Here is a 115343-nt window from a genome sequence, read left to right as displayed (position 1 = left end):
TCACAGCTGTCGCGCCACACCACCGTGCCGGTGGCCGCGTCGTCCAGCTCCAGGTTGGCGCGGACGGTGCGGGCGTCCAGGCAGCCCACCAGCGGCAGACACACCCCGCCCCCACCCGTCACCGAGCTGATGCCCGCCTTCATCACCAGGTTGGCACCGTCGGGCTTGCGCACCGCTCGGACATACCCGCTGGCGGTCATCGCCTGGGTGATGGCGCTGTCGAACGCGGCCCACACGCTATTGCCGCAATACCCGCCGCTGCAGGAGTTCTCTCCGATGTACACCACGGCCTGCGGCCCGCTGTAGGCTGGCGTCTGCTGCGCCTGCCCGGTCCCCACGCCTGCCAGCAACCCCAGCAGGATGCCATGACCGATCGTTCTTCTCTTCCTCAACCGTCCCATTCCACCCATGTTCACTTCCCCCTGATGTGCGCCCGGCCACCCCGGTCGCCCGGAGGCGAGCGGTCACGGTCCCGGCGATGTCACCAGTGTGACATTCTTCACAGTGTTTCGGCCAGCCCTGCCGGTGGGTGGTTGCCTGAACGGGCGGCAGCCCTTAGACTGCCCCTACAACCAGGCCGCCGGGCGGCCGGAGCTCCAGCCTCCATATGCTGGCCGGGCGGAGACTGTCGAGCGGTCTTCGCCCCTTTGTGTTGTTCCCCTGGACGTCCTATGCTTAAGATTTCGCCCTGCTCCGCCGCGCTCCTCGCGCCGCTCCCGCCTCACCATGACCCGGTGGCCGGATGACTCCCTTTCAGCTGATCTCGCTGGTGGTGAGCGTCACCGCCCTGCTGAGTTTCATCAACCGACGTTACCTGCGCCTGCCCACCACCATCGGCGTGACGCTGGCGGGGCTGGCGGTGTCGGTGCTGCTGCTGGGCCTGGTGGGCCTGCAAGTCCCGGCCGCCGAAACGGTGGTGAAGGTGCTGGGCACCTTCAAATTCAACGACGTGCTGTTTCAGGGCCTGCTGAGCTTCCTGCTGTTCGCGGGGGCACTCAGCCTCAACACCGGCGAACTGTTCCGCCAGCGCACGGCGGTGCTGACCTTCGCCCTGGTGTCCACCGCGCTGTCCATCGTGCTGGTGGGGGCGCTGGTCTACGGCCTGCTGCATCTGGTGGGCCTGGGCGTGTCGTGGCCGTTCGCGCTGCTGTTCGGGGCGATCATCTCGCCCACCGACCCGGTGGCCGTGCTGGACCTGCTCAAGCGGGCCAAGGTGCCGGCGCGGCTGGAAGCGCTGGTGGCCGGCGAGAGCCTGTTCAATGACGGCATCGGGGTGGTGGCCTTCGCCGTCATCGCCGCCATCGCCAGCGGCGCGGGGCACGCCTCCCCCACACCGCTGGCGGTGGCCGGGCTGTTCGCGCAGGAGGCGCTGGGCGGAGTGCTGTTCGGGGCTGTCCTCGGGTACCTCGCCTACCTGCTGCTGCGGCAGGTGGACGACTACGTGGTGGAGGTGCTGATCACGCTGGCGGTGGTGACCGGCGGATACGCGCTGGCCGACCTGCTGCACCTGTCGGGACCGCTGGCGATGGTGGTGGCCGGCCTGCTGATCGGCCAGCTGAACGACCGGGGCGTGCTGTCCGATACGTCCAAGCCGCACTTCGACGGCTTCTGGCACCTCACCGACGAGATTCTCAACACCGGCCTCTTTGTGCTGATCGCTCTAGAAGTGGTGGCGGTCTCGTTCTCACCGCTGACGCTCCTGCTGGGGCTGGCCTGCGTGCCGATCGTGCTGTTTTCCAGGGCCGTCAGCGTGCAGCTGCCGCTGAGCCTGCTGGGGCGGCGGTATTCCTTCTCGCCCTTCACCGCCCAGGTGATGACCTGGGGCGGGCTGCGCGGCGGCATCGCGGTGGCGCTGGCCTTCAGCGTCCCGCCGGGTCCACAGCACGACATCTTCCTGGTGCTGACCTACGTGGTGGTGGTGTTTTCGATCGTGGTGCAGGGCCTGACCATGGGCCGCCTGGCCCGCCGGGCGGCGGGCGCCCTGCCGGAGTCGGCCGCCTGAGCCTCACGGCTCGACCAGCTGGTCCGGCGCGCCGCACGCGTCCTCGCAGCCGCCGTCCAGCCGCTCCAGCGCCGTCACGAACTGCACCACCCGCTGGGCCAGCGCCGGACTGAAATGGCTGCCGCCCAGATGCGGGCCGTGCAGCGTGACCAGGGTGCTGACGCCCGGGGCCGCGGCCCGCTCGAAGAGCGGCAGGCCGTTGTCCATAAACGGCACCACCGCGTCGTCACGGCTGCCCATCACCAGCAGCGGCAGCCGCGGCCCGGCCTCCGCCAGCACCAGCGGATCGAGGGTGGGCGGCATCGGCCCCGACAGGACGTAGGCCTCCTCCAGCTCGCGGCGGTGGCTGCCCGGCACGGCCCAGGCCACCCGCAGGTCGGCCCAGGCGTCCAGCAGCACCACGCCGGACACCGGATACGGGCCGGCCAGGGCGCTGCGCAGCGCGGTCAGGCCGCCCATGCTCACGCCGAAGGCATAGGTGTGCCCGCTGTACTGAAACTGCGCCACACTCTCGCGGTGCAGCTCATCCAGCCGGGTCAGCGCGGCCGGCCGGCCCCAGCCGGTCGGACCCCCGTCGTTGCTCAGCAGCACCGCGATGTCGGCACCGGTCAGCGCCTCTACGTAGGCGCTGAAGGGCGTGCTCTGCAGCAGGCGCTCGGCGCTCTGGCCCCGCGGATGCGACACCACCATCAACGGGCAGCGCCGCTGCTGCAGACAGGGGTGCGGCACCAGCAGATACGACGGGCCGTCGGGCTGATCCAGCCGTCTGAGCAGCACCGACGGGGACAGGGCGGCGGCCACGGGCGCCGCCAGCAACAGCGTCAGCAGGAGGGCAAGCAGGCGCATGACCGCCCACTGTAGCGGCCCGCCCTGGCCAGCCGGGTGAGAGCGTCGGCTCAGCGACCGAACAGCAGCACGCTCAGCCGGGTCCCGCGCAGCGCCCAGCCCACCAGCGCCGGGATCAGCAGGGCGCTCAGCCCGTAGGCCGCGACCGTCAGCGCGAAGGCCACGCTGGCACCGGGAAACCCGGCGCGTTCCAGCAGCTGCAGCAGCATCGGGTGCAGCAGGTACACCTGCAGGCTGACCGTCCCGAGGGCCGCCAGCGGCACGGTGACCGCGCGCGGCAGCCGACCGGCACTGGTCGCCAGCCCCAGGAGCGTCAGGGCGCACAGGGTGGTGTACACCCACGACAGGCCGCTGTACACCACCGGAGTGACCGGCTCGCCGCGCAGGTACGCCAGCGCCAGCGGCAGGTACGCGGCGTAGACCAGCGCCAGCAGCGGCAGCAGCTTCCGCCGGTGGGCCCGCCACCACGCGCCGTACTCGCCGGAGCGGGCGCCCACCGCCACCGGCAGGGCGTACCACAGCAGGGAACTGGCCGGAAACGGCAGCCGCAGCGCCTCCCGGTTGAGCAGGTACAGGCCGAGCTGCAGCGCCAGGCCCAGCGCGAATGCCAGCGGCAGCGTGGGCCGCCGCCGGGCCAGCGGCAGCAGCAACGGCAGCACCACGTACAGCTGGAGCGCCACCAGCAGGAAGTACAGGTGGTAACTGGCCTTGCCATACAGCAGCCAGAGCGTCCAGCGTTGAGGGTCCGCCAGATGCTCGGCCGGGCGCAGGCCGGTCCACACGTACCACACCGCATAGACGCCGGTCCACAACACATATGGCCAGCCGCCGCGCAGCAGCCGCCGGCTGAAGTAGCGCCCGGCGTCGAAGCGCCGCAGCAGGCTGCGGGTCAGGATCATCGCGCTCAGGAACATGAATGCCGGCACCGCGAAGTGCAGCGACCGGTTCAGGACCGTCAACAGGGCATGCAGGCCGGATTCGGGGGTCGCGTGGCGCAGGGCCATGCCGCTGGCGTGATGGCCGATCACCTCCAGGATGGTCAGCCCCCGGAACACGTCAATGGCCGTATGGCGGTCCGAGGTCGTTGCGGGTGCGGCCGCCCCGGGCACCAGGGCCGAAGCTCCGCCGTCCGTCACCGGTGCTCCTGCCGGGCGGCCCTGCGCCTATACCGTCCACTCATCAGGCGCCAGTCTAGGGTGCGCCCAGATGAAAAGGCAGGCGCCCTGCCTACAGCAGCTGCCGCACCAGCGGGTCGTAGCCGTTGGGGTAGACCGGGAACATCTTGCGGCCCTGGGTGTTCCACAGCGCGTCGAAGCTGGCGTAGCTCAGGTAGGCCACCGGCCCCACCATGCTGTCACTGACCCACACCACCCCCGCCTGATCGTCGTAGCCGCGCACCACCCGGAAGTGGTTGATGTGACCGGGCCGGTCGTACCACTGCAGCACGATCACCGGGATGCCCAGCGCCAGCAGCCGCTTGATCTGGCTCAGCTGGCCGTTGCGGATGGTCAGCGTGCGCAGGCCGAAGCGGGCCAGCTCCGGCGCGATGGCGCTCACCTGCATGTAGCCGCCGTCCGGCCGGGTGCTCTGGCGGATCACGTCCTGGCTGATCTTGACCCGGTAGAAGCCCAGCACCGCCGAGAGGGCGCTGGGCCCGCAGTTGTTGTAGGTCTGGTAGTCGAAGGTCAGGCCCTTGAGAAAGGTCCGCAGCGGCAGCAGGTCACCGAAGCCGCTCAGGTTGCCGGGCCCCGGCAGCCCCCCGATGAAACTGGCGACCGTGGCGGGCGGCTGCACCGCCCAGGCCACCGGCCCACTCACCTTGCCCGGGTCCAGCCGCGGCGCACTCACGGTGCCGGCGGGGCGCACCGTGGCGGTGGGCGTCGCGGGGGAGCGGACTGGTGCCGGTGTTGATGTGGCGCCGCCGTCCGGCACCTGCAGCCGCTGGCCCACCGTCACTGTGTCGCTGGTCAGCCGGTTGAGCCGCTGCAGGGTCGTGGGGTCGGTGCCGTGGTCGCGGGCCACCCGGTAGAGCGTGTCGCCTGGCCGCACCGTGTAGGTCGCGGCGTCCACCCGGGTGGCGGGCCCGACGGTCAACAGCGTCAGGGCCGCGGTGGCCAGACCGGCAAAGCGTGTCGTGTGATGAAGCCGCCGGACCGCGGTGGTCCAGGCGGGAAGCAGCGCATTCTCTGGCAATCTACCCACCCTGTCCTCAAGTGATTGTGTCCAGCGGACGGTGATGTGTGTCGGCTGGCCGCCGTCAGCGTAACACGAACTGTGGCTCAGGCACGTCCGGCGGGCGTGTCCTGCAGCATCGCCACGAAGCTGGCGGCCAGCTGCGGGTCGAACTGCCGGCCCGCCTGCGCGTCCAGCTCCTGCAGCGCCGCCTCCGGACTCCAGGCGGCTTTGTAGGGCCGCTCGCTGGTCAGCGCGTCGTACACGTCACACAGGGCAAACATCCGGGCCAGCAGCGGGATCTGCTCGCCGCCCAGCCCGCGCGGGTAGCCGCTCCCGTCCCAGCGCTCGTGATGCCCGGCGATCACCGCCCGGGCGCCCACCGGCAGAAACCCCAGCGTCTCGGCGAAGCGTTCGCCCTCCAGCACATGCGTCTGCATCAGGGCCCATTCCCCGGTGTCCAGCCGGCCCGGCTTCAGCAGCACCTGATCCGGCACCGCCAGTTTCCCCACGTCGTGCAGGTACGCGCCCCAGCGCAGCGCCTGCAGCGTCTCCGGACTCAGCGCCAACCGCTGGCCCAGCTGCACGGCCAGGTGCGTCACCCGGTCGGTGTGGCCCAGCGTCTCGCGGTCCTTGTACTCCAGGCCCAGCCCCAGCGCCCGCAGCGCCGACTCGCGCGCCGCGAGCAGCCCTTCTTCGGCGGCCAGCCGGGCGGTCAGGGTCGCCATCGTCTCGGCCACCGCCGTGAACAGTTCGGCCTCGGTGGTGCTCCAGCGGTGCCGCACGAAGGTATGCATCAGGAAGGCGCCGAGCAGCGTGCCGTCACGCCCCCGGACCGGTGCGGCCGCCAGCGAGCGCACCCCCAGCTCCGGAAAGCCGGCGGCCTCCGTGGCCAGGTGCGTGTCGTCGAAGAACAGCGGCACCGTGGCGCCGCGCAGCGCGTGCATCAGCGGGGTCTCGGCCGGCAGCCCGTGCGCCAGGATGGCGGCCATCGCCGCGCCTTCGGGCATCTGGCCAGCGGCGACCCGCGCGTGGTAGGCCGGGCGGAGCCCGTCGGTCTGGAAGTAGGCGGAACCGGCGGCGGCCGTGCGGTCCACCAGCTCCTGCAGGGTGGGCACCACCGCGCTGCTCAGGTCGGCCGCCTCCAGCGCGCGGCGGGTCAGGCGCACGATCGACTCGGCGGCGTGCGCGCGGCGGTCCGGCGTGGCAGCGAAAGGGGCTGTGGAAGGAGGGGGCTCCTGGCCGGACCGGTCGACCGGCCGGGCCGCGGGAGAATCGGGAAGACGGTCCACCCGTCCATCGTGGCGGGAATGAACTTACAGCCGTCTGACAGCGATTGCACGCCGTGGATTAGCGTCGCCGGAGCGTCACCACCACCAGCAGCCCGATCAGGGCGCCGATCACCGTCTCAGCCGCGCGGGACGTCAGCAGCCCCAGCGCCGGAACCGGGTTGCCCAGCTGCGACATCAGCAGCGCCAGCGGCGTAACGAACACCATCGCCACGCTGTAGTTGCGCGCCACGTACAGCTCGGCCAGGAACTGCAGGCCCACCACCAGCAGGGCCAGCCCCCACGGCGACAGCGGGAGGGCCAGCAGCAGGGCGGCGAGCACCACGCCCAGCAGCGTGCCGAGGATGCGCTGAAGCGCGCGGATCACCTGGCCCGCGTGGTCCTGGGCCGAGATCGGTGCCACTGCCGCCACCATCGCCCAGGGACTGTGGCCCAGCCCCGACAGCACGGCGGCAAGCCCGGCCAGCGACGCCGCGAGCAGGTGCCGCAGGCCGTGGGCGCCCAGTTCGGTCTCCGTGTGGGGGTGCGGCGGGGGCGCGGACAGCTCCGCGGGGCGCAGCCGGCCCGACACCTGCGCCCCCGCCACGCCCAGCAGCAGGCAGAACAGGGCCGTGCTGGCCGCCACGCCGAGCGCCACGCCCAGCGGCGCCGGGTTCGGCAGGCTGGCGATGCCGGTCACCGCGAACACGAAGAACAGCGCGCCGGCCGGGCGCAGCCCCAGCGCCGCTGCCAGCACCGCTCCAACTGCCGCCACCACGCCTCCGGCCATCACCACGCCCCATGGCCCGGTCCCCGAGTGGGCCAGCCAGAGGCCCAGCAGCTCGCAGGCGAGCAGCAGCAGGGCGCTCACCCCCTGGTGCCACAGGCGCGGGACCAGCGGCTCATTGCGCGCATAGATGCCGGTGAAGGCAGCAAACGAGGCGTAGATGGTGAGGTCGCTGCGGCCCAGCCACAGCAGCATCAGCAGCGGCAGGGCCACCCCCAGCGCGATGCGCCCGGCCGGCAGGTGATCGCGGCGGGCCGGGCCTAGGGTCAGCAGGTCACGGACAAACGGCACAGGCAGGCGCCCTCCTCCACGGGACGTGCGTGCCAGTGTAGCGCGGCCCCTCCCCCGATCGGGCCCGGGACGCGCGGACCGGCAGCCGGTATGCTGGAGCGCAGCGCCACCACACCCCCAGGAGTCACCATGCATACCCGTGTTCATGCCCGCCCGATGCTCGCCCTGATGTGCCTGCTGCTGCCGGCCAGCGCCTCGGCTGCCACTCCCGCCAAGCCCAGTGAGGAAGCGCCGGCCCTCGCGGCGGTGCGGGGCGGCCAGAACCTGTGTTACAGCGCCAGCGTGCTGGTGAACGACAAGAAGGACGCCGCGCTGGTGACCATGGCCGAGACGCAGCTGGCCGCCGCCCTGAAGGGCCTGGGGCTCAAGGCCCTTCAGTACGACGCGGCAGACACCTGCGACCGCGAGCTGTACTTTTCGTTCTCGGTGGACGTGGACGGCGAACCCACCATCTACCAGGATTTCCTGACGGTGTACAGCTACGTGGCGAACGACGGCAAGGTGGAGCTGCCGATGGCGCAGATCTGGCGCGACGGGATGTACGGCGGCAACAAGAAGGTGCTGACCCGCGCCGAGTACACGAAGACCATGACCGACGACCTGAAGACCCTCCTGGATGAGGTCAAGGTCGACTACGCCTCACTGAAGTAGCGCTCAGCTGCCCGGCGGGCCGGCCAGCCGCTCCACCGCCGCGCGCAGGGCCGGCGGCAGCGGCGTGGGCCGCCGCCCCTCGCGGTCCACATACACATGCACGAAATGGCCGGTGGCGGCCGGCTGCACCTCGCCGCTGCGGAACAGCCCGATCTCGTAGCGGACGCTGCTGGTGCCGATGCGCGCCACCCGCAGCCCGGCCGTCACCTCGTCCGGGTAAGAAAGCGGCGCGAAGTAGCGGCAGCCGGACTCCACCACCAGCCCGATCACCGGGCCGCGCTGCACGTCCAGCACCCCCGCCCGGATCAGGTAAGTGTTGACCACCGTGTCGAAGAGGGCGTAGTAGATGACGTTGTTGACGTGGCCGTAGGCGTCGTTGTCCATCCAGCGGGTGGTGAGCGGCAGCGTGTGCGGGTAGTCGGCCAGCGTCTCCGGCGTCACCACAGCTCCAGCGACTCGGCCAGGATGCGCTGCAGGTCGTCCGGGGACGGCTGCACCGGCGCCACCGCCAGCAGACGGGTCTGTTTCAGCGCGCCCTCCACCAGCTGCGGCAGGTCTGAGCGGTCGTAGCCCAGCTCACGCAGGCCGCTGGGGGCGCCCACGTCGCGCATCAGCTGGGTCAGGGCGGCGGGCAGGGCGTCGCGGCCCTGCGCCTCGCCGGCCCCGCCCAGCAGCCGGGCCGCCTCCTCGTGCCGCTCGGGGTCGGCGTCGTAGGTGAACCGGAAGGCGGCCGGCGCGGTCACGATCACGCTGAAGCCGTGCGGCACGAACGGGTGGTCGGCCGGATAGCCGGGCGCCCGGTAGGTGTGCCGCAGCCCGGCGACCGGGTAGGCGCACGCGTGCGGAATGTGCACCCCGGCCGAGCCGAAGCCCACGCCCGCCATGGTCGCGCTGAGCATCATCCGGCCGCGCGCCTCCACGTCCGCCGGATCGTAGACGGCCCGGCGCAGGTAGCGGCCGCCCGCCTCGATGGCCGCCGCCGACCACAGGTCCGAGACCGGGTTGCGGCCCTGGTACGGGGGCCGGTCCTCCGGCCGTTCCGGCCGTGGGCGCGACGTGTACGGCCGGCTCAGGAACGACTCGGCCGCGTGGCACACCACGTCCAGCCCGGCGGCGGCCGTCACGGCGGCCGGTGCGGTGGCCGCCAGTTCCGGGTCCACGATCGCCTGGCTGGGCCGCAGCGAGCGGTGCGAGATGCCGGTCTTGACCCCCAGGTCCGGCAGGTCCAGGATCGCCACGGTGGTCGCCTCGGAGCCGGAGCCGGAGGTGGTGGGCAGCGCCAGCAGCGGGCGCAGCGGCGCGCCTGGCCGCCGGCCCTCCCCGATCGGCAGGTTCACGTACTGCATGATCTGGCCGCCGTCACTGACCACCAGGTTGGCCACCTTGGCGGTGTCGATGCAGGACCCGCCGCCGATGGCCACGTAGCCGTCCACCTGCGCGTCCCGGGCCGCCTGCACCGCCGCCTCCAGCGAGGCGAGCGTCGGTTCGACCCGGACGCCGTCGAAGAGGACCGTCTCGATGCCGGCCGCCTCGATGACCTGCAGCACCCGCCGGGTGGTGTCCAGCACGGCCACCCGTGGATCGGTCACGACCAGGGCGCGGCGCACGCCCAGCCGCTGCAGCTCCCAGCCGGCGTCCATCGCCGCGCCGGGACCGAACTTGATCGGGGTGGCCTCGACCGTGAAGATCGTTTCTGACGCTTGAATACGGCACCTCGCTTTCCCTGTTGCTCAGGCTGCCAGTATGTCGCGCGGCGGCCGGGCACAGGCGACGGGCCTCGTTAACCGGCGGCAACCCGGCCCGGTGCGGCGTCTGCGACGGCACCGGACCAGCCGGGCGGCATGGCCGCCGGCCCTCCAGGTGCCTCCACCAGCGCCTCGACCGTCTGGCGCGCCTGAGGCAGCGGCGCGCCGGTCATCCAGTGGCACTCCTGCGCCGCCTCATCCGGCCGTCCGGCCCGCATCAGGCCGCTCAGCTGGTGGCGTTCGGCGGCCGTCAGGGGGCGGCAGCGTCGGGGCCGGCTGTGCGCGTGAAGAAACGTGAGCGTCAGGACCGCCATCAGCGCGATCACCCCCAGCAGCAACGCCATCATGCCCCACTGTGGCCCGGCACGACTCCTGCCCGATGAGCCACGCCACAACAGCCTTAAGCCGCTGGCGGCACGCCCGCTGGGTCAACGCCGGCTCAAGACCGGCCCTCACCGGCCGGCACCTGAAAGTGCAGGCGACGGCCGGTGCCGAGCGGGAGCGTGGCCCCCCGCTCCTCGTCCGCCGTCAGCTGCAGGCCGTGCAGCACGCTGTGCCAGAAGTGGCGGGCCGCCAGATCATCTTCGTGGTACTGCACCGACCAGCGGCCCGGGTGATGAGCGAACAGCTGACGCATCACGGCCCGGCCCACGCCCCGGCCCTGCGCGTCTGGAAGCAGGTGCAGCTCGGCAAGTTCGGTGCGCGGCTCGTCTGCATGGTGGTGGAGCAGCGCCAGCCCGGCCGGCCGGCGCTCCACCCGGATCAGCCACGCCTGATCGCCTGCGCCCGCCCAGTAGCGCCCAAAGTCCGGATAGGGGTACTCGCCGTCCTCGCCCACCGGCACCCCGTGGCAGCGGGCCAGCACGTGCAGCTGAAGCTGCAGCAGCCGCCACACCGTCGGCTGCTCAGCGGCGGTGGCCGGCGTGCAGCTGAACTCCGGCGGCCCCGCGTCCATCCGGCCGCCCGAGCTGAGCGCGTCATTGAACCGGCCTGACTGCAGCAGGGTCCGCCAGCGGTCCACTGCCATCTGGACCTGCAGCCGCTCCAGGCCCAGTTCCGAGATCAGCCGACGGGTGATGGCGTCGGTGCGGGCCGCGCCCTCCGGAGTGAGGGTCAGCAGCGTGCGGCTGCCCCGCTCCGGATCCACCTCGCGGCACAGCAGCCCCGCCTTCTCGGCGCGCTGCGACAGCTCCACCGCGCTGTTGTGGCTGAGCATCAGCTCCTGGGCCGCCTCACCGACGCTGGGCGGCTCGTCCTCGCGGCCTGCGATCATCACCAGCAGCGCGTACTGCTGCGGGGTCAGCCCGCCGGCCCGGATTCGCTCGGCGCTCCCCCGCTCATACCCCAGCAGACTGCAACGAAACGCCCCCAGCATCTGATAGGCCGCCGCGGGCAGGTCGGTGGCGACGGAGATGGTCATGGCCTCACCGTACCCGTCCTTAGCAACCGGAGCAACATCGGGCCGCCAGAAACGGTGCTGTTCCTGGCGGCCCTGAAGCGCGGTGGTGGGGTGCCGCCTTACCAGTTCCAGCAACACGGACCGGCCAGCCCGGCGGTCCAGGCACGCATGCAGGGGCCGTCTGGCCTGGACGCGGCCTACGGTGATTTCATGAAGGGTTGCTCTAGTGACGCCAAACTCGCAAGGCGTACCGTAAAGACAGACATCGTCGTAACACGACACGATTAACGCTGACCGGCGTTCGGGAGAGGAGCGGGCCATGAAACTCGCGGATTGGTGTGGTCCTTTGGAAGTGCTGCCGCCTGCGGTGAGTGTGACGCCTGTGCCCGACACGTGGCAGGCCCTGCGGCACCGCCCCGAGATGCGGTCGGTGCTGGAGGTGGTGTGCGCCGGCCCGGTCGCGCTGATGCCCCTGTGCCGGATGGCCCGCCTCGATCCGCAGGTGGCCAGCGACCTGCTGGGCACGCTGCTGGACCTGCAACTGCTGGAACGCATCTGCATCACGGTGTCGCCGCGCCGGCACGCCTACCGGCTCACGCCCTGGGGCGAGCGCTGCAAGCCGCTGCTGCGGAGCCTGTCGTTGCCGCCGAGTCCACAGGCCGCCAGCATGCCCGGGGGAGGCCGCCGACATGCGCGCTGACCTCGGCCCCAGGACCGGAGCGGGAGGCCAGCCATGAGCGCGTTCCCGGTCTTCGATCCAGCGTCCTCGCTGGCGCGCCCCATCACCCAGCTGACCAGCATCACCTTCTGGCTGGGCCTGGGCGTGTTTCTGCTGGTGGCGGGACTGCTCAGCTGGTTCATGTGGCGCTACCGCCACCGCGGGGCCGGAGGCGAGCCGGCCCAGATCTTCGGCAACACCAGAGATGAGGTGGGCTGGATCCTGGGGGCCGTCGCGCTGGTGGGTGTGCTGCTGTTCCTGACGGTGCGGGTGGCGGGCCAGTCGTCACCTGACACCGCCGGACCCAACCCCGACGTGTATGTGACGGCCCACCAGTGGTACTGGGCCTTCCGCACCCCGGGCGGCGCGGAGACGGCCGGTGAGCTGCACATCCCGGCGGGCCGGCGGGTGCTGCTGGACCTCACCAGCGCCGACGTGATTCACGACTTCTCGGTGCCGCAGCTGGCCCGCAAGATTGACGTGATTCCCGGTCAGCACAACCGGCTGTGGATCGAGGCGGCGAAAGCGGGCACCTACGCCGGCGAATGCAACGAGTTCTGCGGACCGCAGCACGCCTGGATGCGCTTCCGGGTGATCGCGGACGACGCGGCCAGCCTCGCCGGAGCGGGGCCGGACTCTCCCGCCCCCACGCTGGTGGCCGGCAGCGCGGCGGCTCATGGCGCCCAGGTGTTCCGTGAGGTGCAGTGCAGCGCCTGCCACGCCGTGCAGGGCCAGACATCCGACTTTCCGCACGACGGCGCGGTGGGCCCGGACCTGACGCACTTCGCGTCCCGGCAGCTGATGGCGGGCGGCGTGCTGACCAACACCCCGGCCAACGTGCAGCGCTGGCTGAAGCACACCCAGCAGGTGAAGCCCGGCGCGCGGATGCCGACCCTGCCGCTCTCGGATCAGGAGATCAACGACCTCAGCGCCTATCTGGAGGCCCTCAAGTGAATCAGCGTGTTCCTGCCGTGTCCGCTGCGCCGGCCGCTGCCCCGGCCCTGTCCTGGTGGCGCCTCTTCACGTCCACCGACCACAAGAGCATCGGCCTGACCTACATGGGCGTGGCCGCCGTGTTTCTGGTGCTGGGCGGCCTGGAAGCGCTGGTGATGCGCCTGCAGCTGGCCGTGCCGAACAACCACCTGCTGGTGGGCGAGGCGTACAACCGCTTCCTGACCATGCACGGCACCACCATGATCTTCTTCGTGCTGCTGCCGCTGCTGCTGGGCTTCACCAACTACCTGCTGCCGCTGCAGATCGGCGCCCGGGACATGGCCTTTCCACGCCTGAACGCCTTCTCGCTGTGGCTGCTGGTGGGCGGCGGCCTGCTGCTGTACCTCAGCCCCTTTACCGGCTCACCGTCGCAGGGGTGGTTCAGCTACGCGCCGCTCAGCGAAACGGCCTTCACGCCGCAGCGCGGGGTGGACCTGTGGTCGGTGGCGCTGATCGTCAGCGGCTACGGCACCACCCTCACAGCGGTGAACATCCTGGTGACCGGCGCGCGGCTGCGCGCCCAGGGCATGCTGTACCGGCGGCTGCCGATGTTCGCGTGGATGGCCTGGGTCAACGGCTTCATCATCCTGTTCGCGCTGCCGTGCCTGACCGCCGTGCTGATGATGCTGGAGGTGGACCGGCTGCTGGGCGCCGGGCTCTTCACGCGCGGCGACCCGGTGCTGTGGCAGCACTACTTCTGGCTGTTCGGGCACCCGGAGATCTACCTGCTGATCCTGCCGGCCTGGGGCATCATCAGCGAGATCATCCCGGTGTTCTCGCGCAAGCCGATCTTCGGCTACGAGTTCGTGGCGTGGTCGAGCGTGGCGATCGCCTTCCTGAGTTTCGCGGTGTACGCGCACCACATGTTCGCGGTGGGCCTCGGCTGGCCGGTGGACCTCGCGTTCGGCACCACCTCGATGCTGATCGCCATTCCCACCGGCATCAAGGTGTTCAACTGGCTGGCGACCATGTGGAAGGGCAGCGTGCGCTACACCCTGCCGATGCTGTACGCCGCCGCCTTCATCGTGCAGTTCACCTTCGGCGGGGTATCGGGCGTGACGTTCGCGGTGGTCCCGATCGACTGGCAGCTGACCGACACCTACTACGTGGTGGCGCATTTCCACTACGTGCTGTTCGGCGGGTCGCTGTTCGCGGTGCTGGCCGGGCTGCACTACTACTACCCGAAGTTCACCGGGCGCTTCCTGGATGAGCGGCTGGGCCGCTGGGGCTTCTGGCTGAACGTGATCGGCTTCAACGGGGTGTTCCTGGTGCAGCACCTGCTGGGCCTGATGGGCATGCCGCGCCGCGTGTACACCTACCCGGCCCTGAGCGGGTGGGAAGCGCTCAACCTGTTCTCCACCGTGAGCGGCTTCGTGCTGGGCGTGGGCCTGCTGGTGCTGCTGGTGAACCTGTGGCGCAGCCGCACCCACGGCGCCGTGGCCGGGCCGGACCCGTGGAACGGCTGGACGCTGGAATGGCTGAGCAGCAGCCCGCCCCGGCGCGAGAACTTCGTGGCGCTGCCGCCGCTGCACTCCCGCCGGCCGCTGTGGGACCTGAAACACCCGGACGACATGGATCACGTGCGCCCGCCCCGCCACGACCGCCAGGGCCGGCCGATCCGCGACGAGGAGCGTGAGCACCGGTGACCGCCGTGCCGAACGATCGCGCCTCGCGCACCCACCTGGGCATGCTGGCGTTCCTGGCCAGCGACACCGTGATCTTTCTGCTGCTGGTGGTGTCGAACGTCTACCTGCGCCGTACCGAGGACCACGGAGGGCAGACGCTGCTGGACCCGGCGCATATGCTGATCTTCAGCGTGCTGCTGTGGGGGTCGAGCGCGGTGCTGGTGCTGGCCGAGCGGCAGCGCGAACGCCGGGACCCGCGAGGGGCCGGAGCACTCTATCTGGTGACGGCGCTGCTGGGCGCGGCCTTCGCCGTGGCGCAGGGCCTGGAGTGGAGCCACCTGATGGCGCGCGGCGGCACCGTCAGCGCCAGCCTGTTCTTCGCCACCTTCTACACCACCACCGGGCTGCACGGCCTGCACGTGCTGCTGGGCCTGCCGATGCTGGTGGGGCTATCGGTGCTGAGCTTCCGGGGGCTGATCGGGCGCCGCGCGCCGGGCGTGGCGGCCGCCGCGCTGTACTGGCACTTCGTGGACGCCGTGTGGCTGGCGCTGTATCTGGTGTTCTACGTCTGGAGGGGGCCGTGACGCGCCTGCCGCTGGGGCTGGCTTCCGCCGGCGTGCTGCTGGCCGGGTGGCTGTACACCCGCCTGCAGATGCCCGAGCACATGCTGGCCCACCTGCTGCTGTCGCTGGTGGTGCCGCCGCTGCTGCTGCTGGGCCGGCCCGGCTGGCGCCCGAGGGTGCCGGCGTGGCTGGGCGGCCTGGCGCTGGCGAGCGTGACGGTCCTGACCCACCTGCCCGCCACCCTCACGCGGGTGGACGCGCAGCCGGACCTGCTGGCCGTGGAGGGCGTGGCCTTCCTGGGCGCCGGGACGCTGTTCGCGCTGGCCCTCTGGCCGGCCACCGTCGCCTCGCTGGCGGTCACGGTGCTGCAGATGGCCGTGTGCGCCCTGACCGGCGCGTGGGTGGCCTTCGGCAGCGGCATGGACAACGCAGGACTGGTGGCCGGCGTGCTGATGTGGGTGGGCGGCGGCCTGCTCTACACGCTGGCGGCCCTCACCATCGTGGCCCGGATGGTGGCCACCGAGAAAGGAGCGGTTCATGTCCACTGAGTCGCATCATCACCCGGCCCAGCCGCCCGGCCACGCGCTCACCCCCGGCTCCGAGTGGCAGCCGCCACAGGAGCTGCCACACACGCCGGACACGCCCGCCCCGCTCATCTGCGCTGCCGGCCTCACGCTGGTGGGGCTCGGGCTGGCGTGGCCCAGCCTGCTGGCCGGCGTGCTGGGCGCGGCCGTGCTGATCGTGGGGGTGGTGCTGTGGCTCACGGCGGGGCTGAGTGCCTGGCGGGCCTGGCTGAGCGACCATCCGGAGGAGGGCTCATGAGGCGGGCGCTGGGCGTGGGCGCGGCGCTGCTGGGCGCGCTGGCGGTGCTGGCCCTCACCGCCGCCAGCTCCGGCACCCGGCCGTCGGTGCCGGCCAATGCCCAGACGGCGCCGGGCGTGCTGGCCGCCCAGCTCGGCTGCCCGGTGTGCCACGGGCAGCGCGGCCAGGCGCCGCTGTCGAACATTCCCTCGCTGGCCGGGCAGCACGCCGAGTGGCTGGAGGCCCGGCTCGAGGCGTTCCGGGCCCAGGCTCAGGCGGGCGAGGACGGCATCATGCCCCGTTACGCCCGCCACCTCACCGACGCCCAGATCCGGGCGCTGGCCGGCGCCTACAGCCGCGACCCGCTCCCCCACCCCACCCGGGTGCTGCAGGCGCAGCTGGTCTCGGAAGGGCAGGCGCTGTACGAGCGCGGCCGCCCGTATCAGGGGCAGATCGCCTGCGCCACCTGCCACGGCTCGGCCGGCAGCGGCGGCACCACGCCGCTGGTGCCGCGCATCGGCGGGCAGCACGGCGGCTACGTGATCTACCGGCTGAACGTGTATCGCCAGCTGCCGGCCCGGCCGGACCAGCCGTCGGCCCAGGCGATGCGGACGGTGGCCCGCACGCTGAGTGACCGGGACATCCAGGCGGTGGCCGCCTACGTGCAGCAGCTGCCCACCGGGAGCTTCCAGTGAGGCGCGTGGTGGTGCCGGTGGCGGTGCTGGGCGCGCTGCTCGCGGTGGGCGGCGTCATCTATGCGCTGCGGCCGGTGACGCCGCCCGAACAGCCGATGCCGGTGGGCGACGTGGCGCGCGGCAGCACGCTGGTGGACCAGCACTACTGCGCCGACTGCCACGGCGGCAAGGGCCAGCCGACCAACGGCGACATTCCCAACCTGGGCGGCCAGCAGGTGGACTTCCTGTACAAGAACATGCTGCTCTTCCACCACCGTCAGGGCAACCTCCCCGACACGATGGTGACCAGCATGATCAACGTCTTCCCCACCCTCGACGCCCAGCAGATCTCGGACATCGCCACCTACTACGCCGCCCAGAAGCCGGTGGACCCGTGGCCCGGCATTCCCGGCAGCAACATGACCCGCGCCCGCGCCCTGTACCGGAACGGCGACCCGGCCCGCGCGGTGGTGGCCTGCCAGATCTGCCACGCCGAGAACGCCCGCGGCGACGCGGCGCGCGGCACCCCGTCGCTGCTGCACCAGAGTCCCGGCTACACGCTCACCTACCTGCGAACGGTGCGGGCCTCGCCGCCCGGGAATCAGCCGGGCCAGAACGCCATGCACGTCGAGACGCAGCACCTCACCGACGACGAGCTGAAAGACCTGGCCAATTACGTCGCCACCCTCACCCCCGGAGCAGCCAAACCATGACCGCACGTCTCCTGACCCTCACGCTGACGCTGGCCGCCGTGGCCCTGGCGCAGCAGCACGCGCCCCCCTTCACGCCCAGCACCACGGTGGTGTCCCCGCAGGCGTCCAGCAGCGCCCCCACCGACGCCCAGCTGACCGACCCCGCCTCCACCGACTGGCTCAGCACCGGTCGCGACCTGGGCAGCCAGCGTCACTCGCCGCTGCGGCAGATCAACACCGGCAACGCCGCGCAGCTGAAAGAGGTCTGCACCCTGGACCTGCACCTCTCCACCACCTTCGAGACCAGCCTGATCGAGGCGGGCGGCGTGCTGTACTTCACCACCCCCAGCGGCACCTACGCCGCCGACGCCGCCACCTGCAAGATCAGGTGGCACAGCGAGTACCGCTACCAGGACCCGATCGTGTACCCGGCCCAGCGCGGCGTGGCGGTGTACGACGGCCGGGTGATGCGCGGCACTCCGGACGGCCACGTGCTCGCCTACGACGCCAGCACCGGGAAGCTGCTGTGGAACACCCATCTGGTGGACTCCTCCACGGGGGCCTTTGTGCCGGCCGCGCCGGTCGCCTACGGCGGCAAGCTGTTCATCGGCACGGCCGGCGGCGACTGGGCCGCCAACGGGTACGTCACGGCGCTGGACGTGCGTACCGGCAAGCCGCTGTGGCGCTTCAACGCCATCCCGCAGAAGGGGGAGTTCGGCGCCGACACCTGGCCCAACGACCTGGCGCGTGAGCACGGTGGCGGGGCCAACTGGACGTCCGTGAGCCTGGACCCGGTGGAGGGCACCCTGTACGTGCCGCTCGGCAACCCGCAGGCAGACCTGAACGGCGGCAACCGCGAGGGCGCCAACCTGTTCACCGACAGCGTCGTGGCCATCAACACCGGCACCGGCAAGCTGCGCTGGTACGTGCAGCAGCTTGCCCATGACACCCACGACTGGGACACCAGCGCGGCCCCCGCGGTGTACCGCCGGGACGGGCACCCCTACATGGCAGTGGGCACCAAGGCCGCCCAGCTGTTCATCTACGACCGCGCCAGCCACCGGCTCAAGTCCACCACCGACATCTCCACCCGGCTCAACACCGGCACGCCCCCGGTCCGCAAGGACCCGCAGCGCACCTGCCCCGGCATGAACGGCGGCGTGGAGTGGAACGGCCCGGCCTACCACTCGGGGCTGGACCTGCTGTACATCAACACCGTGGACTTCTGCGCGTCGTACCAGCTGATTCCCGGCAAGCTGATCCCCGGCATGTTCTACTTCGATGGCGCGGCCAAGTTCGACCCGCCCAGCAAGGCGAGCGGCTGGACCTACGCGGTGCACGCCTCGGACGGCAGCGTGGCGTGGAAGGTGCACCAGAAGACCCCGATGCTGGGCGGCGTCACCACGACCGACGGCGGGCTGCTGCTGACGGGCGACATGAACGGTGAGGTGCAGGCCATCGACGCCCGCAGCGGCAAGGTGCTGTTCCGGGGCCAGACGCACGCCGCCATCCTGGGCGGCGTGATCACCTATCTGGCCGGTGGTCGGCAGTACGTGGCCGTCGCGGCCGGCGGCACCTGGACCGGGCCGTTGCCCAAGCCGAGCGGCAACCGGGTGGTGCTGTACCGCCTGCCCTGAGCCCTTCAAAAAAGCGGAGGCCCGCGCGTGCAGGTTCACCTTGACCTGCACGTTTCACGTGTCTGGCCGCGACGCTCCACCTGGCCCGCCCCTTCACACATCATTCAGAGTTCTTTAAAAATGAAGACTTTCCTCAGCTGAACGGCCAGAGGCTGAACTGCGGATGACAACTCGCTGTCTATCATGGCCGCCGTTCCCCATGTTGTCTTGACCAAGTTCAGCGGAACCCAAGGAGAAGTCATGCGTATTCCCCTGCTGCTCGTGTCGTGCTCACTGCTGCTGGCGGCCTGTGGCTCCAGCCCGGCCACGACACCCCAGGCCTCCAGCCTGCCGATCACGGCGCTGGCCAAGAATGATGCGGCGCTGACCGTGAAGCTCGCGCCGGACGTGCAACTGGTGACGGTCGAACTCAGTGGCAAGAAACTCAGCACGCCCAAAGTGTTCAGCGCCGTGCCGAAAGACGGCGTGGCCACCGTGGTGCTGAGTGGCGCCGACACCGCGAAGTACAGCGCCGTGATCCGCGGCTACGACCGCCCGGACCGGCTGGTGGTGCTGTACCGCGCCGACACCGAACTCAGCACCGCCGGCGGGAAGACCACCACGGCGCCTGCCCTGACCCGTGTGACGGCCACCGTGCAGGTGAGCGCCTCGCCGGTTCACGACCAGAGTCAGGCACTGGTCGCTCAGCTGGGCGACCTGAAGCAGCCGCTGACGGTCAGCGGCAGCACCGCCAGCGGCGCGTTTGCCCGCGTCCCCACCGCGCGTGGCCTGACCGTGACGGTGGAGGGCCGCTCATCCGACGGGCAGCAGACCCAGACCGGTCAGCTCACCTTCAACCTCAGCGAGGGCGGCTCCACGGCGGTTGTGCCGTTGACCGACGTGACCAGCTGCCCGCCCAGCGGCACGCCGGTGACGACCATTCCGGCCATTCAGGGCGACGGGGCCACCAGCCCGCTCACCGGGCAGCCGGTGACGGTGCGTGGCGTGGTCACCGGAGACCTGCAGAGCGGCCTGCGCGGCTTCTACCTGCAGGACCCGAAGGGGGACAACAATCCGGCCACCTCCGACGGCGTGTTCGTGTACACCGGCACCACCCCACAGAACGTGGCGCCGGGCGATCTGGTGCAGTTCAATGCCGTGGTGCGCGAGTTCAAGGGCAGCAGCGACAAACTGCCCGGCACCGAGACTGAACTCGACACCGTGACCAGCTTCGTGAAGTGCGGCGCGGGCGTGGAGGTCAAGCCCACCAACGTCACGCTGCCGATCAACGACTTCGAGCGGTACGAGGGCATGCTGCTGCAGGCCAGCGAGCCGCTGTTCGTGACCGAGACCTTCAGCCTGGGCCGCTACGGCGAACTGACGCTGTCCAGCGGCGGCCGGCAGTTCAACCCTACCAACTTCGATCCACCGCTGGCGACCCAGGACCAGCTGGACCGTCTGCGCCTGGTGCTGGACGACGGTCAGTCGGCGCAGAACCCGGCCCCCATCCCGTTCCTGAGCGGCAGCGGCACCGACGCCACCCGCCGCATCGGCGATCAGGTCAGCGGGCTGACCGGCGTGCTGCGCTACGCCAACGACGCCTACAAGCTGGAGGCCACGGTGGCGCCCAGCTTCCTGAGCAGCAACCCCCGCCCGGCCGCACCCCAGCCGGTGGGCCCGGACGGCGTGCTGCGGGTGGCCGGCGCCAACGTGCTGAACTACTTCACCACGCTCGGCAGCGCCGGGCGCGGCGCCACCACCCAGGCGGAATTCGACCGGCAGAAGGCCAAGGTCGCCGCCGCCCTGAAGGGCCTGAATGCCGACATCATCACGCTGATGGAGGTGGAGAACAACGGCGAGACCACCCTCACCGACCTGGTGAACACCCTCAACGCCGCCATTGACCCGACCCTGCAGGTGCAGACCTACCGCCCGGTGCTGACCGGGACCGTGGGCACCGACCAGATCCGGGTGGCGATCCTGTACAAGCCCTCGCGTGTGAACCCGGTGGGCGCCCCGGTCATCGACACCAACAGCGTCTACAGCCGCCCGCCGGTGGCGCAGACCTTCCAGGACCGCGTGAGCGGCGGCGTCCTGACGGTGGTGGCCAACCACTTCAAGAGCAAGGGCAGCTGTCCGGCGGACGGCGACGTGAACGCCGATCAGGGCCAGGGCTGCTGGAACCCGCTGCGGGTGCAGCAGGCGCAGGCGGTGCTGGGCTTCGCCAGCCGCCTGAGCAGCAGCGCCGCCGACCCGGACGTGCTGCTGCTGGGCGACCTGAACAGCTACGGCGCCGAGGACCCGATCAAGACCCTGCAGTCGGGCGGCTTCGAGTCGCTGAACCTGCGCATTCCGCAGGCGGAGCGCTACTCCTACGTGTTCGGCGGCCTGAGCGGCTACCTGGACCACGCGCTGGCCAGCAGCAGCCTGTCCGGACAGGTGAGCGGCATCACCGAGTGGCACATCAACTCGGACGAGCCGACCGTCTTTGACTACAACACCGAGTTCAAGACCGACGACCGCTACGCCCCCACCCCCTTCCGCGCCAGCGACCACGACCCGGTGCTGGTGGGTCTCAGCCTGACCCGCGACGCCGACCGGACCCTGCCGGCCCTGACCGTGACGGCCAGCGGCGCCAGCACCACCACGGTGGGCCGGCCCTACACCCTGAACGTCTCCAGCAACCGCGCCGAGCGCATCACCGCCCAGTGGGGTGACGGCACCTCCGATACCCTGAACGGCACCAGCGGTACGCTCAGCCACACCTACGCCGCGCCCGCCACGGTCCAGGTGAGCGTCACCGCGACCGCCGGCAGCGACACCGCTTCGGCCACCCCGATCACCGTGAACGTGACGCCCGTGCCCACCGGCGTGGGCAAGCTGGTGGTGAGTCAGGTGTACGGCGGCGGCGGCAACAGCGGCGCCACCTACCGCAACGATTTCATTGAGCTGTTCAACGCCGGCGACGCCCCGGTGGACCTGAGCGGCAGCTCGGTGCAGTACGCCAGCTCGACGGGCAACAGCTGGCAGGTCACCACGCTGCCGGCCACCACGCTGGCTCCGGGGCAGTACTTCCTGGTGCAGGAGGCGGCCGGCACCGGCGGCACCACCGCGCTGCCCACCCCCGACGCGACCGGCACCATCGGCATGGGCGCCTCGGGCGGCAAGGTGCTGGTGGCCCGCCAGACCACGGCGGTGGGCAGCCTCACCGACCCGACGGTGCTGGACGCGGTGACGTACAGCGGCCTGACCGCCAGCACCAGCGCCTCGCGCAAGGGGAACGGCTGCACCGACACCGACGCCGACGGAGATTTCGCCGCCGGGTCGGTCAACCCGCGCACCACCGCCACCCCCCCGAACGTCTGCCCTCGCTGAAGCGGATGGAATCTCACCGGCCCCCTGTGGGGCCGGTGTTTTCTTGGCGTCGGCACAAGCAGCGGCTGACTCCGGCCAAAGCCTTCTCCACTTCTCCTGTCGCAGGACATCACCCTTCACCGTGCTGAGCCGGCATTCATGCTCACCCCAGCTGACCGCTGAGTCGCCTCAATTTCCCTTGGCCGTGCCCGCACCCGCCCTGCGGCCCTGGCCGCTAGCTTGGCGCAATGGATGTGCGGGGGTGGGCCAGACGCCATGAGGCGCTGATCGGATGGCTGGCGCGCATCGGGTACGTGGCCAAGGGCCTGGTCTTCTTCAGCCTGGGCGCCTCCACCCTGCGCGCCGCCCTGGGGGTGGGGCAGCTGCCGGACGGCGTACGCGGCGCCCTCGCCACCTGGGCGAACGAACCGTGGGGCCGCGGGCTGCTGTGGAGCGTGGCGGCTGGCCTGCTCTGCTACGTGGTGTGGCTGCTGTGCCGCGCCTTCCTCGACGCGGACGGTCAGGGCAAGGGGTTTCTGCCGCTGGTGCGGCGCCTGGGGTGTCTCACCAGCGCCCTGACCTTCCTCGGTGCGGCTGGGATCGCTGTGCAGGTGGCATGGCGCGGCTGGGGGCAGGGAGACGGCAACGACCCCCAGATGTGGGTGGCGTGGTTCCTGATGCTGCCGCTGGGGCCGTGGCTGGTCGGGACGGCCGGAGTGGTGCTGCTCGGCGTGCTGGTGAATCACCTGATCGTAGCGTTCACCGGCATGTTCCTGATGTTCGTTGAGGTGGAGCATCTGCCCGGGTGGCACACCGCCCTGCTGCGTGCGGCCGGACTGCTCGGACTGCTGGCACGCGGCGCGGTGCTGGGCGTGATTGGGGTACTCCTGATCCGCGCGGCCCTGTGGGACAACGCCCAGGCGTCGGGGGGCATCGGCAAGGTCATCCGGATCGTGGCAGACGACCCGTCGGGCCTGTGGCTGCTGGGGGTGCTCGCCTTCGGCCTGCTGTGCCTGGGGCTCTATTCCTTCGCGCAGGCGTGGCACCGGCGCGTGAGCCTGCTCTAGGGCCGCCGCGCCTTCAGGCGGTCGGGAGCTGCCCGGAGGCGAACAGTGGCTCCAGCAGCGCCTGTTCCAGCACGATGGTCAGCGCCAGGGTCTGATAGCCGTGCTGATCAAACAGGACGGTGATCTTCTCGCCCTCGTAATGCATGACCTGGCCCTCTCCGAGGCTCCGATGGGCCACCCGGCCGCCTATGGCGAACGGCACCGCCAGCCCCGCGCCGGTCTCCTGGACCCGTCCGTCCTGGCAGGTGTCGCAGTTGTCACACGGCGCCTGGTACGGCTGGCCGAAGTAGTTGAGCAGGTACTCGCGCCGGCATCCTTCAGTCTCGGCATAGCCGCGCATCATGTCCAGCCGCGAGCGCTCGTAGGCCTGACGGCGGTCCTGGGCCTGGGCCGCCTGCGCTGCGAGGTCTGCCGGGGGGGTCTCGTTCGCCTCCCCGCTGACGTTCACCGCGCCGCCCGGCTGCACGTCCACGGCCCCAACATCCTCCAGACGGCTGACCGCCGTCAGCACCCGTGCCTGAGACAGGCCCGTCTGCTCACTCAGCGCCTGGACGTCCAGCGAACCGTCCGCCTCCTCCACCGTCCGCAGCACCACCTCCACCTGCTCCGCGTCCAGGTGAGGGCCGCCCGCGAAGTACCGGCGCAGATTGAGGTCGCTGGGTGTGTAGAACAGGATCACATCGGCCGCTGCGCCGTCCCGGCCGGCCCGCCCGAGCTCCTGGGCGTAGGCGTCCACCGACCCCGGAAGCTGAAGGTGATACACGAAGCGCACGTTCGACTTGTCGATGCCCATGCCGAAGGCGTTCGTCGCCACGATCACCTCCAGCTCATCCAGCATGAAGCTGGTCTGCACCTGCTCGCGCGCCGCCGCATTCATGCCGGCGTGATAGGCCGCCGCCTGTACCCCGCATGACAGCAGCTCCTCGGCACATTCCTCTGCCGCCCTGCGGGTCGCCGCGTAGACGATGCCGGGCTTCTGCGCCTCCAACACCGCGGCCAGCAGCGCCGAGCGTTTGGCGTCCGGGTTCTCGAAACGCCGCACCTCCAGCCGGAGTTCCGGCCGGTCGAACCCACTCACCAGCGTGCGGGCGCCGCGCATTCCCAGCCGCTCGATAATTTCGGCCCGAACCGGCGGCGCAGCGGTGGCGGTCAGGGCCAGCACCGGGGGGCGACCCAGCGCCTCCACCACCTGCCCGAGCCGCAGATACTCGGGGCGGAAGTCGTGGCCCCACTCGGACACGCAGTGCGCCTCATCCACCACGAACAGTGAAGGTCGGGCGGCGCTGAGCCGGGCCAGCGTCTCCTCACTGCAGAGCTGCTCGGGTGCGAGGAACAGGAACGCGAGCTGCCCCTCTTCGAAGGCCTGCAGGGTCGCCTCGCGGTCTGCCGGGCGCAGGGTGGAGTTGATCCAGGCGGCCTGACCCGGCAGGTGCACCTCCAGCGCCTCCACCTGATCGCGTTGCAGAGCGATCAGCGGCGAGACCACCACCGCCGGGCCGCCCAGGGCCAGCGCCGCGACCTGATAGATGGCCGACTTGCCGCTGCCGGTGGGCATGATGGCCAGCGTGTCATGGCCCTCCAGCACCGACCCGATGGCCTGCTGCTGCGCGCCGTGCAATTGCTCGTGTCCGAACACCTCACGGGCGATTCGCTGTGCCCGTTGCATCTCTTTGCTAACTCTGACCATGGACCCGGCTCCTTCCGCTGCCTCGAGGCCGGACACCCTGCCTCTCTCCAGCTGGAGCAAGAGGCGACGCCGGCCGTGACCGGGCCGTGGCCCGACGTCACTGCGGCGCCTGATGGTGTCAGCACTCGAACCTGGCTCTGGGAGCCACGGGAGACCAGTCTTGCAACGTTCGGGCCCCTGCGGATGTTGGCCATCACAAGCGGCCTTTACCCGGCCCTGGCGCGCCCATGAGCTGCCATGAAGCCGGGTTGGAGAAAGCGGCTGGTCCGCTCATCTGTACGCAGGCCGCCAGCAAGGCTGTGCCCCCAGCCCCGCAGTGGGCAGAGGGCCAGCTTTCCTAACGCAGTGCCGGCTCCACTGTTCTGTCGCCGCAGGAACAGCGGAGCCTGCCCCGGTCTTCTTGTTGAGCCGGCCGCCTGCTTCCCCGGTCAGGTGAACTGGCCGTCCTGCTGGAACACCTCGCCGTCCAGCAGCAGCTGTCCTCCCTGACGCAGGTCCTTGATCAGGTCCCAGTGCAGCGCCGAGACGTTGCTGCTGCCGGTCTCGGGGTAGCCGTTCCCGAGGGCCAGGTGGACGGTGCCACCGATCTTCTCATCGAACAGGATATTGCGGGTCGGCACCTGGATGCCGGCGTTGCTACCGATGCCCAGTTCGCCCAGCAGGCGGGCGCCGGCGTCCGTCTCGAGCGCGGCCAGCAGGGCGGCCTCGCCCTCTTCGGCGCTCGCCTGCACCACCACCCCGTCCCGGAAGGTCAGCTGGACGCCGCTCACCGCTGCGCCGCCGTAGATAGTCGGGACATCGAAGCGGATCTGACCGTTGGCGCTCGTTTCCAGCGGGCCGGTGAACACCTCTCCGCTGGGCATGTTGCGCTTGCCGTCGCTGTTGACCCAACTGCGCCCGCCGATTCTTAGGGTCAGATCGGTGCCCTCGCCCAGGATCCGGACCTCATCGGCGCGTTCCAGCCGCTCCAGCAGCCGGGCCTGCAGCGCGCGAACATCGCCCCAGCGGGCCACCGGGTCCGGCGTATCCAGAAACATCGCGCCCGCCACGAAGGCCTCGTAGTCCGGCAGGGTCATCTGGGCGGCCTCGGCCCCGAAGGCGGTGGGATACAGCGTCAGGTTCCAGCGCCGCTGCGCCCGCGCCCGTGCGATGGGGGCCAGGGCCGCCCGGTGCCGGGCCGCCCGCGCCGGGTCCAGGCGGCTGTCCGGCGCGGTGGGCGTCAGAATCCGTACCGACGCCTGCACACTCTCCACCTCGCTGAGCAGCAGCGGTTCGGTGGCGTCCAGCAGGTGCTCCGGGGCGTACCGGTAGAACTCGTCCGCCTGCGACGGAAACTCCAGCCGCACGATCGGCGTGGCCCCGCGCTGAAGCAGGGTGCGGTGCAGCGCTTCCACCAGCGGGAGTGCCAAAGTGGTGGTCTGCACCAGCACCCGCTCTCCCGGCTGAACCGCGAGGCAGTAGTCGGTGAGCAGCCGGGCGTGCCGCTCCGGATCGTAGCCCAGGTGGTCCGCCGTCACAGGCTGGTCACCGCCCCGCCGTCCACCAGCAGCACGCTGCCGTTCACGTAGCTCGCCACCGGGGAGCACAGGAAGGCCGCGACCTGTCCGAACTCCTGCGGCTGGCCCAGGCGGCCCATCGGAATCTGCCGCTCGGAGGCGGCCCGCACCTCGGCACGGCTGAGCCCTCGCTTCTCGGCCTGAGCATCGTCCAGCTGGTTGATGCGCTCGGTCTCGATGCGGCCCGGCGCCAGCCCGTTCACCTGGATGTTGAGCGGGGCCAGCTCGGTGGAGAGGCTCTTGCACAGGCCGTGCACGGCGGGCCGGAAGGTGTTGGACAGCGTCAGGTTGTCAATCGGCTTGCGCACGCTGCTGCTCAGAATGGTCAGGATGCGTCCGCCGCCGCCCGCCTGCATCAATGGCACCGCCAGCCGCACGCTGCGGACCACGCTCATCAGGGTCAGCTGGAAGGCGGTGGCCCACTGCACCTCGCCCAGCGCGCTGAAGTTGCCCGGCGGCGGCCCGCCCGCATTGCACACCAGAATGTCCAGTGAGCCGAAGGCGGCCGCGACCTCGCCGAACAGGCGCGTCAGGTCGTCCTCACTCGCCACGTCCGCCTGAAAGGCCAGCACCTCGTGGCCGCTGCTGGCCTGGATGCGCGCCGCCGCGTCCTGCGCCCGGGTCAGATCGCGCGAGCAGAGTGCCACCCGTGCGCCCTCGGCCGACAGGGCAGCGGCGGTGGCGTAGCCGAGCCCGGCGCTCGCGGCCGTGACCAGGGCGGTCTTTCCGTTCAGCTGCAGGTCCATCAGACGTGCCCGTACTTGGCCAGCACGTCCGGCAGGCTCATGCCCCGGTCCAGGTCCTCGCGGATCGCCACTTCCTTCACGGTCAGTGCTTCCGCCCGCTCCAGCACCGGCTCCACCAGTTCCAGCGGAATCACGATGGCCCCGTCGAAGTCCGCCAGGATGAAATCGTCCGGCCGGACCATCACGCGCTCCGCTGTGGCGCCCGGCAGGTACACCGGCACCTGCCACGCGTTCACCTGCCAGCGACCGATGGACTGGACCGGCGAGCGGTACTGCGTGAACACCGGAAAGTTCATCTGCGCGATCCACTCGATGTCGCGGATGCCACCGTCGATCAGGGCGCCCGCGCAGCCGCGGTGCTGCATGCCGCGCGCGATCAGCTCGCCGAAGAAGCACACGCCCGACGCGCCGCCCCCGCTCCACACGCTGATCTGGCCGTCTTCCAGTCCCGCCACCGCCTGCATCTTGGCCGGGTCGCCGGTGCCGGGGTAGGGGGTCATCTGGCCGCGGATGGTGTAGGCCCAGCCGGCCAGCTTGTTCTGGCTCTCGCGGATCGGCCAGAAGCTGCTCGCCAGCCCGTAGTCCGGGTGGCCCAGCTCGTCCAGCACGTCGGCAACGTTGGCGGTGTCCACCTTCAGGAAGCGGGCTCTCAGGTCGGATTTCTGCTCGGCACTCAGGGTCATCGTGCTCCTTGGACGGTCAGGCGGCGGCGCATGTCCTGCGCGATCCAGCTGACCGGGGCGCTGCCGTAGGACAGCAGCTGATCGTGAAAGTCGGTGGGGGGCAGCCGCAGTTCCTCGCGCAGCGCCCGGATGGTGCGGGTGCCCAGCCAGTACATCAGGCGGCTGGCCGGGTAGAGGCTGTTGCGGGTGGTCTCGGCCCAGATGCGGCCCGGCGCGAAGCCCACCTCGTCGCGGTAGAACGCGCGCATCTGCTCCAGGGTCCAGCGGCCGGTGTGCAGGCGGATGTCCGCCAGGCAGCAGGCGGCGTTGCGCAGCTCGAACTGCTTGAGCAGCAGCTGCTCCTGCGGGGTGTAGAAGCCGGGGGCTTCCAGCAGCAGGTCCTCGGCGTAGCAGGCCCAGCCTTCCACCAGCGTGCCCGCGCCCAGAAAGGCGATGCCGCTGGCGCAGTCGGTGCCGGCCAGCCGCGCCAGCCGGGAATCGGCCTGGCGGGCGCGGGTGTTCTGGGTGTGATGGCCGATGCTGCCGTGGTGGACCGCGTGCACCAGCTTGATGAAGGGAATGTTCTGGCCGCGCAGATAGGCGGCCGTGTCCTCGCCGGGCGGGAACACCCAGTACACGCTGCCGCTGCCCGGCTGCAGGGCGGGGGGCGAGCGGTAGAACAGGAAGTACAGGTCTCCGGCGGCTTCCTGCGCCCAGGCGGGCAGCGTCTCGAACGACAGGCCGTAGTCTGCGGCTGGCGTCAGCAGCCCCTCGCCGCGTTCCAGCGCCTGCTGGTGCCAGTCCTGGTAGGTGGAGCGCACCTGCTCCAGCGCCGGCTGCTGCGCTTCCAGGTCGGCCAGCTGCTCAAGCCAGCTGCGGTCCGGGTTCAGCTGAGCGGCCAGCTGTTCCAGCTCGCCCAGCAGTGCCTGGAAGCCGGCCTCTGCCTCCGTTTCCGCCTCTGCGGGGCTCATCGGCAGCGCGTGCGCCTCGCGCATCAGGAAGCCCAGGTACGCTTCGCCACACGCCGGGTCTGCGTCGCCCGGCTGCAGTGCGTCCGCGTAGGCCTGGACGGCCCGCGCCGCCTGTTCCGCCGCCGGGCGCCACTCCTCCTGCCAGGCGGAGTGCAGCGGCAGGCCACCGAGCAGCAGCCGCTCCAGCGCCCGCGCCTCGCGCCGCGCCCGCTCCACCCAGTCGGCCGGCAGGTTCAGACCGCTCAGCTGGGCGGTTCCGGCCTCCAGAAAGGCGGGGATCTGCTGCAGCCTCGACAGCACGGCCGCCGGATCGGTGGGCCGCTCACCCGGCAGCAGCAGGCTGATCAGTGAGAAGGCCGCCTCGCCGGTGTACCACGACGGGTTGTGCTGCCGGGGGCGCACCCGCGCCTCTTCCCGGGCCACCCGCAGCCACGCGCGCAGCAGGAAGAGGTCCAGCTGCTCGCCGGGCGTGTCCAGCGGATCGCTGAAAGCCTCCGCTTCGTCCAGCAGGGCACTCAGCGCCTGCTGTTCCTGCCGGTTGGCGTCTGGACCCGCCGGCGGCAACTGGCCGTCGTGGCCGGGCAGGCCCATGAAGCTGGCGTCCACCGGGCGCAGCTGAGCGTGCAGGGCCAGCAGCCGGTCCACCAGCGTGTTCAGGCTGCTCACCGGGTCGGCACCGCGCTGGGCAGGTCCACCCAGCGCCGCTCCCGGTGCGAGCGCACGATGGCGTTGACCGTCTCCTGGCTCTTCGCGCCGTCGTAGAAGGTGCACTCGCCCGGCAGTTCATCCAGAATCTCGTCCACCCAGTGCCGGATCAGGTTGCGGTAGTACAGCTCCGGCCAGGGGGTCTGCAGGGTGGTGCCGGGCGGGTAGGCGGTGTCCGGCAGCTCGATCTTCTGAAACTCCACCGCCTCGGGGGTGGCAAAGTGCAGCGTTTCGGCCACCCCGCCCTCCTCCACCAGCCGCGCCACCGCCGCGCCCTTGCTGCCGTACACGCGCAGTTCCACGCCCGGGTAGTTGCCCACCGCGATGTAGCTGGTCTGCAGAATGCCCTGCGCCCCGCTCGCGAACTCGGCCAGCGCCACCGTGCCGTCCTCGACCGGAATGCGCTGCATGCCCTCATACCCGCGCACCATCCGCTCCGGCACGTAGTTGTGCATGCTCCCGATGACGCTTTTGTACTCGCCCGCGCACCAGCGCACGAGGTCCAGCAGGTGCGAACCGTACCCCACGATGCTCGAAGGAATCAGCGACTCCCAGTCGGCCCCGGCCGGCACCTGCCGCAGCGGGTACAGCGGGTCCAGGAACTGCGAGTTCTGCTCCAGGCCGTGCACGTGGAAGATCTCACCGAGCGTGCCGTCATCAATCCAGGTTTTGATCTGCCGGATGGCCGGCGAGTACCGGAAGGTGAAGCCGAGCTTGGTGCGCACTCCATGCGCCTGTGCCAGCCGGGCGGCCATGAAGGCGTCGTCGGCCTCATGGGCCAGCGGTTTCTCCGAGATCACGTGCTTGCCGGCGCGGATGGCGGCCAGGCTCAGCGGGAGGTGGGTGTCGGTGGGCGTGCAGACGTCCACCATCTGCACCTCCGGATCGTCGATCAGCTGCTGCGCGTCGGTGTACACCCGCTGGATGCCGAACTGCCGCGCCATCGCCTCGGCGCGTTCCGGCACCGTGTCACAGATGGCCACCAGGCGGGCCCGGTCGTAGGCGTGGTAGCCGGGCAGGTGCGCCTGCTCAGCCCAGGCGTGCGCCCCGATCACTCCGACGCCCAGGGTCTTGCCGCCACTCATGGCAGCGCCTTTCCGAGCGAGGTCACGTAGGCTTCCAGCTCGTCGTAGTTGTGGAAGCCCAGCTGCCGCTCGCCGCCCTCGATCTCGTAGATCATGTCGCAGAGCTTGGCGTTCAGCCGCGCGTCCGCGCCGACCCGCGCGGCGTACTCCACGAGCTTGCCGTTGCTGGAGCGCACCTCGCTGGGGCGGTTGCGGTACACGATGTCCCACCAGATGCCGCTGCCCTGCTTGCGGAACTGGTGCGCGCCGGGCTTCTGGTCCTTCTTGAGCAGCCACACCGCGTGGTTGATGTTGTCCAGCAGCTTGCGGGTGTCGTCCGGCGTCTGAGGCTTGTAGTTGGCCGGGTCGAAGAAGTCGAAGGCCTCCACCGTGATGCCGTTCGCCTCCGCGATCTCCAGCGCTTCCCGCACCACGGCGCCCGCCACCCGGGCGTAGCGCTCCACGCCCAGCGTCTCGCGGATCGGCGCGTTCACCAGGGCGCTGAACACCACCTGGGCGCTGTAGACCTCCTTGGCCCAGATCTGTCCCCAGATGTTGTCCGAGAGCTGCACCTCGGTCAGCGCCGAGAGCTGAGCCGCCAGCTCCAGCAGCCTCGGCGTGCGCTCGCCGGTCATCTCACCCAGCTGAATCGGCCCCTCGTGCACGAACTCGATGTGCCCGGGGTCCACCAGCGCGCCGCCGTAGTTCGGGATGCTCCCCATCACCCGCTCGCGCCCGCCCAGGCCCGCTGCCTCCAGCCGCGCGATGATGTCCGGCTCGTTGAAGCCGTTCTGGTACGACACCACGAAGGTGTCCGGACCGAAGTGCGGCAGCATGCTCTCCAGGGCGTCAAGCGTGTGCTGGCTCTTGGTGGCGATCAGCAGGGCTTCCAGCGGCCCCTGCACCTCGTGCGGGTGCAGCGCTGTTGGCGTGAAGTGCAGGTCACCCCGCACCCCGTCCACCGTCAGGCCGTCCTGCTTGATCTTGTCGATGTGCTCGGCCCAGCGGTCTACCAGCGTCACGTCGTGGCCCGCCTGCGACAGGTAGGCTCCAGCGAGGCCGCCGATGGCGCCCGCTCCCAGAATGGTGATCTTCACAGCGTCTCCTTGAGGATGAAAAGGGCCAGCGTCAGTTGCGCGGGTCGAAGGCGTCTCTCAGGCCGTCGCCCAGGAAATTCACCGACAGCACGGTGATCAGGATCATCAGGCCCGGAAAGAGGGCCAGCCACGGCGCGGCGGTCAGCCACTGGCTGGCGTAGTTCAGCAGGTTGCCCCAGGTGGGCGTGGGCGGCTGCACGCCCAGGCCCAGGAAGCTCAGCGCACTTTCGAGCATGATCGCCCCGCCGACCGAGAGGGTGGTGGACACGATGATCGGCCCGACCGCGTTCGGCAGGATGTGGCGGAACATGATGCGGTTGTCGCGGCCGCCCAGGGCGCGCGACGCTTCCACGAACTCGCGCTCGCGCAGGCTCAGGAACTGGCCGCGCACCAGCCGGGCGGTGCCCATCCAGCTCAGCCCGCCCACGATGCAGATCAGCAGCGGCACGCTGGGCCGCAGGATGCCCGACAGCACGATCACCAGCGGCAGCAGCGGAATGCACAGCACCACGTCGGTGAAGCGCATCAGGATGGTGTCGATGACCCCGCGGTAGTACCCGGCCAGCGCGCCGATCAGGGTGCCCAGGCCGGTGGCGAGCAGCGCGCTGAACAGGCCCACCAGCAGCGAGATGCGCGCCCCGTACAGCATGCGGGTGAAGGCGTCGCGGCCCAGCTGATCGGTGCCCATCAGGTGCGCGCGGCTGGGCGGCTGCGGCTGCCCGATGATGTCCAGGTCCTGCCCGTCGAAGGTGTAGGGCGCGATGGTGGGGGCCAGGATGGCGAGCAGCGCCAGCAGCAGCAGCACCGTCAGCCCGAGGACTGCCAGGCGGTGGCGCAGGAAGCGCCGGAGCAGCGTGGGCCAGTAGCCGCGGCTGGGGGCCCGGCGCGCGAGCGGAGAGGGCATCGCCTCATGCATAGCGGATCCTCGGGTCAATGGCGGCGTAGGCGAGGTCGGCCAGCAGGTTGCTGATGATCAGCGCGAACGAGCCGACCATCAGGATCGCCATCAGCACCGGGTAGTCGCGGCCGTTCATCGAGTCGATGAAGAGCCGCCCGATGCCGGGCCACGCGAAGATCGTCTCGGTGATGACGGCGCCGGACAGCACCGAGGCGAAGTCCAGCGCCACCACCGTCACCACCGGAATCAGGGCGTTGCGAAAGGCGTGCGCGTAGATGACGCGCCGCGACGACACCCCCTTGGCGCGCGCGGTGCGGACGTAGTCCTGCCCCATCACCTCCACCATGCTGGCGCGCATGTAGCGGCTCCAGCCGGCCACCGACGCGAACGCCAGGATGAAGGCCGGCATCGCCAGGTGCCGCAGCAGGTCCGGCAGCGAGCCGTCCCCGATGGTCAGCATGCCCGCCGAGGGCAGCAGGCGCAGCTGCACCGACAGCAGCAGCTGCAGCATCAGCGCCAGCCAGAACACCGGCATGCTGATGCCCAGAAACGACAGCAGCGTGATGGCGTAATCCACGCCGCTGTACCGCCGCGTGGCGCTCACCACGCCGAGCGGGATGGCCACCAGCAGCGCCACCAGGAAGGCGGTGCCGCTCAGCATCAGGGTGGCGGGCAGGCGCTCCAGGATCTCCTGCACCACCGGCTGGGCGGTGCGGATGCTGAAGCCCCACTCGCCCTGGAAGAAGGCCAGCACCCACGACAGGTACTGCACCGGCAGCGGCTTGTCGAGGCCGAAGGCGCGGCGCATCTGCTCCAGCGCCTCCTGGGTGACGGACGGGTTGTCGGCGTACACGTCCAGCGGCCCGCCGGGCGCGAGGTGCAGCACCCCGAACAGGATCAGGGACACGCCCAGCAGCAGCGGCAGCATGCCGGCCAGACGCTTGAGCAGATAGGAAAAACTCACGCACGCTCCTTTGACGGCGAGGGTCGGGGCAGACCCGGATCAGGCCTGCCCCGCTGCCCGCTACTTCTTCAGGTACCAGCCGCTGGTGTTCACGAAGTTGGTCATGTTGGTCGGGTTCGGGACGAAGCCGCCCAGCTTGTCGGTGACCGCGATCATGGACGGGTTGCTGGTGATCGGAATGGTCGGCAGGTCCTGCATCAGCAGCGTCTGGAAGTCGCGCAGCGCCTTGCCGCGCACCTGCGGGTCCAGGCTGCTCTCGGCGGTGTTCAGCAGCGCGTCCACCGCCGGGTTCGAATAGCCCTGGCCGTTGTTGACGCCCTTGCTGCCGAAGAACACGCTGTAGGTGGGGTCGGCGGCCGTGATCCAGCCGCTGTAGAACAGGTCGTACCCGCCCTTGTAGCGGGCGTCGCGGAACGCCACGCCGGACTTGTTGTCGGGCTTCAGCTCCACGCCCACGGCCTTCAGCGACGCGATCAGCACCTGCTCGGCGTCCTCATCGGTGCTGCGGCCTGCCTGCACCATGATGTTGAAGCTCAGCCGCTGACCGTCCTTGACCCGGATGCCGTCCGGGCCGGGCTTGTAGCCGGCGGCGTCCAGCAGCGCCTTGGCCTTGGCCGGGTCGTAGGGGTACTTGGGCACCAGCTTGTTGCTGTACGAGAACACCGGCACCACCACCGTGTCGATCGGGGTGGGGTAGCCGCCCAGCGCCTTGCTGACGGTGGCCTTGTTGATGGCGTAGGCGAAAGCCTTGCGCACGTTCAGGTCGCGCAGCGGGGCCGGCCCCTTCAGGTTGAAATCCAGATGCTGCCACGACAGCACCGAATTCTTGATCACGTTGAGGCCCGGCTGGTTGTCCAGCTGCGACACCTGCGAGTACGGCACGCCGTAGGCCAGCTGCACCTCGCCGGACTTCAGCTGCGTGACCATGGTGTTGCTGTCGGGAATGATCTTGAAGATCATGCGGTCCAGGTACGGCAGCTGCACGCCCGCCTTGTCCTTGCGCCAGTAGTAGGGGTTACGGTCCAGGATCACGTACTGGCCCTTGCGGTACTCGGTGACCTTGAAGGGGCCGGTGCCGAGCGGCTGCTGGTTGTAAACGTCGGTGTTGAGGTCCTTGCCCTCCAGGGTGTGCTTGGGCAGGATGCCGAAGGTGAAGAGGGTGCTGGCGAAGTCCGGCGCGACCCGCTTGTAGTTCACCACCACCGTGAGCGGGGTCGGGGTCTCAATGGACGAGATGTCCTCGGTGCCGTCCTTGGACTCGGCGATGAACTTGGGGTTCTTGACCGCCTCCCAGGTGAACTTCACGTCGGCGGAGGTGAACGGCTGCCCATCGGACCACTTGACGTTCGGGCGCAGCTGGTACGTCACGACCATGCTCTTGCCGTCGGCGGCCACCTTGATGCCGCCGTTCGCCACCGTCGGCACGCGCGTGGCGAGCACCGGAACGTAGCGGGCCTTCTGGTCCGGCGCCACCAGCCCTTCCACCACCGCCGCCTGCACGTCGCCCAGATAGCCGGTGGAATACACGTTCAGGGTGTCAATGTCGTATCCCAGGCCCACCGTGAGCGTTCCGCCCCGCTGCTGCGCCAGGGTCATTCCGCTCAGCAGAATGCCCAGGCTCAGGGCGACGGTGCCGCTCGTTCGTCTGACGGAATGTCCAACCCGCTGCTGGTACTTCATGCTTCTACCTCCACGATGAGAAGGAAACCCGACCAGAACGACAAAAAACCGATATCACATTGATTGGTTTAACGGACAGTTTAGGTAGCTGCCGCGACAAAGTCAACAGATGACACGCTGTTCCTTCCGCCATGCGGAATGGGGCCTTGACGAATGATTCCACTTGACGGAATGATAGGAGCACCCCAGGAGGAAGCATGCAGACCCACGACAGGACCGTCAATGACGCGCAGATCGGCCGGCAGCTCACCGCCCTCACCACCGGGATGGATCACCTGGAGCGCCGCCTGTCGCGCGGGCACGGCGTGCTGGACAGCGAAGGACTGGTGCCGATCTATCTGGGCAGCGAGCTGGTGCCGCCGCTGGACCTGCAGGACTGGGACGCGGTGCACCGCGAACTGGACACCCTGGAGCAACAGACGGCCCAGTACCCGGACAGCCCCCGGCGCACCTTCCTGACCGACATGCTGCGCTCGCTGCGCACCGCCACCCGGCTGTTCGAGGGCGAGGAACTGAGCTTCCGCGAGAAGCTTGAAGGGTTGGTCGGCGTGCCGGCCGCGCCGGTGCGCGACGAGGAACTCCAGGCGATGCATGCGGAGCTGGACAGCCTGCTGACCCAGGCCGGCATGCGCAGCGGGAGCCTCGCCGAGCGGATTCAGCGCTGGGAGGAGGAACGCAGCCTGGACGCCGCGCAGCTGGAATCCACCTTCACGGACCTGATGGCGCAGGCGCAGGCGCGCACCGACACCATGATCTACCCGACCGGCGACTACACCATGCAGCTGAACGCGCTGCGCGGCGTGCCGTTCACGGCCCGCTGCAACTTCACGGCCGGCCAGATGGACCTGAACGTGGACCTGAGCTTCACCCGCGCCGCCATCAAGCATCTGGTGTGCCACGAGGTGTTCCCCGGCCACTCCACCCAGCTGCTGTACACCCTGGACAAGGCGAAGAGCGGCGAGAGCACCGCCGACGTGCTGCTGTGCACCGCCAACGCCGTGACCGGCTGCGTCCAGGAGGGCATCGGCGACCAGGGCGTCCACCTGCTCGACTGGGTGGAGGATCAGGACGACGCCGTTCACGTGCAGCTGCGCCGCATTCGCAGCGCGAGCGCCACCAGCGCCGCGTGGTACCAGATGGGCGAAGGCTGGGCCGAGGACCGGGTGCTGCAGTTTCTGGAGACGTACTCGTTCGGGCAGCGCGCCTGGATCGAGGGCCGGGTCCGCTTCGCCAGCTACAGCTTCCGGGGGCCCTTCATCGCCTCGTATTGGTTCGGCAACGAGGCGGTGCGCGAGCTGCGCGAACGCATCACCGACGAGCAGCGGCCGGAATTCATCCGCTTCCTGTACGGCCAGATGCACTCACCGCGCAGCCTCAGCCAGTTCGGAGCGTAGGCTTCCTCCACCATGAGCGAGAATGTCCAAAGCGTCGAGCGGGCCCTCGACATCATCAACACCATCGTGGCGGCCAACCGTTCGCTGAGCGTGGCGGAGCTGTCGCAGGCGATGGGGCTGGCCCCCAGCACCATTCACCGCATCCTGCAGACCCTGACCGTCAAGAACTACGTCTTCCAGGACCTGCAGACCAAACGCTACGACATCGGGCCGGAGATCGTGGACATCAGCAGCGCCCTGCACCTGCGCTACGACCTGGTGCGGCGCGTGCGGCCCTACCTGCAGACGCTGGTGGAACTGACCGGCGAGACCGCGCACGTGGCGCAGCTGTACGGCACCTCCGCCATGTACCTGAGCCAGGTGGAGCCGCTGAGCATGGTCCGGATGTTCACCACGCCCGGCAGCATCGCGCCGCTGCACTGCAGCGACGTGGGCAAGGTGTTCCTGGCCGACCTGCCGGCGGCCCGCATCGAGGAGGTGATCCGCAAAACCGGCCTGCCGGCCCGGACGCCCCACACCATCACCCAGCCGGACGCACTGGAACAGGAACTGCAACGGGTACGCCAGGACCGCTACGCGCTGGACGACGAGGAACGCGAGATGGGGGTGCGCTGCCTCTCCGCCGGCATCCTGAACGGGGCCGGCAAGGTCATCGCGGCGGTCGGCGTGGCCGGCCCCACCAGCCGGCTGAGCCGCGAACGCATCCCGGAGGTGAGCGCGGCCGTGCGCGGCATGGCGGCCCGCTGCGCCGAGGAACTGATTTCCCAGCCGGACCACGCGCAGCCGGTCGAGCGCTGAGCCGTGCCCCAGGAGACCCCATGACCCTGCTCACCCCCCCTCTGGAGATCACCGCTGAGGAGTACCGGACCCGGCGGGAGCGGCTGTGCGGCCTGCTGGCCGAACGGTCGCTGGACGCCATCGTCGTGTACGGGCCGGTGCGCGTCGCCTACCTGAGCGGGTTTTTCTTCTCGGCCACCGAACGCCCGGTGGCGCTGCTGCTGACCGCCGAGGGCGAGGTGCACCTGCTGCTGCCCAGGCTGGAACTCAGCCACGTTCAGCAGCAATGCCCGGAACTGAACAACATCGAGGTGTACGAGGAATACCCAGGCGGCGGCAGCGGGCGGCACCCGATGCAGGTGCTGGCCGACCTGATGCGGCGGCTGGGCCTGGCCGGCCGGCGAATCGGGGCCGACCTGGACGGTTATGAGCACCGCTGGGGGTACCGGGGCCCGGCCCTGAGTGCGGTGCTGGGCCAGCCGGTCCAGGCGGATGTGGCGCTGGTGGACGACCTGCGGAGCGTCAAGAGCGAGGCGGAGGTGGCGCTGATGCGCGAGGCCTGCCGCTGGGGGGACCACGCCCACCGGGTCATGCAGCAGATGATCCGCGAGGGTGCCGATGAACTGGCGGTGTCGCACGCGGCGAGTCAGCAGGCCACCCGCGACCTGCTGGCCGACCTGGGGAAGCGCTACGTGCCGAAGGCCCGGGAGGGCATGCCGGCCAACGCCATGTTCATCCGGGGCGCCAACACCGCCCACCCGCACGGGCTGCATCAGGCGGGCGCGGTGACGGCCGGAGACGTGCTGGTGACCGGGGCCTACGGGGTGATCGGAGGGTACGAATCGGAACTGGAGCGCACCATGCTGGTGGGCGACCCGGACCCGCGCTTCCGGCAGTACTTCGAGGCGATGCTGGCCGCCCAGCAGGTGGGCTTTGACGCCCTGAGACCAGGGCGCACCTGCGCCGAGGTGGAGAGCGAAGTGCAGCGGTTCATTCGCGACGAACTGGACATGGCGAACCTGATACGCCATCACACCGGCCACGCCTTCGGGCTGGAGGGCCACGAACACCCGTTCCTGGACCTGGACGATCACACAGTCATTCAGCCCGGCATGGTATTTTCCATCGAACCGGGGCTGTACGTGCCGCAGCTGGGCGGCTTTCGTCACTCCGACACGCTGGTGGTGACCGCCCAGGGCAGCGAGCGCCTCAGCCTCTACTCTCGCGCCCTGGACGACCTGCTCATTCCGGTGTAGGCCGGAACCTCTGGGGGCGAGGTCCAAGGCCACCGGCATGGGTAGGCGCTCGACACACCGCTCGCCTGGGCGGCTCCGAACCTGCCAAAGATGTTTCCGGAGCCGTCCGCCCTGCGCGCCCCGGACCCTCAGCGGCTCACGGTAAAGAGTTAAGCTGAACCGACCGCGATCACCCGCCGCCCTGACAGACAACAACAGCGAGGGGACCTGTACATCAGGTCCCCTCGAAGCCGTCAGGTGATGGCGCTGGTTGGGTCCAGGCCCGTGCCTAGTGGCAGTTGGGCGAGCGGAACGAGCCGATGCGGGTCTTCCAGCCGATGTTGTAGGTGCCGGCAGCGCCCAGGTTCGTGACGGGGCTGTCGTCGCCGTAGTACTCGTTGGTGTACCAGAAGGTGCAGTCGTCGGACGGGTCCACCGAGAGGGCGGAGTAGTCGCCCCAGCGGGACGCCGTCGCGGCGTAATCGCCCTGCAGGCCGATGTACTGCGGCTTGGTCGAGGTGATCAGCGTCCGGCCGGTGTCGAGCCGGCCCAGCGGATCGGTGGCGTTCCTGAAGGTGTAGGCGATGGCCGGCAGCGTGCTGGTGCTGGAGGTGCTGTACCCCATGCCGATCTCGCCCAGCTTGTTCATGCCGATGGAGGCCATCCAGGTGTGCAGGCCGGCATCCACGAAGGTGCCCTGCTGGTACACGCTCCAGTTGGTGGAGCTGCCGGGAGCGCGCAGCTCATACCAGCGGACGCCCGCGAGGTTGTTGCCGGTGGCGTCCACCGTGTGGTTCAGCACCAGCGAGCCGTGGCCCTGGAACTTGCGGTACTGCGCTTCGAGCATGATGCGGCCCACGCTCGGGTCCAGCTTGTTGCTGGTCTGGGCCTGCGGAATGCACTGACGCTCAAAGTCGCACAGGTTGCCGTCCAGCGGCGCCACAGCGACACTGCGCGGGTTCTGCAGTTTGGAGGCGCGCGGGTTGGCCCAGTTCACCTTGAAGTCCCACAGCCGCAGGCTGTCGGTGCTGAAGCCGTGGAAGTCGCGGTCCGCGAGCATCACGATGGTGTTGGCGGTGCCGGGAGGCGGGCTGTCGCCGTCCAGGTCGGTGGGCACGGCGCTGAAGTTGAAGCTGCCGTCGCCGTTGTCGGCGGGGATGTCCTGCAGCACCAGCCGGGCCGGCTGACCGGACAGCATGCGGGAGCGCTCGGCGGCAGCCACCTTGATGCCCTCATAGCCTTCCTCGCCGAACATGTTGAAGGTCATGTAGTAGCCGTCCGGCCACACGCCCAGCTTGGGATAGTCGTTCTCCTGATCGTCGGCGATCTTGAAGGCGTAGCGGTAGTAGGCGCCTCTGGGATCGGCCGTCGCGGAGACCGCCACGCACTCGTAGGCCTCGTCGCCGGCTTTCACCGCCGCGCCCTCACCGGCGTCCCTGGAAATCGGCGGACGGCTGCTGTCGCCCCCCTCGTTGTCCTCGCCCGGCCCGATCTCGTCCCCGTTGCCGGCCGGGTCTTCAGGCGCGTTGCCGTCCAGGATCGGGAAGCGCATCTGGGTGATCAGGAAGCGGTTGGCGAGGTGATCGAAGAGCACGATCGGGTCGCCGCTGCCCTGACGGCACTCCGGCCCAAAGCCGCTCCAGAAGCTGTCCAGCGACACCGGTCCCATCACGCGGGCGCCGCTGGTCTTGTCGAAGACGCCCACCACCTCGTTGACCGCCTGCACGTAGTAGTTGTAGCCCACGTCCCCGACCGTGTCGGGCGGCAGCACGCGGCCGCCGATGGTCTTGCGGTTGTCCTCGTTGGTCATGCCGTCGAACGACCGCGTGGCGGCCGGCGCCTGCTGCGGCAGGTTCGGGCTCGGCAGCGCCTGCACGCCGATGCGGCCGGCCTGGCTGGAACCTCTCCCCTTCACGCTGGGCGACAGGTTGCTGGTGGCGCGCACCGAGCTGCCCGCCGACGTCTGGCCCTGAAAGCTGCTCAGCGGGGCCGAGGTGTCGTTGCGGGTCGAGGAGATGACGCCCGTCTCCTGGGCACTGGGCTGGGCGCTGGGCGATCCGCACGAGACGAAGGCCGTGGCTCCCAGGGTCGCGCTCAGCATCCACATCACGTTTTTTCTGTTCATCAGCACTCGCCTCTCTGTTTTCACGCAGCAACAGGACGACGACGCGCCCCCGGAAGGGCGAGTGGGAATAAGACTGCGATGAAACTGACGTTAACCTAACATCTTGGAGCGCCCCGCAGCATGGTGGCTTTATGAAGACAACCAGACCTTGCATTCAGAAACATGAAGTTTTCTGCGGGCGAAGGGCCGTCCTCCTGCCCCGGGCGGCGGAGTCCGTCATGCGCCTGCACACCGCGGTTCACACCCATTCAACAGCAGAACGTGCCAGGGTTCGCCTGTCCTCTGGGCGGTGCCGGGCGGATTTGCTAGCCTGAGCCATCATGCAGATGTGGCACCTGCGCTTGCTGGGTCCGCCGGCCCTGGCAGCTCCGGACGGGCGCGAGGTGCGGCTGGAGCGCAAGACCCTGGCGCTGCTGGCCACCCTCGCGCTGGAGGGAACGCTGCCCCGCGCGCGGCTGGCCCAGCTGCTGTGGCCCGATACGCCGGGCGGGGCGGCGCGCAACAACCTGGTGCACCTGCTGCGGCGGGCGAAGGGGACCTTCGGTGAGGCGCTGGTGGAGGGGGCCGATGAGTTGACCCTCACCCCGAACCTGCGGGTGGACGTGCGAGCGCTGGCCAGCGCGACGCCCGCAGATCCCCTCCCACTCGGCGAGTTTCTGAGCGGCACCGAATTCGACGACCTCCCGGAACTGGCCGACTGGCTGCTGGTCTGGCGGGACACGCTCGCGGCCCAGCGGACCACCCTGCTGACGACCTGGGCGGCCCAGGCGGAGGCCGACGGGGACGTGGCCGGCGCGCTGGGTCAGGCGGGGCGGCTGATGGACCTGGACCCGCTGTCAGAAGACGCCTACCGGCTGGCCATGCGCCTGCAGTACCGTGCCGGAGACCGGTCGGCCGCCCTGCAGACCTACCAGCGCTGCAAGGAAATTCTGGCCCGCGAGCTCGGGGAGACGCCAAGCCCCCAGACCGTGCAGCTCGCGCGCGACATTGACCGGGGCAATCTCGCGGTGGACGTCACGCCGGTCCGGGCGGTCCGGCCGCTGCCGCTCGCGGTGCTGAGACCGCCGCTGCTGGTGGGCCGCGAGGCCGCCTGGGCGCAGATGGAAGAGGCGTGGCGGCTGGGGCAGACCATCTACGTCACAGGCGACGCCGGGATCGGCAAAACCCGCTTCGTTCAGGACTTCGTGGGCAGCAAGGGCCGCGCCCTGTACCTGCCCGCACGGCCCGGAAGCCAGGACGTACCGTTCTCGGCGGCGGCGCGCAATGTCCGCGCACGGCTCGCCGCGGCGCCCCACGTGACCCTGCCGGACTGGGTGCGGCGCGAACTGGCGCGGGTGCTGCCGGAGATGCGCGGAGACGAGCCGCCCGCACCAATCAGCTCGCCCGAGGAACGCCTCAACTACTTTCTGGCCCACCTGGAGGTCGTGCGCCGCACGGCGCACGGCTTCGCCGGGATCATCACGGACGACGTGCAGTACTACGATCAGGCGACCGTCGAACTTGGCGCGTTTTTTCTGACGCAGAGCACCCCGCTGGGCGCGCAGGGCGAGGTGCCCCGGCACGTGCTGGTCTACCGCCGCGGCACGCTGCCCGAGGTCACGCAGGAGCGGCAGGACCAGCTGGTCCAGGCGAAGCTGGCGGTGCGGATCGACCTCCCCCCGCTGGATGAGGCGGCTGTGGAGGCCCTGCTGGACGAGCTGCGTGCGTCGGACGCCTTCTGTGCGCCGCCGGGCCTGGCCGGGGAGTTGCAGCGCCTGACCGGCGGCAACGCCCAGTTCCTGCTCGACGCCATCCGGCATATGTACCGGACCGGAGAGTTCAGCGTCACCGACGCGCTGCGCCTGCATGCGCGCGGCGCGGCCCGCCTGATCGCCGAGCGCCTGACGCACCTGTCGGTGCCCGCGCTCCAGGCGGCCCGCGCCGCCGCGGTGCTGCGCGACGAGTTTACGCTGGAGGTGGTGGCGGCAGTGCTGGGGGTGGGCCTGCTGGACCTGGCGAGCGCCTGGGAGGAGCTGGAGGACACCCAGGTGATGCACGGCGAGCGCTTCAGCCACGACCTGGTGCAGGAGGTGGTGCTGGACGGCACGCCGCCCGCCATCCGCAGGCTGCTGCACCGCAGCGCGGCCCGGGTACTGCCGGGGTTGGGGGTGCATCCGGGCCGGGTGGCGCAGCACTGGCTGGACGCCGATGACCTGCGCCAGGCCGCGCCATGGCTGATGCGCGCCGGCGAAGCGGCCGAGGGCACGTCGCGGCCGGTGGAGGCGGCGGCCTTCTATGGGCGCGCGGCCGCCGCGTACCGGGAGCTGCAGGATCAGGAGGGCGAGCGCGCGGCGCAGGCGGCGGGTCAGCGCGCGGCCCCGTAACATACGCGGCAGTTCGCGACGTTCCCCAGTACAGTAAGGTATGCCTCAAGCGCATGAATTCTGGCAGTTGACGCTGCTCGGCCGTCCTCAGCTGTGCCGCCCGGACGGAGAGGTGGTGCGGTGTGAGGGCAAGGTCCTGGGCATGCTCGCGTACCTGGCCCTGGAGGGCAGTTCTCCCCGGTCGCGGGTGGCGGGGCTGCTGTGGCCCGATACCGTCGAGAGCAGCGCGCGCAACAACCTCGTTCACCTGCTGCGCCGCATGACGCGCACCTTTGGAGCAGAGCTGGTGCTGGCCGGTGAAACGCTGGCGCTGAACGGGCAGTTGCAGGTGGACGTGCACGGCACACGCGGCGCGGGCGAGCTGCTGGAGGGCACCGACTGGTCCGGGCTGCCGGAATTTCACGACTGGGTGCTGGCGTGGCGGACCCGCCTGGACGGAGAGCGCGCCGCCTCGTGGCGGGCGGAGGCGCAACAGCTGGAAGACGCGGGCGCGTACGGGGAGGCGCTCACCGTGACGCGCCGGGTACGTGACCTCGACCCGCTGTCCGAGGAGGGGCTGCGGCGCGAAATGCGGCTGCTGTACCTGATGGGCGAGGTCAGCAGCGCCCTGCAGGTGTACGAGCAGGCGGTGCAGGCCCTGCGCACCACGCTCGGCACCGAGCCGCTGCCGGAAACGCAGCAGCTCGCCCGCGACATCGGGCGCAGCGCCGTGCTGCATCCGGGACCGGGCCCCACCCCGGCCGCCCTGCCGGTCAGCGTGGCCCGGCCTCCCACCCTGGTGGGCCGGGAGAAACAGTGGGCCCAGATGGAGGCCGCCTGGGCCAACGGCCAGGGCATCGTCCTGACCGGTGAGCCGGGCGTGGGCAAGACGCGGCTCGCGCTGGATTTTCTGGACGCGCACGGCGGCGGCCTGCGCTTCGAGGGCCGCCCGGGCGACGCGGGGCTCCCCTACGCCACGCACGCCCGCACCTACCGGCAGGTGCTGGCCGCCTACCCGGACCTCCAGCTCGAACCGTGGATCCGCGAGGAGCTGTCGCGGATCCTGCCGGAACTGGGCGGCGCCCCCGCGCCCATCACGTCCGAAGTCCAGAAACTGCGCTTCTGGCAGGCAAAGACCGAGGCGCTGGGCGCGGCGGTGACCCACGGGCTGAGGGCCATGGCCTTCGACGACGTGCAGTTTATGGACGACGCGAGCGTCGAGGCGGGCGGATTCGTGTTCGCAAATCTCGGGTGGGGGCGACCCGACGCGACGTACCGCACCATCCACATCTTCCGCAAGGGTGAGCTGTCGCCATTCCAGAGCATGGTGCTGCAGACGATGGTAGACGCGAAGCTGGTCGCGCTGGTCGAGGTGGAACCGCTGGACGCGTCGGCGGTCGAGCAGCTGGTGGGGCAGCTGGACATCTCGCCGGACCCGAAACTGGCGGCGGCCCTGGGTCAGTTCACCGGCGGCAATCCGCTGCTGCTGCTGGAAACCGCGCGCAGCGTGCACGAGGTCCAGCGGCGTACCGGCACCCTGCCGGAGACGCTGCCGCTGCCCGAGAAGGCCAGCGCCGTGATCGCGTCGCGGCTGGCCCGCCTGTCGCCCTCGGCGCTGCATGCGGCGCGCGCCGCCGCCGTGCTGGAAAGCGACTTCGACCTCGATATCGTGGCGCAGACGCTGGGAGCGCCGCTGCTGGAGATGGCCGAGGCGTGGGAGGAACTGGAACGCGCCCAGATCGTGCGCGGCTCGCGGTTTGAACACGACCTCGTGGCGGAGGCGGTGCGCCGCAGCGTGCCGAGCGCGGTGCGCCACCTGCTCCACCGCAGCGCGGCGCGCACCCTCGGCCAGCTCGGCGCCCACCCGGCCCGGGTGGCGCGGCACTGGCGCGAGGGCCGCGATCCCCGGCAGGCGGCGCGCTGGCTGGAGCAGGCCGGGCAGGAAGCGGTCAAGACCTTCCGGCACCGGGAGGCGGACAGCTACTTCCAGCAGGCCGCCGGCGCCTACGAGGAGGCGGGCCTGCCCGAAGAGGCCCAGGCGCTGCACCACCGTGTGGCGCAGGCGCAGTCCGCACCCGCCTGAGCGCAGGCCGGAGAAATGGCCGCGTTCAACCGCTGGAGGCACCCCATGAAGCACCTCGCCGGAGTCGTCGCCCTGTCGCTGCTGGTCGCCTGCGCTCCGCCCACCGGAGGCGGCCTCACCCCATCCGCGCCGGACGACCCCCTGCAGATCACCGTGCAGTACGAGGGCTTCCCGAACACCGCCATGAACGCCACCACGCTGGAAGGCGTCATGGTCGTGACCGTGACCCCGCCGCTGGCTGCCCCCGTTGCCGATCTCAGCGCGGTGCTGTGGAACAGCGGCGAGGTGGACACCGTGGAGAGCTACGGCCCCGTCACCGGTGACGGTCACGTCATGAAACGCGCGTTCCGGTTCTTCGCCGAGGCCGCACCCGAAGGGGACACCAAAACGATTCACCCGGTGTTCCACGCCCGCGGCACCCTGCCGGACGGCACCCGGTTCGGCGGACCCACCGACCGCCTGACGCCCGGCGCGCCGCTGGCGGTGACGCTGATCTTTCACTGAGGTCAGCGGCCCGGGGCGCTCTGATACGCTGGCGGCGGACGGGACCCCCTGATCCCGCAGGAGGAATGCGATGCCAACCCTGGATGCAGACGTGATCGTGGTGGGTGCCGGCCTGGCCGGGCTGGTGGCCGCCGCCGAGCTGGCCGACGCCGGAAAGCGTGTCCTGCTGCTCGACCAGGAAGGCGAGCAGAACCTGGGCGGGCAGGCGTACTGGTCCTTCGGCGGGCTCTTCTTTGTGAACAGCCCCGAACAGCGCCGTCTGGGCATCCGCGACTCGCTGGAGCTGGCACGCCGCGACTGGGAGACGACCGCCGCGTTTGACCGGCCCAGCGACCACTGGCCGCGCCGCTGGGCCGACGCCTATCTGGAGTTTGCCGCCGGGGAGAAACGCCAGTGGCTGCACGACCAGGGCATGCGCTGGTTTCCGGCGGTCGGCTGGGCGGAGCGCGGCGGCGGCGGGGCGGCACAGCCGGGCAACAGCGTGCCGCGCTTCCACGTCACCTGGGGCACCGGGCCGGGCGTGCTGGAGCCGTTCGAGCGCCGGGTGAGGCAGCACGTGCAGACCGGCCGTGTGGCCTTCCGCTTCCGGCACCGGGTACGTGGCCTGAACCTGACGGACGGGGTAGTGCATGGCGTTCACGGCGACGTCCTGGAACCGTCCGACGTGGCGCGCGGCGAATCCAGCTCCCGGGTGGTGGTGGACGGGTTTGACCTGAATGCCCAGGCCGTGCTGATCACTTCGGGCGGCATCGGCGGCAACCATGAGCTGGTGCGGCGTCACTGGCCCACCGATCGGTTGGGACCAGCCCCGGACTTCCTGCTCTCCGGCGTGCCGCAGCATGTGGACGGGCTGCTTCAGCAGCAGGCCGCGGCGCAGGGCGCCAGCCTGATCAACCCGGACCGGATGTGGCACTACACCGAGGGCCTGCGCAACTGGAATTCCATCTGGCCGAACCACGGCATCCGCATCCTGCCGGGACCGAGCAGCCTGTGGCTCGACCCCACTGGGAAGCGCCTCCCATTCCCTCATATTCCCGGCGCGAGCAGCTACGACACCCTCAAACACATCACCACCCACCGCTACCCGTACACGTGGTTCCTGCTCAACCGCGCCATCATCAAGCGCGAATTTGCCCTGTCCGGCAGTGAGCAGAACCCGGACCTGACCGGCAGGAACATCCGCCTGACCCTCCGGCGGGCGGGAAAGCACATCGCGGCGCCGGTGCAGGCCTTCATGGACAACGGGGCGGACTTCGTGGTGCGCCGGACCCTGCCGGACCTGGTCCGCGCCATGAATGCGCTCACCGGGAATGAGCAGGTGGACCTCGCCACGGTGGAACGGGAGGTGCTGGACCGGGACGCTCAGCTGCGTAATGTCGCCGGCAAGGATGCCCAGCTCGCCATCGTCCGGGGGGCACGCGCGGTGCTGAGTGAGCGGCTGATCCGGGTGGCCAAACCCGCCCCGATGCTGAGCCCGGCCGACGGTCCCCTGATCGCGGTGCGGCTCAACATCCTGACCCGCAAGTCGCTCGGCGGCCTGGAAACGGACCTGCAGGGCCGGGTCCTCTCCCCGGGAGGCCAGCCGTTGCCGGGCCTGTATGCGGCGGGCGAGGTGGCAGGGTTCGGCGGCGGTGGCGTGCACGGCTACCGCTCGCTGGAAGGCACCTTCCTGGGCGGCTGCATCTTCAGCGGCCGCACTGCCGGCCGGGCCATCGCCGAAGCGGTTCGGTAAAGGCCGCGAGAAATCGCCCCCGCACAACGATGGCGTCGCCGTGCCTGAGAGCGACCCTGGCGGCTTCTGAAGGACGATCAACGGGATCGGCCCAGTGCGATGGCTGCACCGTCAGCAGATCCCCAGCAGTTTTTCTCCACAGCCGGCTTCGGTCTGGTGGTCTCTCTGGCCTCACATCCGCACCGAAACATGAATATGGATGAGACGGAACCAAAATAACCTTTGCTTGACACACCTGTGCGCGCTTGTTACGTTGGGCGTGCATCAAAACAGATCCGTCGCGTCATTGGCTTTTTAGCCAGGACCGAACATATTTTCCGTGGCCAGAGAAACGAATCGCTTCGTTTCGAGGAGGTGTCGTCAGACCATCCAGCTTTACCGCTACAGCAAAGAAAGTGGTACGCCGCACACGCGTTGCGGTGGAGCGATGACGATGTTTTTCAGCATGGACTGAAGGAAGCTGGGCAGGCCAGTCCCTCAGACAGGGAGCATATGCACAACATGGATCAGGTGGGGCAGGGTTCGTTGCTCAACAGGAAAGACGTTCGGCTCAAGGTCACCACGCTGCTGGCCGGACTGACGCTGGCGCTCAGCGCGTGCGGCCAGCAGACCACGGCGCCGCAGGTGCAGGTCGGCGCCCTGGCGGCTCAGGTATCGACCGGAAACCTCGGGCCGAACGTCACGGTGCTGGACCCCAGCATGTCGGTGGCCGAGATCAAGGCGAAGGTGGACGCCATCGCCGCCGCACAGTTCTCCAACGAGTTCGGTCCGCGGCGGGACGCGATCTACTTCAAGCCCGGCACCTACGGATCGGCCACCGAGCCGCTCAATTTCCAGGTCGGCTATTACACCGAGGTCGCCGGGCTGGGCGCCTCGCCCACGGACGTCGTGATCAACGGCACCATCAACGTCTATAACCGCTGCCTCGACAATAACGAGACGGGAAACTGCCTCGCCCTGACCAACTTCTGGCGCTCGATGTCCAACCTCACCATCAAGGCGACCGGCGGCATGACCAAGGTGCTGGGTGAGGCCGCCCCGCGTCCGGACTGGTGCACCAACACCGAGTTCTGGGCGGTATCGCAGGCGGCGCCGCTGCGCCGCGTGAATGTCATTGGCGGGATGTCGTTCATGGATTACTGCTCCAGTGGCCCGCAGTACGCGTCCGGCGGTTTCATGGCCGACTCGCGGCACAGCGGCGCCGACGCCCTGGTCAACGGCTCGCAGCAGCAGTGGTACACCCGCAACAGCCAGATCGTGAGCTGGTCAAACGCGGTGTGGAGCGCCGTGTTCTCCGGTGTGGTGGGCGCGCCGGCCGAGACGTTCCCGACGCCGAACGCCTACACGGTGCTGGACACCACGCCGGTCAGCCGCGAAAAGCCGTACCTGTTCGTGGACGCGAGCGGCCAGTACAACGTGCGTGTGCCGTCGGTGCAGGTCAACAGCCGCGGCATCACCTGGGGCGCAGGCATGACGCCGGGCCGGACCGTCCCGCTCTCGGACTTCTATGTGGCCACGCCGTCCGACTCGGTGCAGACAATCAACAACCAGTTGGCCCGCGGCCGGAATCTGATCCTGACGCCAGGCGTCTACAGCATCGACCAGAGCATCGCCGTCAAGCGCGCGGACACGGTGGTGCTGGGCCTCGGCTACGCCACCCTGACGGCCGCGAACGGGGCCACGCCGATCACGGTGGCGGACGTGCCCGGCGTGGTCATTGCGGGCATCACGCTGGAGGCCGGCCCGACCATGTCGCAGACGCTGATGCGCGTGGGCACCAAGAACGGCAACAACGGGTCACAGGTGCGCGCCTCCGCCACCAACCCGACCACGCTGTCCGACGTGTTCCTGCGGGTCGGGGGCGCCCAGATCGGCAAGGTCGACGCGGCGCTGGAGATCAACAGTGACAACGTCCTGATCGATCACACCTGGGTGTGGCGCGCCGACCACGGCGTCGAAGGCCCGGGCGGCACCAGCCTCCCCGACACCCAGCGCTGGGCGCAGGTGATCGGCAACAACGGTGTCGTGGTGAACGGCAACAACGTGACGGCGACCGGCCTGTTCGTCGAGCACTTTCAGAAGAACAACGTCGTCTGGAACGGGGAGAACGGCAAGACCATCTTCTTCCAGAACGAGCTGCCCTACGATCCGCCCACCCAGGAGGCCTGGAATGCGGGCAACGGCGGCAACGGCGAGCAGGGCTGGGCGGCGTACCGGGTGGCCGACACGGTCAGGACGCACCAGCTGTACGGCGGCGGCGCGTACGTGTTCAACCAGAACAACCCCTCGATTCACACCACCAACGGTTTCGAGGCCCCTGCCACGCCGGGCGTCCGCCTGCATCATCTCCTGACGGTCAACCTGAGCGCCGGCACCATCGACCACGTGGTCAACGGTGTGGGCGGACCAGCCGACACCACCCGGGTGGGCCAGCCGGTGTACGTCACCGACGCTCCCTGAGCGAACCGAACCAGCAGCGCGGCACGCCTGGTTGGGGCGTGCCGCGCTGTTTGTTGAGGACAAGGTGGACCCTTCCCGATCCCCGCCAGAGGATTTTCGGCAGCGAATTTCTTTGAACTTCAGAGGCAAGCGTCAGCCGAAGCGTGTGGACAGACGTCCCTGAACGTTCCGGCAGCGGCTTGGCACGCTGGGCCGTGAAGCAACGCCCCAACGCCCGGCCAACCTCCAGGCGGTACCTGTTCCCCTCTGACATGAGCCCTTGACCCGGGCGCGCGAACCCTCGCCTCATCGGACGCGGTCGGCCCTCGCTTACGCTGGGCCTGTCCGCCACGTCACCCCGGGTTCGTTCCGATTCTCAGGAGGCACGACATGGAATATTCCGGTTTCCGACACGTCCAGGCATCACCCGAGCAGGTCTACGCTTTCGTCTCCGATGTCCGCAACCTGCCCCGGTATCTGCCGACCACCAAACATGCCGAGCCGCAGGGCCCGGACCGGGTCGTGGTAGACGGCGTGGCTCAGGGGCACGACTACCACGCGGACGGCCAGTTCCATCAGGATGCGGAGCAGCGCCGGCTGTCGTGGAGCAGCGACGGCGAGATTCGCTACTCCGGACACCTGGAGGTGGTGCCGGCCGGGACCGGCGAGAGCGAGGTGCGGGTGCACCTTACCTTCGACCCGGACCCACAGCATGCCGCGACTCAGGGCACCCCGGGCCACGCGCCACAGGACCACCAGATTCAGGAGGGCATCGACAAGGCGCTGGAATCCATCGCGAATCAGCTGGAAGGCCGGGGCGGCAAGGTCGAACCGTCATCGGCCGGCACCACCTGACCGAACCGGCCAGCGCGCCTACTTCACCTCCGCCGTCCAGCGGACGCTGTGCAGCACGAATTCAGCAAACAAAGAATTGGCCCAGGCGAACCACTCGCGCGTGAACACGTCGGGGTCGTCCGGGTCAAAGCTCTCGTGCATGTAGGCAGTTCCGGCGGTCGTGGCCACCAGCATGTCGAGCAGCCGCTCGCGCTCCTCGTCTGAGGTGGAGGTCAGGCCCTGCATGGCGAGCGCGATGGGCCAGACCATGCCGGGCGGCGTGTGTGGGCTGCCGATTCCGGCCGCGTACCGGCCTCGGGCAAAACTCGGGTTGTCGTGGCTCAGCACGAAGCGCCGGGTATTCATGTACAGCGGGTCCGCGGCGTCGCGGTACCCGAGGTACGGGATGGAGAGCAGGCTCGGCACATTCGCGTCGTCCATCAGCAGATGACGGCCGAGCCCGTCCGTCTCGTAAGCGTAGATGGGGCCGTGCTCCGGATGTTCCACGATGCCGTGCGCCTGAATACCGCGCTCGATCTCATCGCGCAGGGCCAGCGCCTCAGTGCTCAACGCGGCGTCGTCCAGCACGTCGCGCGCCAGCTCCGCCAGCTGACCGAGAATCACGACTGCGAACATGTTGGCCGGGATCAGGTACCCGTAGGCACACGCGTCGTCGCTCGGCCGGAACCCCGACCACACCATGCCGGTGTAGGCGACCGGAGAGCCACGTCCGCCGTGACTGAGCGTGTCGCTCGGCGGGTGGGGACCGGGCCGCTCGAAGGTGTACGGGGACGTCTCGTGACGCTGCTCCACCCGCATCACTCCCACCACGGTCCTGAGCATGGCCCGCACGTCCTCCGTAAAGACCTGCAGGTCGCCGGTCACCTTCCAGTAGCGGAACAGCAGCGACACCGGGGCGCACAGCGAGTCAAGCTCGAATTTGCGCTCCCACACCCAGTCGCCCTTGGGCGGCAGGTCGCCCGCGTGACCGCTGCCGTCCGGCGCCGCGTTGAAGGCGTTGGCATACGGATCAATGCGGATGTACATCGCCTGACGGCGGATCAGCCCGACGATCAGCTGTCTCAGCGCCTCGTCGTGCGCGGCGAGCGGCAGGTACGGGCTGACCTGCGCGGTGCTGTCACGCAGCCACATGGCCGGAATGTCGCCGGTGAACACGAACGCGGTGCCGTCATCCATCCGGCGGACGGTGGTGTCCAGGGTGTTGGGGAAGCAGCGCGCGAAGGTCTCGGCGAGCCGGGGCCGGTCCCGGAGGGCATGGCGCATCTCCGCCACAAGCTGCGAAACGGCGGGTGAGATCATGCGGGGCCTCCAGAACAGGGGGACGGAGTGAGGGGGAACGTCCGGGGGTGGGCGGCCGGGCACTGCCAGCCACAGGCCACCGGATGAACCACCGGCTCGACACCGCAGGCCTTCATTTCACCCCCGAGAATGAGATCGACTGGGTGAAGTAGCGCTGGGCGAACAGGAACACGATCAGCACCGGCAGCGACACCACCACCGACGCCGCCATCAGGGGGCCGTAATCGGTGTTGTGGTTGAAGCTGAAGGCCTGCAGGCCCATCTGCACCGTGGACATGTTGGGGTCGTTGAACACGATCAGCGCCCACAGAAACACGTTCCAGCCGGCCTGGAAGGTGAAGATGCCGAGGGTCGCCAGGGCCGGGCCGCACAGCGGCAGGTAGATGCTCCAGAAGATGCGCAATTCCGAGGCGCCGTCCACGCGCGCGGCGTCGATCAAATCCTCGGGCAGGGTACGGAAGAACTGGCGCATGAAGAACACCGCGAATGCCCCTGCCGCGCCGGGCAACACGATCGCCCAGTAGGTGTTCAGCAGCCCCTGGCCGCCGTGCCCGAGCAGGTCGTTGCCTCCAGCGAACGGAAACGACCGCAGGATGATAAAGGTCGGAATCAGCGTCACGACGCCCGGCACCAGCAGCGACGCCAGTTTCATGCGGAACAGCCCCTCGCGGCCCCGGAAGCGCAGCCGGGCGAATGCGTACCCGGCCAGGCTGCCGAGCAGCAGGTTGGCCACCACCCCCAGGAAGGCCATCACGGTGGAGTTCAGGAAGTAGCGGCCGAACGGCACCAGCGTAAAGGCCTTGATGTAGTGGTCCAGAGTCCAGCGCTGCGGAATCCAGCGGATCGGATCGGTGAAGATGTCGGCGTCGGGTTTGAACGAGGTGGCGAGCATCCAGTAGAACGGGAGCGCCATGACCAGCGCCACGAAGACCAGCACGGCGTAATACAGCGTTTCGCGCACCACGACCAGTGGAGTCAGCCGGAGTCGTCTGTTCATGTCAGGCTCCCGTCACGTCGCGGTTGAGGCGCATGCTGAGCAGCGACACGCACAGGATGGCGATGGCCAGCACGACTGCCTGCGCCGAGGCGTAGCCCATGCGCAGCTGCGTGAAGCCGTTGCTGTAGATCTGGTACACGGCGGTCGTGGTGGCGTAGCCAGGCCCGCCCTGGGTCATGACGTAGGCCTGGTCGAACAGCTGGAAGGCCCCGACCAGCGACATGAACACCACGAAGAAGGTCGTGGTCCGCAGCGTGGGCACGGTGATGAACCAGAACTGCTGCCAGGGGCTGGCGCCATCCAGCGCCGCCGCCTCGTACAGGAACTTCGGCACCCCGCTGAGGCCCGCCAGATAGATGATGATGTTGCTGCCCAGGCCCTGCCAGAGCGTCACGATCACGATGGCGTACATGGCCGTGTCGCTGCTGGCGAGCCAGTTGGGGCCCTGGATGCCGATCACCCCGAGCGCCTGATTCACCACGCCGTAGTCCTTCTGGAACATCCAGCTCCAGATGGTCGCGGCGGCGATGCTGGACGTGACGGCCGGAAGGTAGAAGAGCGTGCGGAACAGGACCATGCCGGGGCGCGGGCGGTTGAGCGCCAGCGCGAGCGACAGCGACAGCACGATCATCAGCGGCACGAACATCGCCGCGTAGAACGCGACGTTCAGGACGCCGCGCCGGAACAGGTCGTCGGTCAGGAGCCGCTGGTAGTTGGCGAGACCGACCCACCGGACGGGGCTGAGGATGTCGTAGTTGGTGAAGCTCAGGAACAGAGCCACCACGGCGGGCAGCGCAGTGAACACCAGAAACAGCGCCATCGCCGGAGTGATGAACGCGACCGCCATGCGTGACTCGTGGCGCAGCAGCCGGGAGCGGCGCGGCACGGTCGGGGGAGCGGTGGTCGACACGCGGGGTGGATTGTGCAGCATCAGAACCCTCCGGGGAGAGAAGCGAGAGCGTCAGCGGCGCGGCGCGGCCGTTGAGCGGCCCGGAATCAGGCGAAACGGCACGTGGGTGAGGGTGGGCGGCGTCTCGCCGCGCAGGCGCGCCAGCACCTGACCGACCGCCACCTCCCCCATCTCGGCCTCGTTCTGCCGGATGTGCGTGAAGAAGGTCGGCTCGTCCGGCGAGGCGAGCGGGTCAAACGGCGCGTCGAAGCACGCGACCGAGACGTCCTCCGGCACGCGCCTTCCCAGGCCACTCAGGATGTTGATCAGCTGCAGCGCGAGGTTGTATTCGGCGCACACGAACGCGGTGGCGCCCGTCGTCCGCACGAATTCCTCCAGCAGGCCACGGTCGGCGGCGATGTTGGCCGGGTGCAGCCGGGTGGGCAGCGTGGACTTCAGGTTGCTCAACACCGACCCGGTGCGGCTCAGCAGGCCGTGGTCGGTGAGGGCCGCGCTCCAGCCGGCGTAGCGTTCCTCCAGGGCACTGGTGTTCTCCAGCGGCGGCGACACGAAGGCGATCTCCCGGTGCCCCAGTTCAATCAGGTGCTGGGTCAGGGCCGCCGCCGCCGCGTGGTTGTCCGTCACCACCGCCTGCGCCGGAATGCCGCGCAGGTACCGGTCGATCAGCACCACCGGGAAGCTGTCCAGCACCACTTTGAGCAGCACCGGGTTGTAGTGCTCGCCGTGCACCGGGAACACGATCAGCCCGTCCACGCCGCGCGCCACCAGCCGGGTGATGGCCCGGTCCTCGTTTTCGCGCACGCCGTACGTCCGCTTGAGAATCAGGTCCAGGCCCAGCGCGGACGCGCGGCTCTCGATGGTGTAGACCAGCTGTAGCCCGTACGATTCGTTGAAGTCCGGCAGCACCAGTCCCAGCAGGTTGAAGCGCACGCCGGGCACCGTGGGCGCGTCCGGCGCAGGCTCCGGCGAGAGGCCGAGGGTGGCGCCGACCCGTTCCAGGTCCGGCAGGTCCGGCGCCACGAAGGTGCCGCGCCCCTGCACCCGGTCCACCACGCGGGCGGACGCCAGTACTTCGAGCGCCCGGCGCGACGTGATGCGGCTGACCTCGAAGATGCGGGCCAGCTCGTGTTCGGACGGCACCCGGTCGCCCGGACGCAGCCGACCCGCCCGGAGGTCGTCGAGGACGCTCGACACGATGCGTTCGTACAGGTGGGCGGCCACGGTCAGCACAATATCCCCCGCCGGCCCCTCACGCGCCGCGCCCCACCGGTGGCAGGTGGTCCAGATGCAGCCACGCCGCCGCCTCGAACAGCATCACGCCCGACAGTGCGGCGCTCAGCTCAACCGGCGTGCCAGGCGCTGCGGTCCACGACGTCGAACACACCCCCAGCGCGGCGTCCCGATGCTGCCAGGCGAGGGCGGCATTGCGGGTCAGCCAGGTCCGGGTCGGCTCATCGTCCGCGACCCGGGCGAACTGGGCGAGGTAGCGCGCCAGGATGCCTTTGAACAGTCCTGCGTCGCCGTCGCCCTCGTCGGGCAGCGCGAGCGTCGCGGGGTCTGCCAGGCGGGCGCGGGCGGCCGCGACGGTGCGCCTCGCGGCGTCCAGCAGCGACCGCTCGCCGGTGACCGCGTGCAGTTCAAGGGCCGCCCCGATCTGCACCCCCTGGCAGTAGGTGAAGGCCCAGTCCCGGTCAAGTTCACCGTCGCCCAGGCGGTTGAGGCCATCCCAGACGAAGCCGGTGTCCGGATCCACCAGATGCTCCACCTGCCACCGGTAGAGCCGGCGCGCCCAGGCGAGGTCCTCTTCCCGCCCGAGGCGCGCGTACAGCCGGGTCGCCAGGATGATGGCCGGGGCGTTGGCCGGGGTGTTCTTGTAGTCGAGCTGCGGTTTGCGCCACGTGATGCCGCCGCCACAGTGATCGTTCCAGCCGCCCTGAATGTCGTCCCAGAGTGTCAGGGCAGCGTCCCGGAAGCGCGGGTCGCCCCCCGCATCCCACGCGCGCAGACACGCGAGGGCCAGCCACAGCATGTCGTCGTAGTAGTCGTTGGTCAGCGAGCCGTTCTCGCGCACCACGGCCTCCAGCAGGCGAGCGGCCTGCGCAAGATGACGCCCGTCTCCGTCGCGCTCGAACGCGTCCACCAGCACGTCCAGGCCGTGCGCCTGCCACCAGTAGTGGAACGGGTCGGTCGGCAGATCGTGCTGGGCGGAGGCGAACGGCACCCGGATCTCGAACAGGGCGCGCTCCTCATTCCAGAAGTGCGTCATCAGGGCGCCGAAGGCCAGGTTGGCCCGGACGGTGGCCGGCGTCATGGGCGGCTCCCGAGCGTCAGGTGATCGAGGTTGAGCCAGTTGCGGTCACCGGACAGGCGGTTGAACGACAGGCGCACCCGGCTCGCCCCCGCCGGCAAGGTCAGCGGCACGTCCTGGTCGGCCCAGGTCTGCCAGTCGGGAGTGGCAGGCAGCGTCACCGGACGCGCGTCCGCTCCATTCACGCTGACCGAGCGCACCGCCGCACCTGCTCCCGCGCTGTAATGCAGCCGCGCGGTATACGGACCTGCGCTGGCCACGTTGACCCGGAACTCCACAAAGCCGCCGTCCTGAACGAACGCATTGACGTACCCACGCCCGGTAAAGCCGGGAGCGGCCACACTGGTGTTCACGTGCTCGCGCAGGCTGTTCTCGGCCTCGTAGCGCCCGTTGCCCGTGACTGGGCCGCCCGGAAGCGGAGGCGGGGCCAGGAGCAGCGCCGCGACCGCCGAGGCGGCCGTCATGCTCTCGATCACCCCGTCGCCCGCCGGGGACGACCAGTCAGGGCCGACCAGACCGTCGGAGGGGCGGCGCTGGTTCCACACCTGCGTGGCGTTCTCGCGCAGGCTGTCGGTGTAACGGGCGCGCGAGCCCGGGTTCAGGTCCGGCTCCCGGGTCAGGGCGGCGAGGCCGCGCATCAGGACGCCCTTGAAGCCGCCACCGTCGCCGCTGCCCTCGTCCAGGAAGATGCCTGCGTTCGTGAGGTTCGCCAGCGCCCAGTCGGCCGACTTCACGGCGCGGGTCAGCAGGTGCGCCCGCTCGGCCGGGTCTGTCGTCACCTCCCGCAGCGCCAGCGACGCGAGCACGAAGTTGCCGACGTTGTACGTGAAGTCCCAGCGCCGCAGCTCGCCCCCCTCGATGTTGTCGTAGACCCGCGCGTCCCCATCGGTGAGGCGAGTGTCCACGAAGGTGTACAGCTGCCGGGCCCGCTCCAGGTAGACCGGGTCGTTCGTCGCCTGGTACAGCCGCACTGCCGTCACGACCAGCGGCGCGTTGGTCGCGACGTTCTTCTGGGTGCCGCCGGAGCGGCGCCACAGCACCCCGCCGCCCAGGTCGGGTGTCCAGGAGCGCCAGATGTCGGTGAAGAGCGCCTCGGCCCGCTGCTGGTAGCGCGCGTCATGGGTGAGGGCCGCGGCCCGCGTGGCCGCCTGCGCCCACCAGCCGAGGTCGTCGTTGAAGTCGTTCTGCCACTCCGGGTACGCCGCCTGAAAGCCGTCGTACACCTGGGCGATCAGGGCGCGGTCCGCCGCGTTGTCCGGGTCCCGCGCCGCCGCATCCAGCACCAGGTCCCACAGCTGCGCGGCCCACCAGAAATCGCTGTATTTGCCGCCGCCCGGCCCCGCTCCACTCGGCCGGGCGAAGGGCGCGCTGCGGTTCCAGGCCAGGAACAGGCCCCGGTCCGGGTCCCAGTAGGCTTTCAGGAAGTCGCTCATCGCCCGGGCAGGGTCGGGCGCGGAGGGTGCAGGCTGGGCAGGCGCCGCCGAGACGCACAGGCCCGGCACCGTCAGCCAGAGGAGCAGGGTGTTCCGCATGGTTCTCCAGAGCTCCGGGTGGGCGTGGACCATGCCCACCCGGAAGGGAAGCACTACTTGTTGGCGTTGTCCGCCAGGATGCGGTCGCCCGCCACCTGGGCCTTCTGCAGCGCGGTCTTCGCGTCCTGCTTGCCTTCCAGGAACAGCTGGATGTTCGGGATCAGGGCCTGCCCTTCCATGGGCGGGAACCCGGCCACGGCCGGACGGATCGTCGCGAAGGTCAGGGTGTCGGTAATGGGTTTCCAGAAGGCGTCGCGCTGGAAGTAGGCGTCATCCACCGCTTTGAGGTTGCCGGGAATGTTGTTGCTCGACTTGCCCCAGGTCAGGGCGTTGTTCGAGTTGGCGAGCCACCACTTGATGAATTCCCAGCCGGCGTCCTTGTTGCGGGAGGCCTGGGTGAGCGCCAGCCCGAAGCCGCCCATCACCGCGCCCTTCGCGCCGGTCGGTCCGCTGGGCGGCGGCACGATGCCGAAGTTCAGCTTCTGGCCGTACTTGCGGTACGAGCTGATGTTCCACGGGCCGTTGTAGCCCATGGCGATCTTTCCGGTCACGAACGGGTCCTGGGCATTGCCCTCGCCGCGCCCGAAGCCGATCTCGTACACCTTGTCCTTGTTGAGCAGCGTGTCCCAGAATTCCAGCACCCGCAGGCCCGCCGGGCTGTTGAAGGCAGTCTTGGTGCCGTCGGGCGTGAGCATGCTGCCGCCCGCCTGCTTGAGCCACATGCTGAAGAGCCCCACGTCATCGAGCGCGAACCCGGCGACCAGCAGCTTGCCGTTGGCGTCACGCTTCGTGAGCTTGATTGCGGCGGCACGCAGTTCGGCCCAGGTCCGCGGTGGCTGCACCCCGGCCGCCTGCAGCATCGTCTTGTTGTAGAAGAGGGCGCGGGCGTCCACGGTCAGCGGCAGGCCGTAGATGTTGGTGCCCACCGTCAGTTCCCGTATGGCCTCACCGTAGAAGGTCTTGGGGTCGATCTTGTCCCGCGTCAGGTAGCTGTTGATTGGAGCGAGCACGTTCTTTGGAGCGTATAGGGCGGTCTGAAACCGGTCCCAGATCATCACGTCGGGCGCGTTGCCGGCCACGGTCGCCGTCAGGAATTTCGTCTCCACGTCCTGCTGCGGCACGTACCGCACCTGAATGCGCTTCTGGGAGGCATTGAAGGCCTTCACCATCGTGTTGATCTGCTGCTCGCCCTCCCCGGTCCAGCTGCCCCAGAACACCAGCTGGGTCGGAGCGCTCTGCGCGGACACGAATGTCCGCACGCCGACGAGGAGCAGGGCGGCAGACACGGACATCAAGGCAACCTTACGGTGAATCGTCATGGAAACCTCCGGTCAAGACAGGAAGGCAGGACAGTGGGCCTGACGGGCAGTCGTTCGAGCGACACCTCCTTGAGCCACCTCATAAAAATTTTGCGTTGAAATGAGTGTAAGGAACAGTTTGAACAAAAGTCAACATGACAAGTGCAAAAGCGTATATAACAACTTCGGATATTCTGTTGCCTGAGCTGCAATAGGTTGTCCTACCTGCCACGAACCATTCAGATCAGGGAGTTTTCCGATCAGGACGCAGAGCTGGTTTTTGCTTCTCACCTTCGCCTCAACCCGAGCAGCTTCAGGCAGGCGAGCAGCGTCGCACTCATGACCTGGTCAGATCCGTTTGCCTTTCCGGCACACTCCAGGGCCAGCATTCATGTTTCTTGTGCCGCACCTTCGTAGACTTGGCAGCCGCCTTTCTTCCTCCGCGCGAGCGTGCTCCACTGTCCTGTCGAGGTTCTGCCATGTTTTCCCTGCTGCGTGACCGCCGCATCCTGATTCTGTGGATCGGCGAGAGTATCAACACCTTCGGCAATGGACTGACCTTCATTGCGCTCGCATGGTTCCTGTACCGCCTCTACCCACATTCGCCCGGCCTGTCCGGCACCGTGATCGGGGCGTGGACGGTGGCGATGCTGGTCGGCACCGTGAGCCTGGCGAGCTACACCGACATCTGGGACCGCCGCACGGTGCTGCGGGTCGCCAACGGCCTGAGCGCCGTCTGGATCAGCCTGATTCCGCTGCTCTACACCTTCCACCTGCTCTCGTTCCCGGTCCTGGTCGTGACGGCAGCCCTGACCGGCTTCACGGGCAGCGTGATCTTTCCCGCCCAGCAGGCCTCGCTGCCCACCTTCGTACCGCCAGAACGGGTGCAGGGCATCCAGGCGCTGTTCAACCTCACTTGGACCACCAGTGGCCTGCTCGCCCCGATCAGCGCCGGTTTTCTGGTGGCCAGCATCGGGGCGCCGGGCGTGATGTGGGTGAACGCCGCGACCTTTGTGATCGCGCTGGTGGCGTACTCGCTGGTGCGCTTTCCTCCCGTGGCCCGCGCGACCGACACCGGGCGCGGACTGGCGGCGTGGTGGGAACGCACCCGCTTCGGCTTCTCGTTCGTGCTGGAGCGGCCGGCCCTGTGGGCGACGCTGCTGGGCCTCGCCAGCGTCAACTTTGCCATGGAGCCGTACACCGCCGTGTTTCTGCCGCGCATTGCCGACCGGCTGATGGTGGGCGTGCACCTGCCGGCGGCGCTGTCGTGGGTTCAGACCGAGAACCGGGGCGCGCTTGGCGTGGGCTTGCTCGGCTCGGTGCTGGCGGTGTCCGAACTGGGCATGGTGATCTGGATGGGCCGCCGCACCAGCCGACATCCGCTGAACTGGATCACGCTCGGCTGCGTCGGTCCGGCGCTGTGCATCGTCGGAGTGGCGTTTGCGCCGTCGCTGTGGGTGGCGCTGCTGCTCGCCCTGATGATGGGCCTGTGCTTCGGACCGCTGAACGTGATGGTGGGAACCCTGTTCGCCCGGCTCACGCCCGAAGCGGTCCGCGGACGGGTGTACAGCGCCCGCATTCTGGTGGGTCAGGGCCTGAGACCCGTCGGGGTGAGCCTCGCGGGCCTGCTGCTGGGCGTGGCGGGGCTGGCGCCGGCGGTGGCCATCCTGGGCATCTTCGCGGCCCTCCTGACGCTGGCCGGCTACCTGCGTGCACGCGGCGAGCGCACTGGCGATGAACTGGCCCCCACCGCCCCTGGCGATTAATTCAGCAGGGTAAGGTCTACGCGCAGGGCCGTGAACCGACCGGCTCCGGACCTGCCGCCAGCTGAAGCCGTCCCTACAGAGACAGGAGCATGCCGGCCCGCACAATGGCCACATGACCGACCTTCCGAGTACGGCCTTCCGCCGTCAGGACGAGACGCCCGACGAGCAGTTCTACCGTCAGCCCCGCTTCGTCACCCACATTGACGAGGGGGCCATCGCGGCCGTCACGCAGCTGTACCGTGAATTTCTGCCGTCAGAAGGCCGGATTCTGGACCTGATGAGCAGCTGGGTGAGCCACCTGCCGGACGAGGTGCACTACCGGGAGGTGGTGGGACTTGGACTGAATGCCAGGGAACTCGCGGCCAATCCGCGTCTGACCCGGGCTGTGGTCCAGAACCTCAACACCACCCCGCTGCTCCCCTTCGAATCCCACACCTTCGACGCGGCCGGCTGCACCGTCTCCATCGATTACCTCACCGACCCGGTCACGGTGCTGCGCGACCTGGGCCGGGTGCTGATGCCGGGAGGGCCGGTGGTGATCAGCTTCTCCAACCGCTGCTTCCCTACCAAGGCGGTGGAAGTGTGGCACCGGCTGGACGACGCTGGCCATCTGGCGCTGGTGCAGCAGTATCTGGAAGCGGCGGGAAACTGGACCGACATCGTGGCGCTGGACCGCAGCCCCACGGTGAATGGACAGCGCCGCGGTGATCCGCTATTCGCGGTGGTGGGTCGGGCCCGCAGCTGACCCGGCCGGGGCGTTACAGCCACGCTTCCCGGAAGTCCTCCGCGAACTGCCTCAGCCGGATCGGCGGGCGGCCCAGCAGGGTCTGCACCTCACCGGTGACCTCGCCGGCCAGCCCCAGCCTGGCCACGGTGTACTCGGCCAGCATGAACAGCGCGAAGGGGGTGGCCACACCGCGCGCCCGGCTCTGCTGCACGAAATGCCACGGCGAGGGGTTGGTGTACTCCACCCGCTGCCCGAGCGTGACACTGAAGATGCTCGCCACCTCGTCATACCTGAGGGCCTCGCCGCCCGTGAGGTTATGGGCGGCCTGGCCCTCGCCGGTCAGCAGGGCACGCACGGCCACGGCCGCCACGTCGCGCACGTCCACAAAGCTGGTGCGGCCCCCGCCGGCCGGCAGGAAGATCTCGCGGCGCAGGCGGATGTCGTCGCGGTGGACCCCACTGAGGTTCTGCATGAAGTAGCTGGCCCGCAGGAACACCCAGTCCAGCCCCGACCGTTCCAGATGCTCCTCCACCCGGCGGTGCGGGACCACCCGGATCCGTTCCGCCCCCAGGATGGACAGGAACACCACCTGCCGGACGCCGCGGGCAGCGGCCTGATCAATCACCGGCAGCACGTCCCGCCGCACGTCGGTGCCGGGGGGCCACAGCAGAAAGAGCCGGTCCACCCCGTCCAGCGCCCCATAGCTGGACGGATCGGCAGCATCGAAGCGCACCGGCGCAGCACCGGCCAGCTCAGGAAACGTCTCCGGGCGCCGCACGCCCACCCGGAACTGCACGCCCGAACGGCTCAGCTGCCGGGCGATCTCTCCGCCCACCGTGCCAGTGGCACCCATCACCAGAATCGTTCCGTGGCCGGCGTCTGCCTGAGGCGGTTGCTCTGGGGTCATGGCCCGACCGTACCAGCACCGGATGAGGGCCGTACCTCCCATGTAGGCGCAGATGCATTCCAGAGAGGATTGGCCCCACGATCACTTCACGGCGGCATATGCCTTCCAACGTTCTGGTGCTCCCCCCACATCCTTCGGCATGTAGAGAGATGGCGGGGACAGTTTCTCACCGTGCCTTGCAGAGCAAAGCCGGTTGGATCACGAGGCTGGTCTGCCAGCAGTGAATGCCCCTTCTGAGGGGTGGGAACGCCTTCCCTTCAGTGGGCAGGCAGGAAGAGCTGGGGAAGGGCTTGAAGGTCCTTCCCCAGCTCTTCCGAGTTTTTACCTGCTGTCAGCGCCGATCGTGCCACTGATGCCGAGGCTGACACCACCGACCGACACCCCCAGCGAGCTGCTGGCCGCCGCCGAGCCGCTGACCGGCTGGGTGTTGCTGGTGGTGACGCTGCCAGCGCCTGAACCGCCGGCCGTGGTACCGGAATTACCAGGGGTGGAGGCGCTGACCGAGCCGCCAGCCAAACCAGTGGTGGAACCGCGCTGGCTGCCCTGGACCTGTAACGAACCGTTCAGCACGGTGGCCAGACTCACCGGACCGGCCGTGTTCCCAGCCTGCACCATCAGCATGCCACTGGCAGCGGTGCGCTGCATCAGCGTGTAGGTCTGGGTGGCGGGCTGGCGGGCGTCCCCAATGACGACCCGCGCGGCCTGCTCGCACCCGCTGAACTGGATCACGCTCGGCTGCGTCGGACCGGCGCTGTGCATCGTCGGAGTGGCGTTTGCGCCGTCGCTGTGGGTGGCGCTGCTGCTCGCCCTGATGATGGGCCTGTGCTTCGGACCGCTGAACGTGATGGTGGGAACCCTGTTCGCCCGGCTCACGCCCGAAGCGGTCCGCGGACGGGTGTACAGCGCCCGCATTCTGGTGGGTCAGGGCCTGAGACCCGTCGGGGTGAGCCTCGCGGGCCTGCTGCTGGGCGTGGCGGGGCTGGCGCCGGCGGTGGCCATCCTGGGCATCTTCGCCACCCTCCTGACGCTGGCCGGCTACCTGCGTGCCCCGGCGACAGGGGCCACGCCCCACCCGCTGACTGACGCCCGCCGTTCACCGGCGCCCGTTCTGCTTCCAGGCTGGCGCGTCGGGAGAGCTCCTGGCCCGCCCCCTCCGCGCACATCTGCCGCAGGGCACCGGCTCGCCACCGCAGGTTCGCACCGCGTTATTGCTGCTGAGCGGCGCTGTAGATGTGCACTTCCAGAGGGTTCTGGTCCACGGTCAGGCCCATCAGGGGGCCAGCCGTGATCTCGAAGCGTTCGCGGTCGCCGCGCATGCCCAGGCTGCGAACCTCCGGCGCGAGTTCGTGCAGGGCGAAGCGGGGCGAGAGCACCTCGATGGTCCAGTCATTCGGGCTGTGCCAGGTCATGCCGGTGGTGCCGAGCGCGGTGAATTCGTACCGGCGCAGCCCGGCGCCATCGCTGGACTTGACCGGGAGGAACTCCGGGTTGCGCGCCAGGTTCTGCACCAGGCTGGCCAGCTGGCGCCCGCTGGGCTGCCTGAAGTAGACGTGATGCCCGGCATACACGAGCAGCAGTCCCGCCAAGCTCCACTGCAGCAGGCGGGGCAGGTTCAGGCGGGACGGTGCCGGGGCAATGGATGGTTCACTTCGCTCTACCCGCCGTTCCTGCTTGGACACCCCCCGCAGGAACGGCGCCTCGATGTGCCGGTACGAGAGCGCGGCACCGCGGTACGCCAGCCACACGGCAGCGGCGGACAAGGCCAGGAAGTCCGGCAGCGAGTCGATGCCCGCGTAGGTGAAGGCCGGTTGATGCAGCAGCCGGATCAGTTCCAGGATCAGGTAGTGCCAGATGTACAGGCCGAACGAAACCCGGGCGGTGTAGCGGAAGAAGCGGTTGTCGAACGCATACCGGGCCCAGCGTGAGAAGGGCAGCGTGGCGAGCGTCAGGGCCACCAGGCCGGGAAGCCACGGAAAGAAGTACGGTTGCTCCCCGACGCTGTGCGTGAACTCAGGCGCGTGCCGCAGCTGCCACAGTAGTGCCAGCATCCCGGCAAAGCCCGCCACACCCAGCGCATCGAAGGTCAGGTGCGCACGCCACCGCCGCTGCCCCACGGCAATCGCCCCGGCGGCCAGGATCCCCAGGATGTAGTGCGCGTAGAGCCCGAGGGGGTTGTAGTTGGGCATCCAGAACTTCGCACCGCCCACGATGCCGTACTGCCAACCACGTCCGGCGCCGCCCGGAACCAGGTGGTTGAGCGTCCATTGGTGCGCCAGCATGACCACGCCGAGCGTCAGGATCCAGTAGCCGAACGCGGCTCCGGCCGAGCGGCGCGGCAGCAGGGCGAACAGGCCCAGCATGCCCAGCGGCATCAGGAGGTAGCACACCACCTCGAAGCCGATGCTCCACAGCGGGCCGTTCAGATCGGCCGGGAAGAACGTCAGATAGTGAAAGGCCGACGTGAAGGTGGCAGCGCTTAGCAACCGCAGCCAGGGATGCTCGGCGTTCGCAACAAAGGCAATGCTCACCAGCACGCTCAGCAGCAGGCTGGCGTAGTACCCCGGGGCGATTCGCAGCGCGCGGCGTCTGGCGTACTCGCGCAGGTCGGGGCGCGGCTGGCCGTTCAGGTAGCGCCGCCAGAAGGGCAGCGAGAGCAGCGTGCCCGACAGCACGAAAAACGCGCTGACGCCCACCTGTCCGGTGATCAGGAAAGCGTGCAGCTCGCGCAGAGCCGCCGGTTGCCGGGACGGATCGAATCGCTGGGCCAGGTGGTGTGCGATGACCATCAGGCAGGCGATGGCGCGCATCCCATCCGCCCCGCCGATCGCGCTCCCGTTGGGGCGGTGGCCGTCACCGGCCACCGCTGGGGTCCCTGTGGTCAACCTGGAACGGCCCAGGTTCATGCCACGCGACACCTGATGGGCGGTGAGGGCGAAGACCAGCAGGGTGGGCAGGGTGGCCAGGGCCAGCCCGAAGCGGTAGGCCGCTGTGCCGTCGCCGCCGGGTCGCACGACGGTGCTGAGCGCCTGCAGCACCAGCTGCGTCTCGGGCGTCTTGAAGACAGCCAGCGCGTTCATGCTGTTGTTCCAGGTTCCGATGAAGGTCAGCAGGCCCACGGTGGCCAGCACCGGGGCCGCGAGCGGCAACGCCAGCCGACGGTAGATGGTGAAGGTGCTGGCCCCGTCCAGCCGGGCGGCTTCCACAACGCTCGCCGGCAGGGCGGTCACCATGTATTGCCGCGTCAGGAAGATGCCGAACGCGCTCGCCGCCGCCGGCACCCACATGGCCCGCGCCTGATCGAGCCAGCCGATCACCTGCATCAACATGGCGGTGGGGATGATGTTGAGCAGCGAGGGAAACAGCATCAGGGCCAGCACCGCCGCGTACAGCCGCTCCTTGTGCCGGAAGGGCAACAGCGCAAAGGCGAAGCCGGCCAGGCTGGAGGTGAGGACCGCGCCCAGGGCCGCCAGACTGCTCACGTAGCTGGAGTTCCACACCGTGCGCCAGAACTGCGGGACGCGGAGCAGCAGGTCGTCATAGTTGTTCTGGAAATCCGTCCCGAGCGCCAGCGGCTGGAAGTTGGCGGTGCGGGTGAGGTTCAGCAGCACTGAGGCCAGCGGCACGGTCGCCATGAACAGCGCCACGGCCAGCACCAGTTTGAACGCCACCAGCGCGGCCGCCGGCAGGTGCAGCGGGCCTTCGGCCTGCTCACCCACCGCCGAGACGTCCAGGCTGGTGAAGTTCCGGCCCAGCAGGGCATACGCCAGCCCCACGATCAGCAGCACGCCCCCGAAGAACACCCAGGTCTGCGCGGCAGCCAGCCCGAAGTCGAGCTCGAAGAAGCCGGTGCGGAAAATATAGGGCGGCACGCTCAGCCCCCCTGCGTTCGCCGCCGGCTGCCAGGTGTTCGCCTGCACCGCCTGCAGGAAGCTGATGGTGAAGGCGATGAAGATCATGGGCCGCAGCAGCGGCAGCGAGATGGCCCGGAACTGCCACCACAGGCTGGCCCCGTCCACCTGGGCCGCCTCGTACAGGCTCCGCGGGATGATGCCCAGCCCCATCAGATACAGCAACACGTTCCAGCCCAGCGTGGTCCAGAGCAGCGAGAACGCCTCAAACGGCAGGCCGCTGCCCAGGTCGGCGGGGAGCTCGACCCCAAGGGGAGCCAGCACCACCCTGAGCAGGGCCTCCAGTGGCCGCCAGGCAAACAGGAACAGCGCCCCCAGCACGCCGCCCGCCGCCACCGGCGAGGTGACGTAGGGCAGGAACAGCACGGTGCCTAGCACGCCCTGCACCCGGCGGAACGCCAGGTGGATGCCGAAGGCCAGCGGCAGGGCCAGCAGGTGCTGAGGGACCGTGGCTGCCAGCGCGGTGGTGACCGAACGCCAGAACGCCGGCCAGTACAGCGGGTCGGTGAACACGTTGCGGTAGGCCCACAGTCCGTCCCAGCGGATGGCCCCCAGGCCGCGCACCGGATTCCAGTCACAGAAGGACAGGTACAGCGAGAAGGCGAGCGGGAACAGCCCGAAGCCGAGCAGCACCAGAAAGAATGGTGCGATGAACAGGTACGGCGTCCAGGATGGCCGCAGGACACGTCTGAACGGCCTGGGCGTCACGGCGGATGGTCGCGGTCCGGTCATGGGCTGCCTCCGTAGCCGCTCCACCATAGCAACCGGCATGGACCTCAGGAATGGTGTTGTCTGTGGTGCAGACTGAAGGGAGACCGCCGGGGAGGGATCACGCGTTCCAGTGAGTCAGGGAAGGTCTTGACGGTCGCCCCGGCGCGGACCGACACAACGTTCCCTCCAGCGCACAGGGAACCCTGGACCCCGGACCACCCCACAGTGCGGGGCACGGCCGCTGTGAATCTCAGCCCCGCCCTCGTTCAGTCAGAGGCCTGTCAGAAATGCGGCCCTATGGTGCCTTCAGACACTCAGGACAAGCTGGGCGTCTCCTGTCCCTCGGAGGCGACGACCTTCATCCAGAATGCCGGTCACCTGGGATGAAGCGAGCCAATGGTGAGACCGAACGAGGAGAACCGCATGCACCCATTCCGCCCTATCCACCTGCTCTGGACCGTTCTGCCGCTGCTCGCCGGGTGTGGAAGCGTCGTCGGGACGCTGGTGCCGTCCCAGACGATCGCCAATCCCGCGAACCTCAACGGCGCACGGCTGACGCCCTCGTCCGTGCTAAAGGTGCAGAGCGTCACCGGGTCGGCGCAGTACGACACCAGCCGCTCCACTCCGCCCGCCTCGTTCCCTGACCTGCAGTTCCCGTCGGACGTGCCTTTCAATGTGCGTCCCCACGCGGCCAAACTCACCGCCAGCATGACAGGCGCTACTCTGAGCGGTCCATGCGTGGCTCCGGCATCCTTCACCTTCTCCCTGGACAGCTTCAGGGTTTCGGTCTGGGATTCGGGCAATCAGGCGGGGCAGGCGACCCTGAGCGGCACGCCCAAGCTCACGGTGACCGCCACCCGCAGCGGCACCACGCTTGGCGGCACGGCTTACACGCTGTCCGACCACAGCTTCACCATCAGCGCGGACCAGGCCACCACCGAGCGGGCCATCACGGTCCTGACCAGTGGCGGGCAGAACGACGTGAGCGCCAGCGCGGACGTCAGCGCGCCGGACGATGCCCTCGCCGGATGCGGCCTGACCTTCACCCTCGGCAACACCAGCGTGACGCTCAGCAACTTCCACTGAGTGACTGGGGCGGCCCCCGTCAGAGTCGCTCAGCAAGCCTGCCCCATCCGGCGCCCGCGCTGGCGCTAGGGCGGGCTTGTTCTGTCATTCTCCCGCCCCGGCACCCGGCGTCCAGGGCTGATCTCCACACCTTGCTGACGGCCAGGGTGCGCTCTCCTTACAGCGGTTCGGCAGCCGGGAGCAGCTGGGCCAGATGACGCCGGTAGTGGGCGGCGATCAGCTGGGCGGTCTCTTCGGCATTCAGGGTGCCGAAATACTGATGGGGCAGGCAGGGTTCAGTGAGCCGCCCCTCCACCGCGTAGCGGCTGATCAGCTCCATCACCTCCGAGTGCGAGCGGGCCAGGGCGCGGGTCAGCACCTCCCGGTTCTGACCGGGCACCGGCTCGGTCCCGCTGTGCGCCACGACCCGTCCGTCCGGGTAGACCGCGCCGTAGCCGACCTGTTCATGGGCCTCTCCATCCAGGTGGGCCTGGAGCCGCTGCCTGATCATGCGGTTGGTGCGGACCAGGTGATCGGCGTACTCAGCTGGGCTCCACTTGCCGGGCGCGACCGGCTGGTGCAACGCAGACTCAGGGACACCATGAAGCCACTGCTGCAGGTGATCCAGCCCCTGCAGGGCGTCAGCCATCGCGCCGTCGAGCTGATGCTGATCGTTGTAGAAGATGGTCCTGGGCAAGTAGGCGTCGAGCACAACAGGATCAGTGACCTCAGACATTTGTACCTCCTGAGACGGCCAACGACCTTCAGCCAGACGCACCGCCCTCGCCCGACACACCGGTCCGGGGGCTCCGCAGGCCAACCCCGGAGTTCCTGATCGGTGACACCTCAGGGTAGGCCACGCCGCCTCGGCTCCGCACCCCCAGAATTCAGTAGCGCGTCACCCGGGCAGGTGATTGAGTGTGGCCCAGCGCGCCAGTTCCACGCGGTTGTGAAATCCCTGCTTGCCCAGCATGTTTGACACGTGTTTGCTGACCGTGGTGGAGCTGATCTTGAGCAGCTGAGAGATCCGCTTGTCCGAGAGGCCCTGGCTCAGCAGCCGCAACACCTCCAGCTCGCGGGCTGTCAGGCCAGGGGCGGGAGCGGGCCGGGTGGTGGACGGTTCGTCCAGCCAGGCCAGAACCTGCGGCGTCAGGTTGTCCAGGCTCAGCGTGCCTCCGATGGCCCGCTCCCGAGCATACGCCTCGCCCAGATCCGCCTGAAGGGCGTTGTCCAGCTGCTGCACATGAGGCGCAATACAGTCATCCCAGGGTGCGTTCGTCCTGGCCCGCATCGCCTCGCTGCAGCCCACCAGCTGGGCCGCCAGCGTCAGCCGGCCCGCGTCACGGGCCTCAAAGGCCAGCTGATGCGGCAGCGTATAGCGCAGCAGCGGGTAGTGGAGGCGCAGGGTCCGCTTCCAGGCCTCGCTCGCCAGCGGCAGCGCTTCTTGTCCCCTGCCCAGCAGGTAGCTGGCCCAGTGTCGCATGGTCAGGCCAAACGCGATGCCCAGATCGTAGTTCTCCTGAACGCTGAACTGGTAGGCGCGCTCGAAGTCACCCAGCGCCTCGCCCGGCCGATTCTGCCGCAGCCACGCCACACCCGTATTGTTGATGACGGCCATGCGGGTCAGGTCGTGCGGGTGCTCGTCAAAATGGGCTTCCAGCTGATCGTAGAGCCGACGCGCCTCCGCGTACTCACCGACACTGGACAACAGGCCCGCGTAACTGAGGTGGGTGCAGACCTCACCCTCGCGGTCGTTCAGCTCGCGGTACAGCCGCAGTGCCGCCTCCAGGGCTGGTCTGGCTGGGCCGAACCGCCGCACGTTCATGCTGCACTGGCCCAGGTCGCTCAGGACGGCCGCCAGAAGCGCCGGATGGGCAGCAGCGTCCGGCAGGGCAGCCGACCGCTCGAGCCAGCCAAGCTGCAGCAGCGGCGCCTCCCCTCCCCAGTGATATCCCAGCGCCAGAATCAGGCGCATGGCCTGGGCGGTCTGCTGGTGCTCCACCCACCACGCGAGGGCAGCCTGCAGGTTGGCGTCCTCGGCGGTCATGGAGGCGTGCCACTCCAGGGGGGCTTCATCGCCTACCTTGACGACCTGCTCTGCGAGCGCCAGATAATACGCCGCGTGCCGCTCGTGCAGCATGTCCGCCTCCGGATCAGCGGCCAACTGTTCGCGCCCGAACTCCCGGACCGGTTCCAGCAGCTTCCACCTGGGCTCCGGACTCCCGCTGACCGGCTGGAGCAGGCTGTGCTCGGCCAGCCGGATGATCGCGTCCCGGACGCCAGCGTGGCCGGCCACCGCGTCCAGCGCCGGCAGCGTGAAGCCGTTCACGAACACGCTGCAGGCCCGGAACACCGCCTGTAGCGGCGGGTCCAGCAGGTCGTAGCTCCAGCGGATGGTGCCGCGCAGCGAGCTGCCGTGGTGCGGGCCGTCACTGGGCCCGCCGGTCAGCACCTCCAGCGGGTGGTCCAGCCAGCCGAGCAATCCTTCCAGGGACACGGCCCGCAGCCGGGCGGCAGCCAGTTCCAGCGCCAGCGGCACGCCTTCCAGCCGGACACACAGCTGTTCGATCCGCGGCCGGGTCTGGGCGTCCAGGTTCAGCTGCGGGTCGATGGCCCGGGCACACTCCAGGAACAGCTGCACGGCGCCGCTCTGCTCAGCTGTACGCTGTGCGGAGGGTAGGGACAACGGTCCGACTGGGAGTTCACGCTCGCCCTGCAGGTTCAGGGCCGCGCGGCTGGTCACCAGCAGGCTCAGCCCCGGTGCCTGGGCCAGCAGGCGGGCCAGGTCCGGCGCGGCGGCCGGCAGGTGCTCGGCGTTGTCGAGGACCAACAGGATACGCCGGCCCGTCAGGTGTGCGGCAATCGCTTCCGGCGTGGCGGTCGGCACTTCTAGGGCACTCGCAATCGCTGGCAGCACCTGCAGCGCGTCCGACAGGGCGGCCAGCCCCACCCAGACGGATCCACCCTCAAACTCCGGCGCGAGCAGCTGGGCCAGCTCCACAGCCAGCCGCGTCTTACCAATGCCGCCGGGACCGCGCAGCGTCAACAGCCGCACGCCCGGCGTCTGGAGCAGCCGGCTGGCGGTTCGGAGTTCCGTCTCCCGGCCGATCAGCGGCCGCGCGGGCAGCGGCAGCCCCACGCTTGCGGACTGAACCTGACGCTCAGACATGGTGTTCCCCCGACCACCGGGGCGAGACGGGCCGATCGGAGGGAAGTGGCGGGATCAGCACCTGAGCCGGCCGGGACGTCCGGAGTGGTGCCTCCAGCTTACTGCAGCGGGCGCGGCTCTGGCACTACTCAGTCTTCCCCCTCCCGCAACTCCCTGACTACCAAATGCTCTCGATGTGCCGCCTGCACCCTGCTGCCTACCCTGACGGTGTCGGTGGACGCCGACGGATCAAGGAGGGAAACCATGAAGGCACTGCCCCGCACCGCCGCGCTGATCCTCGCCCTGCCAGTGTTGTCCTGTACGCTCGCCACCGGCTGGCTGCCCCGGCTGGACCCCGGAGCCGGCAGTGGCAGGTCGAGTTCAGCCAGGCCCGCGCACCTGGAGCTGGTCCGCCTCCAGACCGCGCCGCCTCCCCACTCGGCCGGATACGCTGGCCCGCACCAGCCGTACCTGATCCCCTGAGCCCGGCCCGGGTAGAGTGGCGCCATGCCTCTCTCCTATCGCCTGGGCGGCCTGGTGATCACCGACCACGACTTCCAGCTGCCGCTGGACCACGCTCAGCCTGACGGTCCGCAGCTGCAGGTGTTCGCCCGCGAGGTGGCCGACCCGGACGGCCTGCAGCGCCCCTACCTGGTGTACTTTCAGGGCGGTCCCGGCTTCGAGGCGGGGCGCCCGGTAAACCCGCCAGCGTGGCTGGAGCGCGCGCTCAGGGACTACCGGGTGCTGCTGCTGGACCAGCGCGGCACTGGCCGCTCCACGCCGGTCGGCACACTGCCGGGCCTGACGCCGCAGCAGCAGGCGGATTACCTGCGGCACTTCCGGGCCGACAGCATCGTGCGCGACGCTGAACGCATCCGGGAGGCGCTGGGGGTGGAGCGCTGGAGCGTGCTGGGACAGAGCTTCGGCGGCTTCTGCGTCACGACCTACCTGTCGTTCGCGCCGGACGGCCTGCGGGAAGCATTCATCACCGGCGGCCTGCCACCCATCGGCCGCCCCACCGAGGACGTGTACCGCGCCACCTACCGGCGGGTCATGGACCGCAACCGGCGCTTCTACGCCCGCCACCCGGAGCACCTGGAGCAGGTCCGGGCCATTCACCGGCTGCTCCAGCAGGAGGACGTGCGGCTGCCGTCCGGCGACCGCCTGACCTCGCGGCGGTTCCAGCAGGTGGGCCAGAGCATGGGCATGGGCGCGGGGCTGGAGCAGCTGCACTACCTGCTGGACTTCCCGGCCGGGTCGCCCGCCTTCCTGCATGGGGTAGAGGCGGCCTTCGGCTTCGCCCGCAACCCCCTGTACGCCGTGATCCACGAGGCCTGTTACGCCGACGGGGTGGTCAGCGGCTGGGCCGCCGAGCGGGTGCAGCCACCCGAATTTCCGGAGGAGTACTTCACCGGCGAGATGGTGTACCCGTGGATGTTCGAGGAGTCGTCGGCGCTGCGGCCGCTCCGTGAGGCCGCCCATCTGCTCGCCCAGGAGCGCTGGCCCCGGCTCTATGACATCCACCAGCTGCGCCAGAACCGGGTGCCGGTGGCGGCCATCGCGTATACCGACGACATGTATGTGGAGCGCGCGTTTTCGGAAGAAACGGCCGCCGAGATCCGCAACATGCGGCTGTGGCTCACCAGCGAGTACGAGCACAACGGGCTGTCGGTGGACGGCGAACACATCCTGGGCCGCCTGATCGAGCGGGTGAGAGAGCCGCTCTAAGAGTGTCGGGCCGCCGGCCGGAACAGCACGGCAAAGGTGGTGCCGACCTCCAGCTCCGTCTGCACCTCGATGCTGCCGCCGAAATGCCCCTGCACGATGTCGTGGATGATCGAAAGCCCCAGGCCGGTGCCCTTGCCGACCCCCTTGGTGGTGTACAGCGGATCGAAGATGCGGGGCAGCACCTCCGGGCGAATGCCGCTGCCGTTGTCCTGCACCTCCATCCGCAGGGCCTCGGCGCCGCTCACGAAGCGCACGTCCACCCGCCGCACCCCGGCCCGCTCCTCGCAGGCATGGATCGCGTTGATCACCAGGTTGGTCAGCACCTGCGTGAAGCGTCCGGGTTCGCCGCGCAGCGTCAGCGCCGTGCGCACCGACTCCAGGTGCAGTTCCACCTGTGCGGCCCGCGCCTCGTGCGCCAGCATCGCGAGCGTGTCGCCGGCCAGCCGCGCCGGATCGAACTCGGCCACGCCACTCACCGTGTCACGGGTATGGCCACGCATCTGGCGGATGAACTCGCCGATGCGGGCGGTGGTCTTGCCGGCCTCGTCCAGCGCGGTCCACAGCTCTCCGGCAATCTCGCGGTGATCGTCGGGCGTCACCTCCGGGTGACCGATGGAGCGCTGATATTCCTGCACCAGTTCGCGCGCCACGTGCAGGCGGTTCATGGTGGCGGCCAGCGGCGTGTTGATTTCGTGCGCCAGGCCGGCGGTCAGGCGGCCCAGGCTGGCCAGCTTCTCGCTGGACAGCAGCCGGTCCTGGCTGGCCCGCAGCGCCTGCTGGGCCAGCCGCTGCTCGGTCACGTCGCGCGAGTTGACCACCAGGCCGCCCACGTGCGGGTCGTCCAGCAGGTTGGTGCTGAGCGCTTCCAGCCAGCGCCACTCGCCGCTGGCGGCCCGGAAGCGGAAGGTGGGCCGCACTGTCGCGCCCAACCCGCCCGCCACCAGCGCCGCGACCATCTCCATGATCTCGGTGTGACTCTCCTCCGGCAGGTACTCCAGCACGCTGTGGCCCACCATGGCGTCCGGCTCGTAGCCGAGCACGGCCCGGATGGACGGGCTCTCGTACAGGATCGTCCCGCCCGCGTCCAGCACCGTGATCAGGTCGGAGGCGTTCTGCACCAGCGAACGGAAGCGGCCCTCGCTGGCTTCCAGCGCCTGCTCCGCCAGCTTGCGGTCGGTCACGTCGCGCGAGTGGCACACGATGCCGCCCACGTTCGGGTCGCGCAGCCGGTTGGTGCTGGTCACTTCCAGCCAGCGCCAGCGCCCGTTGCCCGAGACGTGCCGGTAGATGCCGGTTACGGTCAGGTCCGGCGACGCCAGGACCCGCTGGAAGTCGTGGAGGCACGATGCGAGGTCCTCGCGATGAATGGCACTGAACAGCTGCCGGCCCAGCACCTCCTCCGGCCGGATGCCGTGGATCGCCTGCACCGCCGGGTTGACGTAGATGTAGCGGCCCTCCGGGTCTACCACAGCGAACACGTCGCTGCTGTTGTCCACCAGCGAGCGGGCCCGCGCCTCCTCACGCTTCGCCCGCTCTTCGGCCTCGCGCTGCCAGGTGATATCGAGCATCAAGCCGCTGATGCTCACCAGGCGACCCTCCGATACGTTGGGCGTCACGAAGTCACGGATCCACACGGTGCGGCCGTCCTGGGCCCGCATGCGGTAGTCCAGCTGGAACGGCTGGCCACGCCGGATGCCGGCCTCCATGTCGGCCAGCGTCACCCCGGCGTCTCCTGGATGCAGGCTGTCCTCCCAGAGGCTCGGCGCACGCAGCCAGTACTCCGCGGTGTGACCCAGCAGCACCTCGATCTGCGGACTGATGAAGGTGACAGACCCGGTGTCCGGATCGGCAGTCCAGACGACCCCACCGATCTGTTCCAGGACCGCCTGGAGCTGTGGGGGCTGGGAGGCGGCTTCAGGGCGGTCCAGGCTGCGGGTCACGCCCACTCCGGGGCCGCGTCAGCCGTCAGCTGGTCCTGCACCACCCGGTCGCGGCCCTGCTGTTTGGCCACGTAGAGCGCCCGGTCGGCGCGCGCCAGCACGTCCTCCGACAGCGCCGCCGACTGGTCCCAGGGGCCAGGGCACGGCAGGCTCGCCACCCCGACGCTGACCCGCACCGGCACCGCCTGCTGCTCCACCTGGAAGTTCAGCTCCGAAATGGAGCGCCGCAGCCGTTCGGCGATCACGTGGGCGCCGGCCGGCGGGGTGTGCGGCAGCAGCACCACCAGCTCCTCACCCCCGTAGCGCCCCGCCACATCGGAGCGGCGCAGGTGTCCCCGCACGCACTGGCCCAGCGCGGCCAGGACCCGGTCCCCCACCAGGTGGCCGTGCGTGTCGTTGATGCGCTTGAAGTGGTCCACGTCCAGCATCAGCACACTGGTGGGCAGGTCATGGCGGGTGGCCAGCTGCACCGTCTCTTCCAGGCGCGCCAGCCAGGCGCGCTTGTTGGCCAGCCCGGTCAGGTCATCCACGGTGGCCAGTTCATACAGCCGCGCGTTCTCCATCGCCACCGCCGCCTGGGCCGCGAACAGTTCCAGGAGGTGCAGGTCCCCGTTCTGAAACGAGCTGTCCACCAGCGCCACGCCGACCACCCGGCTGCCCACCTTCAGCGGCAGCACCGTCTGCTCGCCCAGCAGACTCTGGCCGCTGCTGGCTGCCGCCTGGATCAGCGCCTGCTCCTGCGGATTGAGCGTCAGCCAGCGGCTGGACTCAAAGCGCCCGGTGCCGACCCGGATCATGAACTCGGCGTCGCCGGGCGTGGCCACCAGCCCGTTGGGGGCGTGGGTGGCCACGCAGGCGCCGGAGAAGCCCAGAATGCCCTGAATCTGAAGCAGGATGCCGCGCAGCAGGTCTTCCAGCGGCTGCAGGCGGTGCAACTCCGGCGCGGCGTTCAGGATGTACTCCAGCCCGCTGCGCGAGGCGTGCAGCGCCCGCACATGCCGGAAGGTCTTGAGCGCGGCGTCCACCCAGACGAGCAGTTTGTCGGGGCCTTCGGACTTGTCGTGGTAGCCCTGGATATCCAGCTCGCGCAGCATCTGGCGCGGCGGCTTCTCGGAAGCGTAGCCGGTCTGCAGCACAATCTGCACCCTCGGGTCGAAGGTGCGGACCTGCCGCACCACCTCTTCTCCGGTCATGCCGGGCATGAAGTAGTCGAGCAGCATCAGATGCACGTCGTGTTCACGGCACAGCCGCACGGCCTCGGCGCCGCTCGGCGCCTCCAGCACCTGGTGGCCGTCCGCCTGCAGCAGTCTGCTGATGGTACTCAGCAGGTCGGGATCATCGTCCACCACCAGGACGGTGTGACCGGAGGCTTGAGCTTGAGTGCGGATTCTGGCCATGAACGGGTCTCCAGGGATGTGGGGGCGGGGACGGGAGTGGCCTTCACGCTACCCCCGCCCTTCTGACAAGATCTTGACCGGAACGACGATGAAGACCCCTGGCACTGGTGACAGAAGCTGAGGGCGCGGTAAGAATGGCGCAAGGTTCAATGAGCTAGCCTCTACGGACCCTGACTGTTGGTCCTGCGACGGTCTGCTTCACCACCTACGCACGTCTTTTCCACCACGCCCCCGAGGTCCCGTGAAGAACGCTCCCGATCAGCCCTCCAGAACAGCGCCCTGGTTTCAGCCGGGCGCCGGTATTGTGGAAGCGCTGTTCACCCACAGCACCGACCTGGTGCTGCTGCTGGATGCCGCCGGTGAGGTGAGGGCCTGTAATCCGGCGGCCCGGGAGGCGCTCGGCGCGCTCACGACAGCCGGCGCCTGGACGCCGGCGCCGATCCAGACTCTGATTCACCCGGACGACGCGCTTCGGATGCACGCCGAGGTATTTGGTGAAGCGCAGCCCGGTGCCAGCGTGGGGCTGTCGCCGTTCCGGGTGCGCGGGCAGGCCCAGCGCTGGCGCTGGCTGGAAGGCACCGCCGTCAACCTGCTGCACGACCCGGAGGTGCAGGGCCTGCTGGTCCTGGCCCGCGACGTCACCGCTCGGGTGGTGGCCGAGCGGCTCGGCGCCGCCCAGCAGCAGGTGGCGGCCGCCCTCAGCACCGCCACCACCGCAGACGATGTGGTGGCCGTGATTCTGCAGCACGCCCTGGAGGCCCTGGGCGCGGCGGCCGGCGGCGTGCTGCGGCTCACCCCGGACGGAGCATTTCTGGAACTGCTCGGGAGCGCCGGGTATGAAGAACAGCCGGGCAACGCGTGGGCGCGCGTGCCGCTTTCCGGACCCGTGCCGGCGGCCGAGGCGATCCGCACCGGCCAGGACCTGCTGCTGAGCGCGTCCGCCTGGGACAGCCTGTATCCGCAGCTGCCGCGCAGCAGCTATCAGGCGGCCGCCGCGCTGGTTCTGAACCACGAGGGTCGGCCAGCCGGCGCCCTGACCCTGCACTTCCGCGACGACCTCCAGTTCACGCCCGAACACCGCCAGTTCATGCGTGCGCTGGCGGACCAGTGCGCCTATGCGCTGGAACGCGCCACCCTGCTGGACCGGCTGCGCACCAGCGAGGCCCGCCACCGCAAGTTCAACCAGTTCGGCGCGGACCTCGTCAGCGTGATTTCACCGGAGGGGGTCCTGACCTACACCACCGACGCCACGCCCCGGCTGCTGGGCTATCCGGTGAGCGCGCTGGTGGGACAGTCGGCCTTCGCATTCATCTTTGAGGCCGACCAGCCACTGGTGATGCAGGCCATCGGTCAGGCGCTGGCCACGCCCGGTCAGCCGGTGCAGGCGACGTACCGTTTCCTGCACCAGGACGGACGCTGGATCTGGATCGAATCCATCGCGGCGTACCACCCGGACGACCCGGAAATCGGCGGCATCCTGGTCAACTCGCGCGACGTGACCCACCAGATGGCGCTGCGCGACGAACTGAAGGACCGCGAAGCCGCCTTCCGGCATCTGTTTGCCCACAACCCGCTTCCGATGTGGGTCTATGACCTGCAGACGCTGCGGGTGCTGGAGGTCAACGACGCGGCGGTCGTCAAATACGGCTACAGCCGCCAGGAATTTCTGCAGCTGCACCTCAAGGAACTTCGCCCCGGCGCAGACCGGGACGCCTTTGAAACGCTGATCCACGACCTTCCGCCCGTGCTGCAGCACGCCGACCCGGTCTGCCACCTGCGCAGGGACGGCACGCCCATTGACGTGATCGTTCATGGCCATGGGTTGACGTTTGCGGACCGCCCGGCCCGGCTGGTGGTGGTGGAGGACGTGACTGAACAGCTGGCCGCGCAGCGCGCCCTGCAGGAGAGTGAACGCAAATTCCGGCTGATGGCCGAGAACTCCTCGAATTTGATCACCGCCCAGCGGGTCGGCGACCCGGAGATGTACATCTCGCCGGCGGTGCATGAGCTGCTCGGCTACACACCGGAGCAGGCGGCCCGACTGAACCATCAGGACGTGCTGCACCCGGACGATCTGCCGGGGTACCGGACACTGCGGCGCTCGCTGATCCGGGGTCAGGGCGACCGGGCCGAGCTGGCCCTGCGGGTGCGGCACGCCCAGGGCCATTACGTCTGGCTGGAAACCAGCGCCCGGGTGGTGCGCGATCCGCTGACCGGGCGGGCCACCGAATACCACAGCTCGTCGCGTGACGTGAGTGCGCGCAGGCAGGCCGAGGCCCAGGTGCAGGCCCAGGTGGAACGCTACCGGCAGCTGCTGGACCTGACCGAGGCGCTGGAACAGCAGCACGATCCCACGACGCTCGCCTACGAGGCGCTGGAGCGGTACGTCAGCCTGACCGGCGACGCCTGCGGGTTCTATCTGCGGCTGCACGGCGAGGAACTGCGGGTGGTCCACTCGTGCGAGGTGAACCTGTCACTGCACCGCGGCCTGACCCAGGGCTTTCCCACCCTCGCCTCGTTCGGCAGCATCGGGGAGGTGCTGAGAGCCGGACAGCCGTTCTTCGGCGTGGTGGACCACGGTGCGCTGCCGCCCCAGGTCGCGGCGGTTCTGGGCGAGTTCCGCTCCATGGCTGCCCTGCCGGTCTTCGAGGACGAGCGGCTGCTGGGTATTTTCATGCTGCTGTCGCGCCGTCCGGAGGTGGACACCGAGGCCCGGCGGCTCCTCGCCGCCATCGCGGAGCGGGTCAGCGTGGCGCTGGAACGCCGGCTGCATATGGTGCAACTCGCCAGCTCGCGCGAGGAGACGCTGCGCGCCCTGGGGCTGGTGCTGGAGTACCGCGACTACGAGACGGCCGGGCACACCGACCGGGTGGTGCGCCTGACCGAGCGGCTCGCGCGGGCACTGGGCTTCAGTGGCAGCGAGCTGGACGCGCTGCGCTGGGGCGCTTACCTGCACGACACCGGCAAGGTGGCCATTCCTGACAGCATCCTGCGCAAACCCGGCAAGCTGGACGCTGAAGAGTGGGCGGTGATCCAGCAGCATCCGGTGATCGGGTACGAACTGCTGCAGCACCTGCCGAACCTGCCGGCCTCCACGCTCGAGGTGGTGCGGCACCATCACGAGCGCTGGGACGGCACCGGCTACCCGGCCCAGCTGGCGGGCGAGGCCATTCCCCTCGCGGCCCGACTGTTCGCCGTGATCGACGTGTACGACGCGCTCACCGACCGGCGGCCCTACAAGCGCGCCTGGACCTCCCAGGAAGCGCTGGCCGAGATCGAGCGGACCAGCGGCAGCCACTTCGATCCCCAGGTGGCCCGCGCCTTCCTGGAGTTGATGGCCAGCGAGCACCCGGACGAGCCGGCGGACGATGAGGGCGCCGCGCTCCAGCCCCCCTGCGCCCGGACCGTTCCGTCCCTATAACCGGCGCACCTGGAGCGCACGGACAGTGAAGCACGCGGACCCCTGATCGGGCTGGTTGATGACCGGGCCACTTCTGGGCTGAAGGAACGGCGCATCATCCGGCAGCTGGAGCGTGGCCTGCCAATCGGGACCGCCCGACCGTCGGCTGGGTGAGCGATCCGGTTCAGCGTGATGGAGCAGTGCTGTGGACGTGAGGTGCCGACCGGGCAGCCTGCGGTAATGCCTCCGTAATGCCCGCGGAGCATACTCTGGGTATGAGCCTCAGCCGGTCCACCCCTTCAGAGCCGCGTCCCATTCCCGCGCACACGGCCGACTCCCTGGTCGTGTGCGCCTTCGGGCGGCCAGAGGTGCGGCGAGGTGCGCAGCCGGTCACGTGGGCGGCCGCCAGCGCTCAGGAGTTGCTGTACTACCTGCTGTCGTCTCCCGAGGGGCGGACCCGCGAGCAGATTCTGGAGGACCTGTGGGGGCTGAACCCGGGCCCGGCCAGCGCCAACCGGTTCCGCGTGACGATCCACCGGCTGAGGACGGCGCTGGCGGATCCGGCCAGTGTGACCGAGCAGTACGGCCGCTATCAGCTGTCGGCGGCGGTGCTTCAGGCGTCGGATGTGCACGGCTTTTACGCGGCCCTGCATGAGGCCGAGCGAGCGACGGACCCGTCGGCCCGACTGCAGGGCTTTCAGGCGGCCGTGGACCTGTACCGCGGCGATTACCTGCCGCAGGTGACGGCCGAGTGGGCCCGGCAGGCGCGTGAGGAGCACCGGGCCGCCTACGTGCACGCCTGCACCGAACTGTTCCTGACCCGCTGCGGGGCCGGCGACTGCCCCGGCGCCGTGGTGGCGCTGCAGCGGGCGCTCACGGCGGACCCCTATCAGGGCGAGCAGCACCACCAGAAGCTGATGACCTGCCTGTCGGCGGTGCAGGACCGCTACGCGGCCATCGAGCATTACCGGCGCTTCCTTCGGTTCCTGCACGACGACCTGCACGACACCCCGATGCCGGACACCGTGGCGCTGGCTGAGCGCATCAAGGCGGGCGAGCGCATCTGTCAGCAGCGGGAGGCCCCGGCACCCCGTTGTCCGTACAGCCGCGACGGGCAGTGCGCGGCCCGGCCCAGCGCCCCAACCCCACACTGAGCAGGTATACCCCGCTTAGGCCGAGGGCGGACGCTCGCTGGAGGCACCCAGGCGGGTGGCCGAGGCCGGACGCCGGCCACCCGCCCGCCGCGCCAGCACCACCCGCACGATCAGCAGCGCCGCCACCAGCAGCGCGTAGATCAGCGGCTCGGTATGGTCCTTCTTGACCCCCCACCAGTAGTGCAGCACGCCCAGGCCGGCCGCCAGATACACCAGCCGGTGCAGCGCCGTCCAGCGCGCGAAGCCGAGCCGCCGCACCGAACCACGGAAACTGGTCAGCGCCAACGGGAGGAGCAGCACCAGCGCTCCAAAGCCGGCGGTGATGAAGGGGCGCTTCAGTACATCGTCCAGCACCGTCTGAAGCGTGAAGCCCTGGTCGAACAGGTAGATGCCGAAGTGCAGCAGGGCGTACAGGAAGGCGATCAGGCCCAGCGCTTTGCGGATGCGCGCCGGCCAGGTCCAGCCGGTCAGCCGCCGCAGCGGTGTACACCCCAGCGACAGGACCAGCGTGGCCAGCGTCAGCACGCCGGTCTGCAGCAGCGCCCGCTGCACCGGATTGGCGCCCAGCGCGCCGGTACGCGCATCCAGCAGCAGCACCGCCACCGGCAGCAGCCCACCGATCACCACGGCCGGGCCCAGCCACGCCAGCGGTGGCCGGACGGCGGCCTTCAAAAGTTCCTTCTCAGGTCAAGGCCGGTGTAGAGGTGCGCGACCTGATCGGCGTACCCGTTGAACGGCAGGGTCTTGCGCCGGCCCAGATCCCCGATCCGCCGCTCGGTGGCCTGACTCCAGCGTGGGTGGTCCACCGCCGGGTTGACGTTGGCGTAGAAGCCGTACTCGTCGGGGGCCGCGAGGCTCCAGGTGGTGTGCGGCTGCTTCTCGGTCAGGGTGATGCGGACCACCGATTTGATGCTCTTGAAGCCGTACTTCCACGGCACCGCCAGCCGCAGCGGGGCGCCGTTCTGACCGGGCAGCACCCGGCCCTGCAGGCCCACCGCCATGAACGCCAGCGGGTGCAGCGCCTCGTCCAGCCGCAGCCCCTCCACGTAGGGCCAGTCCAGCACGTTGCCGCGCTGGCCCGGAAACTGCTTGGGGTCGTAGAGGGCCGTGAACTGCACGTACTTGGCCTTGCTGGTGGGCTCCATGCGGCGGATCAGGGCGGCCAGCGGAAAGCCCAGCCACGGCATCACCATGGACCAGCCCTCCACGCAGCGCATCCGGTAGATGCGGTCCTCCAGCGGGAACCACGACTGCAGCGTGTCGATGTCCACCGTCTGGGGCTTGCGCACCTCGCCGTCCAGCCGCACGGTCCAGGGCCGGGTGTGCAGGCTGCCGGCCATACGGGCCGGGTCCGCCTTGTCGATGCCGAACTCGTAGAAGTTGTTGTAGCTGGTCGCCTGGGCGTAGGGCGTGATGGGATCTTTGACGTCGTAGGGACCGAGCGGCCGGGCGGCCGGTGTGACAGCGCCGGGCAGCGTGCCCTCGGCGGCGGCTCCGGGGCGGCGACTGAGCAGCTCCAGGCCGCCACCCAGGCCGGCGACTGTCCCGGCAAACAACGTGGCGTTCCGCAGGAAGGTGCGCCTGGGCAGTTCCTTCTGAACAGACGGATCTTCGGGTTCGTGTGCCATTTCAGGACCTCCGGGCGCCGGCCGAAACCGACATGAGCAGGACGAGGCCAGCGGCCTTCTGAGATATACGCGCCGGGACCCCATCTGGATCTGGCCCTCGTGGCCAGGGTACCGCCGGACTGCGGGCCAGAATGGTGCTGAACGTCCTGTCCGCGGCCCGCCGGCGTGCCGTTTCTCAGGAAACGGTCAAGGCCGCATGGGCAGCCGGAGTGGTGACGTTAGTCAAATGTGGCGGGTCCGTCACCGACCCGCTCGCTACAGTGAGGCATGAAACGCCCCGTCCAGATCCTGCTGGTCGAGGATGAGCCGGCCGACGCCGAGCTGATCACCCACGCCCTGTCGCTGACGCAGCCGCCGCCCCGCTGCGTGGTGGTGGGCAGCGGGGCTGAGGCGCTCGCCCACCTGGCGGCGAGCCCGATGCCGCCTCAGCTGGTGCTGCTGGACATCAACCTGCCGGACATGCACGGCCTGGAGCTGTTGCAGCAGATCAAGCGCGACCGAACACTGGCGGCCCTGCCGGTGGTGATCCTCAGTTCCTCGGATGCCCTGCCGGACATCTATCAGAGCTACCGGGACTTCGCCAGCAGCTACCTGGTCAAGCCTGACGACCTGGGGCAGCTGACCCACGTGATGCAGGCGCTGTGCGATTTCTGGCTCCGGACGGCCCGCCTGGCCCCCTGACCGGCGCGGCTCCCCTGCAGGGTACGCTGGGGCATGACCACCGCCCCCGTGCCCTGGACCACCCCGCAGCGCTGGACTGTGGCCGCCGCGGTGCTCGGGTCCAGCCTCGCGTTTCTTGACGGCAGCATCGTCAACGTCGCGCTGAACGCCATTCAGCGCTACTTCGGGTCGGGCGTGGCCGGCAGCCAGTGGATTGTCAACGGCTACATGCTGATGCTGGCCGCCCTGATCCTGACCGGTGGGGCGTTGGGGGACCGGTATGGCCGGCGGCTGGTGTTCGGGCTGGGGGTGGCGATCTTCGCGGTGGCCTCGCTCGGCTGCGGACTGGCCCCGACCCTGAACGTGCTGATCGCCGGGCGGGTGCTGCAGGGGGTCGGCGGCGCGCTGCTGATTCCTGGAAGCCTTGCCATGATCGGGGTGCTGTTCGATGACGCGGGGCGGGGCCGGGCGGTGGGCCTGTGGTCGGCCGCCACCTCCGCCACCAGCCTGCTCGGGCCGGTGCTGGGCGGGCTGCTGGTCCAGCTGTCGTGGCGCTGGGCCTTCCTGATCAACCTGCCGCTGGCGGTGCTGGTGCTGCTGTGCCTGCGGCAGGTGCCGGAGACGCGCAGCCCAGGCGCGCAGCCGCCCGACCTGTTCGGCTCGCTGCTGGCGGCCGTGGGACTGGGCCTGCTCACCTTCGCGCTGATCCAGGCGGGCGGCCCGGCCGGGGCCGGCGGCCTGGGGGGGCCACTGCCGCTGGGCCTGCTGGGCGCCGCCCTGTTGCTGGGGTTTGTGCTCTGGGAGGCCCGTGAACAGCACCCGATGCTGCCGCTGACCCTGTTCCGGCGGCCCGCGTTCAGCGGCACCACCGTGCTGACCCTGCTGCTGTACGGCGCCCTGGGCGCCCTGACCTTCTTCCTGCCGTTGAACCTAATCGGGGTCCAGGGCTACACGCCGGCCCAGGCGGGCGCGGCGCTGGTGCCGCTGGCGCTGCTGCTCACCGTGCTGTCAGGTCCGGTTGGACGCTGGTCGGCCCACACCGGGCCGCGCCTGTTCCTGACGGCCGGGCCGCTGACCTGCGCCGTGGCCTTCGCGGTGTTCGCCCGCACCTCGCTGGGCGGCAGCTACTGGCAGAGCTTCTTTCCCGCCATCGTGGTGCTGGGGCTGGGCCTGAGCCTGACGGTGGCGCCGCTGGTCAGCGCGGTGCTGGGCAGCGTGGAGCCGGAGTACAGCGGCACCGCGTCCGGGGTCAACAACGCGGTGTCGCGCACCGGCGGGCTGCTGGCGGTGGCAGCGCTGGGGCTGGTGATGCTCGGCAGCTTCCGCAGCGACCTGAGCCGTCAGCTGCACTCCCAGCAGCAACCGCCCGCCGTGACTCAATCGATGCTGGCCCAGGCGGACCGGCTGGCCCAGGTGCCGATCCCGGCCGGTCCTGCGGCGCGCACCGCGCAGCTGCGGGGCTCGGTGCAGCGCGCCTTCGTGGCGGGCTTCCAGCGGGTCAGCTGGTGGTGCGCGGCGCTGAGCCTGCTGGCCGCCGTCACCGCGCTGCTGTCGTTCCGAGCCGGACCGGCACGGGACCGCTAGCGCTCCTCTGTTCCCGCGTCGTCCTGCGTCACGATGGCCTCCAGAATCGCCTGCGGGCTGCTGGCCTGCTGCATCACCTCCGCCTCCAGATCAGGGCGGTCGTGCACGTTCGGCAGGTCGCGCCGCAACTCCTCCAGCAGTCCGATCAGTTTGGCAGTGCGCTGCTCGGTCAGCAGGATCACCTGCAGCTGCAGCTGGGCGCGCTGCTCGGCCAGCTGCGCCTGCCGGGCCTGCGACACCAGCACGGTGGCGGTGGTGATCAGGCTCAGCACTCCGACGAGTCCCTGAAGCCAGAAGAACGGCGGCGCGTCCCAGGGCCGTGAGGTGACGACCTTGAGGTCCAGGTTCAGCAGCACCCACAGCACGGCCACCGTCAGCGACACCACCAGAAACACCGGCCGCACCAGCAGGGCCCCCAGCCGCTCGATGGGACGGTGCAGGTTGGTCAGGCCCGCCTCGGCCTGCTGGCGCAGGAGCGCGTTGATCTCGGCGTTGCCTTCGATCAGCTGGGCAAATCGGTCGTCGTGCGCTTGGGCCATGCTGTGAATTCACCTGTCTGCAGCTGCGGCAGCCTCGGCCGTCAGTCTAGCGGGCGCGGCGGCACGGGACCAGACAGGGGAAGCCTTCACTGGGAACAGGCGGTATTCTGCCGACATGACAGAGCGGTCGGACGTCCGGGCAGCGCCTCAGTGGTCTCCGGACGTTCTGGACCTGCTGGACGCCCTCGCGTCGGCCCAGACCGAAGGGGCAGTGCTGGAATGGCTGCTGGATGCGGCCCGCCGCTCGCTCCTGGCTCCCGCCGCTCAGGTGTGGTGGCCGGACAGGGACGGCCTGCCCCTGACGCTGGCCGCCAGCAGCGGCGCCGCGGACTTCGACGTCGGGACGACGTTGGCCGCTGCCGTGTGGCACCGCCGGGAGGCGCTGTACCTGGATGACCTGTCGGCCCTGCCGGACCAGCCGGAGACCGGAGTGGCCGCACGGCCGGGAGCCGCTGCCGCGCTGCCGCTGCCCGGCGCTCCCCCGGCCGGCGTGCTGACCGTGATCTACAGCGAGCCGCACCCATTCTCGTGGAGCGAGCGCCGGGTGCTGTCGGTGCTGCTGCAGCAGGCCGGGGCCGCCCTGGTTCGCCTGCAACAGGCCGGTCAGGAGTTGGGGCAGCACCATCAGCCGGCCGACGCCCTGAGGGCCTTCGTGCAGTTCACCGAGCGGGTCGCCAGCAGCACCGATGTGCCGGTGCTGGCCGAGCAGGCCATCGAGGTGCTGCGCGCCAGCCTGGGCGAGGTGAGCGTGGGCTACTACGAGGCCGACGGCGACTTCTGGACCGCGCGGGTGCTGTCGCAGGACCCGTTCATGCGCCGTTCGCTGCAGACGAGGCTGCATTTTCCAAGGGCCGCGCCGGGCCTGCAGCGGGCCTTCGAGACCAATGCCCCGCTGTCATACAGCCATATGCAGCCGCAGGAGGGCGATGAGACGGGCGAGGCGAGCTACGAGACCGGGGCGGTCTACCCCTACAGCTCCGGCGGCGAGCCGAAAAGCTGGCTGGGCATCGGCCGGGTCGGTGCCCAGCTGTGGACCGAGGCGGAGCTGGACATCTTCAAGGCGGTGGGGCGCAGCCTGGGGCTGGCGCTGGAACGCGCCGAGCAGACCCGCCAGCTGGAGGAGCGGCAGGCGCTGCTGGAAGAGGAGCGGGCCGCCCTGGACGCCTTCGTGACCTTCACCGAGGCGGTCGGCACCGAGACCGACCTGCTGCTGCTGGCCGCCCACGCCCGGGACGTGCTGAACGCGACCGTGCCGGAGCTGCACATCATGTACTACACGCTGGACGACCAGCAGTGGCAGCCGCGCGTGGTTTCCGGGCACGCGACCGTCGCGCCGCTGCCGCTGGAAACTCCCGGCTTCGCGGAGGCGCTCTGGACCCGTTCTCCGGTCACGGTCAGCGGCTGGAACGGCGGCGAATCGGCGCGGGTGGTCAGCGAGCCGCACGGCAACGGCGCGCTGTACCCGTACTTCTGGCAGGGCCGGCCCTTCGGCCTGCTGGCCGCCGGCACCCGCCACAGCCGGCACTGGACCCCCCGCGCCCGGGCCACCTTCATGGCGGTGGCGCGCAGCCTCGCGCTGGCCCTGGAACGGGCGGCCACCGCCGAGACGCTGCAGGTCCAGAATGCCGAGCTGCTGGCCCAGACCCAGGCGCTGGAGGCCTTCGCGCAGCTGACCAGCGACCTGGGCGTGCAGCGCGACCCGTACGCGCTGATCCGACGGGCGCAGGAGGTGGCGCTGTCGCTGCTGCCGGACGGGTTCGCGGCGTACTACGAACCGCAGGATCAGCGCTGGACGCTGCGTTCCCAGGTGGGCGAGCGCGGTCACGCGGGGCTGGAGGCGGCGGTGCAGGGCGGACTGGAGTGGGAGTTGACCCCCACCCTGACGATTCCCTGGTCCAGTGGGCGGCCGCTGTATCAGCAGCACTACCACCCGGACACCGACGGCATCGTCGAGACGGCCGGGGTGGTTCAGGCGGTCGCCAGCCTGCCCCTGCTGCTGCACGGTCAGCCGACCGGCGTGTTCGCGGTGGCGCAGTTCGGGCCGCGGCTCTGGAACGCCAGCGAGCGGGCGATGCTGGAGGGCGTCACCACCAGCCTGGGTCTGGCGCTGGAACGCGCCCAGGGCCTGATGCAACTCGCGCAGCGCTCAGCGGAGCTGGAACACAGCAACGCCGCCCTCACGGCGGCCAATGAGGAGCTGGAGGGCTTCACCTACTCGGTGTCGCACGACCTGCGGACACCGGTGCGGCACGTGATGGGCTTTGCGGACCTGGCCCTGCGCGAGGTGCGGGGCACCCCCAACAGCAAGGTGGAGCGGTACCTGAACGTCATCCACGACGCCGCCACGCGCATGAACACCCTGATTGACGGCATGCTGACGCTCTCCAGGATGGGCCGCCAGGACCTGCGGCTGGGCCCGGTGAACCTGGACCTGCTGGTGCGGCAGGCGCAGCACGACGTCAGGGCCGAGTTCCCAGCGCAGCCGGTAGAGTGGCAGGTGGCGCCGCTGCCGGTGGTGTGGGGCGACAGCGACACGCTGCAGCAGGTGATCACTAATCTGCTCTCCAACGCGGTGAAATACTCCCAGACCCGTCCGCTGTCGGTGGTGAAGGTGGAGGTTCAGGAGGGGGCGGACGGCTGGACCATTTCGGTTGGCGACAATGGCGTGGGCTTCGATCCGGCCTACCAGCACAAGCTGTTCGTGGTGTTCCAGCGGCTGCACAACTACCAGGACTTTCAGGGCACCGGGGTGGGGCTGGCGACGGTCCGCCGCATCGTGCTGCGGCATGGAGGTCAGGTGTTCGCCGAGGGCCGTCCGGGGGAAGGCGCCACCTTCAGCTTCACACTGCCGCGCCACGGCTAGGCGAGGGGGCGTCTACAGCGCCTGATCCATCAGCGCTTCCAGCTGGGCGGCGGTGTCGGCGGCCCCCATCAGCCGGGCCGCGTCGAGGGCGGACGTGCCGTCCACGGCGCGGGCACTCAGCTGGGCGCCGCGTTCCAGAAGCCGCGTCACGATGGCGGTGCGGTTGAACATCGCCGCCATCATCAGGGCGGTCTTGCCGTCCGGGCTGCGGCTTTCCACATCCGCCCCGTGTTCCAGCAGCAGGTCCACCATCGGCAGGTCGCCCTTGAAGGCGGCGCCCAGCAGCGGCGTCTGACCCTGATCGTTGGGGCGTTCCGGATCGGCGCCGTGCTGCAGCAGCTGCCGGGTCAGCTCCAGGTGGCCGTGGTAGCTGGCCAGCATCAGCAGGGTGTCCCCCCGGTGATTGGTCAGGTTGGCGGGCAGCCCGTGGTCCAGCAGCGGCGTCAGCTGTGCGGTGTCGCCGGCCCGCACCAGATCGAAGACCGTCTGCAGAAACTCGAGCGTCTCCGGGTCCAGGGCGGCAGCACGGTCGGAAGCATCGGACATGGTGAAGTCTCCTTACGGCCGGTGGGGCCGCCCTCATCCTGACAGGCGAAGGTCCCCGATTCACCGGTCCTGACCTCCTGGCCTTGAGGGAAAATTGAAAGACTCCTCATGTCAACATCAGTCCATGGTCGCCTTCCTGCTGCATCCGCTGATTCCGAACGTCTCCGCTGTTTTCCAGCTGAATGTGCTGCAGGTGCTGGCGCTGCTGCTGGCCGCCCAGGCCGCCCGCCAGGCCCTCGGCCGGTTGCAGGGCGTGCAGGGCCACCGGCGTCTGCAGCTGAGCGTGCAGCTGCCGATCAGCCTGGTGCTGCTCTCGGTGGCGCTGCTCAGCACCGTGTCGCCGGACGCCGTGGCCGCGCCGCTGCGACTGGTGGTGGGCGGCGCCCTGGTTGCCGCCTGGGTTCAGCTTGGCAGCTGGCGCGGCGTCATGAACCGCCTGCGCTCCTGAGCCAGGCGGCCGGCCCATCAGGCCAGGCACAGGTGTTCTGACCGGGATCCCACGTCCCCAGCAGGCGTGCAGCCCGGTGCAGGGCAGCTTTTAGGTAAGGCGATGCGGCCCAGCCAGCAGCTGGACCGGGGACACACAACTCAGGCGCAGCTCCCCTGAACCGGCTGAACACGGACATCGTGTCAGCCGGACTTGCTGTGCTGCTGCATCGTCCGCGGGCGGTGGCCGGTGGGCGGCTCCCATTCCGGTTTCCCTGGCCGTGCCAGCGCTTCCCGATGCGCGAAGGGACCTGGCTGGGCCGCGCCCGGCAGATCCTCACAAGCGTCCTGGGCCTCCACTGAAGCAGGTGGTCGAGCACGCTGTTGGGCCCTCAACCGGCTGTACAGCAACCTCCATCCAGCCCCCATGCCGGATGACCGCCCCAGCTGACCAGACCGGAAGGCCAGTTCAGGTGCTGAGGCCCACGTCCAAGCCGGGCGATTTAAACAGCAGTGGTGGCCAACCGCCTGACCAAGAAAGGCCTCGGCGCCGAGCCGCTTCCTGTGTGCTGGTGGGCCGCCGGGGCTCCTGTTGCGTTGGCCAGGAATCCTCGGACGGTCCGAAAGCGACAAGGGCGAGCAGGCCGACTCGGGCCGCTGAAGGCCTGCCCCTTGCGCTGTCTGCCACCAGCCTGTTTGACTATGGCGAGCCCGACCTGACCGCGCACCTCAATCCAGCCTCTCACGCCCCGGCAGCGGTTTGCTCCCTCCCGGCGCATCCCTGGAGGACCCCGTGGCACACCCACCCAGCCTCGAACAGCTGCTGCAGCTGATCCACAAGCGGATTCATGAGCTCGCGGCCTGGACCAACCAGGAGAGTGTCCCGGTCACGGACGGCCAGTTCCGGCCTCAAGGAGGCGCGTGGCAGCCGTACCGGGTGGGCGACCCCTGGCCCTCGCGCGCCTTCCCGGTGACCTTTCAGTTCACGGCCGAGGCACCTGAAGCGTGGCGCGGCGGCCCCGTTTACCTGCGGGCGCGACCGGGCGGCGAGGCGGTGCTGCTGATGAACGGTCAGGCCCGCTTCGGGCTGAACCGCTATCACCAGGAGGTGGTGCTGACCGACGGCACCGGCAATGCAGGGCCGTACCAGCTGACCATCGAGGCCTCGCCCAAGGGGCTGTTCGGCGCGCCGGTGCCATCACCGCGCTTTGAGGAGCTGAGTCTGCTGAGGCCGGACCTGCAGGTGCGGGCGCTGGTCGAGGACCTCGCGTCGGCCCACGACGCGGCGCGGCATCTGGCGCAGCGCGAGCGTCCGGACGTGGCCACGGCCCTGGCGGCGCTGCTGTGGGAGAGTGTCAATCTGTGCGTGCTGCCCCGGGGCGACGATCAGGCCTTTCTGGCCCGTCTGATGCACTCGCCCGCCGAGCGCGACATCATCGAGGGCATCTGGGACGAGTGGCAGTTCACCGCGCCTCCAGCCGAACTGCAGGACACCCACCGCGCTTCGCTGGAGGCGGCCCGGCAGCACCTCTCGGACGGGCTGCGCCGCCTGCTGGAACGGCACCCGGCCGAAGGCGAGCTGCACCTGACCGGCCACGCCCACATCGATCTGGCGTGGCTGTGGCCGCTGCACGAAACGAAGCGCAAGGCGCAGCGCACCTTCTCGACGGTGCTGGACCTGATGGACCGGCACGACGACTTCGTGTTCAACCAGTCGAGCGCCCAGCTGTACCAGTGGATGGAGGACGAGCAGCCGGAGCTGTTCGAGCGCCTCCGGGCCCGCGTGCAGGAGGGCCGCTGGGAGCTGGTGGGCGGCATGTGGGTGGAGCCGGACGGCAACCTGATCAACGGCGAGAGCTGGGTGCGCCAGCTGTACTATGGCCAGCGCTACTTCCAGTCGCGGTTCGGCCGCACGGCCACGGTCTGCTGGCTGCCCGACACCTTCGGGTACGCGGCGAACCTGCCGCAACTGCTGCGCCAGGCGGGGCTGCCGTCGTTCTTCACCACCAAGCTCACCTGGAACGAGACCAACGAGTTCCCCTTCGATCTGTACCGCTGGGAGGGGCTGGACGGCTCGCAGGTGGTGGCGCACTCGTTCCGCAACCCGAACCAGGGGTACAACGGCAACATCCTGGCGCACGATCTGGTGGACACCTGGCGCAACTTCAAGGGCAAGACGCACCACCCGGCCACGCTGCTGAGCTTCGGCTGGGGCAACGGGGGCGGTGGCCCCACCGACGCGATGCTGGAGCGCTACCGCCGCTACCAGACGTTCCCGGGGCTGCCGCGCCTGCAGATGAGCCGGGTGGCGGATCACTACGCGGCCATCGACGCCTCCCGCCTGCCGGTCTGGCGCGGCGAGCAGTATCTGGAGCTGCACCGAGGCACCTACACCACCCAGGCGACGGTCAAACAGCTGAACCGTCAGCTGGAACAACAACTGGTGGCCACGGAGGCGGCCCTGACCCTGGCGACGCGGCTGCTGCAGCGCCCGTACCCGCACGACGCGCTGGACACCTGCTGGACCACCCTGCTGCGCAACCAGTTCCACGACATCCTGCCCGGCTCCAGCGTTCACGAGGTCAACCAGACGCACCATCAGGAGATGCAGCCGGCGCTGGATCAGGCGCGCGCCCTGCGGCACGAGGCGCTGACCGCCCTCAGTGCAGAGGTTGGCGGGGGGCAGGACGCGGCCGGCGTGGTGGTGATCTGGAACCTCGGCGTGAGCGAACAGCAGCTGGACGTGACCTTCCCGCCGCCGGCGCTGGACGACTTCCATGTCACCGACCTGAACGGCGAGGTGCTGCCGCACGCCGTGACGCCCGGGGGCGTGCGGCTGACGGCCGACCGGCAGGTGCCGGGCCTGGGGCACACCAGCGTGCGGCTGCAGCCGGGCCCGAACCCGCTGCCCGCGCTTGTGGCCACCGACACCACCATCGAGACCCGCTTCCTGCGCCTGGAGGTGGCCCCGGACGGCACGCTGCTCCGGCTGCATGACCGCACGCAGGACCGGGAGGTGCTGGACGGCCCCGGCAACCAGCTGTGGCTCTACACCGACCTGCCGCGCACCTGGGAAGCCTGGGACGTGGACGCGCTGTACACGGCGCAGGGCCAGCAGCTGCGGGCGACGCGGCCGCCCCGCCTGATCCGCTGCTCGGCGGCCGAGGCCTGCATCGAGGTGGTGTACACCCACGAGCAGTCGGTCATCACCCAGCAGTACACGCTCGGCGCGGCCTCCCGGCGGCTCGACATCGTGACCCACGTGCACTGGCAGGGGCGGCGTCAGCTGCTGCGTTCGCTGACGCCGGTGCAGGTGCGCAGTCCGCACGCCACCTTCGAGACGGCCTTCGGGGTCGTGACGCGCAGCACCCACCACAACACCAGCTGGGACGCCGCGCAGTTCGAGGTGCCGGCCCACCGCTTCGCGGACCTCAGCGAGAGCGACTCCGGGGTGAGCCTGCTCAACGACAGCAAGTACGGCCACTCGGTCAAGGGCAACGTGCTGGGGCTCTCGCTGCTGCGCGCCCCGGTGTATCCGGACCCGCTGGCCGACCAAGGCGAGCACCACTTCACCTATAGCCTGTACCCGCACGCCGGGGCGGACCTCACCGGCACCCTGCGCGAGGCGCAGCAGCTGAATCGGCCGCTGGACGCCGTGCTGGCGCCCGGCACCGGCACCTGGCCCGCCGAACAGCGGCTGCTGACCGTGACGCAGCCGCGGCTGTCGCTCTCGGCGCTGCGGCTGAACCGGGACGAACAGGTGATCGTGCGGCTCTACGATCCGCTGGGCAGCCGCGGACACTTTGGGGTGCACTCGCCGCTCGCGTCGCAGTGGCAGCAGACCACCCTGCTGGAGGACGGCGAGGCGGACTGGACCGGCCGCTACGGGCCCTTCGAGGTGATCACCCTGCGCGGCTGACCCAGACGCCGCGCCTTCAGCCGGCCGTGAGCCAGATGTAGCGCGCCAGCAGCAGCACCGCGACCGCGTACAGCAACCCGCTGACCTCACGGCCCCGCCCGCTCAGCAGCTTGATGGCGCAGTAACTGATGACGCCCAGGCTCACCCCGTTGGCGATGCTGAAGGTCAGCGGCATCACGACGATGGCCAGGAAGCACGGCACGGCCTCGGACATGTCGTCCCAGGCGATCTGGCGCACGCCTTCCAGCATCATCGCCCCCACCAGGATCAGCGCGGGCGCGGTGGCGGCCGCCGGGACCACGGCGGCCAGCGGCCAGAAGAACACGCTCAGCAGGAACAGCACGCCGACCGTCACGGCCGTCAGGCCGCTGCGCCCGCCCTCCCCGATGCCGCTGGCCGACTCGACATACGCGGTGGTGGTGCTGGTGCCCATCAGGGCGCCGAACATCGCCGCCAGCCCGTCCATCGCAAAGGTGCGGCGTGGACGGGCCATGTTGCCCTCACGGTCCAGGTACCCGGCGCGCTGGGCGAGGCCCGTCAGGGTGCCGGTCGCGTCGAAGAAATCCACGAAGAAGAAGGTGAACACCACGTTCAGCAGCCCCAGGCCCAGCGCGCCGGCGAGATCCAGCTGCAGGAACAGCCCTGAGGGCCAGACCGGCGCGTCCAACACCCCCAGCAGCCGGCCCTGGAAGCCAGGAAACGCCTGCAGCGCCCCATTGGGGCCGCCCGCGTACACCGGCAGGTGCAGCAGCACGGCCAGCACGCTGGTCAGCAGGATGCCCCACAGCACCGCCCCGGTTACCCGCCGCACCAGCAGCACGCTGCTGATCAGCAGGCCCACCAGTGCCAGCCACACGGTGGGCGAGGTGACGGCGCCCAGACCCACCAGGGTGGCGGGGTTGGCCACCACCAGCCCGGCGTTGCGGAAGCCCAGGAACGCCAGGAACAGGCCGATGCCGCAGGTGATCGCGAACTTGAGCCCCAGCGGAATGGCCTTCACGATCGCCTGCCGTGCCCCCAGCACGCTGAGCAGCACGAACAGCACGCCGGAAATGAACACCGCGCCCAGCGCAGTCTGCCACGGCACCCCGAGGCCCTGCACCACCGTGTACGCAAAAAAGGCGTTCAGACCCATGCCCGGCGCCTGGGCAAACGGATACCGGGCCACCAGCCCCATCATCAGCGAACCGAACGCGGCCGAGAGGGCGGTGGTCATCAGCAGCTGCACGAAGGCGTTGGGAATGTGGATGGCGGCCGAAAGCACCTGCGGGTTCACGAACAGGATGTAGCTCATGGTCAGGAAGGTGGTGAGCCCGGCACGCAGCTCACGCGGCACGCTGCTGCCCAGGGCCTGCAGCCTGAAGGCCCGGTCCAGGGCCAACCCGGAGGACACCGGACCGCTCATGGCCGCTCCAGGCCGGCGCGGAGGAAAGCCTGGAAGCCGGAACGCAGCAGAAGGCCAGGGCGCATCATTGTGGTGTTCTAGCGTACGTTCCACTCCGGTTGTGGCGCTCCACGTTCACCGGAGATTCGGAGAGCGGCTCCCAATCGCAACCTGCGCCCTGTGGGCGCAGGCCGGGTGCGCCATACTGCACAGACCGGTTTCCTTCATCCTCGCTCCGCCGCTCCGGCCGGCGGCCACCTTCATTCCGCCCAGAAGAGGTTCAGAATGGCAATTTCCGTGCTCGCCGTGATCGTGCTGGTGCTGGTGGTGGTGACGCTCGCCGCCGCCGTGAAGAGTGTGCCGCAGGGCTACGAATGGACCCAGGAGCGCTTCGGGCGCTACCAGCGCACCCTCAAACCCGGCCTCAACCTGATCTTCCCGTACATCGACCGTATCGGCCGGCGGGTCAACATCATGGAGCAGGTGCTGGACGTGCAGTCGCAGGAGATCATCACCAAGGACAACGCCCAGGTGACGGTGGACGGCGTGATGTTCTACCAGGTGCTCGACGCGGCGAAGGCCAGCTACGAGGTCGGCAACCTGAATCAGGCGATGCTGAACCTCACGATGACCAACATCCGCACCGTGATGGGCAGCATGGACCTGGACGAACTGCTGTCGCAGCGCGACTCGATCAACACCCGCCTGCTGCGGGTGGTGGACGAGGCCACCGAGCCGTGGGGCGTCAAGATCACCCGTATTGAGATTAAGGACATCAAGCCGCCGGCCGATCTGGTCGCCAGCATGGGCCGGCAGATGAAGGCCGAGCGCGACAAGCGCGCCGTGATCCTGGAGGCCGAGGGGCTGCGGCAGGCGGCCATCCTGCGCGCCGAGGGTCAGAAGCAATCGGAGATCCTGAATGCCGAGGGCCTGCGGCAGGCGGCGTTCCTGGCGGCTGAAGCACGGGAACGGCAGGCGCAGGCCGAGGCGGAGGCCACCCGGATGGTCAGTCTGGCGATCGACGCGGGCAGCGTGCAGGCCATCAACTACTTCGTGGCGCAGAAGTACATTGACGCGCTGGGGCAGCTGGCCACCAGCAGCAACCAGAAGACCCTGATCCTGCCTCTGGAGACGGTCGGCGTGCTGGGCAGCATCCAGGGCATCGCGGAGCTGGCCGCCGCCGCCAGCGGCCAGAAGCGCTGAGCATGGACTGGCCCACGCTGTCGCACGTCGCGCCGTGGCACTGGTGGGCGCTGGCCGCCGTGCTGCTGATTCTGGAGGTGCTGGTTCCAGGGGTGTTTCTGGTGTGGCTGGGCATCGCGGCGGCGGTGCTGGGCCTGCTGGTGGCCCTGCTGCCACTGGGCGTGCCGCTGCAACTGCTGCTGTTCGGGGCGCTGAGCGTGGTGAGCATCCTGGTGGGCCGGCGGGTGCTGGCCCGGCTGCCGCACAGCGCCGAGGCCGATCAGCTCAACCGGGGCGCGGCGCGGCTGATCGGCCGGACGGTGGTGCTGACCGAGCCGATCCGGCACGGCCAGGGCCGCGCCCGGGTGGGCGACGGCGTGTGGCCGGTGCAGGGGGCGGACGCCCCTGCCGGCAGCACCGTCCGCATCGTGGCGGTGCAGGGCACCACCCTGCTGGTGCGCCCCGACGGCGCGGCGGAAGCGCTCAGCCCTGATCGAGCGGGCGGATCAGAATTTCGTTGACGTTGACGCGCTGCGGCTGCGTCACCGCATACACCACCGCCGCCGCGATGTCCTCGGCCTCCAGCGGGGTTATGGTCTTGATGCGGCTCTCGTAGGTGTCCTTGGTCTGCGTGTGGGTGATGTGGTCGGTCAGCTCGGTGGCCACCACGCCCGGCTCGATCACCGTGACGCGGATGCCGTTCAGGCGCACCTCCTGGCGCAGCCCCTCGCTGAAGCCGCCCAGCGCCCACTTGGTGGCGCTGTACCCGGCGCTGGTGGGGCTGGCCCCGCGCCCCGACACCGAGGAGATGTTCACGATGTGTCCGCTCTGCTGCGGCGTCATGGTCTCCAGCGCCGCGTGGGTGAGGGTCATCACCGCCCGCACATTCAGGTCCAGCATGCGCTGCCAGTCGGTGATGTCCGCGCCGGTCACCGGGCCCAGCAGCATCAGCCCGGCGTTGTTCACCAGGATGTCCAGCCGGCCGAGCGCCCCCACCGTGCGGCGCACCGCGTCGCGGGCGTGCTCGTCCTGGGCAATGTCCAGCGCGATCACCTCGGCCCGGCCACCCGCCTGCGTGATGGCCGCGGCCAGCGCCTCCAGCCGGTCCTGCCGTCGAGCGACCAGTGCCACAGCAGCCCCCTCCTGGGCCAGTGCGCGCGCCGTGGCCTCCCCGATGCCGCTCGACGCGCCGGTCACCAGCGCCACTTTGCCCGACAGTCTGCCTTCGCTCATGCGTGTGCCTCCAGGGCGTACAGCCCGGTGAATTTCTCGCTCAGGTAGTCCAGGTACGGCTGCGGGTCCAGCCCGCTGCCGGTGGCCCGCTCCAGGAGTTCATGCGGGGTGTAGGTGCGGCCATGCCGGTAGATGTGCTGGGTCAGCCACTCGCGCAGCGGCGTGTAATCGCCGGACGCGAGCTGAGCGTCCAGCTGCGGCAGGGCCGCCTGGGCCGCCCGGTAGAACTGCGCCGCCATGACGTTGCCGACCGTATAGGTAGGAAACGATCCGAAGTAGCCGGTGGACCAGTGGATGTCCTGCAGCACGCCGCGCGCGTCGTCCGGCACGTCCAGGCCCAGGTCCGCCTTCACCCGGGCGTTCCAGGCGGCCGGCAGGTCCTGCACGCTCAGCTCGCCCGCGATCAGCCGGCTCTCCAGCTCCACGCGCAGCATGATGTGCAGGTCGTAGGTGAGTTCGTCGGCTTCCACCCGGATCAGGCTGGGCCGCACCCGGTTCACCGCCCGGTGGAACTCCGCGGCACTCACGCCCTGGAGCTGCTCCGGGAACTGCTGCTGCAGCGCCGGGAAGTGCAGGTCCCAGAAGGCGCGCGAGCGGCCCACCCGGTTCTCCCACAGCCGCGACTGGCTCTCGTGCGTGCCGAAGCTGGCCCCACCCACCGCGTACAGGCCCAGCAGGTCGCTGGCCAGCACGGTGCGGCTCAGCTCCGGCGCGACGCCCTGCTCGTACAGCGCGTGGCCGGTCTCGTGCAGGGTGCCGAACAGCGCGCCCGGCAGGAAGGTCTCTTGATAGCGGGTGGTGATGCGCACGTCCTGGCGGGTGAAGCTGATCTCGAACGGGTGAGCGGAGGCGTCCAGCCGCCCGCGCGTCAGGTCATAGCCGAACGCCTGGGCCAGCCGCAGCGAGAAGGCGCGCTGCTCGGCAGCCGGGTAATGCCGGTCCAGGAAATCCGTGCGCGGCTCCGGCTGGCGCATGATCGCCTGCAGCAGCGGCACGTGATGCTCGCGCAGGCGCTGCAGCAGCGGCAGCAGCGTGGCGGTGGTCAGGCCCGGTTCGTAGAGGTTCAGCAGCGCGTCGTACGGGTGGTCCTGGTAGCCCAGCGCGTCGGCAAGGTCACGGCTGAGGTGCACCATCCGCTCCAGGTACGGGGCGAAGCGCGGGAAGTCGTTGGCCGCCTTCGCCTCGGCCCACACGTCCTGCGCCTCGCCCTTGAGCGCGGCCAGCTCCCGGGTCAGGGTCTCTGGCACCCGCTTCAGGGCGGAGGTGGCCTCCAGCGTCTGCTGGGCGGCACGGTCATTCGGATCGGCGTCCAGCGCGGCTCGGACCGCCTGCTCGAAGGCCGGCGAGAGCAGTTTCTCCTGCGCCACGCCGGTGAGGGTGGCCGACTGCTGGGCGCGGGTGACACTGCCGCCGGGCGGCATCTGGGTGCGCGCGTCCCAGTTCAGCACGTTCAGGATGCACAGCAGGTCGTTGATTTCGGCGCTCAGTCGGGCAAATTCAGACATGGGGGGCCTCCGAGGACAGGGTGCCGATGCCGTACAGCGGGTCACCGGCGTTCATGGCAAGACTGGTCACGGCGAACAGCACGGTGCCGCCAGCAGGAGCGGAGAGTTCGGCCAGGACGGTCCCGAACACGTCGCGGATGTGGCCGACCGGCTGCCCGGCCTCCACCGTCTCCCCCACCTGCACGGCGGGGGTCCACAGGCCGCTGACCGGAGCGCTCATCCAGGCCAGGGCGTGATACTCCTGCACCGGCAGCGGACCCGACGTGCCGTCCAGCATCTTCAGGTGCCGCATGACCCGCACCACGCCGTCCACCAGCGGGGCCACGGCCTGCTCCGGCCACAGCCCCTGGCCGCCGGCCTCCGCGATCACGGCCGGCACGCCCTGCTGCCGGGCCGCCGAGATGCTCATCACCTGCCCCTCGCTGACGGTGAGGTGCGGCAGGCCGAAGACGCGCCCCAGGGTCATGGCCGCCTCGTCACCCGCCGGCACGATGCAGAAGGGGGCCAGCGCCTCCACCAGGTCACCGCCGTGCAGGTCCAGAAACGCGTCGGCATGGGCGATGAATTCGGACGTCAGCCAGTGCGCCAGCCGCTCGGCGTAGGTCCCGTCCGGGCGGCCGGGGAAGCAGCGGTTGAGGTTCTTGCCGTCCAGCGGGTTGATGTAGATGCTGCGGGCCGAGAAGGCCGGCGGGTTCACGATCGGCAGCACCACCAGCATGCCGCCCAGCGTCTGCGGGTCGGTGGCCATCAGCCGGGTGGCCGCCTCAATGCTGGCGTACTCCGCGCCGTGCACTCCGGCAGTGACCAGCAGGGTGGGGCCGGGCCGCGCGCCTCGGATGAGGCGGCAGGCGATCGGCTCGCCGCTGCCCAGGTCAGGGGTGAGCTGCAGGTCCGTCACGGTGCCGGGCTGCACCTGCGTCCAGTCGGGTGAAATCATGCTGAGTCTCCCTCCGGGCTGAGCTCTGCGGCGCTGCTGGTGCGGGCGAACAGCGCCTGCTCGGCAGACAGCAGCTCCTGCACCCGGGCCAGTGTGGCCTGAATCCGCGCCTGCGGCACCACCACCACCCCGTTCTCGTCGGCCACCATCAGGTCGCCGGGGTGGACCGGCTGGCCGCCCACCGCCACCGGCACGTTCACGGCGCCGCGCCCGGCCGGCAGCCCGGCATTGGGGGTGATGGCGGTACTGAACACCGGAAACCCCAGCCGGCGCACCGCGCTCACGTCGCGGCAGGCGCCATCAATGACTGCGCCTGCCAGTCCGCGGGCCAGCGCCGCGCGGGTGGTGCGCTCGCCCCAGAACGCCGAATGGGTCATGCCGTGCGAGTCGATCACCAGCACACTTCCGGCCGGCGCGGCCCCGATGCCCTCAAATACCGCGCTCAGGTCGGTGCCCAGGGTACGGACCGTCACCGCCGGGCCGAGCAGCCGCGCCTCGGGCCACACCGGTCGGACGCTCGCCCCCAGCGCGCCACTTCGCTCCAGCGCGTCCGAGATGTTGCAGGTCAGGTCGCCCTGCAGCAAGAGGGCCTGAAAGGCGTGCAGGGAGGCGTCCGGGTCAGTCATACGCGCGGGCTTCCCGGCTGGCCGTCGCTCCCCGCAGCTCTGCCAGCGTCATCCAGTACCGTGCCCAGGCCTGCTGCCCCTCCTGGATGCGCGGCAGGCGGAAGAACTCGTTGGGCGCGTGAATGTCCTCGTCGCCCACCGCGAAGCTGAAGAACACCGTGTCCACGCCCAGCACCTCGCTGAAGGTCTCCAGCACCGGAATGCTGCCGCCCATGCCCACTTCCAGCGGCGGCCGCCCATACACCGCCTCCAGCACCTCGCGGGCCACCCGGCGGCCCGGATGCCCGGTCGGCAGCTGGTAGGCGCGGGCGCCGTGGTCGCTGGGCTGGACGTCCAGCGTCACGCCCGGCGGCAGGTGGCGGCGCAGGTGCGCTTCGATCAGGCCGGGGATGCGGGCCGGGTCCTGGCCCGGCACCAGCCGGCAGGTCACCTTGGCGTGCGCCTCGCTGGGCAGCACCGTCTTGCTGCCCTCGCCGGTGTAGCCGCCCCACAGGCCGTTCAGTTCCAGGGTGGGCCGGTCCCACTGCCGTTCCAGCGTGCTGTAACCGGTTTCGCCATAGACCTCGGGGGCGCCGGTCTGGGCGAGGTAGCCCTCGTCGGTGAACGGCAGCTGACGGGTCGCTTCACGCTCCTCAGCGGTGCGTTCGGTGACGCCGTCATAGAAGCCGTCCACCGCCACCCGGCCGTCAGGCGTGTGCAGTCCGGCCACCAGGTCGGCCAGGGCGTGCAGCGGATTCTGAAGGCTGCCGCCGTGCCGCCCGGAGTGCAGGTCCTTGGCGGGGCCGCGCACCGTGAACTCCAGCGCCGCCAGCCCACGCGCGCTCACCGTCAGCGAGGGCGTCTCGGCGCTCCACATGCCGCCGTCCGCGCTCAGCACGAAGTCGGCCGCCAGCCGCTCCCGCCGCTCGGTCACCAGGGCCGGCAGGTGCGCGCTGCCCACCTCCTCCTCGCCCTCGAACAGGAACTTCACGTTCAGCGGCAGGCGGCCCAGGGTGTGGAGGTAGGCGTCCGCCACCTGCACCGCGATCAGCAGCGGTCCCTTGTCGTCGCTGACGCCGCGCCCGTACACCCGCTCGCCTTGCACCGTCGGGGTGAAGGGCGGGGTGCGCCAGCGGTCCTCCGGGTCTGGCGGCTGCACGTCGTAGTGACCGTACACCAGGATGGTGGGGGCACCCGGCGCGCCCAGCCACTCGGCGTATACCGCCGGATGGCCGCCAGTGGGCCACTGCTCGACCGTTTCCAGCCCGGCCTGCCGCAGCCGGGCGGCCAGCCAGTCGGCGGCACGTTGAATGTCCGGGGCGTGCTGCGCCTGGGCGCTCACGCTGGGAATGGCGGCGAAGGCCAGCAGGTCCTCGACCGAGGCCTGTTGCCGACCGGCGAGCGTGTCCAGCACCTGCTCCAGGTCGCCCATCACTTGCCGCCGTCCACGCTCAGCACCTGCCCAGTGATCCAGCCGGCCTGCTCCGAGGCGAAGAACTGCACTGCCGAGGCGATGTCCTGCGGGCTGCCCAGCCGCTTGAGGGCGATGCCCTGCACCAGCCGCTGCTGGCCCTCCTCGCCGTAGCTCTGCCACTGGCGCTCGGTGGTGGGGTTGCTGCGCACGAAGCCGGGCGCCACGTTGTTGACGGTGATGCCGAACTCGCCCAGCTCATGCGCCAGTTGCCGCGTCAGGCCGATCTGCGCGGCCTTGGCGCTGGCGTACGCCTGGATGCCGGTCAGGCTGACGCCCAGCCCGGCCCCGGAGGAGATGTTGATGATCCGGCCGCGCCGCTGGCGCTTCATGGCCGGGGCCACCGCCTGGGCGAAGTGAAAGGCGCCGTCCACGTTGACGCGGAAGATGCTCTGCCAGTCGCCCTCGCTGATCTCCTCCAGCGGGCGGCCCACCTGTCCCAGCACCCCGCCCGCGTTGTTGACCAGCACGTCCAGGCGGCCGGTGGCCTGCTCGGCCTCCTGCGCCAGCCGCTGCACCGCCGCGCGGTCCGTCACGTCCACCGGGCGCACGTGCAGCGGCGTGCCCTGCTCCTCGGCCAGCCGCGCCGTCTCGGTCAGGCCCTCCGGCTGCACGTCGCAGGCGTACACCGCCGCGCCGTCCCGGGCGAAGGCCAGCGAGATGGCCCGGCCGAAGCCCTGCGCCGCCCCGGTCACGATGACCGTCTGGCCGCTGAAGTCCAGCTTCACGAGGTCACCCGCTGCGGCATGACGCGGTGCAGCTCCAGCAGGTTGTCGCGGCTCAGCTCGCGCTGGCCGTCCTCCAGTTCGTGGATCAGCTGCACCAGCCGGGCGGTGATGGGCGTGGGCACCCCGTGGACACCCCCGAAGTGCACCACCCAGCCGAGCTGCGCGTCCACCTCGGTGCGGCGTTTGCGCACCGCCAGATCGCGCCAGATGCCGCTGTGGGTCTTGGCGCTGCGGCGGTTGAAGGCGACCATCTCGGTCAGGCTGGCGTCGGCGGCCTCGTCGCTGGCGCCCGGCACGAAGGCAGCCGGATCAAACCCGTTGAAGGCTTCGGGCGTCACGCCGTGCGCGTGCGCTACCCGCAGCACCTCGCGGCCCAGCGCCACGTACAGGTCGCGGTCCTCCGGGCGGGCCAGCGCGTCCGCGATGCCGTCGTTGGTGACGGCGGTGGCGAACAGCAGCGCGCCGTACCCGAGCTTGCTCCACAGGTACCCGGAGATGTTCTCGCTCAGCACCGCGTTCGGCTCGAACTGCCGCAGCAGCCGGTGCAGCTGTTCCACCCGGGGCGTGACGCGGCCGTCCTGCTCGCCCACCACCACCGCGCCGCGCCCGCTGTAGGTCACCACGCCCGGCTCCAGGTAGTCGGCGCCGAAGTTCACGAAGCTGCCCACCACCCGCTCCTCGCCCAGCAGGCGGTTGAGCGTCAGCGGATTGAGGCCGTTCTGCACCGACACCAGCACCCCGTCCCGGCCGAGGTGCGGGGCCAGTTCGGCCGCCGCCGCCTCGGTGTCCTGGGCCTTGACGCACAGCAGCACCGTGTCCCACTGGCCCTGCAGCTGATCCGGCGTGAACGCCGCGGCCGGCACGGTGAAGTCCTCGATCGGGCCGACGATGTGCAGGCCCGCCGCGGTCATGCGCTCCACGTGATCGGCGGCGCGGTCCACGAAGGTCACGTCATGCCCGGCCCGCACCAGATACGCCCCGATGGTCCCGCCGATGGCCCCCGCCCCCCAGATGAGCAGGCGGGCTTGGTCGTCTTCCCCGCTCATTGGGCCCAGCTCCCGTCCAGCAGGGCGCGGGTTTCCTTCACCGCCACGTCCCAGATGCGCTGCATCTCGTCGTCCGGACGCTGGAAGCGGCCCCCGTAGTTGCCCTCCTGCAGGTAGCCGCGCAGTTCCTGCGGCCCCAGCAGCCGCAGCCGGTCCAGATCAAGGGGCGCCTTCTCCTCGTCCGGCAGCGTGACGCCCTCCAGCCGGGTCCAGGGGAAGTTCTCCATCCAGGAGGCGTGGCTGGCGTTGGTGTCGGTGGCCTGCACCTGCGCCCAGACCTGCGGAGCGTTCCACCAGTTGTGGAACTTGACCCGGCTGCCGGGGTGGTCCGCCATCCACTCGCCGGTGAAGCCCAGCGCGGGGCTGTTGCCGCCGTGCCCGTTCACGATCAGGATGCGCCGGAAGCCCTGCTCGTACACCGCGTCCAGAATGTCGCGCACCACGCTGAGGTAGGTCTGCACCCGCAGCGTGACGCTGCCGGGGTAGCCGCGGAAGTACGGCGTGATGCCGTAGGGCAGCACCGGCAGCACCGGCACGCCCAGCGGCCCGGCGGCCTCGTGGGCCAGCCGCTCCGGCAGGATGTTGTCGACCGCGAGACTCAGGTAGCCGTGCTGCTCGGTGCTGCCCAGCGGCAGCACCAGCCGGTCGTCGCGCTGAAGGTACTCTTCAACCTGCATCCAGTTCATCTGTGCAATCGGGGTCATGTCAGGGCCTTTCGGTGAGAGAGGACGTGCGGGCACGGCATTGCTCGACGGCGGGCAGCACCAGCCGCTCCACGTCACGGGGGTCGATGGTGTGCCGGTACTCGAAGCTGGGCCGGTCGCCCATCAGTTCCGGCACCAGCGCCGAACCGCTGGCGTACACCGCGCCGTCGCAGCGCGCCAGCGTGTCGTACAGCTCCGGGGCGTGGATGTGGGTGGAGTGCAGCTCCGTGACGTGCGGGGCGTAGCGCTTCACCCCCGCGAGAAAGGTGGGCAGAAACTCCTCGAAGGTGGCCACGACCGCCAGCCGGGTCAGCGGGCTGAGGGTGGCCAGGGCGGCGCGGGTGGTGGGCGCCGGAATGAACCCCACCGGAATCACGGTCATGCCCGGCAGCAGCGCGCGGGTCTCGGCCACCCGGTGCGCCAGGGCCAGCACCACGTCGGCGGGCGGGGCCGGGTGCTGGCGCAGCTCCTCCAGCGTGATGGCCCGCACCCGGTCCTCGGGCCGCAGCGCGGCCTGCAGGTCCTCGGCGTAGGCGCTGGTCACGTCCAGGAACAGGCCCACCAGCAGCACGTCCACACCGCCGGGCGCGCTCCAGCCGCGCGCCAGCAGCACGTTCAGCACGTCGCCGATCTGGGCGCGGGTGTACCCGCCCTGCTCCGCGCGCACCAGCGTGTCGGCCAGCATCTGCCGCAGCGCCCCCAGGTCCGGACCGTCCGCCAGGCGGGGCGCGTCGGCCACGAAAGTGCCGCGTCCGGGATGGGTCACGATCAGGCCCAGCGCCAGCAGCTCCTTGTACACCTGCGCCACTGTCACGTGCGCCAGCCCCAGCTCCTGAGACAGCTCGCGCACGCTGGGCAGCCGGGAGCCCCGGGCCAGCTCGCCCCCAGCGATGCCGTACTCGATCTGGCCGCGCAGCTGCACGCCCAGCGGCACGTTCAGGCTGCGGTCGATGGTGAAGAGCCGGGCAGTTCCGGACAGGGTGGGCGAGTGAGACGGCACGACCGATGCTCTCATGGGTGCTGGGGTCCGGCACCCACCGGTGAAGGGGCGGTGTACAGGTGACAGGCGACCTCCTGACCCCCACCCACGTCCTGCAGCAGCGGCCGTTCGGTGGCGCAGCGGTCAAAGGCGTGGGGGCAACGCGTGCGGAAGGCGCAGCCGCTCGGCACGTTCAGCGGGCTGGGCAGCTCGCCGGTGATGGCGGGCGCGGCCCGGCGCTGCGAGGGGTCCAGCGATGGCGCGGCGGCCAGCAGCGCCTGGGTGTAGGGGTGCAGCGGCGCTTCGAACACCGCGCCGGTGGGCGCCACCTCCACCACCCGGCCCAGGTACATCACCGCCACCCGGTGCGATAGGTGCCGCACCAGCCGCAGGTCGTGCGCCACGAACAGCACCGTCAGGTCCAGGCGCTCCTGCAGTTCCAGCAGCAGGTTCACCACCTGCGCCTGCACCGAGACGTCTAGCGCCGAGACCAGCTCGTCGGCGATCAGCACCTCCGGCTCCAGCGCCAGGGCGCGCGCAATCCCGATGCGCTGGCGCTGGCCTCCCGAGAACTCGTGCGGCAGCCGCCGGGCCGCTTCCGGCGGCAGGCCCACCAGCGACAGCAGTTCGCTGACGCGCGCGTCCTGCTCGGCGGGCGGGCGCATGCGGTGCACGCTCAGCGCCTCTTTCAGCACCTGTCCCACGGTCATGCGCGGGTTGAGGCTGGAGTAGGGGTCCTGGAAGATCATCTGGACGCGGCGGTTGTAGCCGCGCAGGGCGGCCCCCTTGAGCGCCAGCACGTCCTGATCGCCGTAGCGCACCGTGCCGTGGTCGGCGTCGTAGAGGCGCACCAGGCAGCGGGCCAGCGTGCTCTTGCCGCAGCCGCTCTCGCCCACGATGCCGAGCGTCTCGCCGCGCCGCACCTGCAGGTGCACGTCCGAGAGGGCCTGCACCACCTTGCCCGGCTGGCCACGCCAGCGCGACAGCAGACCCTGGCGCGCCGCAAAGGTCTTGGTGAGGCCCTGCACGTTGAGCAGGGCGGGAGCTTCGGGGGCACTCACAGGCTCACCTCCAGGGTGGCGGGCAGGCGGTCGTAATGGACGCAGGCGCTGTCGTGCTGCGGGGCCACCCGCAGCAGCGGCGGCTCCGCGCCCAGGCAGGCGGCGGTCGAGTAGCTGCAGCGCGGCGCGAAGGTGCAGCCGTCCGGCAGGCGGCGCAGGTCCGGCGGTCCGCCTGGAATCGGGCGGAGCGGCTGACGGTGCGCGCCCACCCCCGGCAGGCTGCGGATCAGGCCCAGCGAGTACGCGTGGCGCGGATGCTCGAACAGCTCACGCACGCCGGCCGTTTCCATCAGCCGGCCACCGTACATCACGGCGACCCGGTCACAGGTCTGGGCCACCACCCCGAGATCGTGGGTCACCAGGATCAGGCCCATGTTCATCTCGTCGCGCAGCCGCAGCAGCAGCCGCAGGATCTGGTCCTGAATGGTCACGTCCAGCGCGGTGGTCGGCTCGTCGGCGAGCAGCAGCTTCGGCTCGCTGGCCAGCGCGATGGCGATCATGGCGCGCTGCCGCATCCCGCCGGAGAACTGGTGCGGGTAGTCCGCGAGCCGGGTGCGTGGGCTGGGAATGCCGGTCAGGTCCAGCAGTTCGGCGGCGCGTTCCTGAGCGGCGCGGCCGCGCAGGCCCTTGTGCTCCAGCAGGTTCTCCATGATCTGCTGGCCCACCGTCAGCACCGGGTTCAGCGCCGTCATCGGCTCCTGAAAGATCATGCCGATCTGGGCGCCGCGCACGGCCCTCAGCCGCGCTTCCGGCAGGGTCAGCAGGTTCTCGCCCTGGTACAGCACCTCGCCCGCCACCCGGATCGGGGCCGGATGCAGCCGCAGCAGCGAGCGCAGCGTGACGCTCTTGCCGCTGCCGGACTCGCCCACCAGCCCCAGCACCTCGCCCTGGGCCAGCTCGAAGTTCACGCCGCGCACCGCGTGCAGTTCTCCGCCGGGCGTGGGAATGCGCACGTCCAGGTCGCGGACGGTCAGCAGCGGCGCCGCGCCGGTCACCGGGGCGCTCACTGGCGGGGCCTCAGCAGGTCGGCTAGCCCGTCACCGATCAGGCTGAACGACACGCCCGCCACCGTCAGCGCCAGCCCGGGGAAGGTGCTGATCCACCATGCGGTGGCCATGAAGTTCTTGCCGTCCGAGACCATCACACCCCACTCCGGGGTGGGCGGCTGGGCGCCCAGGCCCAGGTAGCCGAGCGACGCGCCCAGCAGGATGCCCAGGCTCATGTCGGTCATCAGGTACACGATGGCCGGCGTGACCGCGTTCGGCAGCAGGTGGCGCAGCAGCACCCGCGCCGGGCTGTACCCGAGCACCCGGGCGGCCTGCGCGTACTCGGCGCGCTTCTGGGCCATCACCTCGCCGCGGGTGAGGCGCCAGTAGCTGACCCAGCCCACCGCGCTGACCGCGATGTACATGTTGGTGAGGCCCGGCCCCAGCACCGCCACGATGGCGATCACCAGCACCAGGAACGGAAACACCACCACCAGGTCAGCGATGCGGCCCACCAGCGCGTCGGACCAGCGGCCCAGGAACCCGGTGAGCGAGCCGAGCAGCGTGCCGAAGATGAACGGAAACAGGGTGGTGAAGAGGGCGATCTGCAGGTCGATGCGCGTGCCGTAGATCACCCGGCTCAGCACGTCGCGCCCGAAGTTGTCGGTGCCGAACGGGTGGGCGGCGTGGGGGGGGCGCAGAATCGCCTGGTAGTCGAAGTCGGTGGGGCTGATGCGGGTGTAGAGGCCGGGGAACAGCGCCGCCGTGACGAGCAGCAGCAGCAGCAGCAACCCGATGAGCAGGGTGGGTTTGGGCCAGCGCCGCTTCGGAGCGGCGGCCGGCACCGCGGGGGCAGGAAGAGTGGTGGTCATGCGTGCTCGATTCTCGGATCCAGCCGGGCGTGAATCAGGTCGGTGGCCAGGAACACCAGCGACACGATCACCGCGAAGGTCAGGGTCAGGCCCTGAATCACCGGGTAGTCGCGGCCGAAGATGGCGTCCACCAGCAGCCGGCCCACGCCGGGAATCGCGAAGACCGTCTCGGTGATGACGGCGCCGCCGATGAGGGCGCCGATGTTCAGGCCCAGCAGGGTGACGGTGCCGATCAGGGCGTTTCTCAGCACGTGGCGGCTCAGGATCAGCCGGCCCGGCAGCCCCTTGGCGCGTGCGAAGTCCACGTACTCGGCGGTCAGCACCTCGATGACGCTGCTGCGGAGCGTCCGGACCAGCACCGCCGCGAGGTTCAGGCCCAGCGTGAGGGCCGGCAGGAACAGGTGGTACAGATGCTCGCCGAACGTGTCGCCGTACCCGCCGATGGGAAACCAGCCGAGCCGCGCGCCCAGCAGCGTGAGCAGCTGCAGCGCCACGTAGAACACCGGCAGCGAGAGGCCCAGCTGGAACACGCCCCGGATCAGCCCGTCAATCCAGGTGTTGCGGCGCACGGCCGCCAGGATCGCCAGCGGGACCGCCATCAGCACGCCCAGCACGGCGGCATATACCGTCAGGAACAGCGTGACCGGGAGCCGCTCGCCGATCAGCCGCAGCACCGGCACCTTCAGGTTGATGCTGTCGCCCATGTCGCCGTGCAGCATCCGCAGCACGAACAGCCCGAACTGCACGATGACCGGGCGGTCCAGGCCCAGCTCCTTGTTGGCGCGCGCCACGATGTCGTCGGTGGCGCGGTCGCCCAGCAGCGTGCTGACCGGGTCGCCGGGGATCAGCCGGACCAGCACGAACACCAGCACCATCACGGCCAGGAAGAGCGGAATGATCTGGAGCAACCTCTTGAGCACATAACTGGCGTGCATATCACCTCCGGGCGGCCCGCCCTGTGGGAGCGGGCCGCCTGGTTTCGGGTCCGGCGTGTGGTGGGGCGCTTACTTCTCGAGGGAGGCGCCGACGAACAGGTTGTAGCCCAGCGGAATCTGCACGAAGCCCTGCACGTTCTTGGCGAGCGCCACCGGGTAGGGCGTCTCGAACAGGTAGATGGTGGGCGAGGCGTTGGCGTAGCGCGTCTGGATCTGGCGGTACAGGCTGGCGCGCTTCACGCGGCTGGTTTCCTGCTGGCTCTGCGCGAAGAGCTTCTCGATGGTGTCGTCCTTGAAGCCGGTGTGCGCCGCGTCGGTGGCGCCCGACACCGCGTAGTACCCGGTGATCTCGCTGGGGTCGGCGATGTCGTCGGTCCAGGCGCCGGTGCGCATCTGGAAGTCGGCGGCACGGTAACGGGCCGTCTTGGTGGCGGCGTCCACCTGCTCGATCTTGAGGCGCACGCCCACCGCGCCCCACATCTGCTGCAACGCCGTCAGCAGCGCCTGATCGTCCGCGCTGCCGCTGGTCGCGAGGGCCGTGACGTCCACGCCGTTCTTGTAGCCGGCCGCCGCAAGCAGCGCCTTGGCCTTGGCCGGGTCATAGGGAAAGCCCTTCTGGGTGGCGTCGAAGAGCGGTGTGGCGCTGGACATGAAGCTCTTCATCACCTTGCCGGTGCCGAAGGTCACCAGCTGGATCAGGGCGTCGCGGTTCACGGCGTAGTTCAGCGCCTGACGCACCCGCACGTCGCCCAGCGGGTTGGGTGCGCCGTTGTTGAGCTTGGGGCGGTTGTTCATGATGATGTCGTTCACCTTGGTGGAGGGGAACAGCACCATATTCAGCTTCGGGTTGGACTTCAGCTCGGCCACCCGGCTGAGCGGAATGAACTCCGCGCCCTGCAACTCGCCCGCCTGCAGCTTCAGGATGCGGGTGTTGTCGTCCGGGATGATCTCGAAGCGCACGCTGTCCAGGTACGGCAGCGCCTTGCCGTCCGAGCCCTTCTTCCAGTAGTAGGGGTTGCGCTTCATGACCATGTAGCTGCCGCGCTTCCACTCGCTCAGCACGAAGGGGCCACTGCCGACCGGCTTCTCGGCGAACGCTTTGGCCTTGGCCGCGTCGTTGGCACCGGGGGCGGCGTTGAACAGCTTCTGCGGCATGATGGCGGCGTTGAAGGTCGCCAGCGCGGACGGCAGGGTCGGGTCCGGGTGCTTGAGGGCCAGGGTGACGGTGTTGCCCTGGGTGCTGATGCTGGCGATGCTCTCGAGCAGGCCGTTCCAGGCGCCGTTGTCGGGGTTGCGGGCGCGGTCCAGGCTCCACTTCACGTCGGCGGCGGTGATGGCGCTGCCGTCGGCGAACTTGATGCCGGGGCGCAGCGTCAGCACCATGCTCTTCTTGTCGGCGGAGACGGTGTAGGCGCTGGCCAGGCCCGGCTGCACGCTCTTGCCGTCGTTGGTCGGCTGCAGCAGCGTGTCGTACAGGTTGGTCAGGATCCAGATGTCCAGGTTGGCGTCGTTCAACACCGGGTCCAGAAACAGCGAGTCCGCATACCGGCCATAGACGAGTTGGCCACCACGGGTCACGGCCAGGGTCTGTCCAAGGGTCAGGGCGGTGGCGAGGGCAAGGGTCACACGGGTCAGTCGCTTCATAAGCACTTCCTCCTGCGCAGTTGGACCGGGATTGTTGTGGTGAACTGTAACACCTGATGCACGATCGGTCAACCGACCATCAGCCGTTCCCCATCCTTCTCAGCTTGGTCCGGGAGACAGCCGCCGGTTCAGCGTACTGTGAGGCCAGTACAGCTGAGCCGGGGCCGCCTGTATCGTGGCGGCGCGGCCAACCGCTAAGCTCCGGCATGCCGATCGTGTTTATTCATGGGGTGGCCATCCGGGAAAGTCAGGCGCCCGAGTGGGACACGCTGCATCACCTGACACGCGGGGTTCACTGGCCCGACATCGAGGCGGCGCTGCGGACCCTGGTGGCCCCCGCCCTGCGACCGGACGCGCCGGAGTCGGTGCGCGTCAGCCGGGTGTACTGGGGGGACCTGGGCGCGCACTACACGCACGGCGGCCTGTTTCAGGGCTCCCACCTGCCGGCGCCCCGCAGCGGCACGGCGCTGGACCTAGACGATCAGGCGCTGGCCGAGGCGCTGGAGCAGCGCCTGCTGCCGGACACCCCGGTCCACCGCTGGCCCGAGACCATCGCCACCATCTGGCGCACAGCCCGCGACCAGCACCTGCGGCAGATGCTGCTGGAGGTGCCGGTCGCCGAGCAGTGGCCGCTGCTGGAAGCGGTGGTGCAGACCCGGCTGCACCCGCAGCGCCCGACCGGACGGCGCCTGCCCCCGGTGCCGTTCCAGCGCCAGCGGCGGCGCGGCCTGAGCCGCGCCCTGAGCTACGTCCGGCGCCCACTGGAGGGCTTCGTGCCGATCTTCCTGGGCGACGCGATGGCCTACCTGAACACCCGGGGCACGGCGGCCAGCCCCGGCCCGATCCCGCGGCGGGTGCTGGCCGAGTTGCAGGCCGCCGCCCACGCTGGACGCGCCCGGAACGAACCGCTGGTGGTGCTGACCCACAGCATGGGCGGCCAGCTGCTCTACGACGCCCTGAGCGTGTTCCTGCCGTCCAACCCGGCCTTCCGTGACGTGCGGGTCGACTTCTGGTGCGCGGTCGGCAGCCAGCTGGGCCTGTTCAAGGAACTGAGCCTGACGCTGGAAGATCAGATGGGCGCGGCAGCGCCGTCCACCCCGTCCGCGCTGCCGCACCTCGGCTACCTGTGGAATGTCTGGAGCTACAGCGACCTGTTCAGCTTCCGGGCCGAGGGCGTGATTCCCGGCGCCCACGACACACTGTTTCCGCTGAGCGGCAATGTGCAGGGCGACCATCTGGCCTACCTGCACCACCCGGACTTTTACCGCAGCCTGGCCGCAAAAATTCGCGCGCTGGAGCCGGACGTGTAGTCCGCCTTCAGCGCGCTTCGGTCTCCCCGAACGACCAGATGTCCAGGTCGTCCACGGCGGCGCTCAGGCCGCTCAGCTGGGTGCGGTCGCCGGTCCCCACGGTGCCGGACGTGCCCTCCGCGCCGACGGCAGCGGCCATCACGTCGGCCGGCACCGCCGCGAACAGCTGCCGCAGCTGATCCGGGCTGGCGTCCAGCAGGGCGTCGGCCAGCACGCTGTCCGGCACCTCGGAGGTGACGGCGGCGCGCGTCTGCTCCAGCGCGCCGGCCGCGATGTCGGGACGCACGGCGTCCACATCGTCCAGCGTGGCGGTGCCGGGGGGAACGATGACTTCGCTGGGGGCCTCTGGGCGGTGCTGACTGGGGCGGAGCAGACGGCCGCCGAGCAGGAAGAGGCCCACCAGGGCCGCGATGATGACCAGGACAAGCATGATGCAGCTTACCCGGCGACGGGGCACCTCCGCTGTAAGAAAACGTGGTTCAGCGGATCAGCGTGGGCGACCGCTGCCGCCCAGCATCCCGACCAGCCGGTCCACCTGGGCCGCCTGCGCTGTGGTGAGGGCCGCCAGGGCGTCCTTCTGCAGCTGACGCCAGCTGTCCAGGCTGCGCTCGGTGGTGTGCGCCACGGCCGCGCTCACGGTGAAGTGCAGGCTGGGCGACTGCCGCATGGCCGCCTCAATCTCGCCGCTGCGGGCACTCAGCACCGCCCCCAGGATGCCGCGCTCCTCGGCGCGGCGCTGCAGTTCACGGCGCAGCGCCCGGTCCTTGATGCGCTCCACCACTTCCCAGGCGGCGTCCTGCACCAGGTCCCGTCCGGAGGTGGGGCGCGCCACCTCCACCCACAGGTCCTGGCCCTGACGCCCGGTGCGCAGGTGCACTCCCCCACTCAGGGGGGACCAGTGGCTCTCGAAGTCGCGGCCATCCTCAATCAGCACCCGCAGCTGCCGGCTGCCGGCCTCCATCGTGAAGCGGTGGCCTTCCGGCAGCACGGCCCAGCTGCTCAGTCCGCGCTCGTCCAGGGCCTGCATGCTGGCGTAGGTGGTGGCGAGCGCCTCCGGGCCGTCCAGCACACTGCCGATGCGGGTGCGGTCGGCGTAGAGCGCCAGCGCCCCGCCGTCCTCGGCGCGGACCTCGTGGCGCAGGTGCCGCAGGCCGAAGCCCCACACCTCCTGCGCGCGGGTGAGGGCCGCGCTGAGCTGTGCCGGACTCTGGCCGGCCACGGTCACGTCCGGCAGGGCGGTCTGCAGCAGGCGCTCCAGCGCCCGCTGCGCGACGGTGGCGTCCGGCCCCTCGGCCACTTCGGGTTTGGTCTTGGTTCGTTGGGTCATGCTGCTTCCTCCTGTACGGCATTCTGGGCTCTCCGCACCTGCGTCAGCCTGAGGCGGCGGACGGGCCGCTCTTCACGTTGGCCAATGACGGCGAGCATTCTGCCCCTGACAGAAGAATAGCGCACTTCTCTGTCATAAACTGCGCGTTGGGTGGCCTTGTGCCGGGGTCTGGTGGTGCGGCATACTGCCGGGGCCGCGGGTGTGGCGTCTCCAGAGCGGGACGCCCCCGACGATAACCCAGCCGAGCTGCCCCGACCGGGCGGCCGTGTCCGGCGTTCACCGCCGGCGCGCTGGGCATCGCGGCACCCCACGAGGTGTAGATGACCACTGTTCCGTCCAAATCCGCCCGCTTCAACGTCCGCCAGTACCGTCAGGAATGGCTGGGCAACTCCCGCAGGGACGTGCTGGCCGGCATCGTGGTGGCGCTGGCCCTGATTCCGGAAGCCATCGCCTTCTCGATCATCGCGGGGGTCGCCCCGCAGGTGGGCCTGTACGCCTCCTTCATCATCGCCATCGTCACGGCGTTTATCGGCGGGCGACCCGGCATGATCAGCGCGGCCACCGGCGCCATGGCGCTGCTGATGATCGGACTGGTCAAGGGCCACGGCCTGGACTACCTGTTCGCCGCCACCATCCTGACCGGCCTGCTCCAGGTGCTGATCGGCTGGGCGCGGCTGGCCCGATACCTGAAATTTGTGCCGCGCAGCGTGATGGTGGGCTTCGTGAACGCGCTGGCGATCCTGATCTTTCTGGCCCAGCTGCCGCAGTTCGCGGGTGCGAACTGGCAGATGTACGCGATGGTCGCGGCGGGGCTGGCGATCATTTACCTGCTGCCCCGGGTGTTCCGGGCGGTGCCAAGCGCCCTGGTGGCCATCGTGGCGCTGACGGTGGTGTCTTTGCTGACCCACGCGGACGTGCGGACCGTTGGGGACATCGGCACGCTGCCCACCGCCCTGCCGCCGTTTCACCTGCCGAGGGTGCCGCTGACGCTGGAGACGCTGGGCATCATCTTCCCGGTGGCGCTGACGCTCTCGGTGGTGGGACTGTTGGAGAGCCTGCTGACCGCCCAGCTGATCGATGAGCGCACCGACACCACCAGCGACAAGAACACCGAGTCGCGCGGGCAGGGGGTGGCCAACGTCATCACCGGGCTGTTCGGTGGGATGGCCGGCTGCGCCATGATCGGCCAGAGCATGATCAACGTCACCAACGGCGGGCGCGGGCGCCTCTCCACCTTCGTGGCGGGCCTGGGCCTGCTGATCCTGATTCTGGTGCTGCAGCCGCTGCTGGTGCAGATTCCCATGGCGGCCCTGGTGGCGGTGATGATCGTGGTGAGCGTCAGCACCTTCGACTGGCACAGCCTGCGGACCCTGCGGGTGTATCCGAAGGGCGAGAGTGTCGTGATGCTCTCCACGGTGGGCGTGACGGTCGCCAGCCACAACCTGTCGCTGGGTGTGCTGGTGGGTGTGGTCCTGAGCGCCCTGATGTTTGCCCGCAAGGTGTCACAGCTGTCGGAGGTGACGGTGCAGGACGCGCCGGACGGCACCCGGACCTACCGGGTGAGTGGGCAACTGTTCTTCGTCAGCACCCACGACTTTCTGCGGCACTTCGACTTCGGCCATCCGGCGCGCCGGGTGGTCATCGAGCTGACGCACGCCCACTTCTGGGACGGTTCGGCGGTCGCCGCCTTGGACAAGGTGATGCTGAAGTACCGGCGTCTGGGCACAGTGGCCACGCTGGAGGGGTTGAACGAGGCGTCCGCCACGCTGATCACGCGGCTGGCCACCCACGACCAGCCCGGCACACCGGACGCGGGTCACTAGCGCACATCAGGCACGGTGGGCAGAGCCCCGGCCAGCCCCGCACGAGAGAGACCGCTCCTACGGCCTGTTCAGGAGCGGTTTCGCTCTCTGGGGTGCGGGGCTCGGCAGATGTCCTCGTCTCGTGCGCCTGAAGCCAGCCGGCACGCCACCATCCCGTGTGCTCTCCCCTCCTCCACCGGCTCCGGGCGTGTGGAATTCATGAACTGTGCTTGAGCATCGTGGCTGTCTTTCGGCACTACCGGCGCCCCGGGCAGACCCGTAGGATTCAGTCAGTTCCAACCTTCATCCCCGGCCCACCCGCTGCTCAGCGTGTCCGGCCCGTTGTCCGTCCGCCGACGCGCCGCCCCCTCCCGGCTTCCTGAAGCCGCGCCGCACTGCCCCCGAGGTCGCCATGTACAAAGCTGCCCTGACCACCCTGCTGCTCGGTACCCTGCTGCTCTCTGCCTGTGGACAGACGCCTCAGCCGGCCCC

At 69.7% G+C, this 115343-nt stretch carries 96 protein-coding genes (2 of these 96 running past the window's edge); 40 read left to right on the top strand and 56 right to left on the bottom strand.

All coding sequences use genetic code 11. The annotated features are described in order from the left end of the window. Positions 1 to 392, bottom strand: partial view of a hypothetical protein gene (locus tag ABOD76_RS00995; RefSeq protein WP_350240746.1) — the beginning only. 646 nt of this gene lie to the left of the window's left edge; the window shows 392 of its 1038 coding nt (coding positions 1–392); the start codon lies at positions 390 to 392; its stop codon lies beyond the left edge, outside the window. 350 nt (positions 393 to 742) lie between these two features. Between ABOD76_RS00995 and ABOD76_RS00990 the strand changes: the two genes are divergently transcribed. Then, on the top strand, positions 743 to 2002 hold the full coding sequence (locus tag ABOD76_RS00990) for a cation:proton antiporter (protein ID WP_350240744.1): 1260 nt from the start codon (positions 743 to 745) through the stop codon (positions 2000 to 2002). A gap of 3 nt (positions 2003 to 2005) precedes the next feature. Here the strand turns inward: ABOD76_RS00990 and ABOD76_RS00985 are convergent, their stop codons facing one another. The 5 genes from ABOD76_RS00985 to ABOD76_RS00965 form a co-directional block, all read right to left on the bottom strand. Continuing rightward, the gene (locus ABOD76_RS00985; RefSeq protein WP_350240742.1) at positions 2006 to 2848 is read right to left on the bottom strand and encodes an alpha/beta hydrolase family protein; all 843 of its coding nucleotides are present in this window, start codon (positions 2846 to 2848) and stop codon (positions 2006 to 2008) included. A 50-nt stretch (positions 2849 to 2898) separates the two neighbouring features. Then, positions 2899 to 3984 (bottom strand): acyltransferase, encoded by a 1086-nt coding sequence (locus ABOD76_RS00980; RefSeq protein WP_350240741.1) that lies wholly within the window; start codon positions 3982 to 3984, stop codon positions 2899 to 2901. 91 nt (positions 3985 to 4075) lie between these two features. Then, the gene (locus ABOD76_RS00975) at positions 4076 to 5050 is read right to left on the bottom strand and encodes a LysM peptidoglycan-binding domain-containing protein (protein ID WP_350240740.1); all 975 of its coding nucleotides are present in this window, start codon (positions 5048 to 5050) and stop codon (positions 4076 to 4078) included. Positions 5051 to 5127: 77 nt separating this feature from the next. Then, positions 5128 to 6189 carry an HD-GYP domain-containing protein gene (locus ABOD76_RS00970; RefSeq protein ID WP_350240739.1) on the bottom strand — a complete coding sequence of 354 codons (1062 nt, stop codon included), beginning with the start codon at positions 6187 to 6189 and terminating at the stop codon, positions 5128 to 5130. Between the two features lie 181 nt (positions 6190 to 6370). Then, positions 6371 to 7366, bottom strand: coding sequence for an FUSC family protein (locus ABOD76_RS00965; protein WP_350240738.1), 996 nt, complete (start codon positions 7364 to 7366; stop codon positions 6371 to 6373). A 129-nt stretch (positions 7367 to 7495) separates the two neighbouring features. Between ABOD76_RS00965 and ABOD76_RS00960 the strand changes: the two genes are divergently transcribed. Beyond that, the gene (locus tag ABOD76_RS00960; RefSeq protein ID WP_350240737.1) at positions 7496 to 8017 is read left to right on the top strand and encodes a hypothetical protein; all 522 of its coding nucleotides are present in this window, start codon (positions 7496 to 7498) and stop codon (positions 8015 to 8017) included. 3 nt (positions 8018 to 8020) lie between these two features. On the opposite strand, the gene ABOD76_RS00955 is transcribed toward ABOD76_RS00960, so the two are convergent. From ABOD76_RS00955 to ABOD76_RS00940, 4 genes are all read right to left on the bottom strand, one after another. Continuing rightward, on the bottom strand, positions 8021 to 8458 hold the full coding sequence (locus ABOD76_RS00955) for an acyl-CoA thioesterase (protein ID WP_350240735.1): 438 nt from the start codon (positions 8456 to 8458) through the stop codon (positions 8021 to 8023). After that, positions 8455 to 9657, bottom strand: coding sequence for a hydroxyacid-oxoacid transhydrogenase (locus ABOD76_RS00950; protein WP_350240733.1), 1203 nt, complete (start codon positions 9655 to 9657; stop codon positions 8455 to 8457). The genes ABOD76_RS00955 and ABOD76_RS00950 overlap by 4 nt, the downstream gene beginning before the upstream one ends. Positions 9658 to 9797: 140 nt before the next feature. Beyond that, positions 9798 to 10109 (bottom strand): hypothetical protein, encoded by a 312-nt coding sequence (locus tag ABOD76_RS00945; protein ID WP_350240731.1) that lies wholly within the window; start codon positions 10107 to 10109, stop codon positions 9798 to 9800. Between the two features lie 92 nt (positions 10110 to 10201). Beyond that, positions 10202 to 11182 (bottom strand): GNAT family N-acetyltransferase, encoded by a 981-nt coding sequence (locus ABOD76_RS00940; protein ID WP_350240729.1) that lies wholly within the window; start codon positions 11180 to 11182, stop codon positions 10202 to 10204. A gap of 298 nt (positions 11183 to 11480) precedes the next feature. On the opposite strand from ABOD76_RS00940, the gene ABOD76_RS00935 reads away from it, so the two are divergent. The 11 genes from ABOD76_RS00935 to ABOD76_RS00885 all read left to right on the top strand — a co-directional run bounded on the left by ABOD76_RS00935 (position 11481) and on the right by ABOD76_RS00885 (position 23264). Then, on the top strand, positions 11481 to 11861 hold the full coding sequence (locus ABOD76_RS00935; RefSeq protein ID WP_350240727.1) for a hypothetical protein: 381 nt from the start codon (positions 11481 to 11483) through the stop codon (positions 11859 to 11861). 33 nt (positions 11862 to 11894) lie between these two features. Continuing rightward, the gene (gene coxB / locus ABOD76_RS00930; RefSeq protein ID WP_350240726.1) at positions 11895 to 12833 is read left to right on the top strand and encodes a cytochrome c oxidase subunit II; all 939 of its coding nucleotides are present in this window, start codon (positions 11895 to 11897) and stop codon (positions 12831 to 12833) included. Next, positions 12830 to 14518: a cytochrome c oxidase subunit I gene (locus tag ABOD76_RS00925; protein ID WP_350240724.1), complete on the top strand. Its 1689-nt coding sequence runs from the start codon at positions 12830 to 12832 to the stop codon at positions 14516 to 14518. Before coxB ends, ABOD76_RS00925 begins: the two co-directional genes overlap by 4 nt. A 5-nt stretch (positions 14519 to 14523) precedes the next feature. After that, positions 14524 to 15081: a cytochrome c oxidase subunit 3 gene (locus tag ABOD76_RS00920; RefSeq protein ID WP_350240723.1), complete on the top strand. Its 558-nt coding sequence runs from the start codon at positions 14524 to 14526 to the stop codon at positions 15079 to 15081. Beyond that, a complete protein-coding gene (locus ABOD76_RS00915; protein ID WP_350240722.1) occupies positions 15078 to 15608 on the top strand; it encodes a hypothetical protein in 531 nt (176 codons plus the stop codon). Before ABOD76_RS00920 ends, ABOD76_RS00915 begins: the two co-directional genes overlap by 4 nt. Then, a complete protein-coding gene (locus ABOD76_RS00910) occupies positions 15598 to 15882 on the top strand; it encodes a hypothetical protein (protein WP_350240721.1) in 285 nt (94 codons plus the stop codon). The genes ABOD76_RS00915 and ABOD76_RS00910 overlap by 11 nt, the downstream gene beginning before the upstream one ends. Further along, positions 15879 to 16556, top strand: a complete 678-nt coding sequence (locus tag ABOD76_RS00905; protein ID WP_350240720.1) for a c-type cytochrome — start codon at positions 15879 to 15881, stop codon at positions 16554 to 16556. The genes ABOD76_RS00910 and ABOD76_RS00905 overlap by 4 nt, the downstream gene beginning before the upstream one ends. Further along, positions 16553 to 17248: a c-type cytochrome gene (locus tag ABOD76_RS00900; protein WP_350240719.1), complete on the top strand. Its 696-nt coding sequence runs from the start codon at positions 16553 to 16555 to the stop codon at positions 17246 to 17248. Before ABOD76_RS00905 ends, ABOD76_RS00900 begins: the two co-directional genes overlap by 4 nt. Further along, on the top strand, positions 17245 to 18864 hold the full coding sequence (locus ABOD76_RS00895; RefSeq protein ID WP_350240718.1) for a pyrroloquinoline quinone-dependent dehydrogenase: 1620 nt from the start codon (positions 17245 to 17247) through the stop codon (positions 18862 to 18864). Before ABOD76_RS00900 ends, ABOD76_RS00895 begins: the two co-directional genes overlap by 4 nt. Positions 18865 to 19104: 240 nt before the next feature. Continuing rightward, positions 19105 to 22218 carry an ExeM/NucH family extracellular endonuclease gene (locus tag ABOD76_RS00890; protein WP_350240716.1) on the top strand — a complete coding sequence of 1038 codons (3114 nt, stop codon included), beginning with the start codon at positions 19105 to 19107 and terminating at the stop codon, positions 22216 to 22218. A 227-nt stretch (positions 22219 to 22445) separates the two neighbouring features. Further along, on the top strand, positions 22446 to 23264 hold the full coding sequence (locus tag ABOD76_RS00885; protein WP_350240715.1) for a DUF1206 domain-containing protein: 819 nt from the start codon (positions 22446 to 22448) through the stop codon (positions 23262 to 23264). Between the two features lie 13 nt (positions 23265 to 23277). Here the strand turns inward: ABOD76_RS00885 and ABOD76_RS00880 are convergent, their stop codons facing one another. The 10 genes from ABOD76_RS00880 to ABOD76_RS00835 all read right to left on the bottom strand — a co-directional run bounded on the left by ABOD76_RS00880 (position 23278) and on the right by ABOD76_RS00835 (position 35294). Continuing rightward, complete coding sequence (locus tag ABOD76_RS00880; protein WP_350240713.1) at positions 23278 to 24951, bottom strand: RecQ family ATP-dependent DNA helicase; 1674 nt, start codon at positions 24949 to 24951, stop codon at positions 23278 to 23280. A 428-nt stretch (positions 24952 to 25379) separates the two neighbouring features. Continuing rightward, a complete protein-coding gene (locus tag ABOD76_RS00875) occupies positions 25380 to 26468 on the bottom strand; it encodes an aminopeptidase (protein WP_350240711.1) in 1089 nt (362 codons plus the stop codon). Continuing rightward, positions 26465 to 27253, bottom strand: a complete 789-nt coding sequence (locus tag ABOD76_RS00870) for an SDR family oxidoreductase (RefSeq protein ID WP_350240710.1) — start codon at positions 27251 to 27253, stop codon at positions 26465 to 26467. The genes ABOD76_RS00875 and ABOD76_RS00870 overlap by 4 nt, the downstream gene beginning before the upstream one ends. Then, positions 27253 to 27936 (bottom strand): RraA family protein, encoded by a 684-nt coding sequence (locus ABOD76_RS00865; RefSeq protein ID WP_350240708.1) that lies wholly within the window; start codon positions 27934 to 27936, stop codon positions 27253 to 27255. Before ABOD76_RS00865 ends, ABOD76_RS00870 begins: the two co-directional genes overlap by 1 nt. Further along, positions 27933 to 29552 (bottom strand): DUF885 family protein, encoded by a 1620-nt coding sequence (locus tag ABOD76_RS00860; protein WP_350240706.1) that lies wholly within the window; start codon positions 29550 to 29552, stop codon positions 27933 to 27935. The genes ABOD76_RS00865 and ABOD76_RS00860 overlap by 4 nt, the downstream gene beginning before the upstream one ends. Further along, positions 29549 to 30676: a Gfo/Idh/MocA family protein gene (locus ABOD76_RS00855; RefSeq protein ID WP_350240705.1), complete on the bottom strand. Its 1128-nt coding sequence runs from the start codon at positions 30674 to 30676 to the stop codon at positions 29549 to 29551. Before ABOD76_RS00855 ends, ABOD76_RS00860 begins: the two co-directional genes overlap by 4 nt. Then, positions 30673 to 31752: a ketopantoate reductase family protein gene (locus ABOD76_RS00850; protein WP_350240703.1), complete on the bottom strand. Its 1080-nt coding sequence runs from the start codon at positions 31750 to 31752 to the stop codon at positions 30673 to 30675. Before ABOD76_RS00850 ends, ABOD76_RS00855 begins: the two co-directional genes overlap by 4 nt. Positions 31753 to 31783: 31 nt before the next feature. After that, complete coding sequence (gene opp4C, locus ABOD76_RS00845; RefSeq protein ID WP_350240701.1) at positions 31784 to 32656, bottom strand: oligopeptide ABC transporter permease; 873 nt, start codon at positions 32654 to 32656, stop codon at positions 31784 to 31786. A gap of 4 nt (positions 32657 to 32660) precedes the next feature. Beyond that, positions 32661 to 33614 (bottom strand): ABC transporter permease, encoded by a 954-nt coding sequence (locus ABOD76_RS00840; RefSeq protein ID WP_350240699.1) that lies wholly within the window; start codon positions 33612 to 33614, stop codon positions 32661 to 32663. A gap of 60 nt (positions 33615 to 33674) precedes the next feature. Then, positions 33675 to 35294 (bottom strand): peptide ABC transporter substrate-binding protein, encoded by a 1620-nt coding sequence (locus ABOD76_RS00835; protein WP_350240698.1) that lies wholly within the window; start codon positions 35292 to 35294, stop codon positions 33675 to 33677. Positions 35295 to 35491: 197 nt separating this feature from the next. Here ABOD76_RS00835 and ABOD76_RS00830 point away from each other — a divergent pair, with 197 nt between their 5' ends. From ABOD76_RS00830 to ABOD76_RS00820, 3 genes are read left to right on the top strand one after another with little or no spacing between them, the layout of a single operon-like run. Continuing rightward, positions 35492 to 36688, top strand: a complete 1197-nt coding sequence (locus tag ABOD76_RS00830) for a hypothetical protein (protein ID WP_350240697.1) — start codon at positions 35492 to 35494, stop codon at positions 36686 to 36688. 12 nt (positions 36689 to 36700) lie between these two features. After that, positions 36701 to 37486, top strand: a complete 786-nt coding sequence (locus ABOD76_RS00825) for an IclR family transcriptional regulator (RefSeq protein ID WP_350240696.1) — start codon at positions 36701 to 36703, stop codon at positions 37484 to 37486. A gap of 20 nt (positions 37487 to 37506) precedes the next feature. Further along, positions 37507 to 38721 (top strand): M24 family metallopeptidase, encoded by a 1215-nt coding sequence (locus ABOD76_RS00820; protein ID WP_350240695.1) that lies wholly within the window; start codon positions 37507 to 37509, stop codon positions 38719 to 38721. 268 nt (positions 38722 to 38989) lie between these two features. On the opposite strand, the gene ABOD76_RS00815 is transcribed toward ABOD76_RS00820, so the two are convergent. Then, positions 38990 to 40825 (bottom strand): hypothetical protein, encoded by a 1836-nt coding sequence (locus ABOD76_RS00815; RefSeq protein ID WP_350240693.1) that lies wholly within the window; start codon positions 40823 to 40825, stop codon positions 38990 to 38992. Positions 40826 to 41145: 320 nt separating this feature from the next. Between ABOD76_RS00815 and ABOD76_RS00810 the strand changes: the two genes are divergently transcribed. The 6 genes from ABOD76_RS00810 (at position 41146) to ABOD76_RS00785 (ending at position 50780) form a co-directional block, all read left to right on the top strand. Next, the gene (locus ABOD76_RS00810) at positions 41146 to 43188 is read left to right on the top strand and encodes a BTAD domain-containing putative transcriptional regulator (protein WP_350240691.1); all 2043 of its coding nucleotides are present in this window, start codon (positions 41146 to 41148) and stop codon (positions 43186 to 43188) included. Between the two features lie 40 nt (positions 43189 to 43228). Next, complete coding sequence (locus ABOD76_RS00805) at positions 43229 to 45250, top strand: ATP-binding protein (protein WP_350240690.1); 2022 nt, start codon at positions 43229 to 43231, stop codon at positions 45248 to 45250. Between the two features lie 45 nt (positions 45251 to 45295). Further along, positions 45296 to 45754: a hypothetical protein gene (locus ABOD76_RS00800; RefSeq protein ID WP_350240689.1), complete on the top strand. Its 459-nt coding sequence runs from the start codon at positions 45296 to 45298 to the stop codon at positions 45752 to 45754. A 70-nt stretch (positions 45755 to 45824) separates the two neighbouring features. After that, complete coding sequence (locus ABOD76_RS00795; RefSeq protein ID WP_350240688.1) at positions 45825 to 47486, top strand: FAD-binding dehydrogenase; 1662 nt, start codon at positions 45825 to 45827, stop codon at positions 47484 to 47486. A gap of 501 nt (positions 47487 to 47987) precedes the next feature. After that, complete coding sequence (locus ABOD76_RS00790) at positions 47988 to 49946, top strand: glycosyl hydrolase family 28-related protein (RefSeq protein WP_350241086.1); 1959 nt, start codon at positions 47988 to 47990, stop codon at positions 49944 to 49946. 369 nt (positions 49947 to 50315) lie between these two features. Next, a complete protein-coding gene (locus tag ABOD76_RS00785; RefSeq protein ID WP_350240687.1) occupies positions 50316 to 50780 on the top strand; it encodes an SRPBCC family protein in 465 nt (154 codons plus the stop codon). 18 nt (positions 50781 to 50798) lie between these two features. Here ABOD76_RS00785 and ABOD76_RS00780 read toward each other — a convergent pair whose 3' ends face one another. The 7 genes from ABOD76_RS00780 to ABOD76_RS00750 form a co-directional block, all read right to left on the bottom strand. Further along, positions 50799 to 52079 (bottom strand): glycoside hydrolase family 125 protein, encoded by a 1281-nt coding sequence (locus ABOD76_RS00780; protein ID WP_350240686.1) that lies wholly within the window; start codon positions 52077 to 52079, stop codon positions 50799 to 50801. 112 nt (positions 52080 to 52191) lie between these two features. Beyond that, positions 52192 to 53076, bottom strand: a complete 885-nt coding sequence (locus ABOD76_RS00775) for a carbohydrate ABC transporter permease (RefSeq protein WP_350240685.1) — start codon at positions 53074 to 53076, stop codon at positions 52192 to 52194. Position 53077: 1 nt separating this feature from the next. Continuing rightward, complete coding sequence (locus ABOD76_RS00770) at positions 53078 to 54007, bottom strand: carbohydrate ABC transporter permease (protein WP_350240684.1); 930 nt, start codon at positions 54005 to 54007, stop codon at positions 53078 to 53080. 30 nt (positions 54008 to 54037) lie between these two features. After that, on the bottom strand, positions 54038 to 55216 hold the full coding sequence (locus tag ABOD76_RS00765; protein ID WP_350240683.1) for a GntR family transcriptional regulator: 1179 nt from the start codon (positions 55214 to 55216) through the stop codon (positions 54038 to 54040). 19 nt (positions 55217 to 55235) lie between these two features. Then, the gene (locus tag ABOD76_RS00760; protein ID WP_350240681.1) at positions 55236 to 56297 is read right to left on the bottom strand and encodes a glycoside hydrolase family 76 protein; all 1062 of its coding nucleotides are present in this window, start codon (positions 56295 to 56297) and stop codon (positions 55236 to 55238) included. After that, complete coding sequence (locus tag ABOD76_RS00755; protein WP_350240679.1) at positions 56294 to 57826, bottom strand: glycoside hydrolase family 76 protein; 1533 nt, start codon at positions 57824 to 57826, stop codon at positions 56294 to 56296. The genes ABOD76_RS00760 and ABOD76_RS00755 overlap by 4 nt, the downstream gene beginning before the upstream one ends. Positions 57827 to 57879: 53 nt before the next feature. Then, positions 57880 to 59118 (bottom strand): ABC transporter substrate-binding protein, encoded by a 1239-nt coding sequence (locus ABOD76_RS00750; protein ID WP_350240678.1) that lies wholly within the window; start codon positions 59116 to 59118, stop codon positions 57880 to 57882. Between the two features lie 485 nt (positions 59119 to 59603). Here ABOD76_RS00750 and ABOD76_RS00745 point away from each other — a divergent pair, with 485 nt between their 5' ends. Both ABOD76_RS00745 and ABOD76_RS00740 read left to right on the top strand, forming a co-directional pair. Next, a complete protein-coding gene (locus ABOD76_RS00745) occupies positions 59604 to 60890 on the top strand; it encodes an MFS transporter (RefSeq protein ID WP_350240676.1) in 1287 nt (428 codons plus the stop codon). 112 nt (positions 60891 to 61002) lie between these two features. After that, entirely contained in the window at positions 61003 to 61635 is a 633-nt protein-coding gene (locus ABOD76_RS00740) for a methyltransferase domain-containing protein (protein WP_350240674.1), read from the top strand. A gap of 13 nt (positions 61636 to 61648) precedes the next feature. Here ABOD76_RS00740 and ABOD76_RS00735 read toward each other — a convergent pair whose 3' ends face one another. Beyond that, positions 61649 to 62524, bottom strand: coding sequence for an NAD(P)H-binding protein (locus tag ABOD76_RS00735; RefSeq protein ID WP_350240673.1), 876 nt, complete (start codon positions 62522 to 62524; stop codon positions 61649 to 61651). Positions 62525 to 62845: 321 nt separating this feature from the next. After that, positions 62846 to 63169, bottom strand: coding sequence for a hypothetical protein (locus tag ABOD76_RS00730; RefSeq protein WP_350240672.1), 324 nt, complete (start codon positions 63167 to 63169; stop codon positions 62846 to 62848). A gap of 145 nt (positions 63170 to 63314) precedes the next feature. On the opposite strand from ABOD76_RS00730, the gene ABOD76_RS00725 reads away from it, so the two are divergent. Further along, the gene (locus ABOD76_RS00725) at positions 63315 to 63812 is read left to right on the top strand and encodes a hypothetical protein (RefSeq protein ID WP_350241084.1); all 498 of its coding nucleotides are present in this window, start codon (positions 63315 to 63317) and stop codon (positions 63810 to 63812) included. Here ABOD76_RS00725 and ABOD76_RS00720 read toward each other — a convergent pair. Then, positions 63730 to 67164, bottom strand: coding sequence for an acyltransferase family protein (locus tag ABOD76_RS00720; protein ID WP_350240670.1), 3435 nt, complete (start codon positions 67162 to 67164; stop codon positions 63730 to 63732). The two genes, ABOD76_RS00725 and ABOD76_RS00720, sit on opposite strands and share 83 nt — an antisense overlap. 402 nt (positions 67165 to 67566) lie before the next feature. Between ABOD76_RS00720 and ABOD76_RS00715 the strand changes: the two genes are divergently transcribed. Then, complete coding sequence (locus ABOD76_RS00715) at positions 67567 to 68229, top strand: hypothetical protein (protein WP_350240668.1); 663 nt, start codon at positions 67567 to 67569, stop codon at positions 68227 to 68229. Positions 68230 to 68386: 157 nt separating this feature from the next. On the opposite strand, the gene ABOD76_RS00710 is transcribed toward ABOD76_RS00715, so the two are convergent. Both ABOD76_RS00710 and ABOD76_RS00705 read right to left on the bottom strand, forming a co-directional pair. Then, on the bottom strand, positions 68387 to 68944 hold the full coding sequence (locus ABOD76_RS00710) for a DinB family protein (protein ID WP_350240667.1): 558 nt from the start codon (positions 68942 to 68944) through the stop codon (positions 68387 to 68389). Between the two features lie 162 nt (positions 68945 to 69106). Continuing rightward, on the bottom strand, positions 69107 to 71377 hold the full coding sequence (locus ABOD76_RS00705; RefSeq protein WP_350240665.1) for a helix-turn-helix transcriptional regulator: 2271 nt from the start codon (positions 71375 to 71377) through the stop codon (positions 69107 to 69109). 243 nt (positions 71378 to 71620) lie between these two features. Here ABOD76_RS00705 and ABOD76_RS00700 point away from each other — a divergent pair, with 243 nt between their 5' ends. Next, positions 71621 to 71839, top strand: coding sequence for a hypothetical protein (locus ABOD76_RS00700; RefSeq protein WP_350240664.1), 219 nt, complete (start codon positions 71621 to 71623; stop codon positions 71837 to 71839). 24 nt (positions 71840 to 71863) lie between these two features. Beyond that, the gene (locus ABOD76_RS00695; RefSeq protein ID WP_350240663.1) at positions 71864 to 73084 is read left to right on the top strand and encodes an alpha/beta fold hydrolase; all 1221 of its coding nucleotides are present in this window, start codon (positions 71864 to 71866) and stop codon (positions 73082 to 73084) included. Here ABOD76_RS00695 and ABOD76_RS00690 read toward each other — a convergent pair. Both ABOD76_RS00690 and ABOD76_RS00685 read right to left on the bottom strand, forming a co-directional pair. After that, on the bottom strand, positions 73081 to 75024 hold the full coding sequence (locus tag ABOD76_RS00690; RefSeq protein ID WP_350241067.1) for a PAS domain-containing sensor histidine kinase: 1944 nt from the start codon (positions 75022 to 75024) through the stop codon (positions 73081 to 73083). The two genes, ABOD76_RS00695 and ABOD76_RS00690, sit on opposite strands and share 4 nt — an antisense overlap. Beyond that, complete coding sequence (locus tag ABOD76_RS00685; RefSeq protein WP_350241065.1) at positions 75021 to 76421, bottom strand: GGDEF domain-containing response regulator; 1401 nt, start codon at positions 76419 to 76421, stop codon at positions 75021 to 75023. Before ABOD76_RS00685 ends, ABOD76_RS00690 begins: the two co-directional genes overlap by 4 nt. 241 nt (positions 76422 to 76662) lie before the next feature. On the opposite strand from ABOD76_RS00685, the gene ABOD76_RS00680 reads away from it, so the two are divergent. Further along, a complete protein-coding gene (locus tag ABOD76_RS00680; protein WP_350241063.1) occupies positions 76663 to 79842 on the top strand; it encodes a PAS domain S-box protein in 3180 nt (1059 codons plus the stop codon). A 254-nt stretch (positions 79843 to 80096) separates the two neighbouring features. Beyond that, positions 80097 to 80975 (top strand): AfsR/SARP family transcriptional regulator, encoded by an 879-nt coding sequence (locus tag ABOD76_RS00675; protein ID WP_350241062.1) that lies wholly within the window; start codon positions 80097 to 80099, stop codon positions 80973 to 80975. Positions 80976 to 80990: 15 nt separating this feature from the next. On the opposite strand, the gene ABOD76_RS00670 is transcribed toward ABOD76_RS00675, so the two are convergent. Together ABOD76_RS00670 and msrP are read right to left on the bottom strand one after the other, a co-directional pair. After that, the gene (locus tag ABOD76_RS00670; RefSeq protein ID WP_350241060.1) at positions 80991 to 81647 is read right to left on the bottom strand and encodes a protein-methionine-sulfoxide reductase heme-binding subunit MsrQ; all 657 of its coding nucleotides are present in this window, start codon (positions 81645 to 81647) and stop codon (positions 80991 to 80993) included. Continuing rightward, positions 81644 to 82603 carry a protein-methionine-sulfoxide reductase catalytic subunit MsrP gene (gene msrP / locus ABOD76_RS00665; protein WP_350241058.1) on the bottom strand — a complete coding sequence of 320 codons (960 nt, stop codon included), beginning with the start codon at positions 82601 to 82603 and terminating at the stop codon, positions 81644 to 81646. The genes ABOD76_RS00670 and msrP overlap by 4 nt, the downstream gene beginning before the upstream one ends. A gap of 267 nt (positions 82604 to 82870) precedes the next feature. On the opposite strand from msrP, the gene ABOD76_RS00660 reads away from it, so the two are divergent. Next, positions 82871 to 83284: a response regulator gene (locus ABOD76_RS00660; protein WP_350241057.1), complete on the top strand. Its 414-nt coding sequence runs from the start codon at positions 82871 to 82873 to the stop codon at positions 83282 to 83284. 33 nt (positions 83285 to 83317) lie between these two features. After that, complete coding sequence (locus tag ABOD76_RS00655) at positions 83318 to 84847, top strand: MFS transporter (protein ID WP_350241056.1); 1530 nt, start codon at positions 83318 to 83320, stop codon at positions 84845 to 84847. Here the strand turns inward: ABOD76_RS00655 and ABOD76_RS00650 are convergent. Continuing rightward, a complete protein-coding gene (locus tag ABOD76_RS00650) occupies positions 84844 to 85386 on the bottom strand; it encodes a DUF1003 domain-containing protein (RefSeq protein WP_350241055.1) in 543 nt (180 codons plus the stop codon). The genes ABOD76_RS00655 and ABOD76_RS00650 overlap by 4 nt on opposite strands. Positions 85387 to 85501: 115 nt before the next feature. On the opposite strand from ABOD76_RS00650, the gene ABOD76_RS00645 reads away from it, so the two are divergent. Beyond that, complete coding sequence (locus tag ABOD76_RS00645) at positions 85502 to 88249, top strand: ATP-binding protein (protein ID WP_350241053.1); 2748 nt, start codon at positions 85502 to 85504, stop codon at positions 88247 to 88249. A 12-nt stretch (positions 88250 to 88261) separates the two neighbouring features. Here ABOD76_RS00645 and ABOD76_RS00640 read toward each other — a convergent pair whose 3' ends face one another. Further along, a complete protein-coding gene (locus tag ABOD76_RS00640) occupies positions 88262 to 88795 on the bottom strand; it encodes an ankyrin repeat domain-containing protein (RefSeq protein WP_350241051.1) in 534 nt (177 codons plus the stop codon). Positions 88796 to 88919: 124 nt separating this feature from the next. Between ABOD76_RS00640 and ABOD76_RS00635 the strand changes: the two genes are divergently transcribed. Next, the gene (locus ABOD76_RS00635; protein ID WP_350241049.1) at positions 88920 to 89243 is read left to right on the top strand and encodes a hypothetical protein; all 324 of its coding nucleotides are present in this window, start codon (positions 88920 to 88922) and stop codon (positions 89241 to 89243) included. 771 nt (positions 89244 to 90014) lie between these two features. Next, positions 90015 to 93140: an alpha-mannosidase gene (locus ABOD76_RS00630; protein ID WP_350241047.1), complete on the top strand. Its 3126-nt coding sequence runs from the start codon at positions 90015 to 90017 to the stop codon at positions 93138 to 93140. 16 nt (positions 93141 to 93156) lie between these two features. Here ABOD76_RS00630 and ABOD76_RS00625 read toward each other — a convergent pair whose 3' ends face one another. Beyond that, on the bottom strand, positions 93157 to 94545 hold the full coding sequence (locus tag ABOD76_RS00625; RefSeq protein ID WP_350241046.1) for an NCS2 family permease: 1389 nt from the start codon (positions 94543 to 94545) through the stop codon (positions 93157 to 93159). Positions 94546 to 94809: 264 nt separating this feature from the next. Here ABOD76_RS00625 and ABOD76_RS00620 point away from each other — a divergent pair, with 264 nt between their 5' ends. Next, entirely contained in the window at positions 94810 to 95727 is a 918-nt protein-coding gene (locus ABOD76_RS00620; protein ID WP_350241044.1) for an SPFH domain-containing protein, read from the top strand. Between the two features lie 2 nt (positions 95728 to 95729). Further along, positions 95730 to 96227, top strand: a complete 498-nt coding sequence (locus tag ABOD76_RS00615) for an NfeD family protein (RefSeq protein WP_350241043.1) — start codon at positions 95730 to 95732, stop codon at positions 96225 to 96227. Here ABOD76_RS00615 and ABOD76_RS00610 read toward each other — a convergent pair. The 14 genes from ABOD76_RS00610 to ABOD76_RS00545 form a co-directional block, all read right to left on the bottom strand. After that, positions 96190 to 96939 (bottom strand): SDR family NAD(P)-dependent oxidoreductase, encoded by a 750-nt coding sequence (locus tag ABOD76_RS00610; protein ID WP_350241041.1) that lies wholly within the window; start codon positions 96937 to 96939, stop codon positions 96190 to 96192. The genes ABOD76_RS00615 and ABOD76_RS00610 overlap by 38 nt on opposite strands. Further along, positions 96936 to 98444, bottom strand: coding sequence for a carboxypeptidase M32 (locus ABOD76_RS00605; RefSeq protein ID WP_350241039.1), 1509 nt, complete (start codon positions 98442 to 98444; stop codon positions 96936 to 96938). The genes ABOD76_RS00610 and ABOD76_RS00605 overlap by 4 nt, the downstream gene beginning before the upstream one ends. Then, entirely contained in the window at positions 98437 to 99381 is a 945-nt protein-coding gene (locus tag ABOD76_RS00600) for a succinylglutamate desuccinylase/aspartoacylase family protein (protein WP_350241037.1), read from the bottom strand. The genes ABOD76_RS00605 and ABOD76_RS00600 overlap by 8 nt, the downstream gene beginning before the upstream one ends. After that, positions 99378 to 100007, bottom strand: a complete 630-nt coding sequence (locus ABOD76_RS00595) for an RraA family protein (RefSeq protein ID WP_350241035.1) — start codon at positions 100005 to 100007, stop codon at positions 99378 to 99380. The genes ABOD76_RS00600 and ABOD76_RS00595 overlap by 4 nt, the downstream gene beginning before the upstream one ends. Further along, complete coding sequence (locus tag ABOD76_RS00590; RefSeq protein WP_350241082.1) at positions 100000 to 101418, bottom strand: dipeptidase; 1419 nt, start codon at positions 101416 to 101418, stop codon at positions 100000 to 100002. Before ABOD76_RS00590 ends, ABOD76_RS00595 begins: the two co-directional genes overlap by 8 nt. Then, positions 101418 to 102185: an SDR family NAD(P)-dependent oxidoreductase gene (locus ABOD76_RS00585; RefSeq protein ID WP_350241033.1), complete on the bottom strand. Its 768-nt coding sequence runs from the start codon at positions 102183 to 102185 to the stop codon at positions 101418 to 101420. The genes ABOD76_RS00590 and ABOD76_RS00585 overlap by 1 nt, the downstream gene beginning before the upstream one ends. Further along, entirely contained in the window at positions 102182 to 103231 is a 1050-nt protein-coding gene (locus ABOD76_RS00580) for a ketopantoate reductase family protein (protein WP_350241031.1), read from the bottom strand. The genes ABOD76_RS00585 and ABOD76_RS00580 overlap by 4 nt, the downstream gene beginning before the upstream one ends. Beyond that, the gene (locus ABOD76_RS00575; protein ID WP_350241029.1) at positions 103228 to 103935 is read right to left on the bottom strand and encodes a creatininase family protein; all 708 of its coding nucleotides are present in this window, start codon (positions 103933 to 103935) and stop codon (positions 103228 to 103230) included. Before ABOD76_RS00575 ends, ABOD76_RS00580 begins: the two co-directional genes overlap by 4 nt. Position 103936: 1 nt before the next feature. After that, positions 103937 to 104950 (bottom strand): GntR family transcriptional regulator, encoded by a 1014-nt coding sequence (locus ABOD76_RS00570; protein WP_350241027.1) that lies wholly within the window; start codon positions 104948 to 104950, stop codon positions 103937 to 103939. Beyond that, positions 104947 to 105975: an ABC transporter ATP-binding protein gene (locus tag ABOD76_RS00565; protein ID WP_350241026.1), complete on the bottom strand. Its 1029-nt coding sequence runs from the start codon at positions 105973 to 105975 to the stop codon at positions 104947 to 104949. The genes ABOD76_RS00570 and ABOD76_RS00565 overlap by 4 nt, the downstream gene beginning before the upstream one ends. Next, on the bottom strand, positions 105972 to 106982 hold the full coding sequence (locus ABOD76_RS00560; RefSeq protein ID WP_380129752.1) for an ABC transporter ATP-binding protein: 1011 nt from the start codon (positions 106980 to 106982) through the stop codon (positions 105972 to 105974). Before ABOD76_RS00560 ends, ABOD76_RS00565 begins: the two co-directional genes overlap by 4 nt. After that, on the bottom strand, positions 106979 to 107833 hold the full coding sequence (locus ABOD76_RS00555) for an ABC transporter permease (protein ID WP_350241024.1): 855 nt from the start codon (positions 107831 to 107833) through the stop codon (positions 106979 to 106981). The genes ABOD76_RS00560 and ABOD76_RS00555 overlap by 4 nt, the downstream gene beginning before the upstream one ends. Further along, positions 107830 to 108768, bottom strand: a complete 939-nt coding sequence (locus tag ABOD76_RS00550) for an ABC transporter permease (protein WP_350241022.1) — start codon at positions 108766 to 108768, stop codon at positions 107830 to 107832. Before ABOD76_RS00550 ends, ABOD76_RS00555 begins: the two co-directional genes overlap by 4 nt. A gap of 69 nt (positions 108769 to 108837) precedes the next feature. Next, on the bottom strand, positions 108838 to 110412 hold the full coding sequence (locus ABOD76_RS00545) for an ABC transporter substrate-binding protein (RefSeq protein WP_350241021.1): 1575 nt from the start codon (positions 110410 to 110412) through the stop codon (positions 108838 to 108840). 206 nt (positions 110413 to 110618) lie between these two features. Here ABOD76_RS00545 and ABOD76_RS00540 point away from each other — a divergent pair, with 206 nt between their 5' ends. After that, on the top strand, positions 110619 to 111722 hold the full coding sequence (locus ABOD76_RS00540; RefSeq protein ID WP_350241019.1) for a hypothetical protein: 1104 nt from the start codon (positions 110619 to 110621) through the stop codon (positions 111720 to 111722). 7 nt (positions 111723 to 111729) lie between these two features. On the opposite strand, the gene ABOD76_RS00535 is transcribed toward ABOD76_RS00540, so the two are convergent. Continuing rightward, the gene (locus ABOD76_RS00535) at positions 111730 to 112152 is read right to left on the bottom strand and encodes a hypothetical protein (RefSeq protein ID WP_350241017.1); all 423 of its coding nucleotides are present in this window, start codon (positions 112150 to 112152) and stop codon (positions 111730 to 111732) included. Positions 112153 to 112209: 57 nt separating this feature from the next. Further along, positions 112210 to 113049, bottom strand: coding sequence for a DNA repair protein (locus tag ABOD76_RS00530; RefSeq protein WP_350241015.1), 840 nt, complete (start codon positions 113047 to 113049; stop codon positions 112210 to 112212). Between the two features lie 320 nt (positions 113050 to 113369). Between ABOD76_RS00530 and ABOD76_RS00525 the strand changes: the two genes are divergently transcribed. Both ABOD76_RS00525 and ABOD76_RS00520 read left to right on the top strand, forming a co-directional pair. After that, the gene (locus ABOD76_RS00525) at positions 113370 to 114872 is read left to right on the top strand and encodes a SulP family inorganic anion transporter (protein WP_350241013.1); all 1503 of its coding nucleotides are present in this window, start codon (positions 113370 to 113372) and stop codon (positions 114870 to 114872) included. 391 nt (positions 114873 to 115263) lie between these two features. After that, positions 115264 to 115343, top strand: partial view of a phospholipase A2 gene (locus ABOD76_RS00520; RefSeq protein WP_350241011.1) — the start only. Its footprint extends 610 nt past the window's final position; the window shows 80 of its 690 coding nt (coding positions 1–80); the start codon lies at positions 115264 to 115266; its stop codon lies off the right edge, out of view.

Source organism: Deinococcus sonorensis KR-87, assembly GCF_040256395.1.
Taxonomy (GTDB): domain Bacteria; phylum Deinococcota; class Deinococci; order Deinococcales; family Deinococcaceae; genus Deinococcus; species Deinococcus sonorensis.
This window is presented reverse-complemented; position numbering and strand designations above follow the sequence as displayed.

Coding starts and splice junctions, on each gene's coding strand:
- ABOD76_RS00910 (WP_350240721.1), top strand. CDS start 15,598: ATGTCCACTGAGTCGCATCATCACCCGGCCCAGCCGCCCGGCCACGCG.
- ABOD76_RS00550 (WP_350241022.1), bottom strand. CDS start 108,768: ATGCACGCCAGTTATGTGCTCAAGAGGTTGCTCCAGATCATTCCGCTC.
- ABOD76_RS00735 (WP_350240673.1), bottom strand. CDS start 62,524: ATGACCCCAGAGCAACCGCCTCAGGCAGACGCCGGCCACGGAACGATT.
- ABOD76_RS00880 (WP_350240713.1), bottom strand. CDS start 24,951: ATGGTCAGAGTTAGCAAAGAGATGCAACGGGCACAGCGAATCGCCCGT.
- ABOD76_RS00555 (WP_350241024.1), bottom strand. CDS start 107,833: ATGACCACCACTCTTCCTGCCCCCGCGGTGCCGGCCGCCGCTCCGAAG.
- ABOD76_RS00835 (WP_350240698.1), bottom strand. CDS start 35,294: ATGAAGTACCAGCAGCGGGTTGGACATTCCGTCAGACGAACGAGCGGC.
- ABOD76_RS00755 (WP_350240679.1), bottom strand. CDS start 57,826: ATGCGGAACACCCTGCTCCTCTGGCTGACGGTGCCGGGCCTGTGCGTC.
- ABOD76_RS00600 (WP_350241037.1), bottom strand. CDS start 99,381: ATGATTTCACCCGACTGGACGCAGGTGCAGCCCGGCACCGTGACGGAC.
- ABOD76_RS00540 (WP_350241019.1), top strand. CDS start 110,619: ATGCCGATCGTGTTTATTCATGGGGTGGCCATCCGGGAAAGTCAGGCG.
- ABOD76_RS00525 (WP_350241013.1), top strand. CDS start 113,370: ATGACCACTGTTCCGTCCAAATCCGCCCGCTTCAACGTCCGCCAGTAC.
- ABOD76_RS00640 (WP_350241051.1), bottom strand. CDS start 88,795: ATGTCCGATGCTTCCGACCGTGCTGCCGCCCTGGACCCGGAGACGCTC.
- ABOD76_RS00825 (WP_350240696.1), top strand. CDS start 36,701: ATGAGCGAGAATGTCCAAAGCGTCGAGCGGGCCCTCGACATCATCAAC.
- ABOD76_RS00720 (WP_350240670.1), bottom strand. CDS start 67,164: ATGACCGGACCGCGACCATCCGCCGTGACGCCCAGGCCGTTCAGACGT.
- ABOD76_RS00710 (WP_350240667.1), bottom strand. CDS start 68,944: ATGTCTGAGGTCACTGATCCTGTTGTGCTCGACGCCTACTTGCCCAGG.
- ABOD76_RS00830 (WP_350240697.1), top strand. CDS start 35,492: ATGCAGACCCACGACAGGACCGTCAATGACGCGCAGATCGGCCGGCAG.
- ABOD76_RS00760 (WP_350240681.1), bottom strand. CDS start 56,297: ATGACGCCGGCCACCGTCCGGGCCAACCTGGCCTTCGGCGCCCTGATG.
- ABOD76_RS00530 (WP_350241015.1), bottom strand. CDS start 113,049: ATGACCCAACGAACCAAGACCAAACCCGAAGTGGCCGAGGGGCCGGAC.
- ABOD76_RS00940 (WP_350240729.1), bottom strand. CDS start 11,182: ATGACCATCTCCGTCGCCACCGACCTGCCCGCGGCGGCCTATCAGATG.
- ABOD76_RS00715 (WP_350240668.1), top strand. CDS start 67,567: ATGCACCCATTCCGCCCTATCCACCTGCTCTGGACCGTTCTGCCGCTG.
- ABOD76_RS00610 (WP_350241041.1), bottom strand. CDS start 96,939: ATGAGCGAAGGCAGACTGTCGGGCAAAGTGGCGCTGGTGACCGGCGCG.
- ABOD76_RS00855 (WP_350240705.1), bottom strand. CDS start 30,676: ATGAGTGGCGGCAAGACCCTGGGCGTCGGAGTGATCGGGGCGCACGCC.
- ABOD76_RS00990 (WP_350240744.1), top strand. CDS start 743: ATGACTCCCTTTCAGCTGATCTCGCTGGTGGTGAGCGTCACCGCCCTG.
- ABOD76_RS00595 (WP_350241035.1), bottom strand. CDS start 100,007: ATGACTGACCCGGACGCCTCCCTGCACGCCTTTCAGGCCCTCTTGCTG.
- ABOD76_RS00620 (WP_350241044.1), top strand. CDS start 94,810: ATGGCAATTTCCGTGCTCGCCGTGATCGTGCTGGTGCTGGTGGTGGTG.
- ABOD76_RS00945 (WP_350240731.1), bottom strand. CDS start 10,109: ATGATGGCGTTGCTGCTGGGGGTGATCGCGCTGATGGCGGTCCTGACG.
- ABOD76_RS00580 (WP_350241031.1), bottom strand. CDS start 103,231: ATGAGCGGGGAAGACGACCAAGCCCGCCTGCTCATCTGGGGGGCGGGG.
- ABOD76_RS00645 (WP_350241053.1), top strand. CDS start 85,502: ATGACAGAGCGGTCGGACGTCCGGGCAGCGCCTCAGTGGTCTCCGGAC.
- ABOD76_RS00795 (WP_350240688.1), top strand. CDS start 45,825: ATGCCAACCCTGGATGCAGACGTGATCGTGGTGGGTGCCGGCCTGGCC.
- coxB (WP_350240726.1), top strand. CDS start 11,895: ATGAGCGCGTTCCCGGTCTTCGATCCAGCGTCCTCGCTGGCGCGCCCC.
- ABOD76_RS00675 (WP_350241062.1), top strand. CDS start 80,097: ATGAGCCTCAGCCGGTCCACCCCTTCAGAGCCGCGTCCCATTCCCGCG.
- ABOD76_RS00705 (WP_350240665.1), bottom strand. CDS start 71,377: ATGTCTGAGCGTCAGGTTCAGTCCGCAAGCGTGGGGCTGCCGCTGCCC.
- ABOD76_RS00950 (WP_350240733.1), bottom strand. CDS start 9,657: ATGGACGCCGGCTGGGAGCTGCAGCGGCTGGGCGTGCGCCGCGCCCTG.
- ABOD76_RS00775 (WP_350240685.1), bottom strand. CDS start 53,076: ATGAACAGACGACTCCGGCTGACTCCACTGGTCGTGGTGCGCGAAACG.
- ABOD76_RS00815 (WP_350240693.1), bottom strand. CDS start 40,825: ATGAACAGAAAAAACGTGATGTGGATGCTGAGCGCGACCCTGGGAGCC.
- ABOD76_RS00870 (WP_350240710.1), bottom strand. CDS start 27,253: ATGGACCTGCAGCTGAACGGAAAGACCGCCCTGGTCACGGCCGCGAGC.
- ABOD76_RS00685 (WP_350241065.1), bottom strand. CDS start 76,421: ATGGCCAGAATCCGCACTCAAGCTCAAGCCTCCGGTCACACCGTCCTG.
- ABOD76_RS00635 (WP_350241049.1), top strand. CDS start 88,920: ATGGTCGCCTTCCTGCTGCATCCGCTGATTCCGAACGTCTCCGCTGTT.
- ABOD76_RS00985 (WP_350240742.1), bottom strand. CDS start 2,848: ATGCGCCTGCTTGCCCTCCTGCTGACGCTGTTGCTGGCGGCGCCCGTG.
- ABOD76_RS00570 (WP_350241027.1), bottom strand. CDS start 104,950: ATGAGAGCATCGGTCGTGCCGTCTCACTCGCCCACCCTGTCCGGAACT.
- opp4C (WP_350240701.1), bottom strand. CDS start 32,656: ATGCCCTCTCCGCTCGCGCGCCGGGCCCCCAGCCGCGGCTACTGGCCC.
- ABOD76_RS00740 (WP_350240674.1), top strand. CDS start 61,003: ATGACCGACCTTCCGAGTACGGCCTTCCGCCGTCAGGACGAGACGCCC.
- ABOD76_RS00535 (WP_350241017.1), bottom strand. CDS start 112,152: ATGCTTGTCCTGGTCATCATCGCGGCCCTGGTGGGCCTCTTCCTGCTC.
- ABOD76_RS00800 (WP_350240689.1), top strand. CDS start 45,296: ATGAAGCACCTCGCCGGAGTCGTCGCCCTGTCGCTGCTGGTCGCCTGC.
- ABOD76_RS00865 (WP_350240708.1), bottom strand. CDS start 27,936: ATGACCCTGAGTGCCGAGCAGAAATCCGACCTGAGAGCCCGCTTCCTG.
- ABOD76_RS00575 (WP_350241029.1), bottom strand. CDS start 103,935: ATGACCCCGATTGCACAGATGAACTGGATGCAGGTTGAAGAGTACCTT.
- ABOD76_RS00935 (WP_350240727.1), top strand. CDS start 11,481: ATGAAACTCGCGGATTGGTGTGGTCCTTTGGAAGTGCTGCCGCCTGCG.
- ABOD76_RS00590 (WP_350241082.1), bottom strand. CDS start 101,418: ATGGGCGACCTGGAGCAGGTGCTGGACACGCTCGCCGGTCGGCAACAG.
- ABOD76_RS00885 (WP_350240715.1), top strand. CDS start 22,446: ATGGATGTGCGGGGGTGGGCCAGACGCCATGAGGCGCTGATCGGATGG.
- msrP (WP_350241058.1), bottom strand. CDS start 82,603: ATGGCACACGAACCCGAAGATCCGTCTGTTCAGAAGGAACTGCCCAGG.
- ABOD76_RS00960 (WP_350240737.1), top strand. CDS start 7,496: ATGCATACCCGTGTTCATGCCCGCCCGATGCTCGCCCTGATGTGCCTG.
- ABOD76_RS00745 (WP_350240676.1), top strand. CDS start 59,604: ATGTTTTCCCTGCTGCGTGACCGCCGCATCCTGATTCTGTGGATCGGC.
- ABOD76_RS00695 (WP_350240663.1), top strand. CDS start 71,864: ATGCCTCTCTCCTATCGCCTGGGCGGCCTGGTGATCACCGACCACGAC.
- ABOD76_RS00545 (WP_350241021.1), bottom strand. CDS start 110,412: ATGAAGCGACTGACCCGTGTGACCCTTGCCCTCGCCACCGCCCTGACC.
- ABOD76_RS00890 (WP_350240716.1), top strand. CDS start 19,105: ATGCGTATTCCCCTGCTGCTCGTGTCGTGCTCACTGCTGCTGGCGGCC.
- ABOD76_RS00615 (WP_350241043.1), top strand. CDS start 95,730: ATGGACTGGCCCACGCTGTCGCACGTCGCGCCGTGGCACTGGTGGGCG.
- ABOD76_RS00625 (WP_350241046.1), bottom strand. CDS start 94,545: ATGAGCGGTCCGGTGTCCTCCGGGTTGGCCCTGGACCGGGCCTTCAGG.
- ABOD76_RS00895 (WP_350240718.1), top strand. CDS start 17,245: ATGACCGCACGTCTCCTGACCCTCACGCTGACGCTGGCCGCCGTGGCC.
- ABOD76_RS00750 (WP_350240678.1), bottom strand. CDS start 59,118: ATGTCCGTGTCTGCCGCCCTGCTCCTCGTCGGCGTGCGGACATTCGTG.
- ABOD76_RS00605 (WP_350241039.1), bottom strand. CDS start 98,444: ATGTCTGAATTTGCCCGACTGAGCGCCGAAATCAACGACCTGCTGTGC.
- ABOD76_RS00660 (WP_350241057.1), top strand. CDS start 82,871: ATGAAACGCCCCGTCCAGATCCTGCTGGTCGAGGATGAGCCGGCCGAC.
- ABOD76_RS00700 (WP_350240664.1), top strand. CDS start 71,621: ATGAAGGCACTGCCCCGCACCGCCGCGCTGATCCTCGCCCTGCCAGTG.
- ABOD76_RS00780 (WP_350240686.1), bottom strand. CDS start 52,079: ATGATCTCACCCGCCGTTTCGCAGCTTGTGGCGGAGATGCGCCATGCC.
- ABOD76_RS00655 (WP_350241056.1), top strand. CDS start 83,318: ATGACCACCGCCCCCGTGCCCTGGACCACCCCGCAGCGCTGGACTGTG.
- ABOD76_RS00810 (WP_350240691.1), top strand. CDS start 41,146: ATGCAGATGTGGCACCTGCGCTTGCTGGGTCCGCCGGCCCTGGCAGCT.
- ABOD76_RS00820 (WP_350240695.1), top strand. CDS start 37,507: ATGACCCTGCTCACCCCCCCTCTGGAGATCACCGCTGAGGAGTACCGG.
- ABOD76_RS00785 (WP_350240687.1), top strand. CDS start 50,316: ATGGAATATTCCGGTTTCCGACACGTCCAGGCATCACCCGAGCAGGTC.
- ABOD76_RS00650 (WP_350241055.1), bottom strand. CDS start 85,386: ATGGCCCAAGCGCACGACGACCGATTTGCCCAGCTGATCGAAGGCAAC.
- ABOD76_RS00730 (WP_350240672.1), bottom strand. CDS start 63,169: ATGCAGCGCACCGCTGCCAGTGGCATGCTGATGGTGCAGGCTGGGAAC.
- ABOD76_RS00905 (WP_350240720.1), top strand. CDS start 15,879: ATGAGGCGGGCGCTGGGCGTGGGCGCGGCGCTGCTGGGCGCGCTGGCG.
- ABOD76_RS00790 (WP_350241086.1), top strand. CDS start 47,988: ATGGATCAGGTGGGGCAGGGTTCGTTGCTCAACAGGAAAGACGTTCGG.
- ABOD76_RS00805 (WP_350240690.1), top strand. CDS start 43,229: ATGCCTCAAGCGCATGAATTCTGGCAGTTGACGCTGCTCGGCCGTCCT.
- ABOD76_RS00770 (WP_350240684.1), bottom strand. CDS start 54,007: ATGCTGCACAATCCACCCCGCGTGTCGACCACCGCTCCCCCGACCGTG.